General features: G+C 71.5%; 109 protein-coding genes and 2 pseudogenes (2 of these 111 cut by a window edge). 33 read left to right on the forward strand and 78 right to left on the reverse strand.

Going from position 1 to position 111,228, the window contains the following annotated elements; genetic code table 11:
* The 8 genes from AC0NZQ_RS01320 to AC0NZQ_RS01355 all read left to right on the forward strand — a co-directional run.
* On the forward strand, window positions 1-555 hold the final stretch of the coding sequence (locus AC0NZQ_RS01320) for a hypothetical protein (protein WP_474527822.1). It extends 1,092 nt beyond the left edge of the window; 555 of the gene's 1,647 nt are visible here — the last part of the coding sequence; its start codon lies off the left edge, out of view; its stop codon occupies window positions 553-555.
* Window positions 556-592: 37 nt separating this feature from the next.
* Window positions 593-4,354 carry a coiled-coil domain-containing protein gene (locus tag AC0NZQ_RS01325; protein ID WP_474527823.1) on the forward strand — a complete coding sequence of 1,254 codons (3,762 nt, stop codon included), beginning with the start codon at window positions 593-595 and terminating at the stop codon, window positions 4,352-4,354.
* 529 nt (window positions 4,355-4,883) lie between these two features.
* Window positions 4,884-6,755 carry a molecular chaperone DnaK gene (gene dnaK, locus AC0NZQ_RS01330; protein WP_474527825.1) on the forward strand — a complete coding sequence of 624 codons (1,872 nt, stop codon included), beginning with the start codon at window positions 4,884-4,886 and terminating at the stop codon, window positions 6,753-6,755.
* On the forward strand, window positions 6,752-7,444 hold the full coding sequence (gene grpE / locus AC0NZQ_RS01335; RefSeq protein ID WP_474527826.1) for a nucleotide exchange factor GrpE: 693 nt from the start codon (window positions 6,752-6,754) through the stop codon (window positions 7,442-7,444). The genes dnaK and grpE overlap by 4 nt, the downstream gene beginning before the upstream one ends.
* Window positions 7,445-7,522: 78 nt before the next feature.
* Entirely contained in the window at window positions 7,523-8,698 is a 1,176-nt protein-coding gene (gene dnaJ, locus AC0NZQ_RS01340) for a molecular chaperone DnaJ (protein ID WP_474527827.1), read from the forward strand.
* On the forward strand, window positions 8,695-9,087 hold the full coding sequence (locus tag AC0NZQ_RS01345; protein WP_474527828.1) for a heat shock protein transcriptional repressor HspR: 393 nt from the start codon (window positions 8,695-8,697) through the stop codon (window positions 9,085-9,087). Before dnaJ ends, AC0NZQ_RS01345 begins: the two co-directional genes overlap by 4 nt.
* Window positions 9,088-9,117: 30 nt before the next feature.
* On the forward strand, window positions 9,118-11,739 hold the full coding sequence (gene clpB, locus AC0NZQ_RS01350) for an ATP-dependent chaperone ClpB (protein WP_474527829.1): 2,622 nt from the start codon (window positions 9,118-9,120) through the stop codon (window positions 11,737-11,739).
* Entirely contained in the window at window positions 11,736-12,158 is a 423-nt protein-coding gene (locus tag AC0NZQ_RS01355; protein WP_474527830.1) for a hypothetical protein, read from the forward strand. The genes clpB and AC0NZQ_RS01355 overlap by 4 nt, the downstream gene beginning before the upstream one ends.
* A gap of 13 nt (window positions 12,159-12,171) precedes the next feature.
* Here AC0NZQ_RS01355 and AC0NZQ_RS01360 read toward each other — a convergent pair whose 3' ends face one another.
* A complete protein-coding gene (locus AC0NZQ_RS01360) occupies window positions 12,172-12,837 on the reverse strand; it encodes a hypothetical protein (protein ID WP_474527831.1) in 666 nt (221 codons plus the stop codon).
* A gap of 80 nt (window positions 12,838-12,917) precedes the next feature.
* On the opposite strand from AC0NZQ_RS01360, the gene AC0NZQ_RS01365 reads away from it, so the two are divergent.
* On the forward strand, window positions 12,918-13,211 hold the full coding sequence (locus tag AC0NZQ_RS01365) for a DUF4190 domain-containing protein (RefSeq protein ID WP_474527832.1): 294 nt from the start codon (window positions 12,918-12,920) through the stop codon (window positions 13,209-13,211).
* A gap of 12 nt (window positions 13,212-13,223) precedes the next feature.
* Here the strand turns inward: AC0NZQ_RS01365 and AC0NZQ_RS01370 are convergent, their stop codons facing one another.
* The gene (locus tag AC0NZQ_RS01370; RefSeq protein WP_474527833.1) at window positions 13,224-13,976 is read right to left on the reverse strand and encodes a DUF4190 domain-containing protein; all 753 of its coding nucleotides are present in this window, start codon (window positions 13,974-13,976) and stop codon (window positions 13,224-13,226) included.
* A 150-nt stretch (window positions 13,977-14,126) separates the two neighbouring features.
* Here AC0NZQ_RS01370 and AC0NZQ_RS01375 point away from each other — a divergent pair, with 150 nt between their 5' ends.
* The 5 genes from AC0NZQ_RS01375 to AC0NZQ_RS01395 are packed head-to-tail and all read left to right on the forward strand — an operon-like array spanning window position 14,127 to window position 18,573.
* Window positions 14,127-15,095 (forward strand): hypothetical protein, encoded by a 969-nt coding sequence (locus AC0NZQ_RS01375; protein WP_474527834.1) that lies wholly within the window; start codon window positions 14,127-14,129, stop codon window positions 15,093-15,095.
* Window positions 15,096-15,097: 2 nt separating this feature from the next.
* Window positions 15,098-15,859, forward strand: coding sequence for an SDR family NAD(P)-dependent oxidoreductase (locus tag AC0NZQ_RS01380; RefSeq protein ID WP_474527836.1), 762 nt, complete (start codon window positions 15,098-15,100; stop codon window positions 15,857-15,859).
* Between the two features lie 8 nt (window positions 15,860-15,867).
* Window positions 15,868-16,521 (forward strand): orotate phosphoribosyltransferase, encoded by a 654-nt coding sequence (gene pyrE, locus AC0NZQ_RS01385; protein ID WP_474529389.1) that lies wholly within the window; start codon window positions 15,868-15,870, stop codon window positions 16,519-16,521.
* Window positions 16,522-16,549: 28 nt separating this feature from the next.
* On the forward strand, window positions 16,550-17,947 hold the full coding sequence (locus AC0NZQ_RS01390) for an ATP-binding protein (RefSeq protein ID WP_474527837.1): 1,398 nt from the start codon (window positions 16,550-16,552) through the stop codon (window positions 17,945-17,947).
* Window positions 17,944-18,573 carry a TrmH family RNA methyltransferase gene (locus tag AC0NZQ_RS01395; RefSeq protein ID WP_474527838.1) on the forward strand — a complete coding sequence of 210 codons (630 nt, stop codon included), beginning with the start codon at window positions 17,944-17,946 and terminating at the stop codon, window positions 18,571-18,573. Before AC0NZQ_RS01390 ends, AC0NZQ_RS01395 begins: the two co-directional genes overlap by 4 nt.
* On the opposite strand, the gene AC0NZQ_RS01400 is transcribed toward AC0NZQ_RS01395, so the two are convergent.
* The 14 genes from AC0NZQ_RS01400 to AC0NZQ_RS01465 form a co-directional block, all read right to left on the reverse strand.
* Window positions 18,545-19,480, reverse strand: a complete 936-nt coding sequence (locus AC0NZQ_RS01400) for an endonuclease/exonuclease/phosphatase family protein (RefSeq protein WP_474527839.1) — start codon at window positions 19,478-19,480, stop codon at window positions 18,545-18,547. The two genes, AC0NZQ_RS01395 and AC0NZQ_RS01400, sit on opposite strands and share 29 nt — an antisense overlap.
* Before the next feature lie 13 nt (window positions 19,481-19,493).
* On the reverse strand, window positions 19,494-20,672 hold the full coding sequence (locus tag AC0NZQ_RS01405) for an AAA family ATPase (RefSeq protein ID WP_474527840.1): 1,179 nt from the start codon (window positions 20,670-20,672) through the stop codon (window positions 19,494-19,496).
* A gap of 61 nt (window positions 20,673-20,733) precedes the next feature.
* Window positions 20,734-21,834, reverse strand: a complete 1,101-nt coding sequence (locus tag AC0NZQ_RS01410; protein ID WP_474527841.1) for a polysaccharide pyruvyl transferase family protein — start codon at window positions 21,832-21,834, stop codon at window positions 20,734-20,736.
* Window positions 21,831-22,958 (reverse strand): glycosyltransferase family 4 protein, encoded by a 1,128-nt coding sequence (locus tag AC0NZQ_RS01415; RefSeq protein ID WP_474527842.1) that lies wholly within the window; start codon window positions 22,956-22,958, stop codon window positions 21,831-21,833. Before AC0NZQ_RS01415 ends, AC0NZQ_RS01410 begins: the two co-directional genes overlap by 4 nt.
* On the reverse strand, window positions 22,955-23,770 hold the full coding sequence (locus AC0NZQ_RS01420; protein WP_474527843.1) for an SGNH/GDSL hydrolase family protein: 816 nt from the start codon (window positions 23,768-23,770) through the stop codon (window positions 22,955-22,957). The genes AC0NZQ_RS01415 and AC0NZQ_RS01420 overlap by 4 nt, the downstream gene beginning before the upstream one ends.
* Window positions 23,771-23,840: 70 nt before the next feature.
* On the reverse strand, window positions 23,841-24,644 hold the full coding sequence (locus AC0NZQ_RS01425; protein ID WP_474527844.1) for an alpha/beta hydrolase family protein: 804 nt from the start codon (window positions 24,642-24,644) through the stop codon (window positions 23,841-23,843).
* A 41-nt stretch (window positions 24,645-24,685) separates the two neighbouring features.
* Window positions 24,686-26,212, reverse strand: a complete 1,527-nt coding sequence (locus AC0NZQ_RS01430) for an ArnT family glycosyltransferase (protein WP_474527845.1) — start codon at window positions 26,210-26,212, stop codon at window positions 24,686-24,688.
* Complete coding sequence (locus tag AC0NZQ_RS01435; protein WP_474527846.1) at window positions 26,209-27,711, reverse strand: glycosyltransferase family 4 protein; 1,503 nt, start codon at window positions 27,709-27,711, stop codon at window positions 26,209-26,211. Before AC0NZQ_RS01435 ends, AC0NZQ_RS01430 begins: the two co-directional genes overlap by 4 nt.
* Before the next feature lie 53 nt (window positions 27,712-27,764).
* The gene (locus tag AC0NZQ_RS01440) at window positions 27,765-28,580 is read right to left on the reverse strand and encodes a glycosyltransferase (RefSeq protein ID WP_474527847.1); all 816 of its coding nucleotides are present in this window, start codon (window positions 28,578-28,580) and stop codon (window positions 27,765-27,767) included.
* Window positions 28,565-30,151 carry a lipopolysaccharide biosynthesis protein gene (locus AC0NZQ_RS01445; RefSeq protein WP_474527848.1) on the reverse strand — a complete coding sequence of 529 codons (1,587 nt, stop codon included), beginning with the start codon at window positions 30,149-30,151 and terminating at the stop codon, window positions 28,565-28,567. Before AC0NZQ_RS01445 ends, AC0NZQ_RS01440 begins: the two co-directional genes overlap by 16 nt.
* A 360-nt stretch (window positions 30,152-30,511) precedes the next feature.
* Window positions 30,512-31,759, reverse strand: a complete 1,248-nt coding sequence (locus AC0NZQ_RS01450) for a hypothetical protein (RefSeq protein WP_474527849.1) — start codon at window positions 31,757-31,759, stop codon at window positions 30,512-30,514.
* 102 nt (window positions 31,760-31,861) lie between these two features.
* The gene (gene map / locus AC0NZQ_RS01455; RefSeq protein WP_474527850.1) at window positions 31,862-32,740 is read right to left on the reverse strand and encodes a type I methionyl aminopeptidase; all 879 of its coding nucleotides are present in this window, start codon (window positions 32,738-32,740) and stop codon (window positions 31,862-31,864) included.
* Between the two features lie 48 nt (window positions 32,741-32,788).
* Window positions 32,789-33,046: a hypothetical protein gene (locus AC0NZQ_RS01460; RefSeq protein ID WP_474527851.1), complete on the reverse strand. Its 258-nt coding sequence runs from the start codon at window positions 33,044-33,046 to the stop codon at window positions 32,789-32,791.
* A gap of 78 nt (window positions 33,047-33,124) precedes the next feature.
* Complete coding sequence (locus AC0NZQ_RS01465; RefSeq protein WP_474527852.1) at window positions 33,125-34,816, reverse strand: ribonuclease J; 1,692 nt, start codon at window positions 34,814-34,816, stop codon at window positions 33,125-33,127.
* A 24-nt stretch (window positions 34,817-34,840) separates the two neighbouring features.
* Between AC0NZQ_RS01465 and AC0NZQ_RS01470 the strand changes: the two genes are divergently transcribed.
* Both AC0NZQ_RS01470 and AC0NZQ_RS01475 read left to right on the forward strand, forming a co-directional pair.
* Window positions 34,841-35,125, forward strand: a complete 285-nt coding sequence (locus AC0NZQ_RS01470; RefSeq protein ID WP_474527853.1) for a hypothetical protein — start codon at window positions 34,841-34,843, stop codon at window positions 35,123-35,125.
* Between the two features lie 75 nt (window positions 35,126-35,200).
* A complete protein-coding gene (locus AC0NZQ_RS01475; protein WP_474527854.1) occupies window positions 35,201-35,791 on the forward strand; it encodes a lipocalin family protein in 591 nt (196 codons plus the stop codon).
* 196 nt (window positions 35,792-35,987) lie between these two features.
* On the opposite strand, the gene AC0NZQ_RS01480 is transcribed toward AC0NZQ_RS01475, so the two are convergent.
* A complete protein-coding gene (locus AC0NZQ_RS01480) occupies window positions 35,988-36,620 on the reverse strand; it encodes a DedA family protein (RefSeq protein WP_474527856.1) in 633 nt (210 codons plus the stop codon).
* 121 nt (window positions 36,621-36,741) lie between these two features.
* Here AC0NZQ_RS01480 and AC0NZQ_RS01485 point away from each other — a divergent pair, with 121 nt between their 5' ends.
* The 3 genes from AC0NZQ_RS01485 to AC0NZQ_RS01495 all read left to right on the forward strand — a co-directional run bounded on the left by AC0NZQ_RS01485 (window position 36,742) and on the right by AC0NZQ_RS01495 (window position 38,230).
* Window positions 36,742-37,599: a hypothetical protein gene (locus AC0NZQ_RS01485; protein WP_474527857.1), complete on the forward strand. Its 858-nt coding sequence runs from the start codon at window positions 36,742-36,744 to the stop codon at window positions 37,597-37,599.
* A gap of 35 nt (window positions 37,600-37,634) precedes the next feature.
* Window positions 37,635-37,817, forward strand: a complete 183-nt coding sequence (locus AC0NZQ_RS01490; protein WP_474527858.1) for a hypothetical protein — start codon at window positions 37,635-37,637, stop codon at window positions 37,815-37,817.
* A gap of 290 nt (window positions 37,818-38,107) precedes the next feature.
* Window positions 38,108-38,230, forward strand: coding sequence for a hypothetical protein (locus AC0NZQ_RS01495; RefSeq protein ID WP_474527859.1), 123 nt, complete (start codon window positions 38,108-38,110; stop codon window positions 38,228-38,230).
* A gap of 448 nt (window positions 38,231-38,678) precedes the next feature.
* Here AC0NZQ_RS01495 and AC0NZQ_RS01500 read toward each other — a convergent pair whose 3' ends face one another.
* Complete coding sequence (locus tag AC0NZQ_RS01500) at window positions 38,679-38,870, reverse strand: hypothetical protein (RefSeq protein WP_474527860.1); 192 nt, start codon at window positions 38,868-38,870, stop codon at window positions 38,679-38,681.
* A 747-nt stretch (window positions 38,871-39,617) separates the two neighbouring features.
* On the opposite strand from AC0NZQ_RS01500, the gene AC0NZQ_RS01505 reads away from it, so the two are divergent.
* The 3 genes from AC0NZQ_RS01505 to AC0NZQ_RS01515 all read left to right on the forward strand — a co-directional run bounded on the left by AC0NZQ_RS01505 (window position 39,618) and on the right by AC0NZQ_RS01515 (window position 42,355).
* Window positions 39,618-40,940, forward strand: coding sequence for a hypothetical protein (locus AC0NZQ_RS01505; protein WP_474527861.1), 1,323 nt, complete (start codon window positions 39,618-39,620; stop codon window positions 40,938-40,940).
* 11 nt (window positions 40,941-40,951) lie between these two features.
* The gene (locus AC0NZQ_RS01510) at window positions 40,952-41,539 is read left to right on the forward strand and encodes a hypothetical protein (protein WP_474527862.1); all 588 of its coding nucleotides are present in this window, start codon (window positions 40,952-40,954) and stop codon (window positions 41,537-41,539) included.
* A 633-nt stretch (window positions 41,540-42,172) separates the two neighbouring features.
* Window positions 42,173-42,355 carry a helix-turn-helix domain-containing protein gene (locus tag AC0NZQ_RS01515; protein ID WP_474527863.1) on the forward strand — a complete coding sequence of 61 codons (183 nt, stop codon included), beginning with the start codon at window positions 42,173-42,175 and terminating at the stop codon, window positions 42,353-42,355.
* Window positions 42,356-42,378: 23 nt separating this feature from the next.
* Here the strand turns inward: AC0NZQ_RS01515 and AC0NZQ_RS01520 are convergent.
* The 29 genes and pseudogenes from AC0NZQ_RS01520 to AC0NZQ_RS01660 form a co-directional block, all read right to left on the reverse strand.
* Window positions 42,379-42,731, reverse strand: a pseudogene (locus AC0NZQ_RS01520) (ATP-binding protein); the annotation flags it as partial.
* A gap of 1,118 nt (window positions 42,732-43,849) precedes the next feature.
* Window positions 43,850-43,990: a hypothetical protein gene (locus tag AC0NZQ_RS01525; RefSeq protein ID WP_474527864.1), complete on the reverse strand. Its 141-nt coding sequence runs from the start codon at window positions 43,988-43,990 to the stop codon at window positions 43,850-43,852.
* A 77-nt stretch (window positions 43,991-44,067) separates the two neighbouring features.
* Complete coding sequence (locus tag AC0NZQ_RS01530; protein ID WP_474527865.1) at window positions 44,068-44,250, reverse strand: hypothetical protein; 183 nt, start codon at window positions 44,248-44,250, stop codon at window positions 44,068-44,070.
* Entirely contained in the window at window positions 44,250-45,875 is a 1,626-nt protein-coding gene (locus AC0NZQ_RS01535) for a hypothetical protein (protein WP_474527866.1), read from the reverse strand. The genes AC0NZQ_RS01530 and AC0NZQ_RS01535 overlap by 1 nt, the downstream gene beginning before the upstream one ends.
* On the reverse strand, window positions 45,850-47,898 hold the full coding sequence (locus tag AC0NZQ_RS01540) for a flagellar biosynthesis protein FlhA (protein WP_474527867.1): 2,049 nt from the start codon (window positions 47,896-47,898) through the stop codon (window positions 45,850-45,852). Before AC0NZQ_RS01540 ends, AC0NZQ_RS01535 begins: the two co-directional genes overlap by 26 nt.
* A gap of 185 nt (window positions 47,899-48,083) precedes the next feature.
* Window positions 48,084-48,560 carry a hypothetical protein gene (locus tag AC0NZQ_RS01545; protein WP_474527868.1) on the reverse strand — a complete coding sequence of 159 codons (477 nt, stop codon included), beginning with the start codon at window positions 48,558-48,560 and terminating at the stop codon, window positions 48,084-48,086.
* A gap of 2 nt (window positions 48,561-48,562) precedes the next feature.
* Entirely contained in the window at window positions 48,563-48,925 is a 363-nt protein-coding gene (locus tag AC0NZQ_RS01550; RefSeq protein WP_474527869.1) for a response regulator, read from the reverse strand.
* A 10-nt stretch (window positions 48,926-48,935) separates the two neighbouring features.
* Window positions 48,936-49,403 (reverse strand): chemotaxis protein CheX, encoded by a 468-nt coding sequence (locus AC0NZQ_RS01555; protein WP_474527870.1) that lies wholly within the window; start codon window positions 49,401-49,403, stop codon window positions 48,936-48,938.
* Window positions 49,403-49,780: a response regulator gene (locus tag AC0NZQ_RS01560; RefSeq protein ID WP_474527871.1), complete on the reverse strand. Its 378-nt coding sequence runs from the start codon at window positions 49,778-49,780 to the stop codon at window positions 49,403-49,405. The genes AC0NZQ_RS01555 and AC0NZQ_RS01560 overlap by 1 nt, the downstream gene beginning before the upstream one ends.
* Before the next feature lies 1 nt (window position 49,781).
* Window positions 49,782-50,606: a CheR family methyltransferase gene (locus AC0NZQ_RS01565; protein WP_474527872.1), complete on the reverse strand. Its 825-nt coding sequence runs from the start codon at window positions 50,604-50,606 to the stop codon at window positions 49,782-49,784.
* A complete protein-coding gene (locus tag AC0NZQ_RS01570; protein WP_474527873.1) occupies window positions 50,603-51,727 on the reverse strand; it encodes a protein-glutamate methylesterase/protein-glutamine glutaminase in 1,125 nt (374 codons plus the stop codon). The genes AC0NZQ_RS01565 and AC0NZQ_RS01570 overlap by 4 nt, the downstream gene beginning before the upstream one ends.
* 117 nt (window positions 51,728-51,844) lie before the next feature.
* Window positions 51,845-52,675, reverse strand: coding sequence for a hypothetical protein (locus AC0NZQ_RS01575; protein ID WP_474527874.1), 831 nt, complete (start codon window positions 52,673-52,675; stop codon window positions 51,845-51,847).
* Between the two features lie 194 nt (window positions 52,676-52,869).
* Window positions 52,870-54,408, reverse strand: a complete 1,539-nt coding sequence (locus tag AC0NZQ_RS01580) for a GAF domain-containing protein (protein WP_474527875.1) — start codon at window positions 54,406-54,408, stop codon at window positions 52,870-52,872.
* A 32-nt stretch (window positions 54,409-54,440) separates the two neighbouring features.
* A complete protein-coding gene (locus AC0NZQ_RS01585) occupies window positions 54,441-55,241 on the reverse strand; it encodes a methyl-accepting chemotaxis protein (RefSeq protein ID WP_474529390.1) in 801 nt (266 codons plus the stop codon).
* 12 nt (window positions 55,242-55,253) lie between these two features.
* Window positions 55,254-56,072: pseudogene (locus AC0NZQ_RS01590) on the reverse strand (HAMP domain-containing protein); the annotation flags it as partial.
* A 14-nt stretch (window positions 56,073-56,086) separates the two neighbouring features.
* Window positions 56,087-56,512: a chemotaxis protein CheW gene (locus AC0NZQ_RS01595; RefSeq protein WP_474527876.1), complete on the reverse strand. Its 426-nt coding sequence runs from the start codon at window positions 56,510-56,512 to the stop codon at window positions 56,087-56,089.
* The gene (locus AC0NZQ_RS01600; RefSeq protein WP_474527877.1) at window positions 56,509-58,863 is read right to left on the reverse strand and encodes a chemotaxis protein CheA; all 2,355 of its coding nucleotides are present in this window, start codon (window positions 58,861-58,863) and stop codon (window positions 56,509-56,511) included. The genes AC0NZQ_RS01595 and AC0NZQ_RS01600 overlap by 4 nt, the downstream gene beginning before the upstream one ends.
* Before the next feature lie 117 nt (window positions 58,864-58,980).
* Window positions 58,981-60,084: an EscU/YscU/HrcU family type III secretion system export apparatus switch protein gene (locus AC0NZQ_RS01605; protein WP_474527879.1), complete on the reverse strand. Its 1,104-nt coding sequence runs from the start codon at window positions 60,082-60,084 to the stop codon at window positions 58,981-58,983.
* Window positions 60,085-60,265: 181 nt separating this feature from the next.
* Window positions 60,266-61,027, reverse strand: coding sequence for a flagellar biosynthetic protein FliR (locus tag AC0NZQ_RS01610; RefSeq protein WP_474527881.1), 762 nt, complete (start codon window positions 61,025-61,027; stop codon window positions 60,266-60,268).
* A 7-nt stretch (window positions 61,028-61,034) separates the two neighbouring features.
* Window positions 61,035-61,310 (reverse strand): flagellar biosynthetic protein FliQ, encoded by a 276-nt coding sequence (locus AC0NZQ_RS01615; RefSeq protein ID WP_474527882.1) that lies wholly within the window; start codon window positions 61,308-61,310, stop codon window positions 61,035-61,037.
* 14 nt (window positions 61,311-61,324) lie between these two features.
* On the reverse strand, window positions 61,325-62,212 hold the full coding sequence (fliP, locus tag AC0NZQ_RS01620; protein WP_474527884.1) for a flagellar type III secretion system pore protein FliP: 888 nt from the start codon (window positions 62,210-62,212) through the stop codon (window positions 61,325-61,327).
* Between the two features lie 8 nt (window positions 62,213-62,220).
* Window positions 62,221-62,775 (reverse strand): flagellar biosynthetic protein FliO, encoded by a 555-nt coding sequence (fliO, locus tag AC0NZQ_RS01625; RefSeq protein WP_474527885.1) that lies wholly within the window; start codon window positions 62,773-62,775, stop codon window positions 62,221-62,223.
* Window position 62,776: 1 nt separating this feature from the next.
* On the reverse strand, window positions 62,777-63,502 hold the full coding sequence (gene fliN / locus AC0NZQ_RS01630; protein WP_474527886.1) for a flagellar motor switch protein FliN: 726 nt from the start codon (window positions 63,500-63,502) through the stop codon (window positions 62,777-62,779).
* Between the two features lies 1 nt (window position 63,503).
* Window positions 63,504-64,490 (reverse strand): flagellar motor switch protein FliM, encoded by a 987-nt coding sequence (locus tag AC0NZQ_RS01635; RefSeq protein WP_474527887.1) that lies wholly within the window; start codon window positions 64,488-64,490, stop codon window positions 63,504-63,506.
* Between the two features lie 90 nt (window positions 64,491-64,580).
* Window positions 64,581-65,027: a flagellar basal body-associated FliL family protein gene (locus AC0NZQ_RS01640; RefSeq protein WP_474527888.1), complete on the reverse strand. Its 447-nt coding sequence runs from the start codon at window positions 65,025-65,027 to the stop codon at window positions 64,581-64,583.
* Window positions 65,024-65,920, reverse strand: coding sequence for a flagellar motor protein MotB (locus AC0NZQ_RS01645; RefSeq protein WP_474527889.1), 897 nt, complete (start codon window positions 65,918-65,920; stop codon window positions 65,024-65,026). Before AC0NZQ_RS01645 ends, AC0NZQ_RS01640 begins: the two co-directional genes overlap by 4 nt.
* Window positions 65,920-66,702: a flagellar motor protein gene (locus AC0NZQ_RS01650; protein ID WP_474527890.1), complete on the reverse strand. Its 783-nt coding sequence runs from the start codon at window positions 66,700-66,702 to the stop codon at window positions 65,920-65,922. Before AC0NZQ_RS01650 ends, AC0NZQ_RS01645 begins: the two co-directional genes overlap by 1 nt.
* A gap of 1 nt (window position 66,703) precedes the next feature.
* On the reverse strand, window positions 66,704-66,988 hold the full coding sequence (locus AC0NZQ_RS01655; RefSeq protein WP_474527891.1) for a flagellar FlbD family protein: 285 nt from the start codon (window positions 66,986-66,988) through the stop codon (window positions 66,704-66,706).
* Window positions 66,989-67,130: 142 nt separating this feature from the next.
* Window positions 67,131-68,108 carry an AraC family transcriptional regulator gene (locus AC0NZQ_RS01660; RefSeq protein ID WP_474527892.1) on the reverse strand — a complete coding sequence of 326 codons (978 nt, stop codon included), beginning with the start codon at window positions 68,106-68,108 and terminating at the stop codon, window positions 67,131-67,133.
* Window positions 68,109-68,396: 288 nt separating this feature from the next.
* Here AC0NZQ_RS01660 and AC0NZQ_RS01665 point away from each other — a divergent pair, with 288 nt between their 5' ends.
* Window positions 68,397-69,347, forward strand: coding sequence for an NAD-dependent epimerase/dehydratase family protein (locus AC0NZQ_RS01665; protein ID WP_474527893.1), 951 nt, complete (start codon window positions 68,397-68,399; stop codon window positions 69,345-69,347).
* A gap of 479 nt (window positions 69,348-69,826) precedes the next feature.
* Here the strand turns inward: AC0NZQ_RS01665 and AC0NZQ_RS01670 are convergent, their stop codons facing one another.
* Window positions 69,827-70,237 (reverse strand): winged helix-turn-helix transcriptional regulator, encoded by a 411-nt coding sequence (locus AC0NZQ_RS01670; RefSeq protein WP_474527894.1) that lies wholly within the window; start codon window positions 70,235-70,237, stop codon window positions 69,827-69,829.
* Between the two features lie 52 nt (window positions 70,238-70,289).
* On the opposite strand from AC0NZQ_RS01670, the gene AC0NZQ_RS01675 reads away from it, so the two are divergent.
* On the forward strand, window positions 70,290-71,165 hold the full coding sequence (locus AC0NZQ_RS01675) for an alpha/beta fold hydrolase (protein WP_474527895.1): 876 nt from the start codon (window positions 70,290-70,292) through the stop codon (window positions 71,163-71,165).
* A 68-nt stretch (window positions 71,166-71,233) separates the two neighbouring features.
* On the opposite strand, the gene AC0NZQ_RS01680 is transcribed toward AC0NZQ_RS01675, so the two are convergent.
* The 17 genes from AC0NZQ_RS01680 to AC0NZQ_RS01760 all read right to left on the reverse strand — a co-directional run bounded on the left by AC0NZQ_RS01680 (window position 71,234) and on the right by AC0NZQ_RS01760 (window position 85,976).
* On the reverse strand, window positions 71,234-72,016 hold the full coding sequence (locus AC0NZQ_RS01680; protein WP_474527896.1) for a flagellar hook-basal body protein: 783 nt from the start codon (window positions 72,014-72,016) through the stop codon (window positions 71,234-71,236).
* A 34-nt stretch (window positions 72,017-72,050) separates the two neighbouring features.
* Complete coding sequence (locus tag AC0NZQ_RS01685) at window positions 72,051-72,527, reverse strand: flagellar hook assembly protein FlgD (protein WP_474527897.1); 477 nt, start codon at window positions 72,525-72,527, stop codon at window positions 72,051-72,053.
* 4 nt (window positions 72,528-72,531) lie between these two features.
* Complete coding sequence (locus tag AC0NZQ_RS01690; RefSeq protein WP_474527898.1) at window positions 72,532-74,190, reverse strand: flagellar hook-length control protein FliK; 1,659 nt, start codon at window positions 74,188-74,190, stop codon at window positions 72,532-72,534.
* Window positions 74,187-75,182, reverse strand: coding sequence for an NlpC/P60 family protein (locus tag AC0NZQ_RS01695; RefSeq protein ID WP_474527899.1), 996 nt, complete (start codon window positions 75,180-75,182; stop codon window positions 74,187-74,189). Before AC0NZQ_RS01695 ends, AC0NZQ_RS01690 begins: the two co-directional genes overlap by 4 nt.
* A complete protein-coding gene (locus tag AC0NZQ_RS01700) occupies window positions 75,179-75,610 on the reverse strand; it encodes a hypothetical protein (protein WP_474527900.1) in 432 nt (143 codons plus the stop codon). The genes AC0NZQ_RS01695 and AC0NZQ_RS01700 overlap by 4 nt, the downstream gene beginning before the upstream one ends.
* The gene (locus AC0NZQ_RS01705) at window positions 75,607-76,944 is read right to left on the reverse strand and encodes a FliI/YscN family ATPase (RefSeq protein ID WP_474527902.1); all 1,338 of its coding nucleotides are present in this window, start codon (window positions 76,942-76,944) and stop codon (window positions 75,607-75,609) included. The genes AC0NZQ_RS01700 and AC0NZQ_RS01705 overlap by 4 nt, the downstream gene beginning before the upstream one ends.
* Window positions 76,941-77,678, reverse strand: a complete 738-nt coding sequence (locus AC0NZQ_RS01710; protein WP_474527903.1) for a FliH/SctL family protein — start codon at window positions 77,676-77,678, stop codon at window positions 76,941-76,943. The genes AC0NZQ_RS01705 and AC0NZQ_RS01710 overlap by 4 nt, the downstream gene beginning before the upstream one ends.
* A 67-nt stretch (window positions 77,679-77,745) precedes the next feature.
* Window positions 77,746-78,843: a flagellar motor switch protein FliG gene (gene fliG / locus AC0NZQ_RS01715; RefSeq protein WP_474527904.1), complete on the reverse strand. Its 1,098-nt coding sequence runs from the start codon at window positions 78,841-78,843 to the stop codon at window positions 77,746-77,748.
* Window positions 78,840-80,462, reverse strand: coding sequence for a flagellar basal-body MS-ring/collar protein FliF (fliF, locus tag AC0NZQ_RS01720; protein WP_474527905.1), 1,623 nt, complete (start codon window positions 80,460-80,462; stop codon window positions 78,840-78,842). Before fliF ends, fliG begins: the two co-directional genes overlap by 4 nt.
* 12 nt (window positions 80,463-80,474) lie before the next feature.
* Window positions 80,475-80,804 carry a flagellar hook-basal body complex protein FliE gene (fliE, locus tag AC0NZQ_RS01725; protein ID WP_474527907.1) on the reverse strand — a complete coding sequence of 110 codons (330 nt, stop codon included), beginning with the start codon at window positions 80,802-80,804 and terminating at the stop codon, window positions 80,475-80,477.
* Window positions 80,804-81,199, reverse strand: coding sequence for a flagellar basal body rod protein FlgC (locus tag AC0NZQ_RS01730; protein ID WP_474527908.1), 396 nt, complete (start codon window positions 81,197-81,199; stop codon window positions 80,804-80,806). The genes fliE and AC0NZQ_RS01730 overlap by 1 nt, the downstream gene beginning before the upstream one ends.
* Window positions 81,200-81,204: 5 nt before the next feature.
* Window positions 81,205-81,546, reverse strand: a complete 342-nt coding sequence (locus tag AC0NZQ_RS01735) for a flagellar basal body rod protein FlgB (RefSeq protein WP_474527910.1) — start codon at window positions 81,544-81,546, stop codon at window positions 81,205-81,207.
* A 237-nt stretch (window positions 81,547-81,783) separates the two neighbouring features.
* A complete protein-coding gene (locus tag AC0NZQ_RS01740; RefSeq protein WP_474527911.1) occupies window positions 81,784-82,212 on the reverse strand; it encodes a hypothetical protein in 429 nt (142 codons plus the stop codon).
* Entirely contained in the window at window positions 82,200-82,604 is a 405-nt protein-coding gene (locus tag AC0NZQ_RS01745) for a flagellar export chaperone FliS (RefSeq protein ID WP_474527912.1), read from the reverse strand. The genes AC0NZQ_RS01740 and AC0NZQ_RS01745 overlap by 13 nt, the downstream gene beginning before the upstream one ends.
* Window positions 82,605-82,655: 51 nt before the next feature.
* Entirely contained in the window at window positions 82,656-83,981 is a 1,326-nt protein-coding gene (gene fliD, locus AC0NZQ_RS01750; protein ID WP_474527913.1) for a flagellar filament capping protein FliD, read from the reverse strand.
* Between the two features lie 121 nt (window positions 83,982-84,102).
* The gene (locus AC0NZQ_RS01755) at window positions 84,103-84,921 is read right to left on the reverse strand and encodes a flagellin N-terminal helical domain-containing protein (RefSeq protein WP_474527914.1); all 819 of its coding nucleotides are present in this window, start codon (window positions 84,919-84,921) and stop codon (window positions 84,103-84,105) included.
* Between the two features lie 140 nt (window positions 84,922-85,061).
* A complete protein-coding gene (locus tag AC0NZQ_RS01760) occupies window positions 85,062-85,976 on the reverse strand; it encodes a sigma-70 family RNA polymerase sigma factor (protein WP_474527915.1) in 915 nt (304 codons plus the stop codon).
* A 353-nt stretch (window positions 85,977-86,329) separates the two neighbouring features.
* On the opposite strand from AC0NZQ_RS01760, the gene flgN reads away from it, so the two are divergent.
* The 7 genes from flgN (at window position 86,330) to AC0NZQ_RS01795 (ending at window position 91,522) form a co-directional block, all read left to right on the forward strand.
* Window positions 86,330-86,860 carry a flagellar export chaperone FlgN gene (gene flgN, locus AC0NZQ_RS01765; protein WP_474527916.1) on the forward strand — a complete coding sequence of 177 codons (531 nt, stop codon included), beginning with the start codon at window positions 86,330-86,332 and terminating at the stop codon, window positions 86,858-86,860.
* A gap of 8 nt (window positions 86,861-86,868) precedes the next feature.
* A complete protein-coding gene (flgK, locus tag AC0NZQ_RS01770) occupies window positions 86,869-88,221 on the forward strand; it encodes a flagellar hook-associated protein FlgK (RefSeq protein WP_474527917.1) in 1,353 nt (450 codons plus the stop codon).
* Window positions 88,218-89,111, forward strand: a complete 894-nt coding sequence (gene flgL, locus AC0NZQ_RS01775; protein WP_474527918.1) for a flagellar hook-associated protein FlgL — start codon at window positions 88,218-88,220, stop codon at window positions 89,109-89,111. The genes flgK and flgL overlap by 4 nt, the downstream gene beginning before the upstream one ends.
* 40 nt (window positions 89,112-89,151) lie before the next feature.
* Entirely contained in the window at window positions 89,152-89,601 is a 450-nt protein-coding gene (gene fliW, locus AC0NZQ_RS01780) for a flagellar assembly protein FliW (RefSeq protein ID WP_474527920.1), read from the forward strand.
* 25 nt (window positions 89,602-89,626) lie between these two features.
* A complete protein-coding gene (gene csrA / locus AC0NZQ_RS01785; protein WP_474527921.1) occupies window positions 89,627-89,887 on the forward strand; it encodes a carbon storage regulator CsrA in 261 nt (86 codons plus the stop codon).
* A gap of 60 nt (window positions 89,888-89,947) precedes the next feature.
* A complete protein-coding gene (gene fbaA, locus AC0NZQ_RS01790) occupies window positions 89,948-90,985 on the forward strand; it encodes a class II fructose-bisphosphate aldolase (protein ID WP_474527922.1) in 1,038 nt (345 codons plus the stop codon).
* Between the two features lie 132 nt (window positions 90,986-91,117).
* Window positions 91,118-91,522: a DUF3151 domain-containing protein gene (locus tag AC0NZQ_RS01795; protein ID WP_474527923.1), complete on the forward strand. Its 405-nt coding sequence runs from the start codon at window positions 91,118-91,120 to the stop codon at window positions 91,520-91,522.
* 63 nt (window positions 91,523-91,585) lie between these two features.
* Here the strand turns inward: AC0NZQ_RS01795 and AC0NZQ_RS01800 are convergent, their stop codons facing one another.
* Window positions 91,586-92,872: an AMP-binding protein gene (locus AC0NZQ_RS01800; RefSeq protein WP_474529391.1), complete on the reverse strand. Its 1,287-nt coding sequence runs from the start codon at window positions 92,870-92,872 to the stop codon at window positions 91,586-91,588.
* A 104-nt stretch (window positions 92,873-92,976) separates the two neighbouring features.
* Between AC0NZQ_RS01800 and AC0NZQ_RS01805 the strand changes: the two genes are divergently transcribed.
* Window positions 92,977-93,849, forward strand: a complete 873-nt coding sequence (locus AC0NZQ_RS01805; RefSeq protein ID WP_474527924.1) for an HpcH/HpaI aldolase/citrate lyase family protein — start codon at window positions 92,977-92,979, stop codon at window positions 93,847-93,849.
* Here the strand turns inward: AC0NZQ_RS01805 and AC0NZQ_RS01810 are convergent.
* Entirely contained in the window at window positions 93,782-95,263 is a 1,482-nt protein-coding gene (locus tag AC0NZQ_RS01810; protein ID WP_474527925.1) for an MFS transporter, read from the reverse strand. The two genes, AC0NZQ_RS01805 and AC0NZQ_RS01810, sit on opposite strands and share 68 nt — an antisense overlap.
* On the reverse strand, window positions 95,260-96,078 hold the full coding sequence (locus tag AC0NZQ_RS01815; protein ID WP_474527926.1) for a class I SAM-dependent methyltransferase: 819 nt from the start codon (window positions 96,076-96,078) through the stop codon (window positions 95,260-95,262). Before AC0NZQ_RS01815 ends, AC0NZQ_RS01810 begins: the two co-directional genes overlap by 4 nt.
* Window positions 96,079-96,224: 146 nt before the next feature.
* On the opposite strand from AC0NZQ_RS01815, the gene AC0NZQ_RS01820 reads away from it, so the two are divergent.
* Entirely contained in the window at window positions 96,225-97,592 is a 1,368-nt protein-coding gene (locus tag AC0NZQ_RS01820) for an MFS transporter (RefSeq protein ID WP_474527927.1), read from the forward strand.
* Window positions 97,593-97,599: 7 nt separating this feature from the next.
* Here the strand turns inward: AC0NZQ_RS01820 and car are convergent, their stop codons facing one another.
* The 10 genes in view from car to AC0NZQ_RS01870 are tightly spaced (at most 58 nt apart) and all read right to left on the reverse strand, a layout consistent with a single transcriptional unit that may run on beyond the window.
* The gene (gene car / locus AC0NZQ_RS01825; protein ID WP_474527928.1) at window positions 97,600-101,226 is read right to left on the reverse strand and encodes a carboxylic acid reductase; all 3,627 of its coding nucleotides are present in this window, start codon (window positions 101,224-101,226) and stop codon (window positions 97,600-97,602) included.
* On the reverse strand, window positions 101,223-102,467 hold the full coding sequence (locus AC0NZQ_RS01830; protein WP_474527929.1) for a hypothetical protein: 1,245 nt from the start codon (window positions 102,465-102,467) through the stop codon (window positions 101,223-101,225). Before AC0NZQ_RS01830 ends, car begins: the two co-directional genes overlap by 4 nt.
* Window positions 102,464-104,209, reverse strand: a complete 1,746-nt coding sequence (locus AC0NZQ_RS01835; RefSeq protein ID WP_474527930.1) for an amidase — start codon at window positions 104,207-104,209, stop codon at window positions 102,464-102,466. The genes AC0NZQ_RS01830 and AC0NZQ_RS01835 overlap by 4 nt, the downstream gene beginning before the upstream one ends.
* Window positions 104,193-105,674, reverse strand: coding sequence for an aminopeptidase P family protein (locus tag AC0NZQ_RS01840; RefSeq protein WP_474527931.1), 1,482 nt, complete (start codon window positions 105,672-105,674; stop codon window positions 104,193-104,195). The genes AC0NZQ_RS01835 and AC0NZQ_RS01840 overlap by 17 nt, the downstream gene beginning before the upstream one ends.
* Entirely contained in the window at window positions 105,671-106,660 is a 990-nt protein-coding gene (locus AC0NZQ_RS01845) for an ornithine cyclodeaminase family protein (protein WP_474527932.1), read from the reverse strand. Before AC0NZQ_RS01845 ends, AC0NZQ_RS01840 begins: the two co-directional genes overlap by 4 nt.
* Window positions 106,657-107,922, reverse strand: a complete 1,266-nt coding sequence (locus AC0NZQ_RS01850) for an aminotransferase class I/II-fold pyridoxal phosphate-dependent enzyme (protein ID WP_474527934.1) — start codon at window positions 107,920-107,922, stop codon at window positions 106,657-106,659. Before AC0NZQ_RS01850 ends, AC0NZQ_RS01845 begins: the two co-directional genes overlap by 4 nt.
* A gap of 58 nt (window positions 107,923-107,980) precedes the next feature.
* Window positions 107,981-108,910 carry an alpha/beta hydrolase gene (locus tag AC0NZQ_RS01855; RefSeq protein ID WP_474527935.1) on the reverse strand — a complete coding sequence of 310 codons (930 nt, stop codon included), beginning with the start codon at window positions 108,908-108,910 and terminating at the stop codon, window positions 107,981-107,983.
* A 4-nt stretch (window positions 108,911-108,914) separates the two neighbouring features.
* Window positions 108,915-109,835 carry a hypothetical protein gene (locus AC0NZQ_RS01860; protein ID WP_474527936.1) on the reverse strand — a complete coding sequence of 307 codons (921 nt, stop codon included), beginning with the start codon at window positions 109,833-109,835 and terminating at the stop codon, window positions 108,915-108,917.
* A 34-nt stretch (window positions 109,836-109,869) separates the two neighbouring features.
* The gene (locus AC0NZQ_RS01865) at window positions 109,870-110,751 is read right to left on the reverse strand and encodes an HpcH/HpaI aldolase/citrate lyase family protein (protein ID WP_474527937.1); all 882 of its coding nucleotides are present in this window, start codon (window positions 110,749-110,751) and stop codon (window positions 109,870-109,872) included.
* A protein-coding gene (locus AC0NZQ_RS01870; protein WP_474527938.1) for an isopenicillin N synthase family dioxygenase crosses the window boundary here: on the reverse strand, window positions 110,748-111,228 show its 3' portion. 479 nt of this gene lie beyond the right edge of the window; only the last 481 of its 960 coding nucleotides appear in the window; its start codon lies beyond the right edge, outside the window — the gene reads right to left on this strand; the stop codon is at window positions 110,748-110,750. Before AC0NZQ_RS01870 ends, AC0NZQ_RS01865 begins: the two co-directional genes overlap by 4 nt.

A 111,228-nucleotide genomic window follows, 5' to 3' on the forward strand; every position in this document is an offset into this window, starting at 1 on the left:
GGCGCCCACGCCGGGTACGACGCCCTGCTCGATCACGCGATGCTCGCCCGGGGCTGGGAGACCCAGGAGGACAGCGCCCTCAACACCGCGCTCAAGCAGGACCCGCTCGACCCGGTCACGTACAAGCTCTGGCTGGACAACAACGCGGTCGGCTACGTCGCGATGCCGGCCACGCCGGTGGGGACCTACCCGGAGTACGAGCTGGTGAAGTCCAGGACGCCGGACTACCTGCGACCGATCTGGCGGACGGTCGACTGGGTGCTCTACCGGGTGGCCAACCCCACACCCATCGTGGCCTCGCCCGCCCGCATCGTCGGCCACACGCAGTCGACGCTGACGGTCCAGGTGCCCTGCGCCTGCGAGATCCGGGTCCGCGTGCGCTACTCGAAGTTCCTCCAGGCAACCCTGGTCCCGCCGGTCAAGTCGGGGCCTGCCGACCCGCCCGTGAGCGTCCCGGCGACCGTCGCGGACGACGGCTCCCGATGGACCACGATGACCACTGTCCGTGCCGGGACGTACCGGTTGAGCGGCAGCCTGAGCACGCTGCTGCGTTGACGGCGCGGACGTCGTCCATACCCGGTACCTTCCGAGCGTGACGAACCCGCCGGGTGACCCCGCCGACGAGTCGGCCCAGACGACGCCCGTGCCGGTGCGACCGTGGAACCGGCGACGGCAGGCGGGGGCGCCCACCGGCGGCAGCGAGGTCCGGACGCCGCAGGCCGACGACGGGACCCCCCGGCCGGTCCGACCGTGGGATCGCGAGCCTGCCGCTGCGCAGAGCACGCCGGAGCCGGACAGCGGTCAGCACGAGGACGGCTCGGACGTCGAGGCTGCCGCCTCCCCCGATGGCGTCGGCGGTCCGTCGGCAGCCGAGCTCACCGAGCTCCGGGCCGAGCTCGATCGCACTCGGGACGACCTGCATGCGGCCCACGGCGAGCTCGCCGCGGCGCGTCGTGAGGCCGAGGAGGCCCGGGCGGCGCTGGAATCCGCGCGTGAGGAGTTCGGCGAGACCCTCACCGCCGAGCGCGAGGACGCCGAGCAGCGCCTGCAAGCGGTCGCGCGGTCGGCCGGCAGCGACCAGAACGACGAGCTGTGGCAGCAGCTGCAGGCAGCCCAGCAGCAGCTCGACCTCATCGACCAGCACCTCGCCGAGAGCGAACGCACCGCGGCGACCCGGCTCGGCGACGCCGAGCGCGCCGCCGAAACCCGCATCGCCGACGCCGAGGGGCGCGCCGCCGCCGCGGCCGCCCGGGTGGCCGACACCGAGTCACGGCTGACCCTCGCCGAACGCGACCGGGACGCCGCCAGGAACGAGCAGAACCGCCTCGAGCAGGAGCTGCAGGCACAGCGGGACGAGTTCGCTGATGTCCTGCGGCAGGCCCGGAGCGACGCCGACGGGGCAGCCGCGGGCGCGCAGCGCCTCGCCGACGAGCAGCGGTCGGCGCTCGCGGACGAGCTGGAGCGGGAGCGCGGCCGAGCCGAGGACGCACGTGCCGACGCCGAGCAGGGCCGTGCCGAGAGCGCGGCAGCGCTGGAACAGGCTCGGACCGAGAGCGTCGCTGCCGTCGAGCAGGCCCGTCGCGACGGCACGGAGGCTCTCGACGCGGCACGCCGGGAGTTCGCCGAGGAACTCGAACGGAGTCGGGCCGAGGGTTCGGCGGCGCTCGCCGAGGCGACCGGTGCCCTGGACGCGGCCAAGGCCGAAGCGGCTCGGGCACTGGATGCGGCGAGGGCCGAGGTGGATGCCGCCCTCGCGGCCGGACGTGACGAGGTCGAGCGTCGCGGCGCCGAGGAGCGGGACGCCCTCACCACCGAACTGCGCGAACTCGCCGAGGTCCTCGACCGCACCCGCACCGACCACGCCGCCGAACTGGACCGCGTCCGCGCCGAAGTCGAACGCCACAGCACTGAACAACACGACGCGCTCACGGCCGAACTGCGCGAACTCGCCGAAGTCCTCGACCGCACCCGCACCGACCACGCCGCCGAACTGGACCGCGTCCGCGCCGAAGCCGAACGCCACAGCACCGAACAACACGACGCGCTCACGGCCGAACTGCGCGAACTCGCCGAAGTCCTCGACCGCACCCGCACCGACCACGCCGCCGAACTGGACCGCGTCCGCGCCGAGGCAGCGACGCGGCTCGAGGAGGTGGCCGCCGACGCCGAGCGAGCGGCCGAGGAGCGAGGACGTGACGCCGAGGACCGGTTGGCGAGGCTGGCCGAGGAGCGCGACGCCGCTGTCGCCCGGGCGCGGCAGGCAGCCGACGAGGCGCAGGCGGCGCACGTCCGGGAGCTCGCGGAGCTGGCCGAGGAGCTCGCCACCGTCCGCGCCGAGGCCGACCAGCGGTTGGCACCGCTCGCGGCTGAACGGGACGACCTCGCCGATCGGCTGGCCAAGGCGGAGCGACGTCTCGTCAACGCCGACCGGCACGTACACGAGTCGGAGCAGAAGTCGTCCCGGCTCGAGCGCGAGTTCGACGAGCTCGCCGAGTCGCTGGCGGCGGCGACGCGCCGGGCCGACGATCTCGAGACGCGACTGACCGACGCGACGGCGACCATCGACGCCCTCACCGGTCAGCTGGCGATGGCACGTCGCGAGGGTGACGCCGCCCGTTCGACCGCGGACGTCGTCGAGCAGGCCGCCGCCGAGACCCGCCGCGTCCTGGCCGAGACCAAGGCTGCGGCCGAGAGCACGGAGCGACGGCTGCGCGACGAGCTGGCGGCCGCGGAGCAGGCAGCGGCCGAGCAGCGGGACGAGTTCGCCGAAGCCTTGAGCGCCGAGCAGGCGGCCGGCGCCGCCGAGCGGGAGCGATCGCACCGAGCCGCCGAGGCACAGGCCGCAGCCCTGGCCGACGCGCAGCGGCGCTCCGCCGACCTGGCCGAACAGCTGACGGCGCAGCGCGACGAGTTCGCCGACGCGCTGCGGACCGCCGCGGTCGACGCCGACGAGCAGCTGGCTGCGGCACGGGCCGACGCCGACCACCGCGTCGCCGAGCTCCAGGCCCGCCTCGACGCCCAGGCCGGCGAATTCACCGAAGCCCTCGCCGCCGAACGCGCCGACACCGAGGCGCGCCTCGCCAGTGCCACCGTCGAGGCCGCCGAGCGGGTGCGTGCCGCCGAGGCCGAGGCCGAGCGACGGATCGCGACCGTGACGGCCGAGGCCGATGAGCGGGTGCGCAGCGCCGAAGCCGAGACCGAGCGGCTGACCACCGAACTGCAGGCCCGCCTCGAGGCGACGGCCGGCGAGTTCGCCGAGGCCCTGGCCGCCGAACGCGCCGACGCCGACGAACGCCTCGCCGCTGCCCGGACCGAGGCCGACGAGAGGCTCCGGAACGCCGAGGCTGACGCCGACCAGCGAATCTCTGCAGCCCTCGTCGAGGCCGACGAGAAGGTCCGCACCACCGAGGCTGACGCCGACCAGCGAATCTCCGCGGCTCGGGACGAGGCCGACCGTCAGCTGGCCGCGCTGCGCGGCGAGCTCGACGACGCCCGGACCGAACACGAGAGGAGCCTTGCCGCCCATGCGGAGGCCGCCGAGCGCCAGCAGGCCGACCTCACCTCCGAGCTGGAGCGCGTCCGCGCGGCCGCCACGGCCGAGCTCGAGGAGGTCGCCCGGCAGCTGGCGGACGAACGCGAGCAGAGCGGACAGTCGCTGACCGACGCCCACGCCCGGACGGCTGCGCTGGCCGAGGAACGCGATGAGCTGCTGGCCGCACTCTCCGACGCCGGTGACCGGCTCGACGCCCTCGACGCCGGACTGCAGGAGGCTCACGACCGCCACGCCGAGCAGCGGCAGGAGGCGGCGGCAGAGTTGGCGGCCGAACGCGATCGCGCCGCCGCGGTCCGGGCCGAACTGGCCACCGCGCTGGCCGAGCGCGAGTCCGCCGACCACAAGCACGCCGAGCAGCTGGCCGAACTGAGGCGGCGGGCCGAGTTCGAGGCGGCGCGCGCCGACACGGCCGACACCCGTGCCGACGAGGCAGAGCAGCGGGCGGCGGCAGCCGAGCCGTTGAACCGGGAACTGGAGCGAGCCCTCCACGCCGCTCAGCAGCAGCACGACCTCGCCCTCGGCGATGCGCAGGCTCAGCTCGCCGCGACCCGCCGGGCAGCCGCCGAGGCCGCTGACCGGGCCGAGCGCGCGGCGGCCGACGCCGAGCGTCGCGTCACGGAGCTCTCTCGCCGGGTGGCCGAACTCGAGAGCGAGCGCGAAGCTGGCCGCCTCCGGGGCGACCTCCGCCGCTTCCGCCCCACCCCGGCCGGCAGCCGCGCCGACAGCGGGGCTGGCGCGACGGAGGGCGACAGCGCCTCACCGAGGGTCCAGCGCATCGACCTGGACTCCCCTGCCGACTGAGGTCGCCGGGTTGGCCCCAGCCACGCGCGCTGGCTGAGACCGTCCAGCCGCGCCTGAGTGGGGCCAACCCCAGCGCACCCCGGTTGGCCCCAGCGCACCCCGGTTGGCCCCAGCGCACCCCGGTTGGCCCCAGCCACGCGCGGTACGCGAGACCGTCCGACCGCGCCCCCCTGGGGCCAACCCCAGCGCACCCCGGTTGGCCCCAGCCACGCGCGGTTTGCGAGACCGTCCGACCGCGCCCGGGTGGGGCCAACCGCGGCAACCCGGGGCCAACCCCCTCCGGCCGCTTCCCCTGTGCTCTGGTCGAACTCAGCTCCGAGAATCGACCAGAACGCAGGGGAAGCGCATCCAAGCGTGTGACCAGGAGCACGTTGCGTTCGGGAAGTTGAGTCAGCCTGACTCAGTTCTTTTGACATGTACGCCATCGGCCTAGCACTATCGAAGACGTACCCGGCCCCGGCCGACCGTTGTCGGCCGTCCGGTCCCGAACTCTCGTAGTTCCCATCCCCGCAACGAAGGAGCACCATCCATGGCACGAGCCGTCGGCATCGACCTCGGCACGACCAACTCCGCCGTCGCCGTCCTGAGCGGTGGCGAACCGGAGGTCATCGCCAACGCCGAGGGTGCCCGCACCACCCCGTCGGTCGTGGCGTTCGCGAAGAACGGCGAGGTCCTCGTCGGTGAGGTCGCGAAGCGCCAGGCCGTCACCAACGTCGACCGCACCATCCGCTCGGTCAAGCGCCACATCGGCGAGGACTGGTCGGTCAAGATCGACGGCAAGGACTACACCGCGCAGGAGATCAGCGCCCGCACGCTGCAGAAGCTGAAGCGTGACGCGGAGTCCTACCTCGGCGAGGACGTCACCGACGCGGTGATCACCGTCCCGGCGTACTTCTCCGACGCCCAGCGGCAGGCCACCAAGGAGGCCGGCCAGATCGCGGGCCTCAACGTCCTGCGCATCGTCAACGAGCCGACCGCCGCCGCACTGGCCTACGGCCTGGACAAGGGCGAGACCGACCAGACGATCCTCGTCTTCGACCTCGGCGGCGGCACCTTCGACGTGTCACTGCTGGAGATCGGCGACGGCGTCATCGAGGTCAAGGCCACCAACGGTGACAACCACCTCGGTGGTGACGACTGGGACCAGCGGATCATCGACTGGCTGGTCGACAAGTTCAAGAGCGGTCACGGCATCGACCTGACCAAGGACAAGATGGCCATGCAGCGTCTGCGTGAAGCTGCGGAGAAGGCCAAGGTAGAGCTGTCGTCGTCCACCTCGACGTCGATCAACCTGCCCTACATCACGCAGGACGCCGAGAAGAACCCGCTCTTCCTGGACGAGACGCTCTCGCGCTCGGAGTTCCAGAAGATCACCTCGGACCTGCTCGAGCGGACCAAGCAGCCGTTCAACAGCGTCATCAAGGACGCCGGCATCAGCGTCGGCCAGATCGACCACGTCGTGCTCGTGGGTGGCTCCACCCGCATGCCGGCCGTCTCCGAGCTGGTCAAGGAGCTGACCGGCGGCAAGGAGCCCAACAAGGGCGTCAACCCGGACGAGGTCGTCGCCGTGGGCGCCGCGCTGCAGGCCGGTGTCCTCAAGGGCGAGGTCAAGGACGTCCTGCTGCTCGACGTCACCCCGCTGAGCCTCGGCATCGAGACCAAGGGCGGCGTCATGACCAAGCTGATCGAGCGCAACACCACGATCCCGACCAAGCGTTCGGAGATCTTCTCCACGGCCGAGGACAACCAGTCCAGCGTGCAGATCCAGGTCTACCAGGGCGAGCGCGAGATCGCGGCGTACAACAAGCGCCTCGGTGTCTTCGACCTGGACAACCTCCCGCCGGCCCCGCGCGGCGTGCCGCAGATCGAGGTCACCTTCGACATCGACGCCAACGGCATCGTCCACGTCTCGGCGAAGGACCGCGCGACCAACCGCGAGCAGGGCATGACCATCACCGGTGGCTCGGGCCTCACCAAGGACGAGATCGACCGCATGATGAAGGACGCCGAGGAGCACGCGGCCGAGGACAAGAAGCGCCGCGACGAGGCCGAGATCCGCAACTCCGCCGAGGGGCTGCAGTTCACGACCGAGAAGTTCCTCACCGAGAACGGTGACAAGATCCCGGCCGACAAGAAGGCCGAGCTCGAGACCGCCATTGAGGAGCTGAAGAAGCAGCTCGAGGGTGCCGACTACGAGGCCATCAAGGCCGCGCAGGAGAAGCTCTCCAACCTCGCGACCGAGACCGGCGGCGCCATGTACGCCGCCGCCCAGGCCGAGTCGGACGCCGCCGGCGGTGCCGGTGCGACCGGGGCCGGTCCCGACTTCACCAAGGCCGCCGACGACGACACCGTCGTCGACGCCGAGGTCGTGGACGAGGGCCCGGAGCAGGAGCAGAAGTGACCTCCTCCGAGACCGGCCGTCCGGCCGAGCCGGAGGAGCCACCGATCCGCTTCACCGACAACCGCAAGATCAAGCTCGACGCTGAGGGTGCCGACGCACCGGAGGGGGCCTCGGCCGACGCCGAGGCCCCGCCGGCCGACGAGACGCTCGCGGCGACCGACGAGGCCACCGCGACTCCCGCGGCCGCCGAGCCGGACGTCCCGACCGTCCCGCTGGAGGACCTGCAGCGACTGTCGGCGGAGTACACCAACTACCGCCGGCGGGCCGAGCGGGAGCGGCTGGCCGCGGGCGAGATCGCCGCGGGCAAGGTCGTCACCGATCTGCTGCCCGTCCTGGACGACCTCGACCGCGCCAAGGCGCACGGTGACCTCACCGGAGCGCTGAAGGCGGTGGCCGACAAGTTCGACGGCGTGCTCGCCAAGCTGGGCGTGACCGCCTTCGGCGAGGTCGGCGACGCCTTCGACCCGTCGCGTCACGAGGCCGTGCTGCACGACGAGAGCGACGCCGTCACGGTGCCCACCTGCACGACGATCATGCGGCAGGGCTACCAGCTCGGCGAACGCCTGCTCCGGCCGGCCATGGTCGGGGTCAGCGACCCCGCGCCGGGTGCCGGTCCGGCCGTCGACGACGCCGTCGAGGACGCCGTGGCCGGATCCGAGCGGCACGCCGAGAGCAGCGAGGACAACTAGCACCACCGGGACGGCCGGGTCACCCGGCCCGGCCGTCCCGCACAGATCACGACAGTCTCGAGAGAAGGTGAGCCGCGCATGGCGAACGTGGAGAAGGACTATTACGCCGTGCTCGGCGTCGCGAAGGACGCGAGCGCGTCCGAGATCAAGAAGGCGTACCGCAAGCTCGCCCGGGACAACCACCCGGACACCCACCCCGGCGACACCGCCGCCGAGGCACGGTTCAAGGACGTCTCCGAGGCCTACGGGGTGCTCTCCGACACCGCGAAGCGCGCCGAGTACGACGAGCAGCGCGAGCTATTCGCCGGGGGTGGCATGCCCTTCGGCGGCGCCTACCCCGGCGGCGGGCCGACGTCGGGCTTCGACATGTCCGACCTCTTCGGCAACCGCAGCGGCAACATCAACGACCTCTTCGACGGCCTCTTCGGCGGCGCCGGGGGCGGCTCGACCGGCGGCGGCTACAACTTCCGCACCAGCGCCTCGGGCGGACCGCGCCGCGGCCGCGACGTCAACGCGACGGTGGACCTCGGCTTCACCGAGGCCGTCAAGGGCACGACCCTGCCACTGAAGCTCACCTCGCCCGGACCGTGCCGCAACTGTCACGGCAGCGGCGCCAAGCCGGGGACCTCGCCGCGCACCTGCCCCACCTGCGGCGGCACCGGGTCGGTGCTGCGCAACCAGGGCGGATTCGGTGTCAGCGAGCCCTGCCGGGACTGCCGCGGCAACGGCAAGATCATCGACGATCCCTGCCCGGTCTGCGGCGGCACCGGCCAGTCGACCGAGACCCGCACCATCACGGTCCGCATCCCGGCCGGCATCCGCGACGGCGCCAAGGTCCGCGTCGCCGGCAAGGGCACGCCGGGCGCCAACGGCGCGCCCGCCGGTGACCTCTTCGTCACCGTCCACGTCGGCAGCGACAGCCTCTTCGGCCGAAAGGGCGACGACCTGACCCTCACCGTCCCGGTCTCGTTCGCCGAGGCCGCGCTGGGCACGACGCTGCGGGTCCCGACCCTCGACAGTCCCGTCACCCTGCGGGTGCCGCCGGGGACGCCCTCGGGGCGGACCCTGCGGGTCCGGGGCCGCGGTGTGCCGAAGAAGAACGGCGCCGGCGACCTGCTCGTCACCGTCGAGGTGGCGGTCCCGAGCCAGCTGGACGACAACGCCCGCGCCGCCCTGGAGGCCTTCGCCGCGACCCAGACCGACGACCCGCGGCCCGCCATCAGCCGGGCCCTGGGCAGCAGGACGGTGTCATGACCCACCAGCAACCGCCGGACGACGCCCCGGTCTACGTCATCTCCATCGCCGCCGAGCTGGCCGGCATGCACGCCCAGACACTGCGCCAGTACGACCGGCTCGGCCTGGTCACCCCCGGCCGTACCGCCGGGGGTGGCCGCCGCTACTCCGCGCGCGACATCTCGCTGCTGCGCGAGGTGCAGCGGCTGTCGCAGGACGAGGGCGTCAACCTCGCCGGCATCAAACGCATCATCGAGCTCGAGTCGCACGTCGACGCGCTGCGGCACAAGGTCGCAGAGCTCTCCGACGAGCTGGACCGCACCCGCGGCGAGCTCCTCGCCCGCTCCGGCGGGCCCTCCACGGCACTCGTGGTGTGGCAGCCGCAGCCGGCCCGACGTCGTCGCCGCTAGACGACCACCTCTCTTCGCAAAGGACCCCTCATGGACATGACCACCCGTAGCGCGCAGGCGGTGAACAGCGCGCTGGCCTCAGCACAGCAGCGGGGCAACCCCACCGTGGAGTCGGCGCACCTGGCGCTGGCCCTGCTCGACGACACCGAGACGCTGACCCGCCCGCTGCTGCAGGCCGTCGGCACCGACGTCGACGCCCTGCGCGCCGAGCTGTCGCGCATCGTCGACCGGCTGCCGTCGGTCAACGGCACCACCGTGAGCAAGCCGGTCGCCTCCTCCGGCCTGGCCGCGGTGAACCGCGCCGCCGAGAAGATCGCCCGCGACCACTCCGACGAGTTCCTCTCCGCCGAGCACCTGCTGCTGGCGCTGGCCGCCACCCGCGACGGCGGCAGCGAGGTCGCCGACCTCTTCGCCCGCCACGGCGCCACTCCCGCCGCCCTGGACGAGGCGCTCACCTCGCTGCGCGGGTCGCAGCGCGTGACCTCGGCCGACCCGGAGTCGACCTTCCAGGCGCTGGAGAAGTACGGCAACGACCTGACACAGGCGGCCCGCGACGGCGCCATCGACCCGGTCATCGGACGTGACTCCGAAATCCGCCGCGTGGTGCAGGTGCTCTCGCGCCGCACCAAGAACAATCCGGTCCTCATCGGCGAACCCGGCGTCGGCAAGACCGCCGTCGTCGAGGGTCTCGCACAGCGCATCGTCGCCGGCGACGTCCCCGAGAGCCTGCGCAACAAGCGCCTCATCGCCCTCGACATGGGCGCGATGATCGCCGGCGCCAAGTACCGCGGCGAGTTCGAAGAGCGGCTGAAGGCCGTCCTCAACGAGATCAAGGACTCCGGCGGCCAGGTCATCACCTTCATCGACGAGCTGCACACCGTCGTCGGTGCCGGAGCCACCGGCGAGGGCGCCATGGACGCCGGCAACATGCTCAAGCCCATGCTGGCCCGCGGCGAGCTGCGGCTGGTGGGCGCAACCACGCTCGACGAGTATCGCGAGTACGTCGAGAAGGACCCCGCGCTGGAGCGGCGCTTCCAGCAGGTGCTCGTCGCCGAGCCGTCGGTCGAGGACACCATCGCGATCCTGCGTGGCCTCAAGGGCCGCTACGAGGCGCACCACAAGGTCCGCATCAACGACGGCGCGCTCGTCGCCGCCTCCACCCTCTCCGACCGCTACATCACCTCCCGGTTCCTGCCCGACAAGGCGATCGACCTCGTCGACGAGGCGGCCTCCCGACTGCGCATGGAGATCGACAGCAAGCCCGTCGAGATCGACGAGCTGCAGCGCGCCGTGGACCGGCTGCGGATGGAGGAGCTCGCGCTGAGCAAGGAGTCCGACCCCGCCTCGGTCGAGCGGCTGGCCAAGCTGCGCACCGAGATGGCCGACCAGAACGAGCAGCTCGAAGCGCTCAACGCCCGCTGGCAGCGGGAGAAGTCGGGTCTGAACCGGGTCGGTGAGCTCAAGGAGCGCATCGACGAGCTGCAGACGCAGATCGAACGGGCCCAGCGCGAGGGCGACCTGGAGACGGCGTCCCGGTTGCAGTACGCCGAGCTGCCCGCGCTGGAGCGGGAGCTCGACGCCGCCGCAGCGGCCGAGAACGAGGTCAAGTCCGAGGACGTCATGGTCAAGGAGGAGGTCGGCGCCGACGACATCGCCGACGTCGTCTCGGCCTGGACCGGCATCCCGGCGGGCCGCATGATGGAGGGCGAGACCGCCAAGCTGCTGCGCATGGAGGACGAGCTCGGCCAGCGCGTCATCGGCCAGCGCAACGCCGTCGTCGCGGTGTCCGACGCCGTCCGCCGCGCGCGGGCCGGCATCGCCGACCCGAACCGTCCCAACGGCTCGTTCCTCTTCCTCGGCCCCACCGGCGTCGGCAAGACCGAGCTGGCCAAGGCGCTGGCGAACTTCCTCTTCGACGACGAGCGGGCGATGGTCCGCATCGACATGAGCGAGTACAGCGAGAAGCACTCGGTGGCCCGCCTCGTCGGCGCCCCGCCCGGTTACGTCGGCTACGAGGAGGGCGGCCAGCTCACCGAGGCCGTCCGCCGCCGGCCCTACACCGTCGTGCTCCTCGACGAGGTCGAGAAGGCCCACCCGGACGTCTTCGACATCCTGCTCGCCGTCCTGGACGACGGGCGGCTCACCGACGGCCAGGGGCGGACGGTGGACTTCCGCAACACGCTGCTGATCCTGACCTCCAACCTGGGATCGCAGGTGCTGGTCACCGAGCTGCCCGAGGCCGAGAAGCGCAACCTGGTGATGGAGACCGTCCGCGGCCACTTCAAGCCCGAGTTCCTCAACCGGCTCGACGATGTCGTCATCTTCGACGCGCTCTCGACCGAGGACCTCACCCGCATCGTGGACATCCAGCTCGATGCACTCTCGCGCCGGCTCTCCGCGCGGCGGCTCAGCCTGGACGTCACCGACGCGGCCCGCGAGTGGCTGGCCCTCAACGGCTTCGACCCGCTCTACGGCGCGCGGCCGCTGCGCCGGCTCGTGCAGTCGGCAATCGGCGACGCGCTGGCCCGCAAGCTGCTCGGCGGCGAGATCAGGGATGGGCAGACCGTCCGGGTCGACGCCACCGAGGACCGCTCCGGCCTCGTCGTCGGCGCGGCCGTCCCCGCCGGCACCGGCGCGGACGCCACGGCGTGACCTCCTGGGGCACCGACGGGTCGTCGCCCACTCCGGAGCCGGAACCGACTCCGGTCTCCGAGGGCGGCGACGCCGGTGACCCCGGCGGTCCGAGCTCGGCCCCTGCACGCCGCCGGGAGCGCGTCGCCGAACCCACCCCGGACTGGCTGCGCTCGCACCACGACCCGGACGCACCGGTCCCGCCCGACCGCGACCCGGTCGCGGTGGTGGCGGTGGCGTGCGGGTTCGTCGGCATCGTGGTCTTCGGCCTGCTCTTCGCCGTCGTCACCGCCGTGCTCGGCGCATGGGCCGGACAGCGGGCCCGCGACACCGGCCGGACCTACGAGCTGCCGTTCCTCGCCATCGGCCTGGCCTTCGTCGACGGCGCGGTGTGGATCGCCCTGCACCTGCTCATCGACGCCCCCGCCTGGATCGGCTGAGGACGCTGGGCGCTCAGTGCCGCGGCTCGCTGCGGAGTTCGCCCAGCCACCGGTTGACGGCGCCGGAGAAGGCGAAGGCGAGTGAGAGCACGGCGAGGGTCGCAAAGAGCGCGCCCCAGATCAGGAAGCCACCACCGGCGTTGTCGAAACGGTCGTCGGTGAACCGGACGAGCCAGTACACCGTCAGCACGACCACGGTCCCGTTGCCGACGGACAGCAGCAGCCGACCCACCTGGTTGCCGCCGCTGAACATCACGGCACCGGCGATCAGCAGCCCGGAGGCGATCAGGTTGCCGACGCCGAGCAGCGCGGCCTCGGTGGCGTAGTCGGTGCCGCTGTCGACGGCGTTCTCGATGTCGTTGACGATCGTCGCGCCGAAGAGCAGCAGGAAGCCGGCCACGATCAGCAGGCCCGCGTTGACGTAGGCCAGCACCGCCGACGCCACCACCAGACCGGGGCGCCGGGGTCCCGTGGGGCCGGGCGGGTAGCCGTAGCCGGGGAAGCCCGGATAGCCGTAGCCGGGGTACCCCGAGGAGGCCGGGTAGCCGCCGTAGCCGGGCTGACCGTAGGGCTGCGGGACACCGGCCGGGTACGGCTGCTGCGCCTCGCCCTGATAGGCGCCGGTGGGCGGCGGTCCGCCGTAACCGCCCTGGCGGTGAGGGTCGTAGCTGTCGGTCATACCTTCTCCGGGTGGCGCGGGCGGGCGTCCCCGCACAGTACCGGGATGTCGGCCACACTGAGTCGCGAAGAGGAGGCGACATGTCCCAGCCGCAGTCCGACGCGACGATCCGTCGGCAACCCGGCGCCTCGTCCCCGGCGCAGAACGGCCCGGCCGTCGCCGCCCTCGCCTGCGGCCTGGCGGGGTTCGTGCTGCTGTGGGTGGTGCTCAGCCCGCTCGCCGTCGTCCTCGGCCTGCTGGGACGGCGACGGGCCCGGGCCGGGGCGCGCTACGAGGCGATGTCCACCGTGGCAATCGTCCTCGGCGTGGTCGGCATCGCGCTCTACCTCGCGCTCTGGACCGGGCCACTGTCGGGTGCGGCCTACTTCAGCTGAGGCCGGACGGCCCTAGAGGTTGTCCTGCACGCACTGCTGGAAGCCCGGGTCGGTGTTGTTCTCGAAGCCGCCGCACTTCTCCGCCGCGTTGAAGATCAGGACGGTGAGCAGCGTCGCGAGCAGCGCCCCCGCGACGGCGCACGCAATCCCCGCGATCGCCATCCCGCGGCCCCGGCCGCTGCGGCGCTTGGCCTCGTTGAGGCCGATGATCCCGAGGATCACCGCCGGGACGATGAGGGCGAGGTCGAAGAAGGAGAGCCAGCAGAAGACGATGGCCCCGATGCCCAGCACGAGGGCGGCGACGGCCTTGCCGTTGCTGCCCTGCACGACCTGCGGCCCGTGGGAGTACGGCGGCGGGTAGGCGCCGTAGGGGCTCTGTCCGGGCGCGCCGTAGGGCTGTCCCGGAGGCTGCTGTCCGTAGCCCTGCCCATAGCTCTGCCCATAGCCCTGGCCATGACTCTGCCCGTAGGGAGACTGGCCGTACTGCCCGTAGGGCGGCTGACCGGACGAACCCTGACCCGAGGGGCTCTGGCCGTAGGGCGAGGGCGGGTAGACTCCGGGCCCCGGATGCGCGGGCGGCTCGGGCGTGTATCCCGGCGGCGCGTACTCCGGCGGGATCGGGTGGTCAGGCTTGCCGTAGCGGTAGGGGTCGAAGTCCGGCTGCTCCTCGGCCGCGGGCTGCTTGCCGAGCTCGACCCGGTCGGGGCGCTCGTCGGCGCCGTGGCGGGACGCGCCGGTCTCGTCGTCGGCCGAGGGGGTGGTCATCGCAGCTCCGCATCGGTGCCGGGCGCGGGCGCGCTCGGGATCGGGGTGGTCCGGACGATGACGAGGATACGAGTCCCGGCACAGCCCACCCGACCGGCGGCACGGCGACGGAGCGGTGGTGAGCCCAGATCGGGCACGTAGACTGCGCGCGTGTCAGACCGCCCTCACCTCAGCAAGCAGCCCGCCGGCGACTCGTCGACGAGCCCGGCAGGGCCCCGTCCCGCCCCGCCCCGCTTCGTCCTGCTCGCCGCCGCCGCGCTGGCGCTGGCAGGCGTGATGGCGGTGCTCACCGCGTCCTCGCTCTACGTCAGCTCGGTGAAGACATGGGTGCGCGACAGCTCTCGCGACGCCATCGCCGACCAGATGTCGGACAAGCTCAAGGACGTCCGCAAGGCCGGCCCCACCGGCGGTGACCGGGCCGCTCAGCTCACCGCGCTGCAGAACGAGATCACCAAGATCAAGCCCACTCCGAGCGATCAGCTCACCGGCCTGGCCAACCAGATCAAGACGCAGGTCACCGGACTCGAGAGCGGCGCCAGCGGCAAGGGCAAGGACGCGCTGAAGGACCTGCAGACGCAGGCCACCAACCTCCGCGACATCCAGAGTCAGATCGCCGACTCGCAGAAGCGGCTGCTGATCTCCTCCCTGGTCGTCCTCGTCGCGCTCGGCGTCGCCGCCGCCGCTGTCCTCAAGGGCCGCCACTGGTCGCGCTGGGCCGTCCTCATCCTCTGGATCTTCATCACCCTCAGCGGCACGCCGGGCGGCATCACCTCCGTCATGTCCGTGACGGCCGACATCCCCGGTCTCTTCAAGGTCCCGGCGTTCCTCTCCGGGCTGAGCCTCGTCGTCGCCGTCGTGCTCACCAACCTGCGACCGAGCGTCGAGTACTTCAACTTCTCCCGCCCGGTCCGGGCCGCCGGCCGGCAGCGTCGCGGCCTCTTCTCACCGCCGCCTCCCCGCCAGCCCCGGACGACCCCGGCTGACGAGCCCCGCTCCGCCGGCAGCGGACCGGATCGCGCCCGCACCAAGCAGCGCGCCTCGCAGGATGCCGTCGCCAAGGGCGCGGAACTCGCTCGGACGCGGGCCAAGGCAAGCAAGTCACGCCGCAGCGGGAGCTGACGATGCCGACCGCACTGGTCACCGGCGCCACGGCCGGCCTGGGCGCCGAGTTCGCCCGGCAACTCGCCGAGCGGGGCTACGACCTCGTCCTCGTGGCGCGCGACGAGGCCCGGCTGGCGGCCACCCGCGACGAGCTGCAGCGGGCGCACGGTGTGGCCGTCGAGGTCCTCCCGGCCGACCTGGCCACCGATGCCGGCACCACCGCCGTCGCCGAGCGCCTCGCCGCCGGTGAGGTGGACGTCCTCGTGAACAACGCCGGCATCGGCACCTACGCCGCCTTCGGCGAGGCCGACCTGGCCAAGGAGGAGGCGCAGCTGGACCTCAACGTCCGCGCCGTGCTCCGGTTGTCCCACGCCGCCGTCCGTGCCATGCAGCCCCGCGGCCGCGGGCACATCGTCAACGTATCGTCGGTCGCCGGCTTCGTCCCGCGCGGCGGCAACGCCACGTACTCGGCGAGCAAGGCGTACGTGACGATGTTCAGCGAGGCACTGGCCGTCCAGCTCGACGGCAGCGGCGTCACCGCCACCGCGATCTGCCCCGGCTTCACCCACACCGAGTTCCACGAGCGGGCTGCCGCCGACATGAGCCACGTCCCGGACCGGATGTGGCTGCAGGCCGCCGACGTCGTCCGCGAGGGCCTGGACGACGCCCTCGCCGGCAAGCCGATCAGCGTCCCGTCGCGGCGCTACCAGGCGTTGGTGGCCGCCGCCCGGACGTTGCCGCGCCCGGTGCTGCGCGCGGTCATGAAGGCGCGGTCCCTCTGATGGGCGAGCTGCCCGACTACAAGCGCGGCTTCATCGAGTTCGCGCTGGGCCACGAGGTGCTGCGATTCGGCGAGTTCACGCTCAAATCCGGTCGCCGCTCCCCCTACTTCTTCAACGCCGGCCTCTTCAACACCGGCGTCCGGCTGGCCGGCCTCGGCCAGTACTACGCCGACGCCATCGTCGCCGCGGGCCTGCGCTTCGACGTCCTGCTCGGCCCGGCGTACAAGGGCATCCCCATCGCCTCGGCCGCCGCGGTCCAGCTCGCCGAGCGGCACGGCCGGGACGTCCCGTGGGCCTTCAACCGCAAGGAGGCCAAGGACCACGGCGAGGGCGGTCTCATCGTCGGCACCCCGCTGGCCGGACGGGTGCTCCTCGTCGACGACGTCATCACCTCCGGCGCCGCGATCCGCGAGGTCATGACCATCGTGGACGACTCCCCCGCCGAACTGGCCGGCGTCGTCGTCTCGGTCGACCGGCAGGAGCGTGGCACCGGGCAGCTCTCCGCGATCCAGGAGGTCGAGCAGGAGCGGGGTGTCACCGTCCACGCCATCGTCACGCTCGACGACATCGTCACCTACCTGCGGGGCAGCGGCACTCACGCCGAGCATCTCGACGCCATGCTCGCGTACCGCGCCGAGTACGGCGCCGTCTCCCAACCCTGAACTACCCTAAAAACGTTAGGGTAGTTTCATGCCCGCTGGTGATGTGAGCCGATCGTTGCATCTGCCGCCCGCCGAGGTCGGCCCTGCGCTGCTCCGACTGCCTGAGGACCAATGGTTCGAGCGAAAGTCCGGTCGCGTGGAGCCTCGCCGGCTGGCCGAGGCAGTGGTTGGCTTCGCGAACGCGGACGGCGGGATCATCGTGGTCGGACTCCACAACGGGACAGTCGACGGCACCAGAGCGAACATCCGTCACCGAAACGAACTGATGCAGGTCGCCATGACCTTCACCGAGCCCACCGTGCATATCCGCTCGTCGCTGCACGCCTGCGTCAATGCGGGCGGCGAACCAGACGACCTGCTAGCCATAGAGATCCCGCCGGGCTCCAGCGTCCACGCCACCACACGCGACGACGTGTTCCTTCGCGTCGGCGACGAGACCCGGCGACTGTCCTTCGCCCAGCGTCGCGAGATCAACTACGACAAGGGCCACGCAGCCTTCGAGAGCGAACCGAGCGGACTCGGGATCGACGCCCTGGACGACGAGCTGGTCCGCAACTACGCGCAGCGCGTGGCGGCGCGCGATCCGCAACGCCTTCTCCATGCACGAGGCCTCCTCAACGACGGTCGATTGACCATCGGCGGCGCTCTGCTCTTCGCCGCAGAGCCGGGCCGCGTGCTGCCCAACGCCCACCTCCGTGTGACGCGGTTCGCCGGAAGGGAGCGCGGGACAGGCTCGCGTCAGCAGATCGTCGCCGACACCCGAATCGAGGGCCCCGTTCCGCGAGTGATCATGCAGGCTCGGCGCACTATCCAGCAGTGGCAGCCGACACGACGCGCGCTGACCGGTGGCGGGTCGTTCGACGACATCCCTGTCGTGCCTGAAGACGCGTGGCTGGAGGGTGTCGTGAACGCCGTGGTTCACCGTTCGTACAGCCTCGGTGGTGATCACATCCACGTCGACATCTTCGACGACCGCATCGTTATCGAGAGCCCCGGACGCTTCCCTGGGCTCGTTGACCTCGGCGACCCGCTCCACACGACGCGATTCGCACGAAACCCACGCGTCGCCCGAGTGTGCGCAGACCTGCGGATCGGCCAGGAGCTAGGCGAGGGAATCCGACGCATCTTCGAAGAGATGCGTCTCGCCGGATTGACCGATCCGCTCTACCACCAGACCTCCGGCAGCGTGCAGCTCACTTTGACGAGCCACCGTGCTTCTCCGACGCGCCGCGCGACCCAAGGGGACGCGGCTATCATTGCCGCCCTCCGCGCATCGGGTCGACTCAGCACCGGGGAGGTGCAGGAGTTGCTCGGAGTCACCCGACCGACCGCCATCCGTCGGCTCCAGCGGCTGAGGAATGACGGCGCCGTGGCGTGGGTGGGCAACTCACCCTCCGATCCGCAGGCGTACTGGCAACTGGCATGAACTCCGGATCGGAAGCCCAACCCGAGGTCGGTGTCGGGCCGCACCCCCTCCCCTGGCCGGACGATCCTCGGCTGGATCCCGACCTGCTGCGCGACGGCGACCGCCGCAACGTCGTCGACCGCTACCGCTACTGGACGGTCGAGGCGATCGTCGCCGACCTCGACACCCGGCGCCACGACTTCGCCGTCGCCATCGAGAACTGGCGCCACGACCTCAACATCGGGACCGTCGTCCGCACCGCCAACGCCTTCAACGCGCGAGAGGTCATCGTCGTCGGCAATCGTCGCTGGAACCGGCGGGGCGCGATGGTCACCGACCGCTACCTGCACGTCCGCCACGTCGCCACCGCGGCCGAGCTGGTCGATCACGCCGCCGCGGCCGGGTACGAGATCGTCGCCGTCGACAACCTGCCCGGTGCCGAGCCGCTGGAGACCGTCACGCTGCCGCGGCACGCGCTGCTGCTCTTCGGCCAGGAGGGCAGTGGTTTGAGCGAGGATGCGCAAAAGTCGGCGAGCCGGGTCTGCTCCATCGCGCAGTACGGCTCGACCCGGTCCGTCAACGCCGGCGTCGCCGCCGGGATCGCCATGCACGCCTGGATCAGGACCTACGCGGCACCGCCACCGTGACCGCGAGTCCGCGGTGGTCGGTGCCGGCGATCTCGACCGTCCTCGCGGAGCGCCCCACCGCACCGCGGGTCAGCACGTGGTCGATGCCGATGAGCGGATGATCGCTGGGGTAGCTGCGCAGCAGCCCCGCCCCGGCCTGCCGTCCGGCATCGGCGTAGCCGTCGTCGAGCACGCGGCGGAACGGGCCGACACTGAAGGTGGCGTTGAAGTCGCCACCGACGATCACCGGCGCGTCGCGCGGCAGGCCGGCGAGCCGCCCCGGCAGCCGGCGGTAGTCCGAGACCCAGTGGCCGGCCGCCGGATAGGGACCCGCGACGTGCAGCGCGACGAAGGTCGGTGCGACCTCGACGCCGGGGATCGCCACCCGCGCCACCACCGACCGCAGGCTCAGGCCGAGCTGGCCGGCGGCCGTCATCGGGTAGCGCGACCACATGCCCGTACCGCCGCCGTCCGGACGCTCCGGACGGGCCTCGTCGTGGGGCAGCAGCTGGTCCAGTCCGGCCCGGCGCAGCGTGGCGACCAGGCCGGGGGTGAGCTCCTGCAGCATGAGGACGTCGGGCCGGAGCTGCCGAACGGCGGCGACGATGCTCGCCGGGTCTGCCTGCCCGAGCCGGCAGTTGATGGTGAGGACGCGCACCTCGGTCGCGTCCCGCGGCGCCGATGCGGCGACGAAGAGCGGCAGCGTCACCGCCACCAGCAGCACGACGACCGCCGCCGACAGGCCCAACCCCCACCAGCGGCGGGTCACCCCCAGGAGGACGGCCGCCGGCAGCGCGGCCAGCATCAGGTACGGCGCGAAGGCGGCCAGGCTGACGGTGAGGGTGTAGAGCGCGGCGTCCCAGTAGGCGGCCGCACCGAGGGCGCCGATCCCGAAGAGGATCCAGCCGAGGACGGCAAGCACCTTCATCCGCCCGCTCCGGTCAGTCCTGGGCGAGCAGGTAGCGGCCGAAGTGCGGCACGGTGAAGGCGATGCGGCCGCGCTGCCCGGAGTAGACCAACCCCTTCTTCAGCAGCCCGTCACGGGCCGGCGAGAGCGACTGGGCGGGGCGGTCCAGCGCCTTGGCCACCATCGCCGTCGGCACCGACTCGACGTCGCCGGTCTCGACGGCCAGGTCCGCCATCGCGCGCAGATAGTCGCGCTCGGCGGGGGTGGCCCGCTCGTAGCGCGAGCCGAAGAAGCCCACCGCCAGCTCGGCCTCGGCCTCGGGGGCGGCGACGGCGACGTCGGCCGCCGTCACCGGACTGCGCGGGGCGACGTCCCAGACGGCCTTGCCGTAGGCCTGCACGAAGTACGGGTAACCACCGGTCGCCTCGTACATCGCGGCCAGGGCCTCGTCGTCGAAGTCCGCCTCCTCGTCGCGAGCCGGCCCGCGGAGCGCCAGGTCGGCGGCGGCCCGGTCGAGCCGGTCGATCCGCGCGTAGCGGAAGAGCCGCTCGCTGTAGGACTTCGAGGCCGAGAGCACGGCGGGCAGATGCGGCAGTCCGGCACCGACCACGACCAGCGGCAGACCCTGCTGGCTGATCTCGTGGCAGGCGGCGCAGAGCGCGGAGACGTCGTCGGGGCCGAGGTCCTGCATCTCGTCGATGAAGACCGCGACGCCGTGCCCGGCGTCGGCCGCCAGCCCGGCGACGTCGGTGAAGAGCTCGACGAGGTCGATCTCGATGTCGCCGGAATCCGCCCGCCCCGGCACCGCGGGAACGTCGATACCCGGCTGCCACGGCTTGGCCTTGCCCGTCTCGCGCTGGGCGAAGCTCTTCAGGACGCCGAGCACGTGGCGCGACTCGGCGTCGTTGCGGCCGGAGAGCTCGCGCACCGCCAGGTGCAGCGCCGCGGCGAGGGGGCGACGGACGGACTGCTCCGGCCGAGCCTCCAGCTTGCCGGTGCCCCAGCCTCGGCGGACCGCGGCCGAGCGCATCGCGTTCAGCAGCACCGTCTTGCCGACGCCCCGCAGTCCGGTGAGCACCATGCTGCGCTCCGGCCGACCCCGCGAGACGCGTTCCAGCACGACCTCGAAGCCGGTCAACTCGCCGTCCCGCCCCGCCAGCTCGGGCGGCCGCTGCCCGGCGCCGGGGGCGTAGGGATTGCGTACCGGATCCACGATCGGACTGTATCGGGCTTTCTAGCTCTCAGCGCAGACACGCCGATACAGCGATAGCGACTCAGGCCGTCCGGGTCAGCACCCGCCGGCAGCCCTCGGCGAGGACGGCCTCGTCGGCGGCGTCGGGCGCGGCCAGGTCGAGCCGGGGAGCGCCCACGAGCCGCAGGAACTCATCGGACTTGCGCTCGTAGCTCAACCCGACCAGCTCCACGCCCATGGACCAGGCGAAGATCTGCGCGTGGAGCCGGTGCGCGACGATGAGGTCGCAGCAACCCACCACCGCCTTCATCATGTCCGGCTGCAGGGCCGGCCCGACGATCGACACCCGCTGCGGCGCGACGGAGCGCTGCTGCAAGGTGCGGGCGAGCGTGGAGTCGGTGGTGGCGTCGCCGAGCCCGAAGTCGCCGCGCTCCGAGAGCGCCATGATGGCAACGTCGCCGTCGGAGGTGCGCAGCCAGCGGTCGATGGCGGCCAGCGCCAGCTCCTGCTGCCGGGCGTCGCAGTCGGCGTCCATGCAGGGCTTGACCGACACTCCCAGCAGCGGCACGCCCGGACGCACTCCCGCCTGCCGCAGCACCTCGACCGCCTGCCGCTCCGGCGCCGGCGGGAGGTCCACGGCGGGGTCGCGGACCAGGACGGCGGCCCCGCCGAGGGTCCGCGCCGACTCCGGATCCCGCACCGTCACCAGCGGGCTGCGCCGTGCCACCAGGCGCAGCAGCCCGACGATCCACCGCGGGGCCGTCTCGTAGGCCCCGATGGCGACGAAGACCACCGGCTTGCCGATCAGCTGCAGGACGACGGCGATCAGGGGCAGCAGCTTCGGCAGCAGCGTCATGCCGTTGCCGAAGATGCCACCACCGCCAATGGCGACGACATCGCTGCGCCAGACCGTCCGCACCGCGTCGAGGGAGAGGCTCTGCACCGACGCCACGCCGTGCCGTCCCGTCGTCGCGCCGGGGACCCGGCTCAGCACGACCGGTGTCGCATGCGGCCCGACAGTGGCGAGGATCCCCGCGAGGATGGCCTCGTCGCCGAGGTTGCCCCGGCCGTAGTTGCCGATGATGAGGACGCTCGGCTTGCTGCGGAACGTCTGCAGGTAGGGGACAAGCCAGCGTCCCACCGGATCGGCGATCGTGCCCGAGGCATGTGCGGTGTCAGTCATGTCCGTTCTCCCATCGCTCGGAGGTAGACCTCGGCCTGCTGCCGGGCCAGGGCGTCCCACGACAGGTGCGAGACGGTGGCCGGCAGCCGCCGTTGCAGGTCGCGGCGCCATTCGGTGCGCAGGCAGAGTCGTCGCAGCGCCTCGGCGTAGGCCGCGACGTCCAGCGGCGGCACCCGCAGGTCGTCGGGGACGAGGTCGCGCAGGCACGGGATGTCGAAGGCGAGCACCGGCGTCCCCACCGCCGCGGCCTCGGCGGCGACCATGCCGAAGGACTCGTACCGGCTCGGCATCGCGACGGCATCGACTCGCCGGAGCAGGTCGAAGCGCTCGTCGGTCGGCACCCGGCCGAGCAGCCGCACCCGCTCTGCCAGGCCGAGGCGCTCCACCTCGCGGCGCAGCCACCCCTCGCCGTCGCCCACACCGGCGACCACGAGATTCTGCGGGACCTCGGCGGCGACGCGGGCGAAGGACTCGAGGAGCAGGTCCAGTCCCTTGTGGTCCACGTCGAGCCGGCCCAGGAAGAGGATGTCGCGCCGCCCCTCCGGATCGCCGCAGTCGGTGGCGAGCGCGTCGTCCGGCAGGCCGTTGGCGACGACGTCGACCCGAGCTGCCGGATTGCGCCGCCGGAGCTCGTCGGCCATCCCTCCGGAGACGGCGATGAAGCGGCAGTGGGAGCGGACACCGAAGTCCTCGACCGGCCGGAAGGGCAGGTGGTACTCGCGCGACTTGGCGTCGGCGAAGAGCCACTGGACGATCGCCAGCGTCGGCCGACGGGACCAGCGCGGCACCCCGACCGAGCCGATCGGCGCACCGAAGTCCTCGACGACGAGGTCGTAGTGGACCGAATGCCGACGGACGTAACCCGGCAGCCGGGCGAAGTAGCCGATCTGGGCTGCGAAGCGGCCGGCGCCGCGCGGCCCGAGGTGCTGCCGGCCTGGGACCCCCGGCGCCAGCGCACCGGCGGCCGAACCGGGGTAGGCGGCGAAGACCTGGTGGATGTCGAAGTCGGCGCTGAGCCGACGGTTGATCTCGTAGGTGCGCAATGATCCGCCCCCTCGCTGCGGCGCCTCGGGGTCCTCGTAGGCGAGATGCAGGATGCGGGGCCGTGCGCCGGTGGTCGTCACGACGCCGCCGCCGACCGGGCCAGCGCGGACCACGGCGCGCCGCTGTGCTGCAGGGCGGCGAGCACGCCGGTGGCGACGCGTTCGTGTCCGCTGGCCGCCATGTGAACGTGGTCGGGGAGGTAGTCGTCCCACCGGGTGAGCAGATCGGCCGAGTCGATGTACAGCGCATCCGAGCGCACCGAGCAGAGCCCCCGGAGCCGCTCGTTGGTCGCCGCGATGCTGCGGTTGGTCTTCGGCGAGAGCCAGGAGTCGACCCACGGGAAGCCCACCACCACGCTGAGGGCGCCGAGCGCACCCAGCTCGTCGAGGATCGTCCGGCTCGCCCGTTCGAAGTCGGGCAGCGGGATACGTCGCCGGCTGCGCAGACCGTGGACGAGCAGCTGCTTGACGATCATCTTCCCGGTCTGCTCGATGCGCTGCCGCCGGCGGCGCCGCTCGTCGCGGGAGTACATCACCAGGGGCTGCAGCCCCTCCACGCCGTGCCAGGACGCAGGGGCGAAACGCTCGACAAGGCGCTGCACGCCGAAGCCGGGGAAGACGAGAGAGTCGGCGCCGCCCACCGCCACGACGGCGACGGTGGGGCCGAAGGCGCGGATCTGCGGCAGCAGGCTGCCGGCCACGTCGGGCGCGGTGCGGCTGATCGCGGTGAGGTCGAGGATCTCCTCGGCCCCCAGCGCCCGCGCCACCGTCTTGCCGGCCGAGCGGCGGCGCTCCGGCCCGAGGCCGCGGATCCAGCTGTCGCCGATGATCACCACCCGGTGGCCGGGGACGCCACCCGTGGCCGCCGAGTGGTCCTGCGCCGTGCTTGTCATGTGATCTCCCGGGTGTGCTGCGGGTGACGGCTGCTGCTTCGCCGCCTCGTGCTCATGCTGCTGGGGGCGCTCATCCGGCGCCGGTCACGGCGGCCACGACCGGTCGGGTGTCCAGGCCGGTGAGCTCGCCGTGGTCGCCGGAGACGGCGAGGAACGAGGCGGGGATGCCTGCTGCCGTGAGCTTGGCGACCATGTCGCGGCTTTGCGCCTCGGGGACCACCGAGTCCTCGGCGCTGTGGAAGAAGAGGTAGCGCTTGCCCCGGAAGTCCCGGCTGGGGAGCGCGAACGGGCTCGCCGCGGTCACCGCGGCCCGCAGCGCACCCGCCTGCGGATCGCCGAAGGCGCGGGTGATGGCACTCCGGAACCGCGACTCGAGGAAGGGCCGGGCGTCGCTGACCCCGCTGAGCAGGATGACCGACCGCAGCGTGGGGACGATCCCGCGGGCTGCCACCAGCAGCGCGTCCAGACCGCCCATCGAGAACCCCACCGTCGCCACCACGGGCACCCGGCCACCGAGCTTGCGCTTGACCGACGAGACGAGCGCGGCCTGATCGGCGACACTGCGCGGGTTGCCGACGTTGTCGCCGTGCGACTGGCTCGCCGCCACCGCCAGGTGCGCCCGCAGCAGGGCGGAGCGCAGCGGGAAGAGGTTGTCGTCGTCGAGGATCTGGTCCTGGTCCGCCGCGAAGCCGTGCATGAAGAGCACCACCCCGCGAACCGCGCCGTGGGGCTGCAGCAGGACCTCGCGCTGACCCGAGGCCGAGGTCATCCGGGTCAGCCGGAACGGCTCCCCGCCGGAGGCGGGCCGGTCGCCGGAGGAGCAGCCGGCCAGCAGCAGCACCAGCGCGACGAGGGCGGCCGCACCACACCTCACCGGACCGCACCTCACCGGACGGCGGCTCCCGCGACGGCGGCTCACGGGACCTCGTAGACGGTCATCCGGCCGTTGCTGCGGCTGCTGGTCTCGTACACCGTGGTCAACCGGGCGACCTCGCGGTCGACGGCGCGGGGACCGACGAAGGCGTAGCCGTCGTCGACCTGCCGGCGGAAGACGACCAGGTAGCGGACGTCCTTGTTCCGGACCGTGCTCGCCCCCATGAAGTTGACCATGGTGTAGCGAGTGAAGATCTCGCGCTGCACGGAGTTGGTCACGGCGACGACCGTCCCCGGTGGCACGTTCTCGGCCATCCAGCGGTCCACCTTGTAGGTGCCGTCGTCACTGTCGACGCGGTACGTGATCCAGTTCGCGACGTCCGAGACCACCATCGCCGAGGCCACGACCAGCGTGGCCACCACGACGGCGCGGGGTGCGCGGGGGCGCAGCTCACGCGCCACCACGACGAGAGCGATGAGCGCCGGGGTCAGCAGGAAGTTGAAGAACTGTTCCTCGTTGGTGCCGATCAGGACGCAGTAGGTCAGCAGCGGGATGGCGCCCAGGCCGTAGCAGGCGATGAAGCGCTGCAGCGGCGTGACCGCCTTCCAGGCGAGGTACAGGATCGCCAGGCTGCCGATGCCGAGGATGAGGTAGGCCGTCCAGAGGTAGTAGACGTTGCGGATCAGCGCGTCCAGGAAGGACGGACCGTCGGCCTTGTTGAACCCGGTGATCTGCGTGGTGCCGGCGGTCCGCTTGAAGCCGGTGGAGATCTGGAAGACGTAGGTGCTCCAGTTGCCGGTCGCCGCGACGACGCCCACCCAGACGATGTAGGGAACGGCGGCGAGGCCGATGAGGGCGAGCGCCTCACGCCGCGACACCCAGCACCGGAACAGCCACGCGAAGGCCATCGGCACCATCGTGATGAAGACCGCGAACTCCTTGCTCAGGATCGCGAAGCCGAAGAGCAGTCCGGCGGCGACGATCCGGCCCCGGCGGGCGCGTCCGGGCTCGACCGGCATCCGCACGAGCACCGCATAGCCGGCGAGTGCCCAGAAGACCGTCGAGGGCTCCAGGATGTTGATCCCGCTCTGCCGGTGGACGAAGGCGTTGACGCCGAAGAGGGACGCGGTGACGACCGCCGCGGTCCGTCCCGCCACCCGCTCCACGATGAGGGCGATCATGAGGACGCTCAGGGCGGCGAAGATCGCGATGAGCTTGCGCAGGCTGTAGACCTGGGTGAAGACCTCGTTGTGCAGCCCGAAGAACTGCATCCAGACGGCCTCGATCAGGAAGTAGCCCGGCGGGTGCAGGAAGAAGTGCACACCGGCCGCGTACGGCATACCGCCGCGGGCGACGGACTGCCCGACCTGGGCGTAGAAGGGCTCGTCGATGAAGAGGTCGTAGGCAGTGTCGCTGCCGATGTGGAAGCTCAGCCACGCCAGCACCGTCGCCCCGACGAGGAATGCCCGCCACGGCGTCACCAGGCCTCGGGCCCGGTCCACAAGCCGGGGGGACGGCGCTGCCGAGTCCTCGGGCGACTCGGTGGTCCGGTCGACGGTGGCGGTCATGCGATCTTCACCGCGCGCGGCGCGCTCGCCGCGAGGTGCGGCGCCATCGGGCAGGTGTGGGGCGAGAGGAACGGCAGCGCGTTGTGCGGACGAGCCGCACCGTGCCACTGCACGAGGTCACGCGCCCGGGCCAGCCGTACCGTCACCTCGGCCTGCCCCGGCGGCAGCCCCGCCGTGGCCAGGATGCGGCCGGCGTCGCTCTCGTCGGCGGCATTGAGCAGGACGACGAAGGGCCCGTCCACCGAGTCGACACACGCCCGGCAGAAGGTGGTCTGGTCCAGCTCGCGCAGCGCGCGTTCGTCGAGCAGCCGTGCACCCGCACGATCGAGGGTGACGAGCACGGTGGCGTCGGTCCGCGCCGGCGGCGACACCGGCCAGCCGGTGCGACGGGTGCGCTCGGCCGCCATCACCGCCAGGAAGCGATCGGCGGTGGCCGACCAGGTCAGCGAGGCCGCCCAGCGCCGGCACCGCGCCGCGTAGGCCTCGGCCGTGGCCTCGTCGGCGAGCAGCGCGAGCGCGTCGCGCAGCCCGGCGGCGAGGTCCGCCTCGTCCCGCACCAGCCACCCGGTCTCGCCGTCGCGGACCGAGTCGCGCAGCCCGGGCACGTCCAACGAGAGGGCCGGGACGCCCTGCGCAGCCGCCTCGATCACCGTCAGTCCCCAGCCCTCCGCGACGGAGGTGCAGACCGTCAGCCACGCCTGACCGAGCAGCCGGTCGCGCTCGGCGTCGGAGACCCGGCCGTGGAAGCGGACGTGGTCGTCCAGCCCGAGACGCGCGGCGTGCTCACGCAGGCGCGCCTCCTCCGGCCCCTTGCCGATGAGGTCGACGACGAGGTCGCCACCCTCCTGCACGACCGCCGTGACGGCGTCGAGCACCAGCTCCCAGCGCTTGTGGGTGGTCAGCCGGCCGACGCAGGCGACCGTGGGCCGGGACGAGCGGCGGTGCGACGGTCCGCCCGCGACCCGGTAGCCGTTGGGCGTGACGTGTACCTGGCCGCGCAGGCCGAGGCGGGCCCGGACATCGGTCCGGGTCGAGGGCGAGACGGTGCAGACCGGCCGGCCGCCATAGACCCGCCGCGAGGCCGCGCTCTCCAGCCAGCGTCCGAGGCGCGCCGCGAGCGGCGGGAAGTACATCGCGAACTGGTCCTGGTGCACGTGGTGGATGAGCAGCGAGATCGCGCTGCGCTTGGAGAGGACGAGCGGGCTGAAGAACGGGATCCCGTTCTGGGAGTCGATCACCGCGTCGACCCGCCGCCGGTTGAGCAGCAGCCACAGCAGCGCGAGCGGGTAGACCCCCAGCCGCGAGCCGAAGCGGACGACGCGGTAGCCGTCGATGGTGTCGTGACGGGTGGCGCCGCGGGGGCGGCTCGTGACGTAGGTGACGCGCACGCCCCGGCCGACGAGCTCGACGGCCACGTTGTGGCAGTAGGACTCGGCACCTCCTGCGTCGGGGTGCTTGATGTCTTTCCAGTTGAGGATGATCACGCGGGACAGCTGCATGAGAGGTCGATCTCCTTGCTTCGTCGGATTGGGGGGATCTGACGAGGTCGAGGTCAGGACAGCCGCAGCGAGAGCAGTTGCTCGGTGTCGGTGTCGTCGTGGCGCAGCCGGCGCAGTCGCAGGATCTCCCGCGCGATCTCGCCGGCGTGGGTCATCGCCCGCAGCGAGGAGTCGGGATCGTCGCTCCACACCACCGGGACCTCGGTGATGGCCAAGCCCATCGCGTGGGCGCGGGCGAGCACCTCGACGTCGAAGCTGAAGCCGTTGGTCCGCAGGTTGGCGAAGATCCGCCGCGCGGCGGCCTGGGTGAAGAACTTGAAGCCGCACTGGGTGTCGGCGACATCGGGGAGCAGATCGCGGACCGCGAGTCGGAAGGCCCAGCTGCCGGCGCGCCGGACCAGCGGCTGCGCGACGTCGTAGCGAGCCCCCGCGCACCGCCGCGAGGCGATCACGACGTCGTCACCGGCGGCGAGCGCGGCCAGGGCGGGGTGCAGGGTGGCCGCCGGCGTGGCGAGGTCGGCGTCCACGAAGCCGACCCAGGTGGCCGAGCTGCCGAGCATGCCGCGGCGGACGGCCGCGCCCTTGCCGCCCACCGAGCAGCCGATGACGTGCACGCGCTCCTCGCCGTAGCGTGCACGCGCCCGGTCGGCGGCCTCGGCGGTGCGGTCGTAGCTGCCGTTGTCGACGACCACGACGCGGGCCTGCACCTGCGGGGCCGCGTCGAGCTCGGCGAAGAGGGCGTCGAGCGTCGCCGGCAGCCGACGCTCCTCGTTGTAGGTGGGGACGACGATCTCGAGGTCGCAGGGGGGACGCAGCGACGGGGCGACCCGTTCGCCGGGGACGAGGGCGGGGCTCAGGGACGTGAGCATGACTGGCTCCCTTGAGGGGTGGGGTGAGCGGGACGGAACAGGGCGACGAGACAGGCGACGGCGACGAGGAGAAGCAGGCCCCACCAGAGCGCGGGATGAGGTCGGGCCGCCAGCAGGGCGACGCCGGCGAGCAGGACCGCGGCGGGAACGGCGAGGCTTCGCACGGTCGGGCGGGACGTGCCGCGACCCCGCCGGGACCGGTTGCCGTCGGCGCCAAGCTCCCCCGCCGCGAAGCGACCGTCCGCACCGACGAGACCGATCACGGCGGCCCACAGCAGCAGGCTGGCGGTGATGGCGTAGCCGTGCAGGGAGCCGACGGTTCCCAGCGCGAGCAGGCTCGCCGTCTGCAGCACCGCGACACCGCCGAGGACGGTCAGGCAGCGGCCGAAGCGACGTCGCGCCTGGTACGTGGTCGAGATGATGTTGACCAGTCCGGCCGCGACCCCGCTGAAGCAGGTCACCGCCAGTAGCGACCGGGTCTCCCCGAAATCGGCCGGGACCACCAGGCTCAGCACGCCGGCCGGGACGGTCAGGCAGGTCAGCACGAACGGGACGCACAGCACGGCGAAGGTGCGCAGGTTCGAGCCTTCGATGCGCCGGGCGGCGCGATCGTCGGCGGCCGCGACCTGCGCGGTGTACGTCCCCAGCGCGATGGCACCACCGAGGAAGAGGGGGATGCGTCCGATGAGTGCCGCGGTCTGGTAGCTGGCGGCCTCACTCGCCGAAAGCCCGGCGAAGCCGATGAGGACCCCGTCCGCCGCGGCCAGCACGGCGAGCAGGAGCTGGATGCCGCCGAGGCCGGCCGCCTGCAGCGACAGCCGGCGATAGGTGGCACCCTCCATCCGACGCAGCGGCAGCGCAGAGCGGCCGAACCACAGCGCCAGGCACAGCGCGGCGAGGCTGCCGAAGACGAAGCCGGCGATGCCCGCCGTCGCGGTGTGGGAGACCGATCCGAGCAGCGCCAGGGTGAGGCCGATGCGGACGGCCGCCTCGGTGACGCGGATGCCGGCCAGCGGGGCCAGCCGGCCACGACCCTGCAGGTAGCCGGAGGGCCCGGCGAGCAGCGAGATGGTGACGGCGGCGCAGGCCCCTACCAGGCCGAAGCCCAGCCCTCCCAGCGCCCAGCAGACCGGCAGGGCGACGGCGCCGAGGACGACGGCCTGGACGACGGAGCCGGTGAGCCCGAACATCATGGCCTTGCCCGGCGCACCCTCGTAGTCCGACGCGGACAGATACCGAGCCACGGCCCAGGGCAGTGCCGCCGTGGAGCCGGTCCCGACGACGAGCAGCAGGTTCTGACCCGCCGCGAAGGTGGTGAACTCGGCGGCCGGCAGCAGGTGAGCGGCGACGAGGGTCATCGCGTAGTTCGCCGCGCTGACCAGGGCGGTCGTGAAGGCCAGCACCAGCACCACCGCACGCGTCGAGCCGGCGGCACGCGGCGGGACCGGTGCCGGCGGGGCCGGTGTCGGCGGCCCCGGCGCAGGCGCGATGCCGGCGGCGGGCAGGCCGCCGTCGAGCGGTGGGCGGCCGTCGGAGGACCGACGCGCCACCACCTCTGCCGCACTCTTCACCGTGAGCGCCCCCGCTCCTCGTCGCTGTCAGCGCGGCAAGACTAAGCACGCTTTCAGCGGCCCGGGAGCGAGATGAGAAAGAACCCCTCGTGTCCAATTCCCGCATGAGACAGGCCGATTTCGAGGGAATGTCAGGGCAGGCCTATGGTCCCGATCTCGGCGCCATGAGGCGTTTCGCGGAGAATAACCCACGCGAATTTAACAATTGCTCGGGGCCGCAATTGCGGGCTCGCGAGCCTCTTCACTGCCCCGAGCCGCGGCCATGCCTGCCGACACACGCGAAACATGACGACACCGTCGACGGTGCGCGTGACGTGCAGCACGTTGCCACGTTCCGGGGCACCGCGCCACTCGAACGCGTCAGCCCTGGCGAGCGAGGGCGGCGAAGCGCGCGAAGCTGATCCCGGCCGCCCTGTCCTCGATCAACCGTCCGGACATGTACATCATTGCGGTCAGGCGATACGCCTTCGCCCGCTTCGCGCTGAGCTGGAAGGCCGCGGCCCCACCGCGGCCGGTGTTCTCGCCGGCGACCGGCAGTCCGTACTGCGCAGCGAGTCCAGCGAGATAGGCGACCGGCGGGACGCCGGCCGAGTCCGTACCCTGCGCCGGGGCGTCGAGCCAGGTCGTGTAGACCGTCGACCGGATGCCGGAGGCCTTCATCGCGCGGACCTGGTGTGCCCAGTCGAGGCCGGCGCTGATCATGCCGTTGACCTCGGCGACGGTGCGGCCCCGCAGTCCGTCGTTCACGGCACGGGTGGTGAAGCCGGGACGCAACCCCCATGACGGGAAGAGGACCTGCTGCGCCGCCGCGGGGAAGGCCTGGTGCACGGTCCGCATCAGCCACGTCTGATAGCCGGTGAGGCTGGCGTAGTAGTAGTTCAACGACGCGATCGCGTCGGCCTTGCTGCCCCGTCCGGGACGCCAGCCGGGCACGGGCGCGCCGACCTGCGCCGCGCTGTCGTACATCCAGAGCGACATGCGGTGGCCGCGGTAGTCGGCGTCGGGGTAGCGCAGCTCGCCGCTGAGCAGGCCGCCGATCCGGATCGTGGAGACCGGAGCCCCGGCCAGCGCGCGGCCCAGCCGGCCGATGTAGGCCGCCTGCGCGGCGCGCACGGCGGGGTTGAAGACGGCGTTGGGCACGTCTTCGGAGAGCGGGGCACGCCAGACGTCGCCGTACTGGTTGACGAACCGGGTCTGCCCCGGCACCGAGAAGACCCAGGAGGCGGGGTACTGCAGGCCCAGGTCGAGGGTCACCGCCGCCCCCTGCCGCACCGCGGCCCCGACCGTCTGATGCAGTGAGTCGGCCTCGGCGGTGTTCCAGCTGCCGGGGCGCGGCTGCAGCGTGTTCCACCCGCGCCCCACGGCGACGCGGGTGATGCCGCTGGCGCGCAGGTGGCCGAGCTGGTCGGCCGTCGGCGCCAGCAGGCCCATCGCCGGCGGCACCGTCGTCCGGCTGACGGGCGTCTCGACCGGCTCCGGAGCGGACGGCGCGCCGGCAGTCACACCGAGCGCCGTCATCGCGATCACGGCGACGGCGCCGAGGGCTCCGAGCAGGCCGGAGGAGGCGCGCGGGGCGGGGGCGGCGAAGGGCGAACGCGGGGAAGGCATGACGACCTCAGATCATCGTGTTAGCTCCCCGCTAAGTGACAGCCTAACCGACCCGTGCCGCTTGTGCACGAATGGGGCGAAAATCGCCGACGACCCGCGCGATCAGGCCGAGGGGGTCGTCAGGATCTCGGCGCCGTCGTCGGTGACGACCACGGTGTGCTCCCACTGCGCGGCCATCGAACCGTCCTTGGTGAGGACGGTCCAGTCGTCGTCCCACATGTACCAGTCGACGCCGCCGAGGGTCAGCATCGGCTCGACCGTGAAGGTCATGCCGGGCTCCATGATCGTGTCCGCACCGGGCTCGTCGTAGTGCAGGATCGTCGGCTTGGTGTGGAAGCTCGGGCCGACGCCGTGACCGGTGTAGTCGCGGACCACGCCATAGCCGAAGCGCTTGGCGTAGGACTCGATGACGCGGCCGATGACGCTCACCGGGCGACCCGGCCGGATGGCCTTGATGCCGCGCAGCATCGCCTCGCGGGTGCGCTCACCGAGGTCGCGGACCTCGGGCGCGACGCTGCCGGCGTAGAAGGTGGCGCAGTTGTCGCCGTGGACGCCGCCGACGAAGGCGGTGATGTCCACCTTCACAACATCGCCGTCGGCCAGCGGCCGGTCGTCCGGGATGCCGTGGCAGATGACCTCGTTGACGCTGGTGCAGAGCGACTTCGGGTAGTCCTTGTAGCCGAGCGTCGACGGGTAGGCCTTGTGGGCGACGAGGAAGTCGTGGCCGACGCGATCCAGCTCGTCGGTCGTGACGCCCGGCGCGACATGCCGGCCCACCTCGACGAGGGCGTCCGCGGCGATACGCCCGGCGATACGCATTCGCTCGATGGTGGCGGTGTCCTTGACCATCGGGTCGTCGAAGTCCGCCCGGGTCTTCGGCCAGGTCCCGACGTAGTGGGGACGGGCGATGGCCTTCGGCACGTCCCGACGCGGCGAGACGGTGCCCTGACGCAGCGGCTGGGGTGGAGTCACGACGGTCATGACTCCATTGTGCCGCGCGGCTGCCACCGGGCCGATGCCGTCCTCGCGCTAGCGGGCCGGCACCTGCCGGATCGCGCCGGGGCGCAGCGAGAGCAGTTCGGCAGTGGCGGCGTGGTCGGCCTCCTGGACCCAGTCGAGCGTGGAGAGCTCGACGAAGCTCCGGGGCTGCGTCGCCGCGGTCCGGTCGGCGGCGCGTCGCGCGCTGCGTCCGGGCCGGCGGCCCGCCCGTTCGATGCCGCGGCCGGTGAGCAGACAGACGCCCACGCCGAGCGCCAGCCAGATGCCGGCCACCACCACTGGAGTCACGAGCTCATCATCGGCTGCGGCGGGCCGGACCTGAGGCCGAAATGGTCCCGTCACGTCGGGCGTGGGGCCCGAGAACGGTCAGACCTGGACGACCTGCGGCATGAGCATGGGCCGCCGGCGGTACTCGCGGTCCACCCAGCGGCCGACCGTGCGGCGGATGAGGCGCTCGAGCGCGTCGGAGTCGCGGGTGCCGTCGGCGATGGCCTTCTCGATCACCTTGACCAGCTCCGTCGTGATCGGCCGCAATGCCTTGGGGTCGTCACTGAAGCCTCGGGAGGTGAGTTCGGGGCCGAAGACCACCTTGCCCGCCTCGGAGTCGACCGCGACGAGCACCGAGAGGAACCCGTCCTCGCCGAGGATGCGCCTGTCCTTCAGCGTCGAGTCACCGATGTCGCCGACCTCGAGGCCGTCGACGTAGACGTAGCCGACGGGGATGTGCCCGGTGATGCTGGCGAGCCCGTCGACGAGGTCGACGACGGTGCCGTCCTCGGCGAGCAGGATGCGCTCGTCCGGCAGCCCCATCGACCGACCGATCTGCGCGTGCGCGCGCAGGTGCCGCCACTCACCGTGCACCGGCATGAGGTTGGTGGGGCGGACGGCGTTGAGCAGGTAACGCAGCTCGCCGGCCGGGGCGTGTCCGGAGACGTGGACCAGCGCCGTGGACTTGTGCACGACGGTCGCCCCGAGCCGGGACAGGCCGTTGATGACCTGACCCACCGAGGTCTCGTTGCCGGGGATGAGCGAGGAGGCGAGCAGGATGGTGTCGTCGGAGCTGATGGTGATCGTCTGGTGATCGCGGTTGGCCATCCGGGACAGCGCCGAGAGTGGCTCGCCCTGCGACCCGGTGGAGATGAGCAGGATGCGTCGGGACGGCAGCTCCTCGGCCATCTTGAGGTCCACGATCAGCTGGTCCGGCACCCGCAACAGGCCCAGGTCTCGTGCGATGCCCATGTTGCGGACCATGGAGCGTCCCACGAAGGCGACCTGCCGGCCGCTGGCATGGGCGGCGTCGAGGACCTGCTGCACCCGGTGCACGTGCGAGGCGAAGCAGGCGACGATGATCCGGCCCTGCGCCTTGGTGATCACGTCCGCGACGACCTTGCCGACATCCCGCTCGGACGGGATGAAGCCCGGCACCTCGGCGTTGGTGGAGTCCGACAGCAGCAGGTCGACGCCCTCGTCGCCGAGGCGGGAGAAGCCCGGCAGGTCGGTGAGGCGACCGTCCAGCGGGGTCTGGTCCATCTTGAAGTCGCCGGTGTGCAGCACCGTCTGCTCGCCGGCACGGATCGCGACGGCCAGGGCGTCCGGGATGGAGTGGTTCACCGCGAAGAAGCGCAGTCCCCAGGCGCCGAGGTCCAGGCTCTCGCCCTCGACGACCTGGCGGGTGACCGGCTTCATGCGGTGCTGGTCGAGCTTGGCGCTCACCAGCGCCAGCGTCAGCCGCGAGCCGATGACCGGGATGTCGCCGCGCTCGCGCAGCAGGTAGGGCAGCGCGCCGATGTGGTCCTCGTGGCCATGGGTGAGGACGACCGCGTCGATGTCGTCCAGCCGGTCGGCGAAGTACGACCAGTCCGGGAGCGTGACGTCGATGCCGGGCGAATCGGTCTTACCGAGCAGCATCCCGCAGTCGACGACGAGCAGCCGGCCGTCGTACTCGAACATCGTCATGTTGCGGCCGATCTCCTTGATGCCGCCGAGCGCGACGACACGCAGGCCGCCGCGCGGCAGCGCCGGAGGTTCAGCCTGGCCCTGGGTGCCGCCGTTACTCATGCGATCGAGGCTAGCGTGACGCCCATGGAGACCACGGTGCAGGCGATCAGCAGCGACAACATCACCGGAATCGGCATCGGGGTGATCGTCATCCTCGTCATCCTCGGCTTCGTGCTGGCGGCGCTGCTCACCCAGATCTTCATCCGCCTCGCGATCGCCCTGGTCGTCGTCGTCCTGGCCATCGTGGTCTGGCAGCAGCGCGGCCGGGTCGAGGACGAGATCAACAGCCGGGCCTGCAAGCTGGACACCACCTTCTTCGGCGTCCACGTCGAGGCCCCGGACTCGGTACGAGAGGCCTGTCAGCGCTGACTCGTCTCGTTTCGCGGCCGGTTCGGGACGGGCACAACCAATTTGTCCGTTCCGACCCCCTCGAAATGAGTAACCATGCGACGCATCGCCGCCGTCGTCCTCACCGTCGTCGCCACCGCGACACTGACCCTGGGCCTCGCGAGTTCTGCCACCGCGGCACCGGCTCCGGTGCAGCCGGTCGCCTCGGTGGACCTCAACCGCTACGTAGGCGGCTGGTATCAGCTCGCTGCCATCCCGGCCGTCTTCGAAGCGCAGTGCGCGAAGAACGTCACCGCCACGTACGTGAAGAACAGCGACGGCACCGTCGGCGTCACCAATAGGTGCGCGACGTACCTCGGCTTCACCAGCAGCGTCAAGGGCAAGGCCCGGGTCGAGAACGCCCCGGCCAACTCCGCGCTCAACGTCTCCTTCTTCCGCCTCTTCGGCAGGCAGGTCTACGGCAAGAACGCCAACTACCTCATCTTCGGTCTGGACCCGCAGTACCGCTGGGCGCTGGTCGGTTCGGCCGACCACAAGACCGGGTTCGTCCTGTCGCGGTCGGCGACACTCGGCGGCAGCGACCAGGCCGCGATCGCACGGACCATCGTCGCCAACGGCTTCGACCTCTGCGCCTTCGAGGTCACCAAGCAGGACGGGGGCGCGCAGCAGCGGACCACCCTCTGCTGATCGTGGGGACGGCTACAGGTCCAAAGTCCCGATTCGCATGACGTGCGTCACCCTCGACGGCAGACCCTCGTTGAACCGATCGGACGGGTGGGGAACCGAACGCCTTCCCCCGAGGCTGACGGTGCGATCCGGCCACTGCTGACGGCAGCGACGCGCTTTCCCCCGAGGCGTGTCGCTGCCGTCGTCGGCTGTGAGCTCAGCTCTGCGGGCCGCGGTGCCGCCGGCCCTGAAGCAGATGGACCAGCACGGGGACGAGCCCAAGGACGACCACGCCCACGACGACGACATCCACGTAACCCTTGTTGCGCTGGACGAAGTCGAACTGCCCGAGCCAGTAGCCGAGCAGGATGACGCCGACGGTCCAGACGATGCCGCCCAGCGCCGAGTACAGGGCGTAGAGGGCGAAGCGCATCCGTCCGACACCGGCCATGACCGTCGCCACCGTCCGGACGATGGGGACGAAGCGGCCGATGATGATCGTCCACGAGCCGAACCGCTCGAAGAAGTCATGCGCGCGGGTGACGTACTCGGGACGGAAGAGCCGCGACTTCGGCCGGTCGAAGACCACGGGTCCGGCGCGGTAGCCGATGCCGTAGCCGACCAGGTTGCCGAGGAAGGCCGCCACGGGCGCGACGACGAGGAAGGCGGCAAGGGGGGTCTTGATGTCGCCGACCGCGAGATAGATCCCGGCCGCGAAGAGCAGCGTGTCGCCGGGGAGGAAGAAGCCCACGAGCAGCCCGCACTCGGCGAAGAGCACCAAGGCGAGAACGAGCAGCGCACCGCTACCCGAGAGCAGGGTGTCCGGACTGATCGGGTTGGCCAGCAGCACGAGGGGCGAGTCTACGGATGCCGGCGATGCCCCGGCGCCACTCGGCGGTCGCCGCGCGCGACTCACACCGGGACGGGAGGCCCTCGCCCGGGCGACTCGAGGGGCCTGCCAGGATGCCGACGTGACCACGCGAAGGACGACCACCCTGGCCGCCGCGCTGACGGTGGCGCTGCTCGTCACCGGCTGTAGCGACTCCTCGCCGGCCGAGGCGGGCACGTCGGTACGGGCAACGGCGACCTCGACGGGGACCGCGACCGCGTCGTCGGCGGGCTCGTCGGCTCCGGTTGCCGGCACGACCGGTCGCTCGTCTGCCACCTCCGCAGCGGCCGCCGGCGTGGCCTATCGCAAACCGCGGGCCTGTGACGGCATCGCGCTGCAGTCCGGCGCCCGGATCCCCGCCGCGAAGCTGGCCGGCTGCATCAACGCGGCCATGACCGCCTGGGGCAGCGGCCGCGAGACCATCACGGCCGCCGACCTCCGCGGCAGCGCCGAGTTCACCTACGGCCGGACGCCGACGATGGCGGGGCAGTTCACCGGCTCGGACGGAACGGTGAAGTTCCGTTTCCTGCCCAAGACCGCATGGCTCACCTCCCACGGACGCTGGGTGCGGGCCGACCCTCGCTCCAGCGACCCGACGGCGTTGGCCGCCGCCGCGGCGGCCAGTCTCTACCGGGTGTACGCCTCGCCGGCGGAGACGGTGCGGGTGCTGGCCGCCGCGCCGTCCTGGAAGCCGGCCCCGCGGCAGGACGTCGTCCGGCTGCCCCGCGGTGAGGTCAAGGCCTGGCGGATCACGGCGACCGGGCCGTTCACGGTGAACCTGCTGGGACCGCAGCGCGTCAACGCCTACACCGTGTGGGTGAAGAACGACTTCACCCCGGTAGGCGTCCGGGGGACGGTGACGAGCCAGGGCGTGCGGAGCACCACCACGCAGTACTTCTACGACCTCGGCAAGCCGGTCGTCGTCACCGCACCGAAGTAGGACACCCGAGGCGCCGGCATGACAGGCTGCGGCCCGTGACGGGCTATCGATTCCCCTGGCAGACCATCTTCTGGCTCTACCTGGTCAGCACCCTCGGCTTCGCGCTGGTCGCCCTCTTCAGCACCGGTCCGGTCGCCGTCCGCATCGTCTTCGGCCTCGGCGCCCTGCTCGGTCTCTGGCTGGCGGGCAGCGCCTGGCGTCATTGGCACGCTCGCTGACGGGTCCATCACCGGGCTTGTCCGCGCCGCCGGGTGGTGCGCTCAGCCGGGGGCGAGAATGTGTCCCGTCGGATGTGCCTCGTTATGTCATCCAGCGGTAGCGGACATCGGCGAAGGAGTCGACGTCGAAGACGGAGAACCAGCGGAGCACGCGGGTTCCCGTGTTGCGGATCGCATGAGCGCAATCGCCCGGGATGTAGACGCTGTCCCCCGCCCCGATCTCATCGGCTCTTCTCGTCGAGAGTGATCCGTCCCGACCCTTCGACGATGTGGTAGCTCTCGGTGGCGTCGTGGCAATGCTCGCGGAGCTGCTGGCCGGGCTGGAGGAGGCGATGCCCCTGCTCATCCCGCACGTGCCCGTCACGTCGCCGCTGAAGAGGGTCCGGAAGTCGACGGTGCCACGGGTCGGGTAGTCCCAACTCACGAGATCGCGATCCATCTCGCGGCTGACGTGAGCTTCAGGGTCCATGTGACGTGACACCTCTCCGAAGTGTGGAGTGATCCGGGGCCTCTGCTCGGGACATCGACAGTCCGAGATCCGACTCTCGTCGACAGACCACCAGCGTCCCCGCCGTCAGCGGTCCGCTCGCCGTTGGGTGAGTCGCAGATCGGCCAGCTCGACTGCCAGAGCGAGATTCGGTGATCCCATCCGTTGCCGGACGGTTCGCTGCGCAGCTTCCAGGACGTGCCTGATCTCGAGCCGATCCAGCGTCGGATGGCGAGCTGCCAGCTGGTTGACAGCGCGCCCGACGGAGCTCACGACGGGCCCCCTCCATTTCGCCCAGGGATGTCTTGCCGCCGCGTCGGAGCGGGTTTGCGCGACCCAAACAGGTGGTGCACCAATCTATTGCACCCTGCTCGCTACGGCCACAGGACGCGATCGGTCACCGGCCCGACCGGTTCGAGGACCGGGATCAGCAACACCAGCGCCTCGCAGCGGGCGAGCATTTCGGAGATGGGCTCGCGGGGCCACGACATCATCACCGCCGCGTCGAGAGTGTCCAGCGCTGTCCGCAGCATCGCTCCGACATCAACGCCGCTCGGGTTCGTCACCGGCCAGTGAGAGTCCGGCTCGTGTGGCCATGGGGTGCTCCCTCCCGGTTGGGAAATCCTCTCCTTGGGGCTTCGCTGACGTGCGGTCGCTCTTGCCGCACGTCGGCGTAGCCGCTGGCCTGGTCCAGACGGCCGGAGGATGCAAGGGCCCGCCCGCCCGACCGGACCACGCGTGGTGCGGAGCACCATCCCGATGCCGCTGGAAAGAATCACCCCTTGCGGCCGGAGGCCGGCCGGGGCTACCCAGCTGGGAGCGCCACCGCAGGGAGGCGAGACCGCACCACCGGCACGACTGCGCCATCTGCTTGTCCGCACGCCACGGGACCGGACCACAGCGGCAGCGACGTCACCGGCTGACCGCCGGTGGCACGTTCGCCGGCAGCCTCTGTCGCTGCCGGCGCCGCAACCGTGCGAGGCGATGGGACGACTCAGGTCGGATGGGCCGGCCCCTCGCCTCTGCTCGCGATCAGGTCACGGCCGATGCGAGCAGCGCGAACGCCCGGCTCTTGAGCGCGCTCACCTGACCGGAGACGACCCGTTCGGCCCGGACTTCGGCGGCGTTGCGCTTGCCGTCAACCGGGGCGTAGTGCTCCAGGTATTCGGTGACGACCCGCGCGGGAAGGTCTCGGTCTTAGCGACTGCTGAACGACACCCTGCACCTCTTTTGCCGCTATATATGGACGTAACGCACAGAAAACTCATATGGTGCTTTTGGTGGCCCTACTCCGGGCTCCGAGGGAGGGAACGATGAGGTTCAGGACTGTGGTGAGGGGCGGTGCAGCAGCCGTCCTGGTCGCGGGTGTCTGTTTCGGCGTACCGATCGTGGCGTCGGCGGCGACGACGGATTTGACTCTGATGACGGGCAAGGTTGTCGACGGCAGCACACCCGTAGCCGGATCGCCTGTCATGGTGTTTGCCTGGCCGAATCAGGATGCACTGGTTGCCATGGGCGATGACGTCACGTTCAACAACCCGATCGTTGAATATTCACAGACTGCAAACGACGGCTCTTATGCGGTGTCGCCCGACCTGAGCAAGCTCGGGCCCGACTACGTGGGCCCTTCGGGAGAGGTCTCCCTGTCGGTGATGGTGGGTGGCACCGAAGTGAACGTTCCGGCTGCGCTCGCCGGTTCGGCAGCTGCAGCGGACACGTCTCTGAACGCCACACCGACAAACCGGATGGTGGCAACCATCAACACCGGCGCAAAGACGCTCACCAGCGCGGTAGGGCAGGATGCGCCGATCACGGCTGCGGTTCAGTTCTCCGCGACCGGGGCGACGGCGACCGCGGAACTGGCGAAGCATGGCCTGGCTACGCCACGAGCCAGCAGCAGCGCCTCTTCGCCGGCCTCAGGGGTCTCGCCGATGTACTGCGCTACTGACTCGACCAGGACCTACTGGCGCAACAAGAACGAGGCGTTCATTCACCTGTATTCCAATGCCTTTGCGCCCGCGGCGTTGACCGAGACCACGGCGTCCGCGCACTCGCTGGGCATTGGCGTGTCCGCCGAGGGTGAAGACTGGTCCGCGTCGGGAAAGACCACGATCGAGACGAACCAGGACAACAGCCTGACGCACAAGTTCGCCCGCAACTGGACCGTCTACAACAAGGTGACCTACCGCGAATACGTCACGACGTGCTCGGGCGGACCGAAGTTGACGGTGACGTACTCGGCACGACCCGACAAGTTCGACGACATCATCACCGGCGACAAAGCGATCGGAAATCCGGGCAACAGCTACAACGTATGTCGCAGCGCGATCAAGGGTCAGGTTTACCGCAAGAGCGGCGGTAGCAACCTCACCTTCGAAGCAGGGGTCACCCTCGGGATCGTCAGCCTGCAGGCAAAGGCGTCTTACTCCAAGAACACCGAAGTGGTCTGGTCGGTGAACCAGAGCAACGTCGACTACATGTGCGGCAACGGGGACTCCTGGCTGAACGCCGCCAACGCTGCCATCAAGCCCCGCCAAGGGCAGTGTGGAGCAACTCCGGCGGACGCCGCGTCACTGAACGATGGCGATGCGATACTGCCGAACGGCCAGCCTGACTCCATCACTCCGGACTGCTGAGGTTCAGCTTCGTGACACGTCGCGCCCGAAACGGCATGGCAATCATCGCCCGGACGACGGCGGTAGTCGGGATCCTGGTCACGCCGCTCCTCGCGGGATGTGGCACGTCCGGCACGGCCCGGACCGGCGCGCGTGCCTACTCCGACGTCAACGGCACCACCAACCCCGGTATCGGCAGTCAGAACATGGCAATGTCCACGCCGGAAACGCTGCAAGCAGGCGACGTGTGCACGCAGGGTGGGCCCGTGCGCATCAACAAGGTCGAACCTGCGCACACCACCGGCAAGTTAGTCGTCGTCGCGTGGGGAACGCGCCCACAGCTGTCGACCGCAGTCGGTGGCGAGGACGACCCGGCGAGTGCACCGGTGACACTGGCCTCGCTCGGTGGATTCACCCATGCCGCCTTCACGCAACCTTGTGTCCGTAAGGCAACTGCTCACCGCGAACTCAACATCGAGGTCAAGGCGGGCACACCGTCAGCCCACGCCGACAGCTTCACCGTGACCTACAACAACGGCCACACCTTCACGGTTCCGTTGGAATACGTCCGATGCACCGGACATGTCACCTCCAACTTCACCTGCAAGAACAACAACTAGGGGCGCCGACCTCGGACACAAGCGTCTCCAATACTTCACCCCGCCCGGCCCAGGGGGTCGCGAAGCGTTTTACTCCGCGGCCCTCCGTGGTCTGGCACGACCGGGAGCGTTTCGAGCACCGCGGACCGCACTCACGCCAGCCGTTGGGCGGATCGAGCTGGATGTCGGCCTCGAGCAGGCCGTAGTGGCCGAACCATGACGTCGGTGGCGTCGCCCGCCACCAACGCTTGGCGGCGTCGAGCCTGCCCCTCGGGACGCGGCTGAAGTCCTGGTCCGCGACCCGGCCGACGTGGTGGGCGGCGGCCCCGGCGGTCTACCACATCTGGACCGGCTCTTCGAACCGGTTTGCCACCCACTGCACCCACGTCACCAGCGCCCACCATCCGCCGGCCGGATCACTCCCTCACGCGAGCAGGTGCACCCCGTAGGTCGGTGGGATCGCCAGCAGAACGTGCGGCGGCCCCCAGCCCAATGTCGAGTCTCAGGACTTCGCTGACGGATTGATGTCTCGGGACATCGCTGACACCTGACCTGCTGTGGGCTGTTGTCCATGGCGCGGAAGGCGACTGCAATGGACGCGCGGACGGCGGCTGCCCTGGCTCAGGGCGTCGACGACGTGGCCGAGTTTGCCGGGTGCCAGGCATCAGTCGGCAGAGCTACTACAAGTGGAAGAAGCGGTTCGAGATCGAGGGGTTGGACGGGCTTCACGAGCGCTCCCGCCGCCCGAGCTCGACGCCGAACGCGACACCGGTCGAGGACGCGATCGTGCGGGCCCTGTCAACGACGGGTGAAAGTGGACCCCCTTGCGGCGTCTGAAATGAACCCCTCTTCCGGGTTGATTAGTCCTCGGCGTTTGGTGGTGGGGTGCGGCCGAGGTCGCGGTCTTTGAGGCGGTAGCTGTCGCCTTTGAGGGCGAGCACTTCGGCGTGGTGGACCAGGCGGTCGATCATGGCTGCGGCGACGTCGTCGTCTTCGAACGCCTCGCCCCATCGGCCAAAGGGCTTGTTCGAGGTGACGATCAGCGAGGCCCGTTCGTCACGGGCGCAGACGAGTTGGAAGAACAGGTTCGCGGCTTCGAGTTCGAACGGATGTAGCCGACCTCGTCGATGACCAGCAACGGGTAACGCCCGAGGCGGGTGAGCTCTGCCTGCAGGGTGCCGGCGTGGTGGGCATCGGCCAGCCGGGTGACCCACACTCATGTCTGGACCGTCTACCTTCGGCTCGGACGGCGCGTCATTCTCAAAACTACGGAACCGGGTGCTGATCATGAGGGCAACTGCCATGGCACCCTTTGCCGCGCACCTAGAAGTCACGCAGCCGCGCCGCGCCGACTAAGTGGCCGCGGTACGCGTAAATTCTCCCGGATCGCAAGTCCGGCGCAGTTACGTACAGTGCGATGGCAACCAGGCCACCTCTTGACCGGTCAAGGGAAACTGTTCGCGAATGTGGCGCTCCGGTTAAGCGAAGTTCAACGCCTTCGTCGCTACATCGCATAGTCAACAACCACAACTGGTTTGCGGTGGTATCCGCCCCCGCCCGTGGCGGAATGTGGTCGTGAACCGCCGGCGCCGTGGCGAAGTCGCCCCTGGTCGGACGGTGAAGCTTCATGGGTACCAGCACTTCGCGGCCCGTATTCAGTGCGATGTTGCACGCCCGACTGACCGGCGGACGTGCCGGAGATGTACATGCCGTCACGACACAGCTGAGGATCACCAAGGTGGCTGCGATCCTGCCGACGAGCCTGCTGGACACGTGAACCCCTTCTACCCTCGCTGACGGCACGGTAGCCGATTCCGTCGGCTGGGTCCCCGGGGGCGTCGCTCCCAGTCGAGGCGGACGGTAGCGGGCGAGGAGCTGACGCGCTTGGCTGGCGGACCCGCCCGGATACTTCATCACCGGGATTCGCCGTGCCCGTCTCCGCATGCGTGTGAAGCGCTTGCTGCGGCATCAGCGCAAGGCTCGGGATGAGTCTCAGTGGCGCACCAGCGTTGGGGCGAATAGCGCTCGGCGCGCCTGGCTGACTGGGGGTTAGTCTGCGTCGGTGACCCGCCGCCGTCGGCGTTTCAAGAGTGCGCGCACATCTACCAGCTCGGCATGCGGGTCGCTCTTGGCTTGACCACCGATGGTGTCTACGCGCTATGGAACGTCGCCGGGGGGTCGCCGTTCGCGTATTACCCCGAAGCCGTTGGCGGCTGGGGCTTGGCCGTGGCCCACTTTCATGGGTCGGAGCAGGCAGCGAGCACCCCGCGGCCCCAGCGCAACTCGTCCTCGATCTTCTGGACCACGATGGTGATCATTACCCAACCGTCTTCAGGACGGCAGTTCGCCGGTCACCTCAACGAACGCCGCGACATCGCAGCACGACACACCCAGCAGCCACGCCGTGGACTCGATCGCAACAACCGCTGCATCCGGATCGGCAAACGCCCCCGACGCCACGAGCACACCCACCGCGGACCTCACCCGATGTCGAATCCGCCGGTCGAGACCTTCGCGCCTCGACCACGACCAGCGACGACGAACGCGCGTCAGCCGTCCGACGGTTTCCGGGTCGCCAGCCGGACGCCGGCGAGCAGGAGGGCGACGATCGGCACGGTGATGAGCAACCGGATGAGCAGGGTGTCCACGGCGACGGTCTGCTCCACGAGGGACTCGTAGATCACGGGCAGGTTGACGACGAGGGCCAGGGCCAGCACGGACCAGCGCAGCATCAGCAACCATCCAGGTCAGCGAGGCGGTCGATGAGCAGCGCAGCCCAGCGTCCGCGGGTGGCGGGGGCGCCGTCCAGCGAGAGGACGGGGAGGTCGAGTTCCCAGATCGCGGCCGGTCCCGCTGCCCGGGCGGCCGCCACGACCGACAGCGCGGTGACCCGGCCGAGGGTGCGAGCCGTGCGGCGGACGTCCGCGACCCGGCAGGTGGCCTCGACGACGAGCACCAGCTCGTCCGGGCTGAGGGCGGCGACGATGTCGGCGGCCCACTCCAGGTCGGCCACGCCGCCGGTATCGCCGGAGGAATCCGTGGCCACCACGACGATGCAAGCCTCGCGCTGGGTGCGGACCTCGAGCTCCAGCGCGGCGGCCTGACGCCGGTGACGGATCGGATCGGTACCGCAGCCGGCGGTCCGGATCGCGGTGGGCTCGAGCCGCAGGGTCGCGGCGAGCCGAGACGCCTCGGCCTGCGCCTGCACGGCCGGTCCGGCGACGACGAGCAGCTGTCCCGGACCGAGGTCGGGCCGCTCGGCGGTGGGCACACGTCGCACCAGGCGTTCGATCGCCTCGTACGCGCTCCCCGTCTCGTCCCCCAGCCAGCTCATCGGGACGCCGATCTCGCTGAGCTGGCGGCGCAGCGTCAGCGGGGTGCGGACGGGGGCCGCCGTCGCCGCGAGCGGAGCAGCGGGGGCGGTGATCTCCTCGCGGCTCACGGCAGCGAAGGCGACCGGCTGCGGTGACACCTCGACGACCGGCTCCGGCGTCGCGACCACCGGCGGCACGATCGCGGGCTGCGTCACCACCGGCGGCGCCGGCGTCGCCGGCGGGAACGCGGCGGAGTCCGGCGCACGGTGGGCACCGGCGCGGGGCGCGGGCCGCTCGTCGAACGACTCGGCGAGCGGTGCCGCCACCTCGTCGGGACTGCGGTGGGCACCGACGGGGCGGATCTGCGTGTGGGCGAGCAGCTCGGCGCGGGTGACCTGCCACTCCGGGGTCGTCACCGGGGCGGCGACGGCAGCGGGACGGGGCGACGGGCGGAGTGCGGCTGCGGTGACCGGCGAGACCCCCCGGCTCGCAGCATCGGTCGGGCCGCCAGGCGGGGTCGGAAGCGCCGCCGGAAGCGCTGCGCTCGAAAGCTCCGGGGTCGCGACGGCGGCCTGCCGTTCGGCGGCCTTGGCGGCGGCGATGTCGAGCAGCATGCGCGCGAACTCGACGTTGTCCCCGGCGGTGGCGGCCGCGGGGGCGCGGCCGGACTCCACCATGTCCTCGGCGGCTGCGGCGGCCGCAGCTGCCATACCGCCATCGCCACCGGCAGCCACGCTGCCGAGCCCACGCCGCTCGACATGCTCGGTCCGCTCGACATGCTCGGCCGCGCGCAGCAGGGCCTCGAGGGGACTGTCCGGGATCTCCAGGCTGCCGGCGACCTCGGCCAGCGGCACGGCGTCGGGGGCGGCGTCCATGATCACGTAGTGCACGCCGACGGTGCGGCGGGCGAAGAAGCCCATGACACCGCCGTCACGGCCGTACTCGACATCGACGACCCGGACGCGGCCGTCGTACTCCTCGTCCAGCTCGGCGAGGAGTTCGTCGAGGTCGGGACCCTCACGGAACAAGGTTGCGGACGTCATCGATCACTCCGAGGGCGTTGACGGTGACCGAGCCGGTGGCCAGCTCGGGATAGGACAGCACGGGCAGGGCGGGGACGGAGAGCTTGAGCAGCCGCCGCAGCGGCAGCCTGATGGGGGCAGCGACCACGAGCACCGGCTTGACGCCGGTGGCCGAGTGGGTCGTGTACTGCTCGGCGACCGAGGCGAGCAGCGACTCGGCGAGCGCGGGTTCGACCATGAGCTGCGCACCGCCCTCGCCCGGTCGTACCGACTCCAGCAGCAACTGCTGCAGCCGGGGCTCGACCGTGAGGACGTCCAGCTGGGTACCGGTGGCCTGGGCGGCGACGATGGCGGGGGCGAGCGCGGCGCGGGCGGCCTCGACGAGCCGGTCGGGCTCGACGCTGACCTTGGCCGCCACGGAGAGCGCCTCATAGATGCGGACCAGGTCGCGGATCGAGACACCCTCGTCCAGCAATGCGTGGAGTACCCGCTGGATCTCCCCGAGACTGAGCAGGGCGGGGGTGAGGTCCTCGACCACGACCGGGTGGGTGTGCTTGAGCGCCTTCGTCGCAGCGGCGACGTCCTCGCGGCCGAGCAGCCGGCTGGCGTGGTTGCGGACCGCCTCGGAGAGGTGCGTGATCACCAGCGACGAGCGGTCGACCACCGTTGCACCGAGCAGCTCGGCCTGTGCCCGCAGCTCCTCCGGGATCCACTTGCCGTCCAGACCGAAGACCGGCTCCTTGGCCTCGCGACCGGGCAGACCGTCCAGGCCGTCGCCGATGGCGAGAGCGGTGCCGGTGGGAGCCATGGCCCGGCCGACCTCGACGCCGTTGATGTTGATCGCGTAGGTGGAGCCGGGGAGGGTCACGCTGTCGCGGGTCCGCACCGGCGGCATCACGACGCCGAGCTCGGTGGCCAGCGACCGGCGCAGCAGCTTCACCCGGTCGAGCAGGTCCGCGCCGGGGCCGCTGACCAGCGGGACCAGGTCGGGGGCCAGGACGAGCTCCAGCGGATCGACGACGAGGTCGGCACGCAGCTGGTCCTCGTCGGAGACGGCGGGCGTGGCGGCCGGGACCTCGGCCTGCGCCTGCTCGGCCTCGAGCTTCTCCGCCGTCTTGCGCTTGGCCGCCATGAAGAGCAGCAGCGACCCGACGAGCAGGAAGGGCAGCTTGGGCAGCCCCGGCACCAGGCAGAGCCCGAGGGCGGCGGCGCCGGCGATCTGCAGCGCCTTGCGGTTGGCGCCGAGCTGACGCGAGACGACGGTGCCCATGTCGTCCTGGTCGCTGGAGCGGGTCACGATGAGGCCGGTCGAGACGCTGAGCAGCAGCGCCGGGATCTGGCTGACGAGGCCGTCGCCGATGGAGAGCAGGCTGTAGGTCGAGAGCGCCTCCGACACCGGCATGCCGTGCTCGGCGACGCCGATCGCGAAGCCGCCGATGAGGTTGATCAGCGTGATGATGATGGCGGCGATCGCGTCACCCTTGACGAAGCGGGTGGCACCGTCCATCGCGCCGTAGAAGTCGGCCTCCGAGGCGATCTCGGCCCGACGCTTGCGGGCGGTCTGCTCGTCGATGAGGCCGGCGTTGAGGTCCGCGTCGATCGCCATCTGCTTGCCGGGCATGGCGTCGAGGGTGAAGCGGGCGCCGACCTCGGCGACGCGGCCGGCACCGTTGGTGATGACCACGAACTGGATCACCAACAGGATCGCGAAGATCACCAGGCCGATGACCAGCGAGCCGCCGATGACGAAGTGGCCGAAGGCATTGATGACGTCGCCGGCGAAACCGTCGGTGAGGACGAGCCGCGTCGCGCTGATGTTCAGTGCGAGGCGCAGCAGTGTCGCGATGAGCAGCAGCGACGGGAAGCTGGAGAACTCCAGCGGCTTCTTGACGTACATCGACACGAGGACGATGAGGACCGCACCCACCATGTTGCCGGCGATGAGGATGTCCAGCAGCGACGCCGGCATGGGCACGACGAGCATGACCACGATCGAGACGACGCCGATCGGGACGGCCAGCTGGCTGAGCCTGCTCGACTTCACGGAACCTCGCTGCGCGATGGTGCGGTGGCGTCCGAGCCGTGGGGTGCCGTCCTGGCAACCACGCTATCGGCCGGGTCCGGGACGACTTGAGCGATACCCGTCAGACGACGAGACCCCGGCCCCGGGCCGGCGGCACGCGAGGTGCCGCCGCGCCCGTGACCGGGGTCGGAGTCGGGGTGTCGGGGTCAGCCGAGGACGACCGAGAAGCTGCCGGTGCCGTACCGCGACACCGTGACGGTGAGGTCCAGCCGGTTGGCCGGATGCGCCGCGAGCTCCGCGGCGTCGCCGGGTGCGCCGACCAGGCCGGGGTAGGAGGCCACCAGCCGCAGGTGCTCGTCGCAGTGCTCGTTGAGGACGCTGGCGAAGACGTTGAGCAGCTCGCTGACGTTGTCGAAGATGCTCGGCGACAGCGCCCCGTCCTCGATCGCGGCCTCGGCCCCGCCGGCCGGGATCAGCGCGATGGAGGTCCCGATGTAGGCGGCGAGCGGCAGGTCGGTCAGCACCACCGCCGCGAGCCGGCCGAGGTCGGTGTGGAAGACACCGAGCGCGGCCGCCTTCGCCGGCGGGACGGGGTTGCCGATCGCGACCTCGACGTCGCGGCCGAGCATCCCCTCGAGCAGCGTCTTGACCGCCTTGGGGTCCGGGAGCGTGGTGGTGACCATGCTCAGACTCCGGCGGTGGCGAGCACGTCGCTGAACGTCTCGGGGGTGAAGGGCTTGGCGATGAGGCCGAGCGCACCGGCCGAGGCGGCCTGGCTGCGCATGTCGTCCGAGCCCTCGGAGGTGACGAAGGCGAACGGGACGGTGTTGCCGGCCGAGCGCAGCGCGCGCAGGAACTGGATGCCGGTCATGTTCGGCATGTTCCAGTCCGACAGCACGAGGTCGGGGTTCTCGGCGCCGACCTTGGCCAGCGCGTCGGCGCCGTCCTCGGCCTCGACGATCTCCCAGCCGGAGTAGCCGGCCTGACGCAGGGTGCGGATGACGATCTGCCGCATGACGCGGCTGTCGTCGGCGACGATGACCTTCACGGGGGGACTCCTAGGGCTGAGCGGGTAAGGGGTGCGGACTGACCAGGAGCGTGGCCCGGCCGTCGGGCCACATCACGTCGATGACGCAGGTCGGATCGGTGCCGGCCTCGATGTCCGTGCCGGCGCCCACCTCGGGCAGCGTCAGCCGGGACTCGCCGAGGCCGAGGGACTTCACGTTGCCGCCGACGATGTTGGCGAGCTCGCCGAGCGCGTCGTTGACCTCGTCGGCGCCGGGGGCGGCGTCGGCGTCGAGCTTGAAGAGCCGGCGGGTCAGCGCCGCCGCGGAATCGGGGTCGCAGCGGACCACGACGACCCCGACGGTGTCACCCTCGATGACGACCCGGCTCGAGACGTCGGTGTCGAAGGTCGGGGGCACCTCGTCCAGCGGCAGCACCACGGCGTCCTCGGCGACGAAGGTCGTCCAGACGTCGGTGGTGATGCTGCCGAGGGAGTCGACGTCGACCTCGAGCGGGCTCATCAGACAGCCGCCGGCGTCAGGCCGAGCAGGCTGAGCTTGTCGAGCATCGCCTCGGGCGTGAAGGGCTTGATGAGGTACTCGTGAGCACCGGCGGCGAGGGCGCGGACGATCTGCCCGTGCTCGCTCTCGGTGGTAACCATCATCAGCGTCATCGCGCGCAGCTCGGGGCGAGGGCGCACCGCCGTGACGAACTCGAGCCCCGTCATGACCGGCATGTTCCAGTCGATGCAGGCCAGCTCGGGGCGCTCACCGGCGTCCAGGATGTCCAGGGCCGCCCGACCGTGCTCGGCCTCGAGTGTCGCGAAACCGGCGCCGATGAGAATTGAGGAGACGATTCGCCGCATGGCGCGGGAATCGTCGATGACGAGGGCAAGCACGTCAGGCTCCTGTCGCTGGCTGATAGTAGGAACTGCGACCGGCCGTCGAGCGACGCCAGCCATCGTCTACCCCGATCGTCACCTCGGCCGAGCCGAGGAAGAGGTAGCCGTCCGGGCGCATCACACTGCGCACCCGCTGCAAGATCTGCCGTTTGGTCGGGACATCGAAGTAGATGAGGACGTTGCGCAGGAAGACGACGTCGAAGGGGCCCATCGCTCCGAACGGGGCGGCGAGGTTCATCTGCCGAGCCCGCACCATCGAGCGCAGCTTCGGCGAGACGGCCCACTCGGTGCCCTCGCGGCTGAAGTGCTGGACGAGCCGGGCCGCGGGCATGCCGCGGTTGACCTCGAGCTGGCTGTACCGGCCGGCGCTCGTCCGCGCCACCATCGTGGGCGAGAGGTCGGTGGCGAGGATGCTGGCCGAGAGCGGCCGGGCCGACGCGAGGTCGGCGACCTCCATGGCGATCGTGTACGGCTCCTGCCCGCTGGAGCAGGCCGCGGACCAGATGTTCACGCTGCCCGAGAAGCCGGGGCGCCGCATGATGTCGGGGAGGATGACGTTGCGCAGCGCGACGAACGGGTCGCCGTCGCGGTACCAGGACGTCTCGTTGGTGGTGAGCGCGTCCACGACCTTGGCCCGCAGCCCCACGTCACGCGCGGCGCGGATCTTGCTGACGAAGTCGTCGACGGTGCTCGTCCCGGTGGAGCGGGCCAGCGGGGTGAGCCGGGCCTCGACCAGGTACTCCTTGCCGGGCGCGAGGACGATCGCGCTGTCGGCACGGACCAGGTCACGGACGAACTCGAAGTTCTCGGCGGTGAGGGTCATCGGGTGCTCGCAAGTGCCGGGGCGGACGAGACGCGCTGGACGATGGCCGGCGCGATGCTGTCCAGCGGGAGGATGTCGTCGGCCAGTCCGGCGGCGGCGACCGCCCCCGGCATGCCCCAGACGACCGAGGTCTGCTCGTCCTGCGCCAGGACACTTCCTCCGGCGCTGCTGATGTGTCGTGACCCGTCCCGGCCGTCGGAGCCCATGCCCGTCAGCACGACGGCGAGGACGGCGGGGCCGAAGCAGGCCGCGACGCTGGTGAAGAGGACGTCCACGGCCGGGCGGCAGAAGCAGACCGGCGGGTGCTGGTTGAGGCGGAGGACGGGGATCGGGCTGCCCGGACGGACCTCCATGTGGAAGTCGCCGGGGGCGATGTAGACGGTGCCGGGTCGCAGTGTCTCGTCGCCCTTGGCCTCGACCACCGTGACCGGGCAGGTCCGATCCAGGCGGGCGGCGAACTGCGCGGTGAAGACCGGCGGCATGTGCTGGACGACCACGACCGGGATCGGCAGGCTCGCCGGCAACGCCTGGAGCACGGCCGAGAGCGCCTGCGGACCACCCGTCGAGCAGCCGATGGCGAGCACCTTGGGAGCGGTCACGGGGCGTGGGCTGCGTCGCGGCGGCGCCGCGACGTGACCGACGCTGCGGGGAGCCGGGCGGTCGGTGAGAGGACGGCGGGCGGCACCACGGACGACACCGGCGGCGGGGCCGGCCAGCGCATGCACCCGCGGGATGAGCTGTTCGCTGACGCTGCGCATCGACTCGGCGACGCTGCCCACGTTCGCGGGTTTGGTGACGTAGTCGCTCGCCCCCGCCGCGAGCGCCTCGAGCGCCACCGCGGCGCCGGGCTCGGTGAGCGTGCTGAACATGATGATGGGCAGCCGGGTGTGCGTCTTGCGGATGGTGCGCAGCGCGGTGAGGCCGTCCATCTCGGGCATCTCGACATCGAGGGTGACCAGGTCCGGCTTGAGCTGCTCGACCTTCGCCACGCCGAGCCGGCCGTTGGCGGCGGTGCCGACGACCTCGATCAGCGGGTCGGCCGACAGCACGTCGGTGACCAGCCGCCGGACGACGACGGAGTCGTCGACGACGAGCACGCGGATGCGGCGCTCGGTGCTCATGCTGCACCGCTGGCCGCGGGCGAGGTGGGGGTCACGCCGACACCATCGGTCGTGACGAGGACGACTTGAGCCGGGCAGTGGATCGACCGTGCGGGTCGCGGCCGATCTGCCGAACGGTCAGGTGCCGAGGGCCCAGTGGACGTGGGAGCAGAGCAACGAGGCGTGCTCGGCGTCGACGAGATCGGCCACCACGGTGGCCTGGACGGCACCGCTGAGCGCGTTCCAGACACCGTAGGCGGCGTCGTGCGCAGTGAAGCCGGCGTCGCCGAAGGCACGCACGGCCAACAGCTGGGCCGCCGCCGCGGGGCGGAGCCGGCCGGTGAGATAGACCGACCAGCTCGCGTCGTGCACGGCGGTCGCCCAGTCCGGACGGGACGCGCTGGTGGCGACCGACCGCAGCGTCGCCACCTGCGACGGCGTCATCGCCGCGACGCCGTCGAGCAGGTCTCGTACCGCGGGGGCCTGCGGCCCGAGTTCGACATCGGAGACCGCGATCGGGCCCTGCGGGTCCGTCCACGGCAGCGCGCTCTCGTCGGCGTAGAGCGAGGCCATCTGGTCGACGATCACCTCGACGGCGGCGACGGCGTCCGGGTGCTGCAGCCGGACCGAGCCCTTCTCGTCCCAGCTCCAGTCCAGGATGTCGTCACGGACGAGGCGGACCAGGGCGTCGAAGTCGCCCAGCATGCTGCGTTCCAGCAGCCGCAGGGTCTGCACCGAGGCCACCGGCACCGACGTGTCACCACGCAGCTCGCGCAGGGTGGCGGCGAGCGCGGGGACGGGCCGGGGCCGGGACCGCGGCCGGTGGTCCCGGGGCAGGGCGGCGAGCTCGGCTGTCCGGGCCTGGTCGAGCTGCAGCGTCCGCAGCAGGATCTCCGCGATCGCGCGACCACCGGCGAGGCGGCACAGATCGAAGCCCAGGACCGGCATGTTCACCAGCGAGTAGGTCATGGCCCCCCTTCCCTAGGCTCTCAACGATCGCGGCGACCGTGAGGTGACGGTAGCGCGATACCGGCGATTCGTGACATGTCGTGCGAGAAGTGGGCGCGCAGAAGCCGCCGCCCGGCCCGACGAACACGTCGAGCCGGGCGGCGACTTCCCTTCCGTTCCTGCTGTCCCTGACGATCCCTGCTGCCCCTGCTGCCTCAGTCGAGGATGGCGCGGGTGACGGCGGCCTGCTCGGTGAGCACGCCGCCGATCATCACCTGCGTCTCGTTGATCTTCTCGACCGCCTGCTTGATGTCGTGCAGCGAGGCCGTCACCAGCTCGACCTGGCGCTGGATGGCGTTCACCTTGGCGTCGACGTCGGTGGTGGCCCGGGCCGTCTCGGTGGCGAGTTCCTTGACCTCGCCGGCGACGACGGCGAAGCCCTTGCCCGCCTCGCCGGCGCGGGCGGCCTCGATGGTGGCGTTGAGGGCGAGCAGGTTGGTCTGCGCGGCGATGCCCTGGATGACGTGGACGACGTTGCTGATCTCCTGGCTGGCGTGGCCCAGGGTCGTCATCTGCTCGTCGGCCTCTTCGGCGAGGCGACGGCCGTTCTCGGCGACCGTGGTGGCGGAGACGACATTGCGCTCCACCTCCTCGATCGACTGGGTGAGCTCGATGCCTGCCGTCTGCAGCCGATCCGCCGACGCCATCCGCTCCAGCGCGTCGCCGAGCAGGTACGCGGTGTTGCGCAGGGCGGCGGCGCGACTGTCGGAGATGATCAAGGTGCGGGTGGCGAAGAAGTCCATGGTGCCGACGACCTCGCCGTCCACCATCACCGGCATGCAGACGCCGGACTTGACGCCAGCGCGCTGCGCCGCGGGGGCACGGACGCAGTCGGTCATCTCGGCGAGATCCTCGACGAAGTAGAGGTCGCGCCGCTCCCAGGTCCGGCCCGAGAGCCCGACGCCGCGGGCGAACGAGGCCGCCATCGTCACGTTGCGGAACTCCTGCCCGGCGTCGCCGGACTCGTACTCGAAGCGCAGCACGCCGGCGGACTCGTCGAGCTGCCAGTACGAGCCGTACTGCCAGTCGAACTCGCTGCGGATGGTCTCGAGGGCCACCTGCAGGGCGGTCTGCTTGTCCCGGACGTTGGTGAGCTTGCGAAGCACCGTGGTCACCGCCTCGGTGTCCTGCACCGCCTTGCGCTGCTTCTCGGCGTCCACGATGCGCTCGATGGCCTGCGAGACGAGGATGCCGACGCTGCGGAGCACGTCCAGCCGGTCCTGGCTCGGGGTCAGCGTCTCGGTGGCGAAGAAGTCCATCGTCCCCACCACCCGGTTCCCGGCCAGCAGCGGGAAGCAGACCCCGCTCCGCACCCCGGCCCGGACGGCGGCAGGGCGGCGGACGCAGTCGGTGAGGTCGCCGAGGTCGGAGACGAAGACGAGGTCCTTGCGCTGCCAGGCACGGCCGTTGAGGCCGACGCCCTCGGCGAAGCGTGCCGTCGCGGTGACCCGGGCGAACTCCGGGTCGACGCTGCCGGACTCCTCACCGAAGCGGAGCTCGTGGCCCTCGACCACCCAGTAGGAGCCGTAGGCCCAGCCGAAGCGGGACCGGACCGTCTCCAGGGCGACCCTGATGGCCTCCTCCGAGGTGGCGGTCGCGGCGAGCGCGACGACCAGCCCGGACATGATGGCGACGTCGGCGCGCGCCTCGCGGAGCTGCTGGTCGTCGATGACCGCAGCACGGTGCTTGAACATGAAGTTTCTCCTCGACGGCGCGACGGCCGCGATCAGACGGTGAACTGCGCGACCTGCGCGCGGAGCTGGGCAGAGGTGGCCTGGACCGACTCGACCGCGGCGTGGCTGGTGGTCAGCCCCTCCGAGGTCTCGGAGGCCGCCTGCGAGACGGAGATGATGTTGGCGGCGATCTCACCGGAACCGGCGGCGGCCTCGGTGACCGAGCGCGCCATCTCGTTCGTGGTGGCGGTCTGCTCCTCGACGGCCGAGGCGATGGAGACCTGGAAGTCGTTGATCTGGGCGATGATCGACGAGATGTCGCCGATGGCGGCGACAGCCGCGTCGGTGTCGGACTGGATGGTCTCGACCCGGCGGGCGATGTCCTCGGTGGCGCGCGCCGTCTCCTGCGCGAGTTCCTTCACCTCACCGGCCACCACCGCGAAGCCCTTGCCGGCCTCGCCGGCGCGGGCGGCCTCGATGGTCGCGTTGAGGGCCAGCAGGTTGGTCTGCTCGGCGATGGAGGTGATCACCTTGACGACCGAGCCGATCTCGGCCGACGACTCGCCGAGCCGCGACACGGTGGCGTTGGTGGTGGCGGCGGCGTCGACCGCCGAGGCCGCGACCCTGGCCGCCTCGGAGGCGTTCTGGGCGATCTCGCGGATCGAGGCCCCCATCTCCTCGGAGCCGGCGGCGACGGTCTGCACGTTGCGGGAGACCTGCTCGGCAGCGGCGGAGACGACCTGCGACTGGGCCGAGGTCTCCTCGGCCGAGGCGCTGATGACGCCCGAGGTCTCGGAGAGCTTGTCGGCGGCGGAACTGAGGGTCGTGGTGGAGTCCGAGACGTGGCGCAGCATCTCACGCAGCGAGCCCTGGGCGGCGGAGAGCGAGCGGGCCATGGCACCCATCTCGTCGCCGTTGGTGACCTTCGCCTCGCGGGTCAGGTCGCCCTTGGCCATCGCGCCGAGAGAGGCCTCGACCTCGCGGACGGGGCGGATGATCAGGTTGGCGATCCAGCGGGCGACGACGACTCCCAGCAGCAGCGCGGCGATCCCGACGATGACCAGCAGCATCACCGCGTCACTACCGGCCGCGTCGACTGACTCGAGGTCACCGGTCAGGCCAGCCTGCTCCCCGGCCTCGGTCTTGTCGAGCGCGTCGGCGGCGCGAGCTGCGATCACCTCGCCGCGATTGTTGATGACGTCGGCGAGCTTGGCGGAGGCCGCAGCCGACGTTTGCTTCGCCAGCGGCAACATCTGATCGTCACGCAGGGTGCGCCACTGCTCCCATGCCCGTTGGAAGGTACCGAAGGCGGGCTGCACCTCACCTATTCCGAGGTATTCCTTGACCGCCGCGTCGAGTTCCTCGTCGGTCGCGGCGATCTTGTCGGTGAACTTCTTCAGCCCTGCAGCCGTCGAGGTGTCCGACAACCCCATCTGCGCGACGAGCATCCGCGACTTGATCTCGGCCTGATGGATCTTGGCGAGCGGGGCTACTTCGTCCTGGATCGTCGTGCGGACGTGATCCGAGGTCGAACCGACGTTTCCGAAGCTCTTCCACGAGACCGTGACGATGGCGATCATGCCGACCAGGAGCAGGCCTGCGAGACCGTAGATCTTCTTCGCTACGCCGGCATCGCGAATCACCGACAGCGGGGAGCGGGACGGGGACGTGGGGGGCGTTGTCATGAGCGTTTCCTCGGTCAGGCCGCGACGGTCACGGCTCGGTCGACGTCGAGCGCCAGGAGTAGGCGATCGTTGAGCTTGTAGGCACCTTCGATGAGCTCGCGGGCGACGCCGTCGAGGGTGTCCGGGGGTGCTTCGAAGATGGCCGAGTCGACATCGACGACGTCGCCGATGCGGTCCACGAGCAGGCTGATGACCTCGCCGTCGATGCGGACCACGACACTGGTCGGGATCGCGTCCGAGTCACGGTCGGCCAGCGCGAGGCGGCGGCGCAGATCGAGGACGAGGACGACCTCGCCGCGCAGGTTCATCAGTCCCGAGACGGCGCCGGGCGCGAGTGGGACGCTGGTGCAGCGCTGGTCCTGCAGCACCTCCTGCACCCGGGAGACCGGGACGCCGTAGAGGTTGTCGCAGAGGGTGAAGGTGGCGAGCTGGTGGTTCATGCCGGGACCTCGACGGAGTACTCGTGGCTGATGCCCTCGTCGCCGTACGAGGCGGCGTCGAAGGACTGGTAGAAGCGCGGGTCCGCGGCGAGGATCGCCGAGCGGACGTCGAGCAGTTCGGTGACCCGCTCCTTGACGATGAGCGAGCCGAGCAGGCCGCTGTCGTCGATGTCGCTGCGGGCGGCGGTCGAGGCGTCGACGATGTCGATGATGCTGTCGACGCCCATCGCCACGCTGCGCCCTTCGCTGGCATAGACGACGATCGGCAGGGTCTCGCGGTCCGGATCGCCGTAACCGCCGAGCAGGTGGCCCAGCCGGATCAGCGGCAGGATGCCGTCCTTGCGACGGATCACCTCCCGGTGGCCGACGTGCTCGATCTCGGCCGTCCGCACCTCTTCCAGGCGGGTGACGCTGGCCAGCGGGATGGCGACCCGCCGGTCCTCGCCGAGGCCGATGACGAGCATCCGCTCCTGGTCGGTGCTGACCAGGCCGTCGCCCTTGCCGGCGTGGTCGACCCGCTCGACGACCTCCGAGCGCAGCGCCGTGCGGGCCATGCACTGGATGTCCAGGATGAGCGAGACCCGGCCGTCACCCAGGATCGTCGCGCCGGAGAAGACGCCGATGCTCTTCAGCATCCGGCTCAGCGGCTTGACGACGATGTCCTCGGTGTTGACGACCCGATCCACGACCAGGCCGAAGCGGCGTCCCTCGGACTGCAGCACGGCGATGACGCCGGAGTGCGCCTCGTCGTCGGCGGCACGTTCCTTGTGCAGCAGGGCATCCAGCCGCACCAGCGGCAGCAACTGACCGCGCAGCCGGTAGACCTCGGCGCCGCCGACGTGCTCGATCGAGTCACGCGACTTCGCGGCGGTGGAATCCAGCGCGACGAGCTCCAGCAGGTTCACCTGCGGCACCGCGAAGGTGTCGCCGGCGCAGTCGACGGTGAGGGCGGGGACGATGGCGAGCGTCAGCGGGATGCGCAGCCGGCAGGTGGTGCCGCGGCCGGGCTGGGACTCGACCTCGATGGTGCCGCCGATGTTCTCGATGTTGGTCTTCACGACGTCCATGCCGACGCCGCGGCCGGAGACGTTGGTGACGGCCGCGGCGGTCGAGAAGCCGGGGCGGAAGATGAGCTGCAGCAGGTCGGTGGCGGACATCGCCGCGACCTGGTCGGTGGTCACCAGACCCTTGCGGATCGCGCTCTCACCGATCTTGACCGAGTCGATGCCGGCGCCGTCGTCGGAGACCTCGACGACGACCTGGCCGCCCTCGTGGAACGAACGGAGGGTGAGCGTGCCCTGCTCGGTCTTGCCGGCGGCGCGGCGGACGGAGGGCTTCTCGATGCCGTGGTCCACGGCGTTGCGGACGAGGTGCGTGAGCGGATCCTTGACCGCCTCGAGCAGGGTCCGGTCGAGCTCGGTCTCCTTGCCCACCATCTCCAGCACGACGCTCTTGCCGCACTGGGTGCCGAGGTCGCGGACGACGCGCGGCAGCTTGGACCAGAGGTGCTCCATCGGCTGCATGCGGGTCTTCATGACCTCCTCCTGCAGCTCGGTGGCGATGATGTTGAGCCGCTGGGTCGCGCGGACGAGGTCGGTGTCACCGGAGGAGGCGGCACGCCGCATGACCTGGTTGCGGGTCAGCACCAGCTCGCCGACGAGGCGCATCAGCGAGTCGAGCAGGTCGACGTCGACGCGGATGGAGGAGTCGGCGATGGCCCGGCGTACCCCGCCCTCCTCGCCGGCGGCGGGGGATGCGGCGGGAAGGGCGGGGGCCGGGGTGGCTGCGGCGGGGGACGCAGCCGGGGTCACGTGGGGGGCGGGCGGGGCGGCAGCGGGCGGGACCTCCGCGATCGCAGGTGCAGTGCTCGGCGCAGTCTCGACGGCGGTGCTCGGTGCCTCGACGGCGGCGGTCTCCGCTGCCTCCGGGGCCTGCTCGCCCGCGTCGGCCGGAGCGGGGGCGGCGGTGCCGTCCAGCACCGCACGGACGGCGGCGACCGCGCCGGCGACGTCCACATCGGCGTCCCCGCCGGTGGCCTCGATCGAGGCGAGCAGCTCGCGGACCGAGTCGACCATGGCCAGCAGCGCGTCGGTGGTCTGCGGCGTCATCCGCATCACGCCGTCCCGCAGTTTGGCGAGCAGGTTCTCACCGACGTGGGTGAGCTCCTCCAGTCGCGAGAACGCCAGGAAGCCGCTCGTGCCCTTCAGCGTGTGGATCGTGCGGAAGATGCTCGCGAGCAGGTCGCGGGAGTCCGGGGCCTGCTCGAGCGCGACAAGGTCACGGTCCAGCTGGTCGAGGTTCTCGTGGCTCTCCACCAGAAACTCGGCGACGATCTCGTCCATGCCGTCCAACGCGGGTACTCCCCGTCTTCCAGTCGCGGGGTTCGATTTCCGCGCTGAGGTCTCTATCGGCGCAGCCGAGAAATCCCTGAGCTATCCGCATCCTGCAGGGACCAAGGTCCCGGCCTCTCAACGGCTCGGCGTCAGCGGCCTGACCGTGTGCACGCCGGCGGCCGAACCCCGGCGCTTGAGCGACATGATGAAGGCGAGGACGGTCGCGACAGCGCGGTAGAGATCGACGGGAATCTCGTCGCCGACCTTGCAGGCCTTGTGCAGCGTCCGCGCCAGCGGAACGTCGACCACCATGGGTATGCGGTGTTCCTCGGCTTTTGCGCGGATTCGCGCAGCAACGTGGTCACCGCCCTTGGCCACGACCCGTGGGGCGCCGCGGGTGGGGTCGTACTTGAGGGCGACGGCGACGTGGGTCGGGTTCACCACGACGACATCGGCGGTGGCGACGTCGGCCATCATGCGGTTGCGGCGCATCGCCATCTGCAGCGCGCGGCGCTGACCCCGGACGTGCGGGTCGCCCTCGCTGCTCTTGTGCTCCTCCTTGACCTCCTGCTTGGTCATCTTGAGCTGTTTGTCGTTGCGCTTGCGGACCACCACGTAGTCGGCGAAGGCCATGATGAGGCCGGCGACGGCCGCCCATCGCAACAGCGTCAGCGCCCCGTCGATGCAGATGTCGACGAGCTCGGCCAGCGGCAGCGATCCGGACCCCATCAGGGTCGGGATCAGGTTGCGGATGGAGGCATAGAGCACCGCGCCCAGCGCGGCCGTCTTCAGCAGCGACTTCAGCAGCTGCCACCAGCCGTGCTTGCCGAACATCCGGGTGATGCCCTTGAGCGGGTTGAGCCGGTTGAACTTCGGCTTCAACGCCCCCGCCGCGAACCAGAGTGAACCCTGGCCGGCCACCGCGGCGATACCGATGCAGGCGGCGAGCAGGGCCAGCGGCAGCGCGTCGCTGAATCCGCTGCGGAAGGTGTCGCCGGCGATGCCCATCGCGCGGCCGATGTCGGGGTCGCGGATCACCGTCCCGAGCATGATGATGCAGCGCGACGCCGTGGTCATGAGCGACTCGGCGACGTGCGGGATGACGAAGGAGGCCGCCAGCATCGTCAGCCACGCCCCGATCTCCGGGGTGTTGCCGACCTGCCCCTGCCGCCGCGCCTTCTTGCGCTTCTGCGGTGTGGCCTTCTCGGTCCTCTCCTCGCCCGACCCTCCCCCACTCATCGCGGCGCCGTCCTCGACATCGCCGTCCTCGACGCCCTCGACGCCCTCGACGCCCGTCCCGTCTGTTGAGTGGGCCGATAACCCGGTGAGTGGGCCGGAATCTCGTCCCACTCACCCGAAAACGGCCCACTCACCGGGGGGTGGAGGGTCGGGGGGTTCGCAGGGAGAGCAGCAAGCGGGGTCATCCCGTCACCGCCGCGACCAGCCGCGTGGACTTCTGGGCGAGCTCGGCGACCGTCTCGGGCATCAGCATAAAGCCGAAACCGGTGAGCGCCAGCGTCAGACCGATCTTGATCGGGAAGCTCATCGAGAAGGCGTTGAGCTGCGGGGCGATGCGGTTCAGGACACCCAGCGCGACGTCGGCGATGAAGAGGACGACGATGAGCGGCCCGGCGATCTGCAGCGCCGCGACGAAGAGATCGGTGACGCCGCCGGTGACGTGGCTGGCCAGCTTGTCCAGCGAGAACCCGGCGTCCAGCGGCACGGTGGTGAAGGTCCGCAGGAAGCCGCGGATGATCACGATGTGCAGGTCGGTGGCGAAGATCAACGCCGTGCACATCATGGCGTAGAACCGTCCGAAGACGGCGTTGGTGGACTGGCTGAACGGGTCGTAGGCGCTGGCGAGCGAGAAGCCGCCGAAGAGGTCGAGCAGGCTGCCCGCGGCCTCGACCGCGGCGAAGACCAGCCGGGTGAGGAAGCCCAGGGCGGCGCCGAGCACGACCTGGATCACCAGCGCCGAGGCGATGGGCGCGACCTCCTGGGCCGGCAGGTGACCGCGCACGACAGGCAGGACGGCCAGGGCGAGGGCGACGCTGAGCAGGCCTTTGACGACCTTCGGCGTGCCGGCGGTCGCGACCGGCGGGGCGAACATCGCCCACGCCAGGATGCGCGTGGCGGCCAGCACGAGGGCCAGCAACCACGAACCGTCAACCGCGACCGTCATGACAGCGTCAGGCGCCGGAGAGCATCGACGGGATGCCGTGGAAGAGGTCGGTGGTGAAGCTGACCATCGTGGTGAGCATCCAGTGCCCGCAGATCAGCAGCGCCACCCCGCAGCCGACGGCCTTGGGGACGAAGGCGAGGGTGAACTCCTGGATCTGGGTCGCCGACTGGAACAGCGAGACGGTGAAGCCGATGACCAGCGAGGTGACCAGCACCGGCGCCGAGAGCTTGCCGGCCACCAGCAGCGCCTGCATAGCGAGGTGGACGATGTCCTGTTCGTTCATGGTGGTTTTCCGTCCTATCCGCCGCGATAGCTCTGCACGAGCGAGGTGACGATGAGGCCCCAGCCGTCGACGAGGACGAAGAGCAGGAGCTTGAAGGGCAGCGAGACCGACACCGGCGGGAGCATCATCATGCCGAGCGACATGAGCGACGACGAGACGACGAGGTCGATGATCACGAAGGGGATGAAGACGATGAAGCCGATGATCATCGCCGACCGGAGCTCGGAGAGCACGAACGCCGGGATGATCGTCGACAGCTCCAGATCGCTCTTGTTGGCCGGGTTGGGCAGGTTGCCCGCCCGCAGCATGAGGGCGATCTCCTGGGGTCGGGTGTGCTCGAGCATGAAGTCCCGCAGCGGCTTCACCCCGTCGCTCCAGGCGACGCTCCGGGTCTTGGTGCCGTTGATGTAGGGCTGGATGCCGAGGTCGTTGACCTTCGAGAGCACCGGTCCCATGACGAAGACGGAGAGGAACAGCGACAGCCCGGCGAGCACCTGGTTCGGCGGCACCGACTGCAGTCCCAGCGCGTTCCGCGTCAGCGAGAGCACCACGAAGATCTTGGTGAAGCTGGTGCAGAGCAGCAGCAGCGACGGCGCCACGCCGAGGACCGTGACCAGCAGCAGGATGGAGACCGACTGGCTGGGCTTGCCGCCGTCGACGTCCACGCTGACCGTGCTGCCACCGGTGCTGTTGCCGTCACCGCCGCGCGGAGTGCTCGGCGCGGACGGCGCCGCCGGCGCGGCCGGACCCGCCGGCGCCGCTGCCGCCGGTGCTGCGGCCGGCGCCGCTGCTACCGGTGCTGCGGCCGCCGCGCTCGCCGTGAAGGACGCTGTGACCGCCAGCCCGAAGGCAAGGGCCAGCAGCATCGCCACGGTGAGGGCGACGCGTCGGAGGAGGGTCATCGGTCTGGTCAGGTCCGCGTGGTCAGGTCACGCAGCGACTCGATGGTCTGCTTCCACGTCTGGGGTGAGAGCGCGGAGCCGGCCAGCGCCCCCGTCGGCGCGGGCTGCGTCGTCCGGTTGACCGTGGGCCGTCCCCCGACCGCGAGTGGTCGCGAGGAGGTCGAGTGGTCGTCGTCTTCGCGACCACTCGGCGCGTCCACGACCACTCGACGGGTGGGGACGCGCGGGGACGGGTCACGCGGGGCGGCCGCGGCGCTGCGGTGCGAGGCGGCGCGGCGGCCGCGAGCGGGGGTGGCGTCCTTCGTGGCGAGCGCGGCCTCCAGGTCGGTCTCGCCCAGGATGGAGACCTGGTTCTCGGCGACGCCCAGGACGAAGGCTTGGTCGTTCACCCGGATCACCGCGACCGACGACGAGCGGCTGAGGTTGGTGCGCTCCAGCACCTCGATGACCCGGTCACCCTTGCCCTTCATCCCCTTGCGGGCCCGGCGGGCCAGCAGCCACATGACGCCGAGGACGGCGGCGAGCGAGACGAGCAGACGGCCGACCATCGCGACGGTGTCCACGTCAGCGCCCCTGCTCGTCGGCGACGATCTGCGTCACGCGCAGCGCGTAGTTCTCGTCGACGACCACGATCTCGCCGCGGGCGATGAGCCGGCCGTTGACGAAGAGGTCCGCGGCCTCGCCGGCGGCGCGGTCGAGCTCGATGATGGCGCCTTCGCGCAGGCCGAGCAGGTCGTTGATCGTCATCCGCGCCCGTCCCAGCTCGACCGTGGCGGCCATCTCGACGTGGCGCAGCAGGTCCAGCCGCTCGTTGCGGACAGCGGGTGCTGCCGGTGCCGCGGTGGCGGCGACCGGCGGGGCGCCGTCCAGGCCGACGGCGACGGCGGCGCGGACCGCGGCACCGTCGTCCAGGCCGACGATCGCCATCTCCTGACGGCCGTTGATGCGCTGCTGGGCGATGCGGGCGTCCACGGTGGCGGGGGTGCCGAGCGTGACCTCGCCCAGGGCGCCGGCGATCTGCTGCAGCAGCGGGGTGAGGGCGGTGGCGAGGTCGACCTCGGCACCGTCCGCCGCGGTCAGCGAGCGCCCGATCGCGTCGTCGACGAAGAGCGCGAGCTCGCCGCTGGTCTCGCCGCCGAGCGAGCAGAGCACCGCGAAGTCGAGCGCGATCTCCACCGGCACGGACTGCGGCTCGCCGGCGGCGAGGCCGGCGTCGGGTGCGAGTTCGGCAACCGTGACGGCGGCGGCAGCGCCGGCCAGCTGCACGGCTCCGATGGTCTGGGTGAGCAACTCAGCGGTCCTTTCGGGGGGCGACCGTGCGGACATCGGTCACGAGGGCGGCGAGGCGGGTGCCGGTGCGACCGGCGACGGCAAGGGCGTACTCGACGCCGCCGGCATGGACGGTGAGCGGAGTGCCGGCTCGGTGCCCCAGCGGGACGATGTCGCCGACACTCAAGCCCAGCAGAACGTCGGCGGTGAGGTTGACGTCGCCGAAGCGCAGGCTCACGTCCAGCGGGACGTCGGACATGCGGGCGGCGATCCGGGCGGCGGCGCCGGCCCGGTCGGTCGAGTCGCCCGCCGGCTCGCTGGGACGCTGCGCCTCGAGGACGGGCAGCATCGGCGTCAGCGGCAGGCTGACGAGCAGCGGGCTGGTGATCTGACCGATCTGCAGCGTGAAGACGCCGACGATGACGGCGTCGGCGGCACCGGCCGCCTGCAGGAACTGCGGGTTGTACTCGACCGCGCCGATGCCGAAGTCGATGGCGACGATCGGTTCGAGGGCGAAGCGCAGCGTCCCGACGATCTCGTCGAGCAGTCCCTGCAGCAGCGGGGTCTCGATGTCGGTGAGCGTGCGGGTGGGCTGCGGACCGCCGGGGCCGCCGAGGAGGTGGTCGATCGCGGCGAGGGTGACGGGGAGCGAGAAGTGCAGCGTCCCGGAGCCGGCGAGCGGGCTGAGGCTCAGCGGCACGGTGATCGACGGGCTGGCCAGCCCGGAGACGTAGTCGTCGTATCCCTGCTGACCGACCTCGACCACCTGCACCAGGCACACCTGCCGCAGCCGGCTGGTGAGCAGGGTGGTGAGGCGGCGGGCCATCGCGTCACAGGCCATCTGCATGGCGCGGACGTGCTCGCGCGAGAGCTTGACCGGACGGCGGAAGTCGTAGGGCAGCACGGCGCCGTCGCCTCCGTCGGAGCGCGACGGCCCGTCCGGACGGGTGGCGTCGGCGGACGCGCCGGGCTGCCGGACCGGCAGCTCGATGACCGATGGGGGTGTCACGAAGCTGCTATCGGCCGGGCGCGCGTCGACCTGAGCGCGTCCGGTGAAGTCGTGTCTGTTTTGTCGGCGGCGTGCTGCCGCCGGTGACCGCTACTGGGTCACGAACTGGGTGAGGAAGACGTCGAACACCTCCCCCTCGTAGGCCGTCTTCATCTTCTTCTCCAGCTCGTCCATCAGCTTCTTGCGGGCGTCGTTGCCGGAGACCGCCGCCACGGTGCGGTTGCTGAACTCGTCGATGACGAGCTCGGCGGCCTGGCTGGTCTTGAAGGCGTCGGGCGTGGCCTTGCCCTCGACGAGCTGGATGGCGACGGCGAGCTTGAGGTAGTGCCCGCCCTGCAGGTTCACGGTGGTCGGGTCCATGGGGACGATGTCGCCGCCCTTCACCGGGCCGGCCTCGGCCGCGGGCGCCATGAACTGGTAGGCGCCGCCACCGATGCCGAGCACGGCGACCAGCCCGATGATGGCCTTCTTGGACTTCAGCAGGCTCTTCTTCTTCGGCTCCTCGCCGGCCTTCTCGTCCTTCTTCGCGGGACTCATCGGGACTCCTCGGAATTCTGCGTGCTGAGCACGACGATCTCGACCCGGCGGTTCAACGTGATCGAACGAGGGTCGCTGGCGGGGTAGAGCGGACGCTGATCGCTGTAGCCGACCGCGGTGAGGCGCTTGGGCGAGACGCCGTGGTCGGCGAGGTAGCGGACGACGCTGGAGGCCCGCGCCGTCGAGAGCTCCCAGCCGCTGGGGTACGGGCCGGTGCTGACCTTCTGCTGGTTGGTGTGACCGTCGACCTCGATGGCGCGCTTCTCCTTGGCCAGCGGCGCGGCGACGACCCGCAGGATCCGCTGGCCTCGCGGCAGCAGCTGCGCGCTGTTGCCGGGGAAGACGAGCGCGTCGGTGACGACGGTGATGACCAGGCCGCGGCGGTCCACGGCGAAGCGGGTGGTGCCGGCAAGGTTGGCCTTCTTCAGCGCCGCGGTGATGCGAGCCTGGATCTGGCTGTAGTCGGACTTCTCGTCGGCCGCGCCGGCCCGGCGCTGCATCTCCCGCAGCTCCGCGCGCGCGGCCTCGTCCGCGCCGGCGCTCCCGGTGCTGCCGGGGTTGCCCTGGGCGCGCTGGGCGATCGGCTGTCCGGGCGTCACCAGCTGGGTGCCCTGCCCGGTGGCATCGGTCTGCAGCAGTCCCACGCCGCCGCTGAGCGCACCCGTGGTGCCGTCACCGAAGACGTTGGAGAGTGCGGTCTTGAGCTGGATGAACTTGGAGGTGTTCACCACCGAGATCGAGAAGAGCACGATGAAGAGCACCAGCAGCAGCGTCAGCATGTCGGCGTAGGTGACCAGCCAGCGTTCCGCACCGCCCTCCTCGTGACCGCCGCCGTGCGCCTTCTTGCGCCGTGTCCGCGCCGAGCCGGCGGCCTCGCCGTGCGCGGCGGGCATCAGGCTGCGTCCTTCTGCGCATCCGGTCCGGGGGCCGGGACGATCGTCATCATCGCGTTCAGCTTGCGGGCGATCATGCGGGGGTTGTTGCCGGCCTGGATCGCCAGCACGCCCTCGATGACGATCTCCATCTGCTCGCACTCGGCCTCGCTGAGGCGCTTGAGGCGGTTCGCGATCGGGAACCAGAAGACGTTGGCCGTCATGACGCCCCAGAGAGTGGCGACGAAGGCCGAGGCGATGCTGTGGCCGAGGTTGGCCGGGTCGTCCAGGTTGCCCAGCACGTGGACGAGGCCGAGGACGGTGCCGATGATGCCGATGGTCGGGGCGTAGGCGCCCATGTCGGAGAAGGTCTTGGCGGCTGCGGCGTCGGCGGTTCGCTTGGCGTCGACCTCGGCGCCGAGGATCTCGGCGACCTCGTCGGCGTCGGTGCCGTCGACGGCCATCTCGAGCGCGCGTCGCAGGAAGGGGTCCTCGACCTCCTTCACGTCGGCCTCCAGGGCCAGCAGTCCCTCGCGCCGTGCCCGGTCGGCGAAGCCGACGATGGTCTCGACACCGGCGTTGGCCTGCGGGGTCGGCGCGGTGAACGAGCGGATCATCGCCTTCGGCAGGTTCTTGGCGTCACTCATGAGACCACCGGCGATGCCGGCGCCAAAGGTACCGACGAAGACCAGGATCATGGGCGGGATCAGGAACATCGCGGTGATGTCCCCGCCTTCCATGATCGTCGAGCCGACGATCGCGACGAGGGCCATGCCGACGCCGATGATGGTTGCCGGATCCATGTCATGCCTCCCCGGGGTCGACGCGGATCGGCACGACGGTGCCGGTCTCGCGGCTGGCGGCAGCACGCGGGCGCGGGGCCGGGACGTCCAGCGGGGCGCGCGAGGCGAGGACGAGTTCGGCGCGGTAGTCGCGGACGAGAGCGATCAGCTCGTCGAGGGATTCGCTGATGACGTACTTGCTGCCGTTGACGAGCGTCACGACAGTGTCGGGGGTCGCCTCGGCGCGCTCGATGAGATCGGGGTTGAGCGCGAAGCTCTGCCCACTCAGTCTCGTCAGATGCAACACGATGTCCGTCCTTGGCTGGCTGCGGCGGAACCATCCGTGGTTCCGACACCGGGACTATCGGCCGTATCGGACGAGTCTTGAGTCGGTATAGCAACTCCGCTTCACGCGGGGCAGGGCTGCCGGACGTCCGGCACCGATTCGCCTAGCCACGCAGCGTCTCGCCGGGTGTCACCCCGTAACGGGCGGCGTAGGCGGCGGCGAAGCGTCCGGAATGGGCGTAACCCCAGCGAGCGGCGACCTCGGCGACGGTGTCACCGTCGGCCGGGTCGGCCCGCTGCAGCTCCCGGCGCGCGGCGTCGAGCCGGAGCTGGCGTGCATACCCCAGCGGTGTGGTGTCGAGGTGGCGACGGAAGGCATATTGCAGGGCGCGGGCACTGGCTCCGGCGGCCAGCGCGATGTCCCGGAGCTGGATCGGTTCGTCGACGTGTGCCTCGATGTAGGCCTTCGCGCGCCGCACCGCCGCGGGTGCCACCGCACCCGGTCCGGGCAGGTGCTGCCGGGTCATGAGCGTGTTGGGAAACGCATGCAGGGCCGCGGTGGCGACCGTCCGGGCCAGGTCGTCGGCCAGCAGTGGCGAGGCGACCGGCGATTCGTGATCGGCGAGGGCGCCGCTGACCAACCCGGTCAGGGCGCGCCAGTAGCGGCGCATCGACGGCGACACGGGAGTCACCTCCCGGAAGACCAGCTCCGAGCCCGGCACACCGCTCAGGTCCTCGGCCACCTGACGGAGTCGGCTGCTCGCGAGCCGGATGGTGGTGACGTCGTACCCCGCCATGTCGAAGGCGACCGGCACGCCCAGGGGGTAGAACGCGACGTCGCCGGCTCGCACGATTGCCCCGCCGGCACTGCTGTCGATCTGCACGCTCCCGGCGTGGACGACGAAGAAGACGAAGTCGGTGAAGCCCTGTTCGGCGATCCCGGAATAGTCCAGGGAGGTGCGCAGCCGGTCCGACCCGATGGCCGGCGTGTCGTAGGTGCGGGCGGAGAAGCGGGCACCGCTGCGGGCCGCCGCGAACCGCGAGGAGTTCTCCGCGTACAGCCGGGCGATGAAGTCGGTGATCTCGGCGTGATCGGCCGAGACGAACGACGATCGGTGAACGAGTGACCCGGGCGCTGACATGTCCTCTCCCGACCACAGGGCGAGAAGAGGGTGCTGATTGACCCAAGGTGCACGATACGCAGCCGGGGCCTGAGGAACGAACCTCGGCGGACCCCGAGGTTGGCGGAATGACCCCATGCGGACAACCGTGGTATCTGCCTGACGGGGATCCCCCCGTTCCCGTCATGGCCGCCCGGGCGGGCTCAATCCGCGAACTCGTTCGGGCGCCCTCCCGTTCGGCCCCTTCTGCCCTCAGCGGAAGCCCGCGCGACCGGTGCCGCCGTCAGCTTCACTGACGGTGTGCGCAGAGTGCTCGTTCTGGGAGGAACCGGGTGGCTGGGCCGTGCGGTGGCGCGCGCGGCCATCACGGAGGGGGCCGAGGTCGTCTGCCTGGCCCGCGGCGAATCCGGCGCCGCGCCTGCGGGGGCCCGGCTGATCCGATCCGACCGTCACCGTCCCGACGCCTACGACCAGCTCGCGGGCGAGTGGGACGAGGTCGTCGAGCTCAGCTGTGAGCCGCGGCTCGTCGCCGGCGCCCTGGCCGCCCTCGCCCCTCGGGCCGCGCACTGGACGCTGGTCTCCACGGTCTCGGTGTATGCCCGCAATGACGAGCCCGGCGCCGACGAGACGGCAGCCGTGGTCGACCCGCAGGATCTCGCCCGGTACCCGGACGCCAAGGTGGCGGCGGAGCGACGGACGGCAGCGGCTGTCGGGGAGCGCCTGCTCATCGCGCGGCCCGGCCTCATCGTGGGTCCCGGCGATCCGAGCGACCGCTTCGGCTACTGGCCGGCGCGCCTGCTGCGGGGCGGGCGGGTGCTCGCGCCCGAGACCGCCGGCCGGTTCGTCCAGGTGATCGATGTCGCGGACCTCGCCGCCTGGCTCGGCCGGGCCGGACGACATCGCGTGACCGGCACCGTCAATGCCGTCGGCGAGGTCCATCCGATGGCGGAGTTCTTCGGCGAGGCCGCCGCCGTGACGAGCTTCGCCGGTGAGCTGGTCACCCAGCCCGACGAGACACTGCGCGCGCAGGACGTCCGCTACTGGGCAGGGCCGCGCTCGCTGCCGCTGTGGCTTCCGCGCTGCGACACCGGGTTCGCGCAGCGATCCGGGGCGGCCTTTCTCGCCACCGGAGGCGCGGTCCGGCCGTTGCGAGACACGCTGCAGCGCAGCACGGCCGACGAGCTGCACCGCGGCATCAGCCGGAGTCGACGCTCCGGCCTGACCCCCGACGAGGAGACCGCAGTCCTGGACCACGCCTGACCGCCGGCGGGGGCCGGCCGCTCGCAGCGGGGGCCGCGGCCCCTCCACGCAGGCGCGCTCCGCTTCGTCGCGCCCCCGCGTCACCCGTCACCGGCCGCAGCCGGCCCAGGCCCACCGGCGCCGCTCCGGCCCCCCGGTCTCCAGCGACGCCAGGTCCGGGGGGAGAGGGGGACGGGAAACCCCGCCCGCGATATCCATTACGGGTGCCCCGGACAATAGGCCGTCCCCGCTGACGCGGGGCGCCGGAATCATGGCTTAAATTCGGTACGTGATGCAATAGCGCCACTCGTGACGTGCCGCATTTCTTGCTCACCCGGCGGCAATGTCCAACGCGGCCCGGACGACGGTGGGCGACCGCGTGCTGCCGGCGCCGTCGATAGCGTGATAACGCGGCAGGAGAGGCCCCGTGCCGCCGACCGCAAATGTCGGCTCGTTTCCCGGATACGCACCTCGTCCTTCTCGCGGAACGGTAGGCACCCTCATTCAGCGCATTGACGCGTCCGATCCACCAGGTGCATGTGCTCCTCCGCCCACGTCTTCAGAGCGCGCAGCGGCGGGACGAGAGTGTGGCCAAGGGCCGTGAGTGAGTAATGGACCGCCGGTGGGCTGACGGGCTCAACCCTTCGGTGGACCAGGCCGTCGACCTCGAGCTGTCGCAGAGTGGTGGTGAGCATTTTCTGCGAGATGCCGGGCAGCTGGCGGCGCAGACTCCCGAAGCGGATCTCCTGCCCGTCGGCGAGCAAAAGCACCAGCATCACCGTCCACTTCGAGCCGACCCGGTCGAGGAGGTGCCGGGTCGGACAGTCGGCGTCGTAGAGATCGCCCCGGCGCCCTGCACTGGTCACCTCAGGGTGCCTATCGGCGGCCGAAGTGCCGTCTTGCCGATTCATTTCACACTCTCCTACCGTTGCCTGGTCACCAAAAGTAACCGAAGGAGCCCGGATGAACGAGCCGGATGACGTCGACGTGCTCGACCTCGATCTCGGGGACCTGCGGACACGCGTCCACCGTGCCGGTCCGGGCGCGGGAGAGGTGGTCCTGCTGCTGCACGGGTTCCCGCACACGGGCGAGGTGTGGCTCGGGGTGGCGCGGCGGCTGGCAAGCGCGGGATATCGGGTGTTGGCGCCGGACCTGCGAGGCCTCGGGGGCTCGGGCGTGACACCTGCCGGTTACGACGCGGTCGACCTCGCCGGCGACCAGCTCCGCCTGCTGGACGAGCTGTTGCTCGATGTCGCGCATGTCGTCGGCTTCGATCTCGGCGCCGCGCCGGCCTTCGCCCTGGCGGCCGCTCATCCGGGGTGGGTGTGCAGCCTGACCCTCGTCGAGGCCCTCGTCGGCGGACTTCCCGGCGGCGATGCCTCACCGGCCGCCGGGGTGCCGTGGTGGTTCGGTTTCCATCAGGCGCCCGGCGGTCTCGCCGCGGACGTGGTCACCGGCGACGAGGACCGCTACGTGCGGTTCTTCCTCTCGGCCGGTTCTCGCACCGGGGTGCCGGAGCAGCTCATCCGACGGTTCGTCGCCGCCTACACCGGCCGGGAGCGCCTGCATGCTGCTTTCGAGCACTATCGCGCAATTCCACGCAACGCCATATGGAACGCGGCGTGGGCCGAGCGCGGCAGGCTCGACCTGCCCGTCAGCGCCGTCGGCGCCGCCGCGGTCGGCGACCTGCTGGGCGAACAGCTCGCCGGCGTGAGCACCGACCTCGCGCTGCATCGGCTGCCCGAAGCCGGGCACATCGTCCCGATCGACGCCCCCGACGCGCTCGCCGAGATCATCAGCGCCACCGCGCGGCGGGCCCGTGCACCGCGGCAGACATGAGACGACCGCCGGACCGGATGGTGGTACCCATCCGGCCCGGCGGTCGTCTGCGCTCAGCCGTGCGGAGATCAGTTCTTGAGGTTCACCAGGGTCTGCAGGACCTCGTCGGAGGTGGTGACGACCTTCGAGTTCGCCTGGAAACCTCGCTGGGCGACGATCAGACCGGTGAGCTCGCGGGACAGGTCCACGTTGCTCATCTCGACGTAACCGGAGGTCACGGCGCCGCGCCCACCGGTGCCGGCGGTGCCGGTCTGCGCGGGCCCGGAGGTCGGCGACGCGACGTACTGGCTGTCGCCGATCTTCAGCAGGCCATTCGGGTTGGTGAAGGTGGCCATGCCGACCTGGCCGATCTCGGTGGTCGTACCGTCGGCGGCCACACCCTGCACCGTGCCGGCGGAGTCGATGTTGTACGAGACGTAGGCGCCGGTCTTGAGGCTGGACAGGTCCAGCACGGAACCGTCCGGCGACAGCACGGTCGCACCGTCGGCGGTGACCAGGTGCCCGGAGTTGTCGATGCTGAACGCTCCGTTGCGGGTGTACGTGAGATCGCCCTTCGGCGACTGCGTCATGAAGAAGCCGTCGCCCCGGATCATGAGGTTGCTCGGCACGCCGGTCGCCTGCGGCGAGCCCTGGGAGAAGTTCATGTTCGTGCCGGTCACGCTGACACCGAGGCCGACCTGGTTGGCGTTCGCCCCGGTCGACGAGAGGGTCTGGCTCAGCGCGTCCTCGAACATCGTCGACGACGACTTGAAGCCGACGGTGTTGACGTTGGCGATGTTGTTCGCTGTCACGTCGAGCATCTGCTGGTGGGCGTTGAGGCCGCTGATACCGGTGTAGAGCGAGCGCAGCATGGGGGTGGTCCTTCCGGGTGGGGGTGGGGGTGAATCAGCTGGTGGGGGCTTGGCCGACTTCGACGACGCCGCTGAGCGGTATCAGCTTGTCGCCGATCTTCAGGGTGGCGGCGGCGCCGCCGGCGACGCTCGCCGACGTGACGACGCCGGTGAGGCGGGTGCCGTCGGTGCCGATGTAGGTGACCTGCTTGCCGATCATCGAGGTGGCCGACTGCAGCTGCTGTGATTGCGCGAGGCCGCTCAAAGTCGAGGACATCGAGTCCATCGTCTGCACCTGGCTCAACATCGCCGTCTGGTTCATGAAGGTGGAGGTGTCGGTCGGGTTGGTGGGGTCCTGATACTTCAGCTGGGCCACGAGCAGCTGCAGGAATGCCTGCGGGTCGAGCAGTCCCTTCGTCGTGGCATTGGTCGAGCCGCTGGTCGAGGAGTCGGTGCCGGTCGTGCCGCTGGCCGAGCTGGCCGGCGTGTAGGTGGTGCCGAGGGCGGTCACGCCACTGACGGGGAGGGTCATCGGGTCACATCCACTGGTCGAAGTCGTCGGCGGAGGAGGGACGTTGCCGACGACCCGACGAGTCACCGGAGTCGTCGGCGTGGTCCCGGCGCGGCTGTCGGTCGGCGCCGCTGTCACGCGGTGCCGGCTGCTCGTGACGCGGGGCTTCGGTGACGGCGACCTGATGCACCGCGGCGAGGTCGCGGTGCAGGCCGGGCAGCGCCGCGGCCACGGCGTCGCGGGCGCGACCGTCGGCGCAGGCGACCGTGACGTCCAGGACGCCGTGCGAGACGCTGACCGTCACGCGCACGGATCCGAGGTCGGCGGGGTGGAGCGCGACCTCGAGCTGATGGGTGCCGTCGGGGCCGCGGTGCAGCCGGGCCAGCGCGGAGACCAGTGCCGGCTGCGGCTGCTCGACCAGGGTGGCCGGCAGCGCGGGAGCCGCCGGTGCGGCGACCGGTCGTGCCTCGACGATCGAGCTGAGGGTGTGGACCCCGACCGACGCCGGGTCGACCGCGGTCGGCGCAGCGGCCGACGCAACGACCGGGGCAGCGGATGACTCCGACTTCGCCGGCGCGTCACTCGTCGCCACGGCAGCCCGGTCGGGTGCTGCGCCTCCCCCGGCCACGTCGGCGACAGAGGCGGCGAAGGCGGACGGCGATCCAGCGGCCGGGGAGGTTGCCGGTTGTGCTGCGGCCGGGGCAGCGGATGCCGCCGCGGCGGAGGCAGCCAGGGGTTCGGCCGTGACGGACGTGCCCGCCCGCGAGGTCGACGCGACGGGGGCGGCCGGGATCGGCAGCGTCGTCGCGGCCGCCGTGAGTGGCAGCGTCGCCGTCTGCTGCGCCGTCGTCGGAGCGGACGCCGCTGCGACCGGGGCGGCCTCGGATGCACTCGCCGACGCAGCCTTGGAGGCGGCGGGCTGGACCACGGGCCGGAGCGCGCCGGTCCCGCCAGCGACCCGCGGGCCCGGCCGTGGCCCGTCGGCGGCGGGCGACGGTCCGGAGCTCGCCGACGGCAACGGCGCCACGGTGGGCTGCACCGAGCCAGTGGACTGCGGGGCGCCGGTGCCGCGCGCCTCGCCGGTCGGCAGCGCCGACGTCGCGCTGCCCGGCGTCATCCCGACGCTCCCGGCGCCGGGACGGACTGCCGGATCGAGGCTGGGGTGGGGCGAGCCGGCCGCCAGCAGCGGTATCGCGGTACTGATCGACCCCGGCGCGGCGGGACCCGCGGTGGCGGGAGCTGTGGCCGCAGGATCCGAGGCGGTCTTGGCTCCGACCGCCGAAGCACCCGCCACGGTGGCGGCGGCCGCGCCGGGAGGCAGTGTCGCGGCCACGGGTGCCGGCTGCGCGAGGCCCAGTGCGGCGACCAGCGCGGCGCCGTCCGGCACGGTGTCGTCGGCAGCGAGGTCGGCAGCGGGGTCGGCACCGTGACTGCCCGAGGTATGGGTACCGGTCGCCCGGCCACCGGTCGTGAGCGGGCCGGCCACAAGCGCGGTGTCGTCCTCGCCGGCCAGGGTCTCGAGGGTGCCGTCGGCGGGAGCGAGCTCGCCCAGCAGCTTCGCGAACGGCGCCGGCAACTGCCCGTCGGCCGTCGCGGCATCGCGGGACGCCGCCGGGCTGCCGGCCGAACCGGCAGCGGGGAGCGCCTGCCACAGCACGGCCAGCGTCGGAACTGATGCGGTCATCGGGCACCTGCCAGGGTCGCGGTGATACGTCGGACGTAGTTCTGCGTCTCGCTGTACGGCGGGATGCCGCCGTACTGGTGGACCGCGCCGGCGCCGGCGTTGTACGCGGCCAGCGCGAGGGGCACGGTCCCGAACTCGCGCAGGTTGCGCCCGAGGATGCGGCCGGCGGCGCGGATCGCCTGCTCCGGATCCATCGGGTCGATGCCCATGCCGGCGGCAGTGGCCGGCATGATCTGCATCAGCCCCTGCGCACCGGCGGGACTGACGGCGCGCGCGTTGCCCCCGGACTCCTGCTGACAGACCGCGGCGAGCAGCCCCGACGGCAGGCCGTTCTTCGCCTCGGCCGCCGCGAACTGCGGTGCCCAGGCGGCCACGTTGGCGCTGACCCCGGCGGGCACGGTGCCGGCAGCCGGGGTGATGCCGGTGATGCCCGCGCTGCTCCCGACACCGTCCATGCGGCGGATGCTGGTCGGCGTCTGCGAGAGCTCGGTGACGTGGACGACCTTGCCCGGCTCCGGGCTCTCGACGATCTGGTTGTTCCCGGCGTAGATCGCGACGTGGTAGGCGGGGTCGCCGAAGAAGACGAGGTCACCCGGCTGCGCCTGCGCCAACGACGCCACCGGGGTGCCGACGTCCTGCTGCTCGGCCGCGGTCCGCGGCAGGTCGATGCCGAGGTCCTTGAAGGTGGTCTGCACCAGACCGCTGCAGTCCATGCCCGAGGTCGACTCGCCGCCCCAGACGTAGGGCACGCCGAGGTACTTCTTGGCGGTGGCGACGACGGTGTCACCGCTGACGCCACCGGCGGTGCTCGTGCTGGCGGGCAGCGCCGTCGTGGCCGCCGTCGCCGGCGTCGCGCCGGCGAGAGCGGCGGCGAAGGACGAGGCCGAGGTCCGATTCGGCACGACCTGCGCGATGCGGGCCTCGATGGCCTGCATCTGCGCGGCGATGCCGGCGATCGCGGGGAGCGAGGCGATGTCGGCGGGCGCGGTCATGACTCGTCCTTGCGGCGCTGGTGACCGGAGGCGGCGATCTCGTCCATCTCGAGCTGCGCCACGCGGGTGAGATGACGCTCCTCGGCCTGCTGCGCGTCGTCACGCAGCCGCTCGGCCGACTGCCGTGCCACCGCGGCGGCGGTGTGGTTCTGCTCCTGCTCGACGACCCAGCGATCGGCCCGTTCGGCTTCACCGACGGCGGCGGCGTGGGTCGCCGCGGCGGACTGCAACGCCACCGCAGCCGCGACGAAGGCGCCCGCGTCGATGACCGAGGTCTGCTCGCCCATCGCCTGCAGCCGCGCCTTCTCGGCACGGGCCTGCGCGTGGGCTCGCGCCTGCGAGCGGCGCGCGAAGGAGAGCCGCTGCGTGGCCGCATCCTCCTGCGACTGCCGCGCCCGCACCAGGTGCGACATCCAGCGGGGGGTCATGCGGCGTCCTGCCCGGGTGCGGCGTGGCCCAGCGCGGTCGCGAGCGCGCCGAAGGCCGCGTCCCGCGGGGTGAGGTCGTGCATGTCCTGTCGCAGCACGGCCTCCAGACCGGGCCAGACGGCGAGGGCCCGGTCGGCGTCGGCGTTGGAGCCGGCGACGTACGCCCCGATCTCGACCATCGGCTTGACGTCGCGCCGGGCGGCGATGAGCCGACGCGCCTCGCTCGACACCGCGCGCTGCGCGGGCGTGGTGACGGCGCCGGCGACCCGGGAGACCGACTGCAGGACGTCGATGGCCGGGAAGTGCCCGGAGTTGGCCAGCGCCCGGTCGAGCACGAGGTGGCCGTCCAGGATCGAACGGACGGAGTCGGCGATCGGCTCGTTGTGGTCGTCGCCGTCGACGAGGACGGTGTAGAGGCCGGTGATCGACCCGCGGGCGGCGGCACCGGCGCGCTCCAGCAGCCGCGGCAGCATCGCGAAGACCGAGGGGGGATAGCCGCGCGTCGTCGGCGGTTCTCCGGCCGAGAGCCCGATCTCGCGCTGGGCCATGGCCAGCCGGGTGACGCTGTCCATGAGCAGCAGGACGTCCTCACCGCTGTCACGGAACCACTCCGCGATGCGGGTGGCCACGAAGGCGGCGCGGAGCCGGACCATCGGCGGCTGGTCCGAGGTCGCCACGATCACGACGGCGTTGCGCAGTCCGTCCGGGCCCAGGTCGTCCTCGAGGAACTCCCGGACCTCACGGCCACGCTCGCCGATGAGGGCCAGCACGGTGACGCCGGCCGACGTGCCGCGGGTGAGCATGGAGAGCAGGCTGGACTTGCCGACACCGCTGCCGGCGAAGATGCCCATCCGCTGGCCGCGTCCCACCGGGGTGAGGGTGTCCAGGGCACGGACGCCGGTGGGCAGTGGCGTGTCGACCCGGGACCGGGTCAGCGCATCCGGCGGCGCGGCGTCGAGGCCGACCAGCGGCAGCCCCGCCGGCAGCAGCGAACCGTCCAGCGGACGCCCGAGACCGTCGAGGACCTGTCCGAGCAGCTCGGCGCCGACGCGCACCTGCAACGGTGCGCCGGTGCTGCGGACCGCGTCGCCGGCGGCGATGCCGGCGAGCTCGCCGAGCGGCAGGCAGGTGGCGACCGGCTCGCCGTCGTCGAGCGAGACGGCGACGACCTCGGCCGGGACCGCGCCGACCGTGACGACGTCACCCACCCGGGCGGCGAGACCCCGCACCCGCACCGAGAGTCCGCGCACCTCGGCGACCCGTCCGGAGACGACGGGACGGCCGGCCTGCGCGGCCTCGGCGACGGCAGCGGCGACCCGCTCGAGGACGATCATCGGCCCAGCACCTCGCGGGCCCGGGCCAGGGCGGCGTCGAGGCGTGCCTCGACGGTGGTGTCACCGGTACGGGCGACAGCGTCACCGGGCCGCAGCGTGGCATCGGCGACGAGGACGACACCGGCCGGGACCGAGGCCTCGGCGACGACGGCGAGATCGGCGGGGTGCAGCGCGACGGTGACGCTCTCGGCCTCGGTGGGGACGAGCGCCAGGGCGCGGCGCATCGCGACCACGCCCCGCTGCTCGTCGTCACGCAGCGTCGCACCGACCAGGGATTCGGCGAGGGTGAAGGCACTGTCCAGGACGAGCTGCTCCAGGCCGGCCAGGGCCAGCGCGGTGCGTCCGGCGAGCTCGGCGCCGGCCGCGTCGAGTGCGGTGAGGGCACGCTCGACCGAGAGCCGCGCTGCCTCCGCGGCACGGGCGGCCACGACGGCACGGGCGGCGTCGTCCTGCGCCGCCCGGCGCTCGGCCTCGGCCCGACCCTCCGCCACGCCCGCGGCGTGGCCCTGTGCGCGGGCCTCGCGGCGGGCGTCGGCCAGCAGCGTGGCGGGAATGCCGACGCGGTCGGAGACCTCGAAGGCCGGCGTCACCGGCGTGGCGGCGCGCGGGAAGGCCTGCTCGAAGTTCCAGCTGCCCCGCTGGCTGGCGCCGCGGGTGGCTCCGCCGGCCAGCAGCGGTGCGGGACGGCCGCGGTCGGTCAGGTCGATCGGCTCGAAGGCGGTCGCCGCGGGCACTGCGGCGAGCGGACGCGAGGAAGCTTCGGAAGTGGAGCGCGCGGCCGCCTCGGTGGGCGCGGCGATCTCAGGCGACGAAGGCATCGTCCTCGCCCCTTCCGACGGTGATCTCGCCCGACTCCTCCAGCTGCCGGATGACCCGGACGACGCCGGCCTGCGCCTCCTCCACCACGTGCACGCGTGTGGGGCCGAGGACCTCGAGCTCGTCGGCGAGGTCCTGGGAGGCCCGTTCGGACATGTTCGAGAGCACCTTGTTGCGGACCGGGTCCGAGACGCCCTTGAGGGCGAGTGCGAGCTCGTTGACCGGCACCTGCCGGACGATGAGCTGGATGGCGCGGTCCTCCAGGCCGACGATGTCCTCGAACATGAACATCTGGCTGCGGACCTTCTCGGCGAGCACCGGGTCGAGCTCTTCGAGGCCGTCGATGATGAGGCGCTCGGTCCCGCGGTCGGCGCGGTTGATGATGTCCACCAGCGGGCGCAGCCCGCCGACGGTGGAGAGGTCGGCACGGACGCCGAGGGAGGAGAGCCGCCGTTCGAGCGCGGACTCGACCTGCCTGATCAGCTGCGGCGAGGTGCGGTCCATGACGGCGATGCGGTGGGCGACGTCGGCCTGCAGCTCGCGGGTCAGCCCGGCGAGGATCGGGGCGGCGATGGTCGCCGGCAGGTGGGCCAGCACGAGCGCGATGGTCTGTGGGTGCTCGTCGCAGAGGAACGACACGATCTGCCGGTGGTCGAGCTTCTGCAGGAAGGTGAAGGGCAGCTCGACGAGGTTGTGCGAGACCTTGTCGACGATGGCCATGGCCCGCTCGTGACCGACCGAGGCGGTGAGCATGTTCATCGCGGTGTCCATGCCGCCGCGAGCCGGGCCGGAGCCCGAGGCCCCGAGCAGCATCGCGAACTCGTCCAGCACCGCGCCGGCCAGATTCTGCGGCACCGTGCCCATCCGGGCGATCTCGATGGAGAGTGCCTCCAGCTCGGCCTCGGTGAGCTCGGCGAGCACCCGGGCGGACTCGTCGCGGCCGAGCTGCAGCACCAGGATCGCGGCCTTCTGTCGCGGGCTCAGCGCCATCGCCGCGGGGTTGACCGCCGGCGGTGCGTCGGGGATCTCCAGCGACTCGGTGACGACGTCGACGGTGTTTCCGGGAAAGGCGAGGACGGTCATCGCTCACTCTCCTTGGCGCTCAGCCACCCGGACAGCAGGTGGGCTACCTCGGCGGGACGGTTGTCCGCGGCGACCACCAGCGAGCGGCGGCGCTCGGCCAGGCGCTCGTTGGCGTCCTGGGCGGCGGCCGGGCGGAGGGGGCGGACGGGCTCGGGCTCGGGCTCGTCGATGAGCTCGTCCATCAGGTCGGTGTCGTCGTCGGGCCCGCGGTCCAGCGGCTCGCGCGACGAGCGGGCAGCGGCACCGCCGCGCCGCTTGCGGGAGGCGAGCCAGGTACCGATCACCAGGGCCAGGATCACGGCGGCGAAGACGCCCTGCTTGATGAGGCTCATCATCTCCTGGTGGCTCTTCTCGGCCGCGGCCTCTGCCGCCGCCGCCTTGGCAGCCTTCGCCGCCTCGGTGGTGGCGGAGTTGTTGAAGGGCACCGTCTCGACCGAGAGCGTGTCGCCCCGCTTGGGGTCGAAGCCCGTCGCGGCCTTGACCAGCGACTCGATGCGGGTCGGGTCGAGGTTCTTGGCGTTCTGGTCGAGCATGACGGCGATGTGCAAGGCCTTGACGCCCCCCGGCGCCACCTCCGTCGTGTTCGTGACGCGGCCCAGGGCGTTGTTCACCAGGTCGGTGGTCTTGAGGTAGTTGCCGTTGCCGCTGCCGCCGCCGGTGGTGCCGTTGGTGTCGACGGTGCCCGCCGTGCCGCCGGGTCGAGCGCCGCTGCCGGTGTAGGTCTCCTTGGTCTTCGACTCCGACACCGGCGGGGTGTTCTTGTCGTAGACGTACTTGTCGGTCTTGGTCGTGGACTGGTCGAAGTTCAGGACGCCGTTCACCAGCACCTGGGCGTGGCCCGGGCCGAGCGAGGTGTCGATCGTCGACTGGATGCCCGCCTGCAGCCGGCTGTTGAAGTCGCCGGCGGCCTTGGCCTGCGTCGCCGAGTTCACCGAGCCCGAGAGGCCGCCGTCCGGGGAGGAGAGCACGTTGCCGGCGGAGTCCGTGACCGTGACGTTGCCGGTCTTCATGCCCTGCACGCTGGAGCTGACCAGATAGACGATGGACTGCACCTGCGTGCTGGTGAGCTGGGTGCCCGGCGCGACGGTGAGGAAGACCGAGGCGGTGGGGCTGCTCGTCCCGTCGCTGAAGACGTCGTCCTTCGGGATGGCCAGGCCGACCCGGGCGGACTGGACGCCGTCGATGGAGCCGATGGTCTTGGCGAGCTCGCCCTCGACCGCGCGCTGGTAATCGACCTGCTGCTTGAACTGGGAGGTGGTGACACCCTCCTTGTCCAGCAGCGCGTAGCCGGTGTTGCCCGAGTTCGGCAGGCCGGCCGCGCTGACCGCGAGCCGGGCGGCGTCCACCTTGTCGGCGGGGACGGTGATGCCGGCGCCACCGTCGGTGAGCTTGTAGGGGATGCCCTTCTCGTCGAGCTTGCCGACGATCGAGCTGGCGTCGCTGGCAGCGAGGTTGGAGTAGAGCGGCGCGTAGGTGGGGTCGGACTTCCAGGTCGCGAGGAGGTAGCCACCGACGGCCAGCGCGATGACGGCGACGACCACGACGGCCTTCTGACCGGGGCTGAACGCCTTGAAGTCGGCCCAGCGCTTCTTGGCGATCTCGGTCGCCTGGGTCTTCATGTCCGGCATCGGTTACGCCTGCATTCCCATGATCGTGTTGAACGCGGCGACGGCCTTGCTCTGCACGGTCGAGGCAAGCTGCGTCATCAGCTGCGCCTGGGTGGCGGCGACGGTGACGGCAGCGGGGTCGATCTGCTGGCCGGTGGCGGCGGCGACGTTGAGCTTGTCGACCGCGGACTGCGACTGGCTGACGGCGTCCAGGCCCTTGCCCAGCTCGGCGGCGAAGTTGCCGGCCGAGACGCCGGCGCTCGCGCCGGTGGCGCCGACGCCCGCACTGGGGTCGATGCCGGTGGTCGAGCCGACGGGCGAGACCGCGCCGATGGCACCGATGGGGGCGGTCATCAGATGCCCTTGCCGATGGCGATAGCGGCCTCGTAGACGGCCTTGGCGCGGTCGACGACGTTGGCGTTCGCCTGGAAGGCGCGCTGCGCCAGGATCATGTCGCCCATCTGCTTGCTGAGGTCGACGTCGGCGCGACGGATGTTGCCGTTGGCGTCGGCCAGCGGGTTCGTCGGGTCCTGGACCAGGTCGCCGGTGTCCCCCGCGCGGGAGGCGACGCTGCGCACCTCGACGCCGTCCTGGTTCGCGGCCTCCTGCAGCTCGACGTAGCGCTGCGTGAAGACCGTGCCGTTGCTCGCCGCGGTGTCGTTGACGTTGGCGATGTTGTTGGCGATGGTGTCGAGCCAGGTGTGGTAGCTCTGCAGGCCGGTGCCGGCCGTGGTGATCGTCTCGAACATCGCCCTCAGCCCTTCAGCACCGTCGAGATCAGGCCGAACTTGGCGGTGATGGCGTTGGCGAGGAGCTGCTCCTGCAACGTGGTCTTGGTGGCAGTGACGATCTCGCGCTCCAGGCTGACGTTGTTGCCGTTCACCCCGGCGGCGTCGCCGGTCCCGGACACGTCGGTCTGCGCCGCGGTCGGGTCACCGGAGTCGACAGCATCGGCGAGGCTGGTCTCGAAGTTGACCTGCGTGGCGTTGAAACCCGGCGTCTCGACGTTCGCGATGTTGTTCGCGGTCGCCGCCTGTCGCTGGGACAACCCGGCGAGCGCGGTACGCAACGTCAGAGACGTGACGTCGTCGAGCACGATGGACCTCCGGCGGAGATGCGTGCCGGTCCATCGGCAGTGCGGGGTGAGCGATCCGTGCTCACCGCCACCATCGACCGTCGTCCGCCGGACTTTAACCGAAACCCCACACCGTTTCAGTGGTGGGAGCACCGGGTCGGATCGGCGCATGCCGGACCGCCGCGCCGGCCACGGTGGGTCGGCGCGGCGGGTCGGCGCGGTGGGTCGACGCGGTGGGAGCCGGTGAGCCCGGCCCGGCTACATCCGGCTGTCGAAGAACCGCGGGCCGGAGTCGACCGGCGCGACGGGACGGGGGCGGACGGTGAGGGCGCCGTGCAGGGTCGCCAGCTCGTCGCGCAGCTGCAGCTGCAGGGCCACGATGCGGTTGCGCAGGTCGCGAATCCGCGTCTCCAGCTCCGGCGGGATGGGCGGCATGGTGTGGATCGGGGGCATCGCGGTGAGCACCCCGGACCAGGGCAGGCTGGACTGGGCCGGCGCGGGCGGGCCGTGCAGGACCGCGGGGCTGACCGTGACCGGCGCCCGCATCGCCCGCTCGGCCGCGCGGATGTCGGCCTCGAGCGCGGCGAGGATCGCCTCCCAGCTGTTCTCGTCACCGACGGAGGCGGCCGCGTTCGCGGCAGCCACGGCGGCGGTGGCGGCAGCGGAGCCGCCGCTCAGGCCGTCCACCGGGCACCGATCGCGGTGGCGGGGCTGGCGCTCGCGGACTCCGTCCCACCCGCGGCGACCGTGCTCCAGGCCTCCCGCAGCGTCCAGACGTTGGCCTCGACGCTGGTGAGGCCGACGACGTCACCGCTGAGCTGCGCCGCCCAGATCGCCCGCAGCATGTAGTCGTAGAGCGAGGCCAGGTTGGCCGCCGGACCGCCTGCGGTGTGGTCGAGGCTGCCGAGCAGCTCGCCGACGATGAGCGCGGCGTGGTTGAGGTGCTCCTGTGCGGTGTCCCGGTCGCCGCGCGCGCGGGCAAGATCGAGGGCGAGCCGGTCGTAGAGCATGACGATCCGCTGCGCGGGGGTCGCCGTCATCACCCGATCGGCGAGAAAGCGTTGCTTGAGCGCGTCCATGTCCGTGCCTTCCTTGGCGTCAGAGCATTCGGTGCTGGGTCGGGCGCATCACTAGTTCGACTCCTTCGAGTTCGTGATGCTGTTGAGCATGGCGGTGACGTAGGTCTGCTGTCCCTGCAGCCGGCCGAGGGCGGACTGCATCGTGGCGTACTTCGCCTGCATCGCGGTCTGGATGTCGGCGAGCCTGGTCGTCCAGTCCGCGATCTCATTGTTGAGTCGCGTCCCGGAGTCGGTGAGGCCGCTCATGGCCTGCGTGATCGAGCCGTCGGGCTTGTCGACCGCCCCGGTGGCGATGGTGTCCAGGCTCGTGGCGAACGAGCCGCCGACCGCGGCGCGGGTGGCCGTCGGGTTCTTGGCGTAGGCCGCCGCGAAGGTGTCGGCGTTGAAGCTCAGCACACCCCTGTCGTCGATGCTGATGCCGTAGGAGCTGAGGCTCTCGCCGGCGGCGGTCCCCTTGCTCACGGCCGAGCCGAGCGAGGTGATCAGCTGCCGGACATCCGGCGCGCCCTGCAGCAGCGCACCCTGTGCGCTGTCGGTGGCGAGCTCGCTGCGGGCGGTGTTGTACGCGGTGACCATCGCCTGCACCGACTTGCTGATCGCCGCGGTGTCGACGCCGACGTTGATGGTGACACCGGTGGCGACCGCGCTGGCGGAGAAGGAGACGCCCGGGATGACGTCGGTGAAGGTGTTGGAGGCGCTGCTAACGGTGTAGCCGTCGGCGCCGCCGAAGGCCAGCTGCGCGTCGCCGGCGGTGACCAGGTCCCGTGAGGTGGTGAGGCCGTCGACACTGAAGCCGTTCGCCGCGCCGGTCTTGGTCGAGGTGAGCTGCAGCTGCATGCCCTGGTCGGTGTTGATCACGGCGGCCCGGACACCCAGGTCGGCGTTGTTGATCGCGGTGGCGACGTCCTTGGCGCTGCCCGACTGCGCGACGAGTTCCTGCGGGGTGCCGTCCGGACCGGTCAGCGTGAAGCGGTTGTCCGGGTCGGTGAGGACGGTGCCGTCGGCGGCGGGGGTCACGGCGGTGACCTGGGCGGTGGCGAGCCGGACGACGTCGAAGGTCGTGCTCCCCGCCTGCGCCGTGCTCGAGGCCGAGGCCACGACCGAGGTGTTCGACGAGGTGGCGGTGGTGGCCTGCCAGGCGGTGACGCCGCCGGTGCCGGCGCCGAGGGCGCGGGCCGCGGTCTGCAGCGCGGTCACCTTGGTGTTGATGGTCTGGTACGCCGACAGCTTCGCCGAGACGGTCTGCAGCTGGTCGGTGAGCAGGTTCTTCGGGACGGACTGCGCCTGCATGAGCGACGAGATCAGCGAGGGCACGTCGATCGCCCCGGCGGTACCGCCGAGGAGACCGCTCACGCTGATGCTGCCGGTCGAGGCCATCGTCAACTCCGTCTGGAAAACGTGCGGTGAGGCACCGACGCCGGGCCGCCGGATCCGGTCGGATCAGGCGGCCCGGCGTGCGGGCGGGTGGTGCTGGTGCTGCCTGGTGGTGCGGGTCGGACTACTGCAGCAGCTTGAGGATGGCCTGCGGGGCCGAGTTGGCCTGGGCGAGCACCGAGGTGGCGGCGTTCGTCAGGACCTGCTGCTGGGTCATCTGGGTGACCTGGGTGGCCAGGTCGGCGTCGGTCAGGTTCGACCGCGAGGCGCTGACGTTGGTGATCGCCGTCTGCAGGTTGTTCACCGTGTAGCTCAGCTGGTTCTGCGTGGCACCGATGCTCGCCCGCGAGGCGGAGACGGTCTGGATGGCCGAGTCGATCGTCGCGAGCGACGTCGACGGGTCGCCCGAGGTGACGTCGATGGCGTTGGTGCCGAGGGTGGTGCTGTCGGACTTGGTGAGCGAGAGCGAGATGCTGTCGCCCGCGTTCGCGCCGACCTGGAAGTTCTTGGACGTGTAGGTGCCGTCCAAGAGGTTCTGCGAGCCGAACTTGGTGCTGGCGGAGATCTTGTCGAGCTGGCTGTTGAGGGCCGTGACCTCGGACTGGATCGCCGACAGCGAGTTGCTGTCCTGCGTACCGGTGCTGGACGCCTGGACGACCAGCGTGCGCATGCGCTGCAGGATGTCCTGCGAGGTGCCGAGGGCGCCGTCCGCGATCTGGGCGACGTTGGTGGCGTCCTTGGCGTTGCTGACGGCCTGGGTGAGGCCGTTGATCTGGCTGGTCAGGCCCTGGCTGATCGCCAGGCCGGACGCGTCGTCGGCCGCCTTGTTGATGCGCAGGCCGGACGAGAGCTGGCTGAACGCGCTGTCGAGCTTGCCCTGGTTCGTGGACAGGTTGTTGTACGCGTTGAGCGCGGCCACGTTGGTGTTGATGCGAAGACTCATTGTCTGCCTCCCAAACAGAGTCTCTGGGTGCCCGGGATTGGGCTGCCGATCCCTCCATGGATCGGACGTCTATGCCATCGGCGGCACGCGCCCCGACTTGAGCGCGGCGGCCAACTTTTTTCGCGGCCCCGGCGTGTCGGCTAGCGGGCGGCCGCTACGGCGGAACGCGAGACCGCCAGTGCGCGGGGCTCGCCCAGCACGGTGGTGGCGGCCAGGCGGCCGGCGACGTCGGAGCGCGCGGCGACGGCGGCGTAGTACGCAGCGCGGCCGGCCTCCTTGGCGCGGGCGCGGCTGCCGAGGTCGATCGGGGCGGGCAGCTGCTCGGTGCTGTCGTGGGGGTCGACCGCGTCCGCGGCCTTCATCCCGGTGCGCAGCATCGTCAGCGCCTCGGAGCGCAGCTGCGAGACCCGCGACTCGGTGACGCCGAGCTCGTCGGCGATGTCGAGCATCTTGCGCTGGTCGAAGAAGTAGCCCACCACCACGGTCCGCAGCCGCTCGGGCAGCTCGGCGATGGCGTCGTGCAGGTAGCCCAGCCGCTCTCGGTCCAGGAGCAGGGCCTCGGGCTGCTGGCCCGTGGCCGGGACGAGCACGTCGCTGTCCTCGGGGGTGAGAGCCTGCAGGCTCAGCACCCCGGCGCGCGCCACGTCGGCGTCGATGTCGTCCAGCTCGGCGGTGCTGACACCCATGGCGGCGGCGATCTCGTCACGCGAGGGGGCGCGGCGCAGGGCGACGGTGAGCTCGTTGCGGGCCTGCTCGGCGGCGCGGGCCTTGCCGCGGACGGAGCGGCTGGCCCAGTCCCGGCCGCGCAGCTCGTCGGCGATGGCGCCGCGGATGCGGATCGCGGCGTAGCTGCCGAAGGAGACGCCGTGGGCGTCGTCGAAGGCCTTGGCCGCGGCGGCGAGGGCGAACATGCCGGCCGAGACCAGCTCGTCGCGGGTGATGTGGGACGGCAGCCGGCCGAGGGTCTCGCGGACGATGTGGCCCACCAGGGGCAGGTGTGCCCGGACCAGTCCGTCGATGTCCGCCTCGGTGCGGTGGTCGCTCACCATCGTCATCGGGGTGCCCTCTCGTTCTTGACCGGCAGCGCTTTCGCTGCTGGCCCCGGTGAGTCCGGCCTGCTGGCCGGACCCGCTGCGCTGTCCCCCGACGGCGGCTTGTGAAGCCTCCACACCATGTTTGATCGGTGTGAGGTCGATGTAAGCACGGTGTCAAGATTGACCACAAGGTCGTAGCCAAGACCTGCCCTCTTATCGGGACCTAGGTCCCGTAACCCGACGCCGATTCGGACGTTGTGCGGGCCCTTCCGCGCCGCGAAGAGCTGGTGCGACCGCTATCCGGTCCGTACGGGGTGGATGTCCGAATCGCGCTCATCGCTCAGGTCGCGCCGGCGGCTGCCGATGATGCAGCCATGACGAACCGAGACCAGGGCGACGCCGGCCTGGCCGACCTCGCCGCCGCGCTGTGGCGCGAGCGCGAGCTGCTCGAGGCGCTGCACTATGCCCTCACCTGCCAGCACCTCGTGCTCTCCTCCGGCGGGATCCGCTGGCTGACACAGGCCGACGAGCAGGTCCGCGCCGCCGTGGCGGCCCTGACCGAGTGCGAGCTGCAACGCGCCCTCGTCACCCACGACGTCGCCCTGGGGCTCGGCCTCTCCCCCGACGCCACCCTCGACACCATCGCCACCGCCGCCGCCGAGCCGTGGGACACGCTGCTCGCCGACCACCGCGACGCCCTGCGCACCGTCGTCGCGGAGATCGGCGCCCTCACCGCCGAGAACCGCCGGCTGCTCCAGGCCGGCTCGGAACTCGCCCGCGAGACGCTGGCCCGCGTCGGCTCGGCCACCGCCGGCTTCGGCGACATCCCCTCGCCCGGGCTGGACTACGGCACCCGCCGCAACGGCGGGACCAGCGGTCCCGTCCTGCTGGACCGGCAGGCCTGAGGCAGATCATGTCCAACTGGATGTCGGGGATCTACCAGGCGGCGAGCGGGCTCGACGCGGCCCGCTACGGCATGTCGCTGGTGTCGCAGAACATGGCGAACGCGACCACGCCCGGATACACCCGGCAGACCGCAGCGCTCACGTCCGTCGACATGAGTCCGGTCAGTGGGATGTCGACCGGCCACGGGTCGATGGGAGGTGTCGCCATCAGCGGGACCACGCGCAACACCGACATCGTCATGGACGCCCGGCTGCGCTCCGAGGACGCCAAGAGCTCGCTCGCCGAGACCGGCAAGTCCCAGCTCGGCGCGATCGAGAGCGTCCTGGGCGAGCCGAGCGACACCGGGCTCTCCGTCCAGCTCGACAAGTTCTGGAACGCCTGGTCCACGCTGGCGGCCAACCCCTCCTCCGACGCCGCCCGCACCGTGCTGCTGCGCAACGCCGGCAGCCTCGCCGCCACCCTCAACACCATGAGTGACGGCCTCGCCGACACCACCGCCGGCGTCACCGCCTCGCTCGGCACCGACGTCGACTCGCTCAACACCGCCGCCGGCCAGTTGGCCTCGGTCAACGGCCAGATCGCCGTCGGCGTCGCCACCGGCGGCAACGTCAACTCCCTGCTCGACCAGCGCGACAGCCTGCTGAGCACGATGAGCTCGCTGGCCGGCGTCGGCGTGACCCTGCAGAGCAACGGCGTGGCCACGGTGACCCTCGGCGGCCAGGAGCTCGTCTCCGGGATCACCTCGACGCCGGCCACGCTGGACGCCGGCCCCACCATCTCGGTCGGCGGGACGGCGGTCACGGTGGCCGGTGGCAGCATGGCTGCCCGGGTCTCGGCGCTCACCACCAGCCTGCCGACCTACCAGGCCACCCTGGACTCGGTCGCCGCTTCCCTCGCCGACACCGTCAACACGGCGATGACGGGCGGCTACGACGCCAACGGCACCCCCGGCACGGCGATGTTCAGCGGGACCACGGCGAGCAGCATCAGCGTCGTCCTCACCGATCCCGGCAGCATCGCCGCCTCCGGCGTCCCCGGCGGCAATCGCGACAACAGCGTGGCGCTCGCGCTGTCGCAGGCCGGGCTGCGCCCCGGTTCGCCCGACGCCGTCTTCTCCGCCCTCGTCGGCAACGTGGCCTCGGCCAGCGCCGCGGCGCAGCAGCGCGCCGCCACGCAGGACGCCGTCCACAGCTACGTCACGAACCTCAAGACGGCGATGTCCGGCGTCAGCTTCGACGAGGAGGCCGCCAACATGCTGTCGCTCCAGCATGCCTTCAACGCCTCGTCGCGGGCTCTCACCACGATCGACTCCATGCTCGACACCTTGATCAACCACACAGGGCTGGTGGGCCGCGGATGACCTCCTACTCACGTGTCACGGCGACCAGCGCCTCGGCGCAGTCGATCGCGGCAGTCCAAGCGGCGGCCTCGCGCTTCGCGACGCTGCAGGCCCAGCTGTCGTCCGGCAAGCGGATCCAGACCTCCTCCGACGATCCGGACGGCACCGTCACCGCGCTGGCCCTGCGCTCGCAGCTGGCCCGCAGCGACCAGTACTCGCAGAGCTCCGGCGATGCGCTGGCCTGGCTCTCGACCGCCGACTCGGCCTACTCGCAGAGCGTCTCGGTGCTGCAGAGCGCCCGCAGCATCACCGTCCAGGCCCTGAACACCGGCGCCAACGACCCGCGGTCCAACGAGGCCCTCGCCACCCAGGTCGACGGCCTGCGGCAGACGCTGCTCTCGCTGGCCAACACCAGCTACGACGGCCGGCCGATCTTCGGCGGCACCACCGCCGGCAGCGTCGCCTACGACTCCTCCGGCAGCTACGTCGGTGACGACGGCGCCAACACCAGGCTCGTCGCGGCGCGGGTCACCGTGGACGTCGCCACGCCCGGCACCGAGGTCTTCGGCAGCGGCAGCGACAACATCTTCGACCGCCTCAGCTCGCTGGCCGCGTCGCTGCGGACCACGCCGGCCACGGTCTCGGGCAGCGATCTCACCGCGATCGACGACGCGATCAGCCGGGTCGGCACGGCGCAGGCCGCAGCCGGTACCAACTACCAGCAGGTGCAGCGCCTGGCCACGGCCCGCACCAGCAGCGACGTGCAGCTGACCACCCGGCTCAGCGACGTCACCGAGGTCGACTTCGCCGACGTCGCGGTCAAGACCGCCGCCGCCAACACCGCCTACCAGGCCGCGCTGCAGACCACCGCCATGGTCAACCGCGTCTCGCTCCTCGATTTCCTCCGCTGACCCCTCCCGTCCCGTCCCACCCCCGCGAAAGGCTCCCGCCATGACCAGCTTGCTGACCCCGCCGGCGACAGGGGCACCGACCGGCCCGGCGCCGGCGGTCCCGCAGATGCTGCGCCTGCTCGAGCCGCTGCCCGGCTTCGCCGACGTGGACTTCACCCTCGCCGACATCGACCCCGACGGCCTGCTCCTCGCGCTGCGGGCGGTCCGGGAGCCGAGCCTGCGCTTCGTCCTCACCCCCGCGGACACCTTCTTCGACGGTTACCGTCCCTCGCTGCCGGCCGGTGTCGTCGCCGCCCTCGGCGCCGAGGACGCCGCCCAGCTGCGGCTGCTGCTCGTGCTCACCATCGGCACCGACCTGCACGACGCGACGGCCAACCTGCGGGCCCCGCTGGTGGTCTCCGCCGACGGCGCGAGCGCGGTCCAGGTCGTCCTGGACGACGACACGCTGTCGATGCGGGAGCCGATCATGCCGGCTGTGGTGCCCGACTGAACGTCCGGACGCATAGGGTGGGGGCGTGCTGATCCTCACCCGCCGTGCCGGCGAGAACGTCGTCGTCGGCGACGACATCGTGATCTCGGTCATCGAGGTGCGCGGTGATGCCGTCCGCATCGGTATCGAGGCGCCCCGTTCGCTGAGCGTGCACCGTGAAGAGGTGTGGCTCGAGCTGCAGAAATCCAACGAGAAGGCGGCCTCCACCAACGACGACGCCGTCAGCGCCACCCTCGACCGGCTGCGAGCCCGCAGCGAGCGGCAGACCGACCCGCCTGCGAGCTGACGCCCGGGCCGGTGCGCGATACTCGGATGTCCCTGACCGCCAGCCGAGGAGTCCCACCGCATGCCGATCGCCACGCCCGAGATCTATGCCGACATGCTCGCGCGCGCCAAGTCCGGCGGGTTCGCCTACCCCGCGATCAACTGCACCTCCTCGGAGACGGTGAACGCGGCGCTCAAGGGCTTCGCCGACGCCGGCAGCGACGGCATCATCCAGTTCTCGACCGGCGGGGCCGAGTTCGGCTCCGGCCTCGGCGTCAAGGACATGGTCACCGGCGCGGTCGCGCTCGCCGAGTTCGCCCACGTCGTCGCGGCGAAGTACGACGTGAACGTCGCGCTGCACACCGACCACTGCCCCAAGGACAAGCTGGACGGCTACGTCCGGCCGCTGATCGCGATCTCGCAGGAGCGCGTCGACCGCGGTGAGAACCCGCTCTTCCAGTCGCACATGTGGGACGGCTCGGCCATCGAGCTGGAGGAGAACCTGGACATCGCCGCCGAGCTGCTCGAGAAGACGGCGGCGGCCAAGATCGTCCTCGAACTCGAGATCGGTGTCGTCGGCGGCGAGGAGGACGGGGTCCGCGGCGACGCCGGCGAGGGCAACGAGAAGCTGTACACCACCCCCGGCGACGCGATCCACACCGCGCAGAAGCTCGGCATCGGCGAGAAGGGGCACTACCTGCTCGCCGCCACCTTCGGCAATGTCCACGGCGTCTACAAGCCGGGCAACGTCAAGCTGCGGCCGGAGATCCTGAAGGAGCTGCAGCAGGCGGTGGCCGAGGAGACCGGGACCGAGTCGCCGTTCCAGCTCGTCTTCCACGGCGGCTCGGGCTCGTCGCTGGAGGAGATCCGCGAGGCCGTCTCCTACGGCGTGGTGAAGATGAACGTCGACACCGACACCCAGTACGCCTTCACCCGCGAGATCGCCGGCCACATGTTCACCAACTACGACGGCGTGCTCAAGGTCGACGGCGAGGTCGGCAACAAGAAGGCCTACGACCCCCGCAGCTACCTCAAGCTCGCCGAGTCCGGCATGGCCCAGCGCGTCGTGGAGGCCTGCGAGGCGCTGCAGTCCGCCGGGACCTCCGCCACCGGCGCCTGACCCCCGCTCTCCTCCCTGACCGTTCCCTCGCTCGCCGACCGTTCCCCGTCCCCCGTTGAGTGGGTGGCCGGTCAACCCGAGGGGCCACTCAACCAGGGGTGGCCGGCCGACATCTCTCAAGGACGTGACCGCATGACGCACTTCGGCAACCTGCTCGCCCCGCCCACCCGTCTCCCCGAGGACCCCGGCGCCGCCCGCCTGGCCGCCGGCGACGATCCGGCCTCGGTGGCCTCGGCGTTTCCCACCTCGTCCGCGGCCTGGGCCGAGCTGGCCGCGGCCGCGCTCGGCGGCGGCCGGGCCGTCGAGGGCTACGCCTACGCCCGCACCGGCTACCACCGCGGTCTGGACGCCCTGCGCCGCGCGGGCTGGAAGGGCCAGGGCACCATCCCCTGGGCCCACGAGCCGAACCGCGGCGTGCTGCGCTGCTTCCATCTGCTGGCGCGCGCGGCCGGCGAGATCGGCGAGACCGCCGAGGTGGAGCGGCTGACCCAGCTGCTGAACGACAGCGACCCGGCCGCCGCGGCTGCCCTCTCCTGACCTCTTCCCCTGCGCTCTGGTCGATTCCGGGCCGTCAGATCGACCACAGCACAGGGGAAGCGCTCAGGTGAGGCGCGACTTCTGGATCTTGCCCATGGCGTTGCGCGGCAGCGACGTCACGAACCGGATCTCGCGCGGGCGCTTGTGGGCGTTGAGCTCGGTCGCCACGAAGTCGATGAGGGTCTGCGCCGGCGCGCCCGAACCCACCACGTAGGCGACGATGCGCTGCCCCAGGTCCTCGTCCGGGACCCCCACCACCGCGCACTCGGTCACCTCGGGGTGGGCGAGCAGCACCGCCTCGATCTCGCCGGCACCGACCCGGAACCCGCCGGACTTGATGAGGTCGTCGCGGGTGCGGCCCACCAGCTGCCAGCCGTCGGGCGTCTCACGGGCGGAGTCCCCGGTGTCGAACCAGCCGTCCTCGGTGAACGGCGACGGCCGGCCGAGGTAGCCGTCGAAGAGCGTGGCCCCGCGAACCTGCAGCTGCCCGATGCCGTCGTCACCGCGCCCAACGAGTCGGGTCTCGACGCCGGGCAGCGGGACACCGACCCGGCCCGCATGCCGGGTTGCATCCGACCGGGCCGCCAGCGTGATCAGCGTCTCGGTCATGCCGTAGCGCTCGACCGGAGCCTGGCCGGATCGCGCCTGCAGCGACGCGAAGACCGGGGACGGCAGCGCTGCGCTTCCCGAGACCAGCAGCCGCGCCGGACGCAGCGCGGCGGCAGCAGCCGGGTCGGCCGCCACCCGCGACCACACCGTCGGGACGCCGAAGTAGAGGGTGCCGGGCGCGGCGGCGTACGCGGCCGGCGTGGGACGGCCGGTGTGGATCAGCGGCGAGCCGATCCGCAGCGCCCCCAGCACGCCGAGGACCAGGCCGTGCACATGGAACAGCGGCAGGCCGTGGACGAGGGTGTCCGCCGGCGTCCAGGCCCAGGCCTCGGCCAGACCGTCCAGGCAGGCGGCCACCGCGCGGCGGGAGATCACCGCGCCCTTGGGCGGGCCGGTGGTGCCGGAGGTGTACATGATCATGGCGGTGCCGTCGTCCGGCTCGGACCACGACCGCGACGACCGCGCGGACCGGTCGACGCTCACCGTGAGCTCGGCGCCGGAGTCGCCGAGCAGATGCGCCCGCTCGCGCTCACCGGCGTCCGGCGGTACCGGGACGAACGGCGTCCCCGCCAGCAGGCAGCCGACGACCGCGATCACCGTCTCCAGCGAGGCGGTCGCGTCGATCGCCACCGTCGCCGCCCCGGCGACCTGCTCGGCCACCCCCTCGGCGTTGGCGCGCAGCTCGTCGCCGGGCAGGGTCTCGCCGGCCACGGTGATCGCCGGCAACGACTCGGGCAGCATCGGCACAGCCTCCACCGTAGGTCAGTCGGGAGGGCTGCCGGGCGCCCGGCGTGTGCCACGATGGGGCCGACGCCATCGCACCATCGCCAGGGGAGGGCAGCGTCGTGGCCAGACCGTCCGATGCGACACCGTCCCACCCGACGCCCCCCGGCCCCGACTGGCTCTTCTGTCCGGGCCATCGTGCCGAGCGCTTCGCCAAGGCTGCCGCGGCGGCGAGCGGGGTCATTGTCGATCTGGAGGACGGCGTCAACTCGTCCGACAAGGCCGAGGCCCGCGCCAACCTGCGGGGCCTGGCCGACGAGCTCGATCCGGCGCGGGTCGTGGTGCGGGTCAACGGGGCGGGCACCGAGGCGCTGACGGCCGACCTCGACGCCCTGCGCGACACCCCGCTGCGGACGATCATGCTGCCGAAGGCGGAGTCGCCCGACCAGCTCGAGGCACTGGCCGGCTTCGGCGTGCTGGCCCTCTGCGAGACACCGCGCGGCATCCTCCGCGCCCCGGAGATCGCGCTGGCCGGCAACTGTCTCGGCCTGATGTGGGGGTCCGAAGACCTCGCCGCCGCCCTCGGTGCCACCGGCAGTCGGCGCCGCGACGGCGGCTTCCACGACCACGCCAGGTACGCCCGGACGTCCGTCCACTACGCCGCGGCGGCGGCCGGACGCCTCGCGATCGACGCCGTCTACCTCGACATCCCCGACACCGCCGGTCTCGCCCGCGAGGCCGGCGACGCCGCGGCGGACGGCTGGGACGTCAAGGCGGTGATCCATCCGAGCCACTGCGCGGTGGTCCGCAGGGCCTTCGCACCCTCGGCCGAGGAGCTGGCGCAGGCCCGGCGGGTCGTCGAGGCCGCGGCCGGCAGCGCCCACGGCGCCTTCAGCCTCGACGGCCGGCACATCGACGAGCCGCTGGTCAGGCAGGCGCGGCGGGTGCTGGCACGCGGCGCCGCCGCAACCGGGCCAGCAGCAGACCCAGGCTGAGCAGCAGCAGGGCCGTCACCGCCACGAGCAGCGTGTCGGCCACGGCGTCGAAACGCGCAAGCCGCCGCGGCTGACCGTCGGCGACGAAGCCCGTCTCCCGCCAGACGATGAAGGCCGAGCAGAGCGCGGTCCCCACCGACCCACCCAGGCTGCGGGCCAGGTTGAACAGCAGCGACCCCGACGAGGCGTCCGCAGGGAGCACGGCGCGGGTCATCATGAGCCCGAGCGAGGCCAGCAGCACCCCCGCCCCCACCGCCCGGAGGATCTGCGCCCCGATCACCAGCCACAGCGGCGCGACGTCGCCCGCCAGCAACGGCAGCACCCCGGCGCCAGCAAAGACCGCGGCACCGGTCGCCGCCACCCCCATCGGATCGAAGCGACGCAACACCTTCGGCAGCTGCAGCGCGACGACGAGCTGGACGAGCCCGCCGTAGAGCGTCACCTCGCCGATCCGTCCCACCGAGTAGTCGTGCGCGGTGAGATAGAACGGGATGAGGAAGTACGCGCCATAGGTGGCCGCGCCGGCGACGACGTTGAGCGCGCACGCCACGAGCAGCGGTCGCTGCGCCAGCAGGCGCAGGTCCACCAGCGGATGCCGGCTGCGCAGCTCGTTGATCACGAAGCCGGCCAGCAGTCCCAGGGCGAGCAGCGATGTCGCCCAGATCGTGGGCGAGGCGAACCAGCCGCGCGAGTCGCCACCGTCGAAGGTGAACTGCAGGAAGTAGAGGCCGACGGCGACGGCGAGGACGCTGCCCACGCTCGCCCGGCGTCCCAGCGGGGAGCGGACCACCGGCATGGTCCCCAGCCCCGGCAGTGCCAGCACCAGCGCCACCACGGCCACCGGCAGCGCGGCGTAGAAGAGCGCCCGCCAGCTCAGCCACTCCGCCAGCGTGATGGAGAGGATGGGGCCGAGCACGCCGGAGGCGGTGACGGTGAAGGAGAAGGACGCGATGGCCCGGGGACGGTCGTCGTCGCGCAGCAGCGCCACCACGAGGTAGTAGGCGAAGGGCATGATCGCGCCGCTGGCCGCACCCTGGATGACGCGACCGACCAGCAGGCTGGGCAGGTTCCACGCGTTGGCCGTCACCAGCGCGCCGAGCACGAAGGTGCCGCAGAGCACGACCAGGTAGGTGCGCGGCGGGAAGACCCGTGTCAGGTAGGCGCTGAGTGCCAGCGTCACCAGCTCGGCAGTGGTGGACGCCGAGATGACCAGGGCGCTCTGCGGCAGCGAGAACCCCAGGTCGTGCTGGATGTCGCCGAGCGCGGTGCTCGCCATGACGAGGTCCATCACGGTCATGGCGGCCGCGATGATCACGCCCAGGACGGCACGCCAGCGCAGGCGGTCGAGGACAGGGTCGACCGCGGAGCCGGTCGCGGGGTCGTCGGCGGCGGTCTCGGCTCGATCGGCACTCATCGTCGCTCGACCTCCTCCCCGACCGGACGACGCCCCCACGCGTAGAGGGTGATCGACCGGAGCTCGACGTGCCGCGATTCTGTCAGGGTCCGCAGCACCCGGTCGCGGACCGCCGCGGTGATCAGGCCGCGTTCGACGAGCATGGCCCCCTCCTGCTGCACGTTGGCGGCGGCGAGCTGGTCGTAGGCGCCACCGTCGCCGAGCAGGTTCGCCCGTGGCCGCACCGCGATGTCGACGAAGCCCGCCTCGGCCAGCCGGGCCGGCAGGCTGCGGCCCCACTCGGCCATGTCCGAGCCCTGCGCCACCCAGGCGTCGTCCATCGCGCCGAAGAACTGCTGCAGGTCCGGGTCGAGCGAAGCCGCACCCGGCGTCAGGATCGGATCGCAGAGCGCGAGCCAGCCGCCGGGGCGCAGCCACCGCAGCGCCCGCGCCAGCATCGCCACCCGGTTGTCCAGGTGGCAGAAGGTGAGCCGGGAGTGGATGACGTCGAAGCTGCCCTCGGCGAAGTCCAGCTCCCGGATGTCGGCCTGCCGCCACTGCAGCACCGAGGCGTCGCCGGTCTCGCCGTCGCAGTCGTCGAGATAGCGGGCGTCGCTGTCGACGGCGAGGACACGACCCTCCGGGCATCGCCCCGCCAGCCAGCGCGCGATCGAGCCCGCGCCGGCGCCGATCTCCAGGCAGTGCGAGTCCGGCCGCAGCTCGCAGCCCTCCAGGACGGCCTGGCTGTCCCCGTCGCCCCACGCCTCGAGCAGGCCGAGCCGGCCCCGTTCGTGAGGGCTGTCCTTGGACAGCAGGCCGGAGTGGTAGTCGGTCATCTCATCCTCCAGGACGGACTCGCTGCGGGGGTCACGGGTTCCGGTGGGGCAATCAGGCGCGTACCGCCCGCAACCGGACGCGACGCGGTTAGGCTGCGACCGTCGCCGCGACGACAGGCACGATGCGGCGGCGGGAGGGACGCGAAGTGACCGACCAGAGCACGGTGCGGCCGGGGCGTGTGCTGATGTGCGCCTGCCTCGGCTACGGATTGATCGTCATCGACATCACCATCGTCAACCTTGCCATCCCGGCGATGCAGCAGAGCCTGCACGCCGGACTGGCCGCGATGCAGCTGGTGGTCAACGCCTACGTCATCGTGCTGGCCTCGCTGGTGATGGCCGGCGCGGGTGCCGCCGACCGCTGGGGCGCGGTGACGACGTTCCGCCTCGGCGTGGTGATCTTCGGCGTGGCCTCGGTGCTCTGCGGCGCCGCGCCGAGCGTGGAGCTGCTCGTGGTCGCCCGGGTGCTGCAGGGGCTCGGCGCGATCCTGCTCATGCCCGCCACGCTGGTGATGCTCACGCGTGCCTACGTGCAGCCGGACGCCCGCGCCAAGGCGGTCGCCGTCTGGGCCATGGTGGCCGGCAGCCCCGTCGTCTTCGGACCGCTGCTGGGCGGCGCCCTGGTGGACTTCGTCGGGTGGCGGGCGATCTTCCTCGTCAATGTCCCCGTCATCGCCGTGACGCTGTGGTTGGCGCGTCGGCACATGCCCGGCACGGACCGTGGCGACGCAGCCCCGCAGGACATCCCCGGTCAGGTGCTCGCCGCCGGCGTCCTCGGTGGACTCGCCGTGGCCCTCACCTACGGCCACGAGCTCGGCTGGGGACATCCGCTGCCGCTCACGGCGGCCGTCGTCGGGCTGGCGGCGGCGGTGGCCTTCGTCGGGCGGCAGCGCACCGCCACCCATCCGATGCTGCCCACCGCGCTGCTGCGGGCGCCGGGCTTCGTGGCCTACGCGCTGGTCGGGCTGCTGCTCTTCGCCGGCTACTACGGCCTCGTCTTCACCATCAGCGTCTACCTGCAGCAGGTCCGCGGCTACGGCCCGTTCGTCAGCGGCCTCTGCTTCCTGCCCTCGGCGGTGCCGATCACGCTCATGCCGCTGGTGGCCGGCCGCGTGAACGCCCGCCTCGGCCCGCGGGTGGTGCTGCGGGCGGCGATCGCGATGACCGCCCTGGGAGCGATCGTGCTGGTCGCCGTCGGACAGCTGGTGCCCTTCGGCCTCTCGGCCGGCCTGCTGGCCATCGGCATCGGCTTCGGGCTGGCGACGGTCCCGCAGATCACGCTGCTGATGGCGGCGGCACCACCGGACCGGGCCGGCACGGCCAGCGGCATCCTCACCGCGGCGCGCCAGGCCGGCACGATCCTCGGCATCACCGTCTTCGCCGGGCTGCAGGCGGGGCAGACCATGCGGCTGCCGGCCCTGGGGGCGCTGGTGGGCTACGGGTTGATGGCGGTCGCGGCGGCGGTGGGTGCGCGACAGGCGCGGACCCGGCTGGCCGAGCCCGCGACGGTCTGAGGCGCGCTCAGACAAGGTCCAGGGCGCGCAGGTCGGCGAGGTACTTGGCGATCAGCTCCGGCGAGATCGACGGGACCTCACCGCCACCCACGCCCAGCTGGCGGACACCGGCGACGAAGCGTTCGTGATGCGGCAACCGCTCGGCCCGCGGGTCGGTCGGCTCGTCGTGGGCGTGCAGCAGCGGCAGGATCGAGGCCGACCGGCGTCGCTCCGGCAGTGAGCGCAGCGCGGTCTCGAAGCGGGCGCGCCACTGGCCGAAGTCGTCGATCCGCACGATGTCGACACCGTCGGCGATCAGCCAGTCGACGAACTCGTCCAGCCCCACGCCGTCGTCGTTGCCGTTGAAGGCGTTGAAGATCCGGTAGCCGGGCTCGTCGTCGACGGCGAGCGCGACGATGGCCGCAGCGACGAAGTCCACCGGCAGGCCGCTGTAGTGGGCGCGCGCCCGGCCGCCGTCCGCGGCGGGACGGTAGAACGAGGCCGGGGCCAGCCCGGTGGCGAGGACACCCACCAGCAGCCGGGTGAAGCGGTCGGGGACATTGAGCTGCCGCGGCCAGCGGCTGTGCGCCAGGATCATGTCGGGACGGAAAACACTCACCGGGACGCCGAAACGGTCGTGGGCCTCCCGCAGCAGGACCTCGCCGGCCCACTTGCTTGTCGCGTAGCCGTTGGCGTAGGAGTCGTCCAGGCGGCGCTCGCCGGTGTCGACGCGGACGTCGGTGACCTCGTCCAGCAGGCTCCCGTCCGGGCGCATCGCGGCGGCCACGGAGGAGACGTAGGCGATCCGCTTGGCCCGTCCGGTGAGCGCCAGCCGGACGATCTCGGCCGTCGCCACCACGTTGGAGTCGAAGAGCTGGGCGTAGGGCAGGACGTGGTTGACGAGCGCGGCCGAATGCACGACGAGGTCGACCTCGTCGGCGAGCCGCTGCCAGGCCGCCTCGGTGAGGCCGAGGCGCTCCTCGGCGACATCGCCGGCCAGCACGTCGAGCCGGTCGGCGGCGAGCGCCGCGACGTGGCGGCCCCTCTCGCTCCCGGCCTCGCCGTACCCCTCGATGACGCGGCGCCGGGCCTCGGCGTCGTCGGCGCCGCGCGCCAGGCAGATCACCCGGCCACCGGTGCGTGCCGCGCGTTCCAGCAGCTCCAGCAGCACGAACCGGCCGAGGTACCCGGTGGCTCCGGTGACGAGGACCGTCGCCACGCCGGCGCGGGCCGGGGTGCGGTCGGTCGCCGCGTCGAGGACCGACGCCGACAGGAACTTCTCCAGCTGCAGCTGTGGCGCCGTGACCGTCGTCGCACCGCTGCCGTGGACCGACGCCATCGTCGGACGGCGGCGGGCCACCGCCGAGCCGGAGTCGGCGGGGTGACCGTCCTCGCCAGCGCTGTCGGGGTGACCACCGGCGCGATGGTCGGCGACGTGGTCGGTGATGTAGGCGGCGACGTCGCCGAGGGTGGCGGTCGGCCCGATGACGATCCGGATCGGCACCTCGACGTCGAAGAGGTGTCCCAGCAGCATCGCGAAGGTATGGCCGGAGAGGGAGTCACCGCCGATGTCGGCGAAGGAGTCGTCGGCACCGAGCGTGGTGTCCCGGCTCTGCGCGGCGAGCTGGGCGGCCTGCACCACCGTCGCCAGCACCGGACGCTCGTCGCGGCCGTCGCGCAGCTCCGCCACCCGCCGACCCCGCTCGCCGACGGCGCCAGCGTAGAGCGCGTCCAGGCGGGGCCGGTAGTGGGCGGTGAGGGCCGGGCGCAGCAGCTTGCCCACCCCGGAGAGCAGCCCGTTGGCGGGGCTGAAGGGCTCGGTCTCGATGATGACGTCGTGCGGCACCTCCCAGCTGCGCAGCCCGGCCCGCTCGCCGCACTCGTGCAGCGAGGCCAGCACCGCCTCCCGCACCGCCGCCTCGTCGGAGCCGGCCAGCAGCGACGGGTCCGGGACCACGACGGCGAGCAGGTAGGACTGCTCGCCGTCGCCGTGGACGAAGATCTGCCGCACGAGCGGGCTGGTGGCGAAGACGGCCTCCAGCCGGGCCACCGCCACGAACTCACCCTGTGACAGCTTGAGGACGTTGTTCGTCCGGTCGACGTAGACGAGGCGATCCGGGGCGATCTCGGCCATGACGTCGCCGGTGCGGTAGTAGCCCTCGGCGTCGAAGGCGCGGGCGGTGAGATCGGGGCGACGGTAGTAGCCCGGCACGACCCCGAACGACTTCACGTAGAGCTCGCCGCGGGGATGCGGTCGGTCGGTGCCGAAGTACCCCAGCTCGGGGACGTCGACGAGCTTGTAGTCCAGCACGGGGGGCCGCTTCACCACGGTGTCGACGACGACCGGCCGGGTCGTCTCGGTGGAGCCGTAACAGTCGGTGACCGGGCAGCCGAGGACGCCGGTCATGAAGCTCTTGGTCTCGGCCGAGAGCGGAGCGCTGCCGCAGAGCGCGCTGACGATCCGACCACCGAGCAGGCCGTCGCGGGTCGACTCGAGGGCCGTCGCGGCCGCCTCGGCCTCGCTCGCACCGTGTTCGCGGGCGGCCAGCTCGGTGAGCCGGTACCGCTGCCGGACCATGTCGCAGATCCGCGGCACCAGGCTGAGGACGGTGGGGCGGGCCAGCGAGACGTCCTCGAGCAGCGTCGACATGTCGCGGCTGGCGGTGAAGAAGCCCTGACCACCGGAGGTGAGCCCGGAGACCAGCCACGAGCGGCCGTTGACGTGGCTCATCGGCATGTAGTGCAGCACCAGCGTGGGCACCGGCAGGTCGGCCGAGGAGCCGGCGTTGCTCATCCCGTTGCGGCTGTTCTGCCACATCCGGGTGATCATGGCGCGGGTGTAGATCGCGCCCTTCGGGTCGCCGGTGCTCCCCGAGGTGTAGATGAGGCTGGCGATGCGCTCGCCGTCGCGGCGCTCGGCGCAGAGCTCGAGCTCCGGCAGCCCGGCCCCCCGCTCCAGCTCCTCGGCCAGCGTCCGCACCCGGACTCCGGTCAGCTCGGCACGCGCGGCGGCGAGGCCGTCCCGGTGCGCGGCGAGGCGTTCGTCGACGTCGAAGACGATCAGCTCCCGCACCGACTCGGCCTGCCGGGCCACCGCGACGCCCACGGCCAGCGAGTCGGCGTCGACGGCGAGGGTCCGGGGTGCGGTCTCGGCGACGACCGGGTGCAGCGCCTGCGCCGGGACCCCGGTCGCCAGCGGCACGACGACGGAGCCGGCCCGCTGGCAGCCGAGGTCCAGGACGGCGTAGTCGATGCTGGTGAAGCCGAGCACCGCCACCATGTCGTCGTCGCTGTCACCGACGCCGGCCGCGGCCCGCGCCTCGGCGACGACGGCCGCCACGGCGCCGGCACGTCGCCACAGCTCGGCGTAGGAGATCGACTCCAGCTCGGGCAGGTGCTCGTGGCCGATGCCGCGCCCGGCACCGTCGCGCAGCACCCGGCGGATGCGGCGGGCCAGGGCGGGCCGCTCGGCGTAACCGGACATGGCCGCGGCGATGGTCGCCGTGAGATCACCGTCGGCGCGGGCGATGGCGGCCGCGACCTCGGGCGAGGGCGTGGCCGCGGCGAAGTCGGCGTCGCGAGCGAGCAGCAGCCGCACCCGGTCGGCGATCGTCGTCGACGCGGCGGCGACCTCGCCGCGCAGGGTGGCGCTCACGCGAAGGCCCAGGAGACGCCGCCGCCGCGCGAGACGTTGACGACCGTCTCGCCCGAGGCACGGACCAGCAAACCGCTGGGACCGTCGCCGTAGAGGAACATGCCGAGGGCGAAGCGGTAGTCCCCGCTCCGGCCGTCCAGGGTGGTCAACGGCATCGTCTCGGCGACGACGCGGCGCTGGCAGTTCCAGCCGGCCGGGTCCACGGCGAGCAGCGACCGCAGCTCCCCGGCCGGACACTCGGCACCGACCACGACGTCCCGCCCGCCGTAGGACCAGCTGCGCTTGAAGACGAAGCCATCCTTCTCCGCGACAGCGGTGTCGACCCCGTCCGCGGTGAGGTCGTAGCTGTAGGGGACGTAGCGCCGGATCGCCTCGACCTCCTCAGCGCGCAGCAGCTGCTGGTACTGGGGGTCGCAGAGCAGCGAGAACCAGCGCCGGTGCATCCGCACCTCGGACTCGAACATGCAGGCCATCGTGACGCCGGCGTCGCGCAGCCGTACCAGGAAGGCGCCCTCGTCCTCGGTGTCCTCGAAGGTGGTGAGCCGGTGCACCAGCGTGCGCGCCGCCTCCTCCGGCGTGAGCCAGTCGAGGCGGAAGGTGTGCTCGTCGCAGTAGTGGAGCTCGACGTCCGGCAGCAGCCAACGCAGGGTGCGCTGCAGCATCACGTGCTCGCCGAAGCCCTGCGGACGGTGCTTGACGGAGTCGAGGATGACGAAGCGGGTCATGCCGTGGGCGCGCATCTGCTCGGCGTACTGCACCGCCTGCTGCCGCATCGGCGAGATGCCCGCCACCGGCCGACCGATCAGGTCGCCGTAGGCGACGGCGCTGTAGAAGGCGTCGCCGGCACCGACGGCGCAGAAGTGGTTGATCTCGCAGAAGGCGTAACCCGTGGCGGTCGGGATGATGTCGGCGCGCATCGCGCGCATCCCCCGCTTCGGCAGCGTCGGCCAGTCGAGCTGCGCGGCCATCGCCGGCGGCACCGCGAACATGGCGTCCAGCTCCTCCGGCGCATGGGTGCCCACGACGTGCTCGACCACGGTGTCCAGCGCGTCGGCCAGCAGCACGGTGGCGCGCTCCAGCTCGGCGAGCTCACCGGCGTCGATCCGGAAGAGGTAGGGCAGCGTTCGGTAGGCGACCCCGAGATCGGCGAGGACGAGGTCAGCCCCGCGGGCGGCCGCCGCGTGGTGCGGGTCGGCCCGCTGTCGGGCGACGTAGTCGAGGTTGGCGGCGACGAATGTCATGACGGGACGGCCTCTCGCGACGGTGCGGTGGGCAGGGGCGTGAGCGCCCCGGCGTCGGGGCGGCGGCGGAGCCCGAGCCGGGACTCGATCACCGCCCCGGCGCGGAAGAGCGTGGCCTCGTCCCAGTGCGCAGCGACGAGCTGCACGCCGATCGGCAGGCCGTTGCCGGCCAGGCCGGTCGGCAGGGTCATGGCCGGATGGCCGGTGACGCTGAAGGGGATCGTCTGCATGTCGTTGGCGAGCTTCGGCGGCGGCCAGTCCAGCGGGAAGTCGTCGAAGCGGGCCGAGGTGGTCTGGCCGCAGGCGGTGACGACGAGGTCGTGCTCGGCGAAGACGGCGTTCAACTGCCGGCGCAGCCGGCGTCGCAGCTCGAAGGCGTGGGCGAGGTCGACACCCAGCAGGCCCGCCCCCGGCATCAGCCGCTGATAGGTGAAGCGACCGAAGGACCTCGGCTCGTGGCAGAGCCCGTCGGCATGGGTGGCGAAGGCCTCGGCGGCGAAGAGGACACGGCCGCAGGCGTCGAAGAGCTCGTAGTCCGGCAGCCGGACCTCGGTGACGACCGCCCCCCGCTCGCGGAGGGCGTCGAGCGCCGCATCGATGCCGGCGACGATCTCCGGCGAGGTGAGCGGATCGTCGGCGTACCAGGACGGGGTGTGGGCGATCCGGAGCCCGGTGACGTCGGCGGTCACCGCGGCACCGGGGACGGCGACCGGCACCGTCCGCGGGTCCCGCGGGTCGTGGCCGGCGACGGCGGCGAGCGCCGCGGCGACGTCGGCGACGCTCCAGCCGACGGGGCCGAAGTGGTCCAGGCTGTGCGACAGGGTGCGGACCCCGGTCCCCGAGACCCGCCCGTAGGTGGGCTTCAGACCCACCGCGCCGCAGTGGAAGGCCGGACCGCGGATGGAGCCCGTGGTGTCCGAGGCGAAGGCGACCCGCAGCAACCCGGCCGCCACCGCCGCGCCCGCGCCGGAGGAGCTGCCGCTGGGCACGTGGTCGTTGCTCCAGGGGTTGCGCGCCGGCGGCACCGGCAGGTCGAAACTGGGACCGCCGATGGCGAACTCGTAGGTGGTGAGCTTGCCGAGCAGCACCGCGCCGCCGTCGCGCAGCCGGCGCTCGATCTCGCTGTCACGGGCGGCGACGTGCCCGAGCGACCGCCGCGAGGCGTTGCCGGTGGGGAGCCCGGCGACGTCGATGATGTCCTTGTGCCCGTAGGGGATCCCGTGCATCGGCCCGCGGTCCACCCCGCGACGCAGGTCGGCGTCGGCGGCGGCGGCGCGGGCCAGCGCCTCCTGCTCGGTGACCAGGACGAAGGCGTGCAGCACATCGTCCACCGCGGCGATCCGCTCCAGCGCGTGCCGGGTGAGCTCGACCGAGCTCAGCTGGCCGGCACGCAGCAGTGCTCCGGCCTGCGTCACCGAGAGCTCGCCGAGCTCGTCGGGGGACGGCCGGTGGGTCGCGACCGGCGACGGCGACGACCCGGACCCCGGCGGGGCTGCCGCCGGGGTGCCGTCGGTCGGGCTGCCGTCGGCGGTGCCGTCGTCCGGCAGGACGGCGGCGGCCACGACGGCGGCCAGCCGCTGCAGCCCGCGATGGCCGCGGAGCACACCGTCGCGCAGCTCGGCCGGGGGCTCGCAGCCGAGCCGGCGGACGGCGGCGGCGAACTGCGCGTCCGCCGCCGCCGTGCCCGCAGCGGTGCCCGCTGCCGGTGCCGCGCCCGGCGCCGCCTCAGCCGACGACGTCATCTCGGGACGGCGTCCGGGGGCCGGCCTCGCGCTGCGCGGCCAACCAGTCCTCGACCTCGTGCGACTCGGTGGGTAGGGCCGCCGACAGCACGGTGTTGCCCTCCTTGGTGACGAGCACGTCGTCCTCGATGCGGACCCCCATGCCGCGCAGCTCCGGCGGGACCAGCTCGTCGTGGCGCTGCAGGTAGAGGCCGGGCTCCATGGTGAGGACCTGCCCCTCGGCCAGGACACCGTCGCCGTAGGCCTCCGGCCGCGAGTGGCCGCAGTCGTGGACGTCGAGACCGAGCATGTGCCCGAAGCCGTGCAGGGTCCACCGGCGGTAGGTGATGGCGTCCGGATCCATCGCCTCCTCCACGCTGCCGGGGAGGATGCCCAGGCCCGAGAGGCCCTCGGCCAGCACGCGCATGCAGGTCAGGTGGATCTCGCGGAACGGCACCCCCGGCGCCACCTTCTCCAGCCCGGCGCAGCGGGAGGCGTGGACGATGTCGTAGACGTCGCGCTGCGCGGTCGTGAAGGTGCCGGAGACGGGGAGCACCCGGGTGATGTCGGCGGTGTAGCAGTTGTCGTTCTCGACGCCCATGTCCATGAGCAGGGTCTGGCCTGGTTCGACGACCCCGGTGTTGTGCGCCCAGTGCAGGATGGCCGTCCGCTCGCCGCCGCCGACGACCGAGCTGTAGCCGACCGTGTTCCCGTTGACCCGCGCCCGCCACTCGAAGGTGCCGTCGATGACGCGCTCGGGGGTGGGGGCGTCGGCGGGGAGCCGGCGGGCCACGTCCTGGAAGCCGAGGATGGTGGCGTCGACGGCGTCGCGCAGCTGCGCGAGCTCCCACTCGTCCTTGATCAACCGGAGTTCGGAGACCACGCTGGCCAGCAGCCCGTCGTGCTCGACGTTGTCGGCCGTCACCGGCAGCAGGCCGCGGTCGATGCCGTCGTCGTAGCCGCGCAGCACGCGCACCGAGCCCGACAGCGCGTTGAGCGCCGCCGGCAGCTCGGCCAGGCTCGCGGTCTGGATCTGCAGGATCTGCGACTTCTCCTCGGGGGAGAAGCGACGGCCGTGCCAGACCTCGCCGTCGACCCGGTCCAGGTACATGATCCCCGACGACGCGTCGGAGCGCGGCTGCACGTACAGCACGGCGTCGTGGCCGTCCCCGCTCGGGTGCATCACGAGGACGGAGTTGGGCTCCTGGTCGCCGGTGAGCCAGAGGAAGTCGCTGCCGGCCCGGAACAGGTACGGCGCGCCGAAGGTCCGGGACCGGATGTTGCCGGTGGGCAGGACCAGCGTCTCGCCCGGGAAGGCGGCCGAGAGGCGGGCGCGGCGGGCGGCGAGGTTGGCCGCGTGCGCGACCGGGGTGGTGTCGACCGGCTCGTCGCGCCAGCCGGTGAGCATCAGGTCCAGGAACTTCTTGGGAATGCGGGCGTCGTGCGCGCCGGAGAGTTCCTCGCGTCCGATGTTTGCCATGGTCATACCTCCGTGTCGGGTTGGTCGGCGCGCGCCCACGGCGGGGTGTCGGCGCGCAGGTGGGCGCAGGTGAGCAGGTCGAGCCAGGCCGACCCGGTCGAGCTGAAGAGCGTGGTGCGTCCGGCGAGGTCGTCCAACGAGTCGAGCCGATCGAGCTCGTGGGCGCTGGCATGGACCTCGCCGGCCTCGGCGATCGCGGTCTCCCGGTCCTCGACGAAGACGACGCTGCCGGCCATGAACTCGCGCGAGACCTCGCGCGAGGTGGTGGTGTGCGCGCCCATGCAGTTGACGTGGACGTGGGCGGCGAGCGGTCCCAGCGGCAGCGGCTCCACCGAGGTCGTGGTGGTGCCGACGACATCGGCGCCGGCACAGGCCTGCGCCGCCGAGTCGCAGACGGTGACCAGCGTGACCCGGCCGCGGCGCACCTCCCGGTCACGGATCTCGGCCGCCAGCTCCTCGGCGCGGCTGCGGGTCCGCGAATGGATGCGGATGGTCGACGGGGAGCGGACGGCCGTGACCGCGGCGTACTGCGCGAGCGCCTGGATGCCGGCGCCGACGATGGCGAGCGTCGCCACGTCGGCGATGGCGCAGGCGTCGGTGACCACGGCGGCCACCGCGGCGCACTTCAACGCGGTGACCGCGGCGCCGTCGAGGGCGCCGAGGTAGCGCCCGTCGCTGACGGCGAACATCGGCACGACCGCCGTCACCGTGGCACCGCCGCCTCGGCTGCCGGCGATGGTGGCGACCTTGTTCACGTACAGGTCGTGCGCCACCGAGACGGCCGGCATCGAGAGGCACTTCGTCCCCTCGCCCGTCCCCTCGCCCGTGCTCTCGACGGTCTCTCCCGTCGGGACGGTCACCCGCGGCGGGACCACGATGGCGGCGGCGGAGCCGTCCCGCACCGCGGCAGCCAGGTACCGCGCGGTCTCAACCACCACGTCGTGGTCGAGGGCGGCCGCGCTGCGGGCCGGCGGTCGGCGCGTCGAGGTCACTCCTGCTCGTCCAGCAGCTGCGCCAGGACCGTCACGAACTGCTCGGTCATCGCCGAGGTCATGTCACCTCGCAGCATCATCCGCACGCCGGCCTGCCCGCGGGCCACGATCGGGAAGAACATCGCCGAGCAGTAGTAGCCGCTGCGGTACAGCGCGTTGGACAGCCGCACCGCCTTCTCGTTGTCGCCGGTGACGACGAACTTGATGTGCGAGCCGGCGCCGCGGATGTCGGTGCGGTCGGCGAAGCGCTGGTCGAAGGCGGCGATGTTGGCGGCGAGCTGGTCCTGCAGTGCGGTGAGCTCCGGGGTTCGGTGCACCTCGATGCTGCCGAGCGTCGTCCCCACCGCGGCAGTCCGAAGTCCCTGCGACCAACCCAGCGGACCGGAGCGGTAGAGGAAGTCGTACTTGGCCCGCGAGCCGGTCATGGCGATGCCGCCGGTGCTGCCGAACGCCTTGGCCGTCGAGGCGACGACCATCATCTGCTCGTCCACCTCGGTGAAGACCGAGCGGGCGTAGCCGACGCCGTTCGCACCCTGCGTGGAGAGCGCGTGCGAGTCGTCGATGTAGAGGAAGAGGCCGTACTTGTCCTTCAGCCGCGCCATCCCCTCGAGATCGGCCAGTCCGCCGACCGAGTACGCCCCCTCGCAGACGTAGGCCACCCGCGGGTACCGCTTGCAGATGTCCTCGAGGTACTCCATGTCGTTGTGCGGGCAGGTGAGCACCAGCGTCTCGTCGGCGACCACCGGCTTGACGAAGTTCATCGAGAAGTGGGCGTACTTGTCGAAGACCATGACCAGCGGGTCGCTGTCGGTGAAGTGCCCCGAGCCGAGCAGCGGCAGGATGGCCGAGCTGAGCACGCCGCAGGAGATGGCCGGCATCGTCGGCGCCCCGAAGAGATCGCTCAGCTCGTCCTCGACCTGACGCATCGCGTCGAGCCGGATCCGGAACTCGGCCATCGCCAGCCCGGTGATGCCCTCCCGCCGCAGTGCCTCGATGCCCGCCTCGACGACGGTGGGGTGGGAGTTCAGCCCCAGGTACGAGCAGGACGAGAGGTTGAGGAACTCGTGGCCGGTACGCACGTCGCGCAGCCGGTTCTGGCCGTCGACGGCCTCGACGCGGATGTCGAGCATGCCGTGCTCCGCGGCGAGCCCCCACGCCGCCTCGCTGGCCGGCACCATGCGCTGGTTGTTGCGGTAGGTATGCGGACCCATGATGGGGACGTCGGGGTCGGTTGCGCTGGCAGTGACGATCGTGTCGGTCATGCCGTCGTCCTTTCGGAGAGTGGTGCCGGGACTCGGTGCGCGGCTCGCGGAACGGAGGTCATCCGGGCGAGCGCAGGAAGGCGCCGAGCCGGGCGATGCCCTCGCGGCCCTTCGCCAACCGGGTGTGGTGCATGTGCCAGACGTGGACCATGCCGGGCCAGACCTCGAGGGTCACCGGGCTGCCGGCGTCACGCAGCTTGCCGGCGAAGCGCTCGGCGTCGCTGAGCAGCATCTCGCGCTCACCGACCTGGATGAGCACCGGCGGGAACCCGTCCACCTCGCCGTAGAGCGGCGAGGCGTAGGGCGTCCGCGGTGAGACGTCGCCGAGGTAGGCGTCCTTGACCAGACCGACCACGTTCCTGCTGATGAGCGGGTCGATGGCCTCGTTGGTCGTGAAGGTCTCGCCGGTGCCGAGCATGTCGACCCACGGCGAGATGCAGGCCGCGGCGCCGGGGAGCGGAACCCCGTGATCACGCAGGTGCAGCAGCGTCGCCAGCAGCAGCCCGCCGCCGGCGGAGTCACCGATGATGCTGACAGCCTGCGGGTCCCACCCGTCGTCCAGCAGGCTGCGGTAGGCGGCGACGGCGTCGAGCAGTGCCGCCGGGTATCGGTGCTCCGGCGCGCGCCGGTACTGCAGGTGGCTGATGGCGAAGCCCGCGGCCCGCGCGACCTCGGCGATCATGCTGCCGTGGCTGCGCTGCGAGCCGTAGACGTAACCGCCACCGTGCAGCCACAGGCCGATCCGGCCGGGGTCGGCCCCCGGCGGCGTGGCGAGGTAGCTCGTCACGCCGCCGAGGTCCTGTGTCGTGACGGCGATGTCCTCGGCCACCGGTGTGCCCCAGGCGTCGTAGAAGTCACGTGCCGCGACGAAGTCGTCCGGCCAGACGTCCGCCTCGAGAGCCTCGAGCAGGACGGCCAACTCGGCGTCGTCGGCCGGCGACATCGCCGGGACGTCGGGGCTGCGCAGCGTGGTGTCCGAGATCGCCATGGGCTCAGCCCTGCGCGGGGCCGGAGGCCACCAGGTCGTCGACGCCCCGGTGGTAGCGGTCGTAGTCGGCGGCGTCGCGCTCCGGCACGCTCATCTTCACCTCGGGCATCTCCAGGCCGTAGTGGTCGTACCAGGTGCCGAGGTTGGCACCGTCGGCGAACTGCAGCTCGATGTGGCGCAGCGGGCGCTTGCCCGGCTTGCTCGGGTCGGCGAGCGTCGGTGCGCTGCCGGCGTGCGCGAGCCCGCCGTCCACCTCGTTGTTGAGGACGACCATCACCATGTCGTTGAGCAGGTCGATGTCGACGGTCGCGGCGTGGTCGGCCAGGATGGCCGGCACGTACTGCTCCTTGACGGCGACGTTGTAGCTGTGCGGCATGAGTTCGATCAGCTCACCCGGCGCGACACCGCTCGCGGCGAGGAAGTCGCGGGTGTTGCAGACGATCGGCTCGCCGCCGTCGATGTTGGTGTTCGGACCGTAGACGTTGCCGATGAAGGTCGTCGCCGCGTCGAAGTGCACGCACTTGGTGGTGAGGAACTCGCGCGACTCGGTGTGGTCGCTGTTCGGGGTGAACGAGGTGTTCTTGTTGTAGCCGTCGACGTCCATGGCGGCGACCTGGTCGTAGCCCATGACGACGGGGCTGTGCGACGCGACATCGGCGGTGGCGGCGAAGTCGCGGAACACCGACTCCAGGTAGTCGCGGGCCAGCAGCGCGTCCGCCTCGTCGTGGATGTCGAGGCCGTGCTTGCTCAGCAGCGCGGCGACGCCGTGGCAGAGCGCCAGGCCGTCGCCGTCGGCCACCAGGGCGGCGATGCGATCGCGCAGCGCCGTGCCGACGGCGACCAGCTTGCCGTCACGCAGCTCCGCGTCGAATTCGGAGACGTCGACCTTGGCGTCGGCGACGAGCTCAGCGGGGTTCTTGGACATTTCTCCTCCGGGACTGATGCGTTGGGTGTGTGGATCAGCCGACGGGAGTCGGCCGACGGTGCTCGGTGGTGGTCGCGCCGTCGTAGAGGCGCAGCATCCGGCGGGCTTTGAGGACGAACGGGGGCGCCAGGATGCGGTCCTTGGAGACCGCGAAGCCACGCTCGTTGGCCTCGTAGTCGGCGATGGTGCTGCGGTAGGTCGCGAGGTCCTCGTCGCGGACGCCGAAGACGTCGATGAGGGTGGCGACCTGCTTGGGGTGGATCGCGGCCTTGCCGGTGAAGCCGCAGTCCTTCGCGGCCTGGGACTGGGCGCGGACGACGTCCATGTCCCAGAGCTCGAAGGAGTTGGTGTCGATCGCCGGCAGTCCGTACTTGGCCGCGGCGACGCAGAGCCGGCTGCGGGCGATCGCCAGGTAGGTCGCGTCGGGGGCGTACATCTCGGCGGAGAGATCAGCCTGGCCGAAGCAGAGGCCGTCACTGGCCGCCGCGATGTCGAAGGCGTTCTCGACCGCGTCCACGGTCTCGATGAACGAGGAGATCAGCGGCGGCCGGGTCACGTCGGCGAGCAGCGACCGGTAGAACGCGACGTCGCTGCCGGCGTTGACCTTCGGCACCAGCACGCGCTCCACCGGCAGCCCGCCGACGGTGGCGTCCTGCGCCAGCAGGAACTGGATGTCGGCCAGGCCGTCGGGCGTGGCGAGGCTGTTCAGGCGCATGGTGACGCCGCTGAGCCCCAGGACGGTCAGGTCGAGGTCCGGGTCGGCGAGCCGGGCCCGCGCCGCAGGCTTGGAGGCCTTCGGGATGGAGTCCTCGAAGTCCAGCACCAGGGCGGCGGTGCCGATCTCGAAGGGCAACCCCTTCAGCACCGAGTCCACCCGCAGCGCCGGCGCGTAGAACAGGCAGGGGTCGATCGTCACGACTTGACCTCGTCCCGCCCGAAGAGGGCGTTCATCTTCTCCAGCGAGAAGGTCTCGTAGCGGATCGGCTCGTACTTGGCGGCACCGTCGCGGACGAACTTCGGGAAGGCCTCGATGAGGGCGTCGTCGTTGGCCAGCTTGAAGAAGACGATCGACTGCCGGCCCTGGTCGGTGAGCCGGACGCGGTGCGGCGTCGAGACGTACTCGTCGTTGGACCACCGCGCCATCAGGTCTCCGATGTTGACGATGAACGAGTCGCGCTCGGCGACGTCGATGTCCAGCCACCGGCCGGTGAGGTCACGCAGCTGCAGGCCGGGGCCGTCCTGGGTGAGCAGCGTGATCAACGTGCCGTCGGTGTGCTCACCCATGCCCTGGTCGTTGAGGAACTCGGCCTGCACGCCGGGGTAGTACTGCGACCGCAGCGAGTCGTTGGACTGGTCGGTCCGGGTGGCGAAGAAGTCGCGCGGCAGCTCGAGG

The sequence above is a fragment of the Jatrophihabitans sp. sgz311053 genome, from assembly GCF_056135305.1.

What these genes read in the sequence shown, in the direction of transcription:
- dnaK (WP_474527825.1), top strand. Translation starts at nt 4,884, where the DNA reads ATGGCACGAGCCGTCGGCATCGACCTCGGCACGACCAACTCCGCCGTC.
- dnaJ (WP_474527827.1), top strand. Translation starts at nt 7,523, where the DNA reads ATGGCGAACGTGGAGAAGGACTATTACGCCGTGCTCGGCGTCGCGAAG.
- AC0NZQ_RS01345 (WP_474527828.1), top strand. Translation starts at nt 8,695, where the DNA reads ATGACCCACCAGCAACCGCCGGACGACGCCCCGGTCTACGTCATCTCC.
- clpB (WP_474527829.1), top strand. Translation starts at nt 9,118, where the DNA reads ATGGACATGACCACCCGTAGCGCGCAGGCGGTGAACAGCGCGCTGGCC.
- AC0NZQ_RS01360 (WP_474527831.1), bottom strand. Translation starts at nt 12,837, where the DNA reads ATGACCGACAGCTACGACCCTCACCGCCAGGGCGGTTACGGCGGACCG.
- AC0NZQ_RS01365 (WP_474527832.1), top strand. Translation starts at nt 12,918, where the DNA reads ATGTCCCAGCCGCAGTCCGACGCGACGATCCGTCGGCAACCCGGCGCC.
- AC0NZQ_RS01370 (WP_474527833.1), bottom strand. Translation starts at nt 13,976, where the DNA reads ATGACCACCCCCTCGGCCGACGACGAGACCGGCGCGTCCCGCCACGGC.
- AC0NZQ_RS01380 (WP_474527836.1), top strand. Translation starts at nt 15,098, where the DNA reads ATGCCGACCGCACTGGTCACCGGCGCCACGGCCGGCCTGGGCGCCGAG.
- AC0NZQ_RS01390 (WP_474527837.1), top strand. Translation starts at nt 16,550, where the DNA reads ATGCCCGCTGGTGATGTGAGCCGATCGTTGCATCTGCCGCCCGCCGAG.
- AC0NZQ_RS01395 (WP_474527838.1), top strand. Translation starts at nt 17,944, where the DNA reads ATGAACTCCGGATCGGAAGCCCAACCCGAGGTCGGTGTCGGGCCGCAC.
- AC0NZQ_RS01400 (WP_474527839.1), bottom strand. Translation starts at nt 19,480, where the DNA reads ATGAAGGTGCTTGCCGTCCTCGGCTGGATCCTCTTCGGGATCGGCGCC.
- AC0NZQ_RS01410 (WP_474527841.1), bottom strand. Translation starts at nt 21,834, where the DNA reads ATGACTGACACCGCACATGCCTCGGGCACGATCGCCGATCCGGTGGGA.
- AC0NZQ_RS01420 (WP_474527843.1), bottom strand. Translation starts at nt 23,770, where the DNA reads ATGACAAGCACGGCGCAGGACCACTCGGCGGCCACGGGTGGCGTCCCC.
- AC0NZQ_RS01430 (WP_474527845.1), bottom strand. Translation starts at nt 26,212, where the DNA reads ATGACCGCCACCGTCGACCGGACCACCGAGTCGCCCGAGGACTCGGCA.
- AC0NZQ_RS01435 (WP_474527846.1), bottom strand. Translation starts at nt 27,711, where the DNA reads ATGCAGCTGTCCCGCGTGATCATCCTCAACTGGAAAGACATCAAGCAC.
- AC0NZQ_RS01440 (WP_474527847.1), bottom strand. Translation starts at nt 28,580, where the DNA reads ATGCTCACGTCCCTGAGCCCCGCCCTCGTCCCCGGCGAACGGGTCGCC.
- AC0NZQ_RS01450 (WP_474527849.1), bottom strand. Translation starts at nt 31,759, where the DNA reads ATGCCTTCCCCGCGTTCGCCCTTCGCCGCCCCCGCCCCGCGCGCCTCC.
- map (WP_474527850.1), bottom strand. Translation starts at nt 32,740, where the DNA reads ATGACCGTCGTGACTCCACCCCAGCCGCTGCGTCAGGGCACCGTCTCG.
- AC0NZQ_RS01465 (WP_474527852.1), bottom strand. Translation starts at nt 34,816, where the DNA reads ATGAGTAACGGCGGCACCCAGGGCCAGGCTGAACCTCCGGCGCTGCCG.
- AC0NZQ_RS01470 (WP_474527853.1), top strand. Translation starts at nt 34,841, where the DNA reads ATGGAGACCACGGTGCAGGCGATCAGCAGCGACAACATCACCGGAATC.
- AC0NZQ_RS01475 (WP_474527854.1), top strand. Translation starts at nt 35,201, where the DNA reads ATGCGACGCATCGCCGCCGTCGTCCTCACCGTCGTCGCCACCGCGACA.
- AC0NZQ_RS01505 (WP_474527861.1), top strand. Translation starts at nt 39,618, where the DNA reads ATGAGGTTCAGGACTGTGGTGAGGGGCGGTGCAGCAGCCGTCCTGGTC.
- AC0NZQ_RS01530 (WP_474527865.1), bottom strand. Translation starts at nt 44,250, where the DNA reads ATGCTGCGCTGGTCCGTGCTGGCCCTGGCCCTCGTCGTCAACCTGCCC.
- AC0NZQ_RS01535 (WP_474527866.1), bottom strand. Translation starts at nt 45,875, where the DNA reads ATGACGTCCGCAACCTTGTTCCGTGAGGGTCCCGACCTCGACGAACTC.
- AC0NZQ_RS01545 (WP_474527868.1), bottom strand. Translation starts at nt 48,560, where the DNA reads ATGGTCACCACCACGCTCCCGGACCCCAAGGCGGTCAAGACGCTGCTC.
- AC0NZQ_RS01555 (WP_474527870.1), bottom strand. Translation starts at nt 49,403, where the DNA reads ATGAGCCCGCTCGAGGTCGACGTCGACTCCCTCGGCAGCATCACCACC.
- AC0NZQ_RS01565 (WP_474527872.1), bottom strand. Translation starts at nt 50,606, where the DNA reads ATGACCCTCACCGCCGAGAACTTCGAGTTCGTCCGTGACCTGGTCCGT.
- AC0NZQ_RS01570 (WP_474527873.1), bottom strand. Translation starts at nt 51,727, where the DNA reads ATGAGCACCGAGCGCCGCATCCGCGTGCTCGTCGTCGACGACTCCGTC.
- AC0NZQ_RS01575 (WP_474527874.1), bottom strand. Translation starts at nt 52,675, where the DNA reads ATGACCTACTCGCTGGTGAACATGCCGGTCCTGGGCTTCGATCTGTGC.
- AC0NZQ_RS01580 (WP_474527875.1), bottom strand. Translation starts at nt 54,408, where the DNA reads ATGTTCAAGCACCGTGCTGCGGTCATCGACGACCAGCAGCTCCGCGAG.
- AC0NZQ_RS01585 (WP_474529390.1), bottom strand. Translation starts at nt 55,241, where the DNA reads ATGCTGCGCCACGTCTCGGACTCCACCACGACCCTCAGTTCCGCCGCC.
- AC0NZQ_RS01595 (WP_474527876.1), bottom strand. Translation starts at nt 56,512, where the DNA reads ATGAACCACCAGCTCGCCACCTTCACCCTCTGCGACAACCTCTACGGC.
- AC0NZQ_RS01605 (WP_474527879.1), bottom strand. Translation starts at nt 60,084, where the DNA reads ATGAGTGGGGGAGGGTCGGGCGAGGAGAGGACCGAGAAGGCCACACCG.
- AC0NZQ_RS01610 (WP_474527881.1), bottom strand. Translation starts at nt 61,027, where the DNA reads ATGACGGTCGCGGTTGACGGTTCGTGGTTGCTGGCCCTCGTGCTGGCC.
- AC0NZQ_RS01615 (WP_474527882.1), bottom strand. Translation starts at nt 61,310, where the DNA reads ATGAACGAACAGGACATCGTCCACCTCGCTATGCAGGCGCTGCTGGTG.
- fliP (WP_474527884.1), bottom strand. Translation starts at nt 62,212, where the DNA reads ATGACCCTCCTCCGACGCGTCGCCCTCACCGTGGCGATGCTGCTGGCC.
- AC0NZQ_RS01640 (WP_474527888.1), bottom strand. Translation starts at nt 65,027, where the DNA reads ATGAGTCCCGCGAAGAAGGACGAGAAGGCCGGCGAGGAGCCGAAGAAG.
- AC0NZQ_RS01645 (WP_474527889.1), bottom strand. Translation starts at nt 65,920, where the DNA reads ATGCCCGCCGCGCACGGCGAGGCCGCCGGCTCGGCGCGGACACGGCGC.
- AC0NZQ_RS01650 (WP_474527890.1), bottom strand. Translation starts at nt 66,702, where the DNA reads ATGGATCCGGCAACCATCATCGGCGTCGGCATGGCCCTCGTCGCGATC.
- AC0NZQ_RS01660 (WP_474527892.1), bottom strand. Translation starts at nt 68,108, where the DNA reads ATGTCAGCGCCCGGGTCACTCGTTCACCGATCGTCGTTCGTCTCGGCC.
- AC0NZQ_RS01670 (WP_474527894.1), bottom strand. Translation starts at nt 70,237, where the DNA reads ATGAATCGGCAAGACGGCACTTCGGCCGCCGATAGGCACCCTGAGGTG.
- AC0NZQ_RS01675 (WP_474527895.1), top strand. Translation starts at nt 70,290, where the DNA reads ATGAACGAGCCGGATGACGTCGACGTGCTCGACCTCGATCTCGGGGAC.
- AC0NZQ_RS01680 (WP_474527896.1), bottom strand. Translation starts at nt 72,016, where the DNA reads ATGCTGCGCTCGCTCTACACCGGTATCAGCGGCCTCAACGCCCACCAG.
- AC0NZQ_RS01685 (WP_474527897.1), bottom strand. Translation starts at nt 72,527, where the DNA reads ATGACCCTCCCCGTCAGTGGCGTGACCGCCCTCGGCACCACCTACACG.
- AC0NZQ_RS01690 (WP_474527898.1), bottom strand. Translation starts at nt 74,190, where the DNA reads ATGACCGCATCAGTTCCGACGCTGGCCGTGCTGTGGCAGGCGCTCCCC.
- AC0NZQ_RS01695 (WP_474527899.1), bottom strand. Translation starts at nt 75,182, where the DNA reads ATGACCGCGCCCGCCGACATCGCCTCGCTCCCCGCGATCGCCGGCATC.
- AC0NZQ_RS01700 (WP_474527900.1), bottom strand. Translation starts at nt 75,610, where the DNA reads ATGACCCCCCGCTGGATGTCGCACCTGGTGCGGGCGCGGCAGTCGCAG.
- AC0NZQ_RS01705 (WP_474527902.1), bottom strand. Translation starts at nt 76,944, where the DNA reads ATGATCGTCCTCGAGCGGGTCGCCGCTGCCGTCGCCGAGGCCGCGCAG.
- fliG (WP_474527904.1), bottom strand. Translation starts at nt 78,843, where the DNA reads ATGACCGTCCTCGCCTTTCCCGGAAACACCGTCGACGTCGTCACCGAG.
- fliF (WP_474527905.1), bottom strand. Translation starts at nt 80,462, where the DNA reads ATGAAGACCCAGGCGACCGAGATCGCCAAGAAGCGCTGGGCCGACTTC.
- fliE (WP_474527907.1), bottom strand. Translation starts at nt 80,804, where the DNA reads ATGACCGCCCCCATCGGTGCCATCGGCGCGGTCTCGCCCGTCGGCTCG.
- AC0NZQ_RS01730 (WP_474527908.1), bottom strand. Translation starts at nt 81,199, where the DNA reads ATGTTCGAGACGATCACCACGGCCGGCACCGGCCTGCAGAGCTACCAC.
- AC0NZQ_RS01745 (WP_474527912.1), bottom strand. Translation starts at nt 82,604, where the DNA reads ATGGACGCGCTCAAGCAACGCTTTCTCGCCGATCGGGTGATGACGGCG.
- fliD (WP_474527913.1), bottom strand. Translation starts at nt 83,981, where the DNA reads ATGGCCTCGACCGGCAGCATCAGCGTGAGCGGTCTCCTCGGCGGTACC.
- AC0NZQ_RS01755 (WP_474527914.1), bottom strand. Translation starts at nt 84,921, where the DNA reads ATGAGTCTTCGCATCAACACCAACGTGGCCGCGCTCAACGCGTACAAC.
- AC0NZQ_RS01760 (WP_474527915.1), bottom strand. Translation starts at nt 85,976, where the DNA reads ATGACGATGGTGAGCGACCACCGCACCGAGGCGGACATCGACGGACTG.
- flgN (WP_474527916.1), top strand. Translation starts at nt 86,330, where the DNA reads ATGACGAACCGAGACCAGGGCGACGCCGGCCTGGCCGACCTCGCCGCC.
- flgK (WP_474527917.1), top strand. Translation starts at nt 86,869, where the DNA reads ATGTCCAACTGGATGTCGGGGATCTACCAGGCGGCGAGCGGGCTCGAC.
- flgL (WP_474527918.1), top strand. Translation starts at nt 88,218, where the DNA reads ATGACCTCCTACTCACGTGTCACGGCGACCAGCGCCTCGGCGCAGTCG.
- fliW (WP_474527920.1), top strand. Translation starts at nt 89,152, where the DNA reads ATGACCAGCTTGCTGACCCCGCCGGCGACAGGGGCACCGACCGGCCCG.
- fbaA (WP_474527922.1), top strand. Translation starts at nt 89,948, where the DNA reads ATGCCGATCGCCACGCCCGAGATCTATGCCGACATGCTCGCGCGCGCC.
- AC0NZQ_RS01795 (WP_474527923.1), top strand. Translation starts at nt 91,118, where the DNA reads ATGACGCACTTCGGCAACCTGCTCGCCCCGCCCACCCGTCTCCCCGAG.
- AC0NZQ_RS01800 (WP_474529391.1), bottom strand. Translation starts at nt 92,872, where the DNA reads ATGCTGCCCGAGTCGTTGCCGGCGATCACCGTGGCCGGCGAGACCCTG.
- AC0NZQ_RS01810 (WP_474527925.1), bottom strand. Translation starts at nt 95,263, where the DNA reads ATGAGTGCCGATCGAGCCGAGACCGCCGCCGACGACCCCGCGACCGGC.
- AC0NZQ_RS01815 (WP_474527926.1), bottom strand. Translation starts at nt 96,078, where the DNA reads ATGACCGACTACCACTCCGGCCTGCTGTCCAAGGACAGCCCTCACGAA.
- AC0NZQ_RS01830 (WP_474527929.1), bottom strand. Translation starts at nt 102,467, where the DNA reads ATGACATTCGTCGCCGCCAACCTCGACTACGTCGCCCGACAGCGGGCC.
- AC0NZQ_RS01835 (WP_474527930.1), bottom strand. Translation starts at nt 104,209, where the DNA reads ATGACGTCGTCGGCTGAGGCGGCGCCGGGCGCGGCACCGGCAGCGGGC.
- AC0NZQ_RS01840 (WP_474527931.1), bottom strand. Translation starts at nt 105,674, where the DNA reads ATGACCATGGCAAACATCGGACGCGAGGAACTCTCCGGCGCGCACGAC.
- AC0NZQ_RS01850 (WP_474527934.1), bottom strand. Translation starts at nt 107,922, where the DNA reads ATGACCGACACGATCGTCACTGCCAGCGCAACCGACCCCGACGTCCCC.
- AC0NZQ_RS01855 (WP_474527935.1), bottom strand. Translation starts at nt 108,910, where the DNA reads ATGGCGATCTCGGACACCACGCTGCGCAGCCCCGACGTCCCGGCGATG.
- AC0NZQ_RS01860 (WP_474527936.1), bottom strand. Translation starts at nt 109,835, where the DNA reads ATGTCCAAGAACCCCGCTGAGCTCGTCGCCGACGCCAAGGTCGACGTC.